Annotated in this window: 100 protein-coding genes and 4 tRNA genes (2 of these 104 cut by a window edge); 44 read left to right on the top strand and 60 right to left on the bottom strand. The window is 65.7% G+C overall.

Translation table 11 applies throughout. The features are described 5' to 3' along the window. Nucleotides 1–194, bottom strand: the start of a protein-coding gene (locus IB261_RS08845; protein ID WP_192382023.1) for a PHP domain-containing protein. The gene continues 682 nt to the left of window position 1, outside the view; 194 of the gene's 876 nt are visible here — the first part of the coding sequence; the start codon lies at nt 192–194; the stop codon falls past the left edge of the window. Between the two features lie 198 nt (nt 195–392). Between IB261_RS08845 and IB261_RS08840 the strand changes: the two genes are divergently transcribed. The 7 genes from IB261_RS08840 to IB261_RS08810 all read left to right on the top strand — a co-directional run bounded on the left by IB261_RS08840 (nt 393) and on the right by IB261_RS08810 (nt 5,071). Further along, complete coding sequence (locus IB261_RS08840) at nt 393–986, top strand: septation protein A (RefSeq protein WP_192224980.1); 594 nt, start codon at nt 393–395, stop codon at nt 984–986. A gap of 1 nt (nt 987) precedes the next feature. Next, on the top strand, nt 988–1,287 hold the full coding sequence (locus IB261_RS08835) for a YciI family protein (protein WP_081518021.1): 300 nt from the start codon (nt 988–990) through the stop codon (nt 1,285–1,287). Between the two features lie 107 nt (nt 1,288–1,394). Further along, nucleotides 1,395–1,817 carry a translation initiation factor 2 (IF-2, GTPase) gene (locus IB261_RS08830; protein WP_081518020.1) on the top strand — a complete coding sequence of 141 codons (423 nt, stop codon included), beginning with the start codon at nt 1,395–1,397 and terminating at the stop codon, nt 1,815–1,817. A gap of 13 nt (nt 1,818–1,830) precedes the next feature. Then, nucleotides 1,831–2,508 (top strand): response regulator transcription factor, encoded by a 678-nt coding sequence (locus IB261_RS08825; protein WP_045210141.1) that lies wholly within the window; start codon nt 1,831–1,833, stop codon nt 2,506–2,508. Between the two features lie 170 nt (nt 2,509–2,678). Then, complete coding sequence (locus IB261_RS08820) at nt 2,679–3,134, top strand: Spy/CpxP family protein refolding chaperone (RefSeq protein WP_192382021.1); 456 nt, start codon at nt 2,679–2,681, stop codon at nt 3,132–3,134. Nucleotides 3,135–3,227: 93 nt separating this feature from the next. Further along, the gene (locus IB261_RS08815) at nt 3,228–4,565 is read left to right on the top strand and encodes a sensor histidine kinase (RefSeq protein ID WP_192382019.1); all 1,338 of its coding nucleotides are present in this window, start codon (nt 3,228–3,230) and stop codon (nt 4,563–4,565) included. Between the two features lie 26 nt (nt 4,566–4,591). Beyond that, nucleotides 4,592–5,071, top strand: coding sequence for a hypothetical protein (locus IB261_RS08810; protein WP_081518018.1), 480 nt, complete (start codon nt 4,592–4,594; stop codon nt 5,069–5,071). Here the strand turns inward: IB261_RS08810 and IB261_RS08805 are convergent. Continuing rightward, nucleotides 5,052–5,612: a nitroreductase family protein gene (locus IB261_RS08805; RefSeq protein WP_081518017.1), complete on the bottom strand. Its 561-nt coding sequence runs from the start codon at nt 5,610–5,612 to the stop codon at nt 5,052–5,054. The genes IB261_RS08810 and IB261_RS08805 overlap by 20 nt on opposite strands. A 179-nt stretch (nt 5,613–5,791) precedes the next feature. Here IB261_RS08805 and IB261_RS08800 point away from each other — a divergent pair, with 179 nt between their 5' ends. Next, nucleotides 5,792–7,246 (top strand): TrkH family potassium uptake protein, encoded by a 1,455-nt coding sequence (locus IB261_RS08800; RefSeq protein WP_081518016.1) that lies wholly within the window; start codon nt 5,792–5,794, stop codon nt 7,244–7,246. 208 nt (nt 7,247–7,454) lie between these two features. Here IB261_RS08800 and IB261_RS08795 read toward each other — a convergent pair whose 3' ends face one another. Beyond that, entirely contained in the window at nt 7,455–8,453 is a 999-nt protein-coding gene (locus IB261_RS08795; RefSeq protein ID WP_192382017.1) for an AraC family transcriptional regulator, read from the bottom strand. Nucleotides 8,454–8,601: 148 nt separating this feature from the next. Here IB261_RS08795 and IB261_RS08790 point away from each other — a divergent pair, with 148 nt between their 5' ends. After that, nucleotides 8,602–8,919 carry an Mpo1-like protein gene (locus IB261_RS08790; RefSeq protein ID WP_081518014.1) on the top strand — a complete coding sequence of 106 codons (318 nt, stop codon included), beginning with the start codon at nt 8,602–8,604 and terminating at the stop codon, nt 8,917–8,919. A gap of 12 nt (nt 8,920–8,931) precedes the next feature. On the opposite strand, the gene IB261_RS08785 is transcribed toward IB261_RS08790, so the two are convergent. Continuing rightward, nucleotides 8,932–10,452, bottom strand: coding sequence for a glycosyltransferase family 39 protein (locus IB261_RS08785; RefSeq protein ID WP_192382014.1), 1,521 nt, complete (start codon nt 10,450–10,452; stop codon nt 8,932–8,934). 57 nt (nt 10,453–10,509) lie between these two features. After that, a complete protein-coding gene (locus tag IB261_RS08780) occupies nt 10,510–14,826 on the bottom strand; it encodes a DEAD/DEAH box helicase (RefSeq protein ID WP_192382012.1) in 4,317 nt (1,438 codons plus the stop codon). 111 nt (nt 14,827–14,937) lie between these two features. Between IB261_RS08780 and IB261_RS08775 the strand changes: the two genes are divergently transcribed. Continuing rightward, a complete protein-coding gene (locus IB261_RS08775) occupies nt 14,938–15,306 on the top strand; it encodes a hypothetical protein (protein ID WP_151186393.1) in 369 nt (122 codons plus the stop codon). Between the two features lie 190 nt (nt 15,307–15,496). On the opposite strand, the gene IB261_RS08770 is transcribed toward IB261_RS08775, so the two are convergent. Continuing rightward, entirely contained in the window at nt 15,497–17,059 is a 1,563-nt protein-coding gene (locus IB261_RS08770) for a sigma-54-dependent transcriptional regulator (RefSeq protein ID WP_081518010.1), read from the bottom strand. A gap of 260 nt (nt 17,060–17,319) precedes the next feature. Here IB261_RS08770 and phhA point away from each other — a divergent pair, with 260 nt between their 5' ends. From phhA to IB261_RS08755, 3 genes are all read left to right on the top strand, one after another. Beyond that, complete coding sequence (gene phhA, locus IB261_RS08765) at nt 17,320–18,108, top strand: phenylalanine 4-monooxygenase (protein WP_081518009.1); 789 nt, start codon at nt 17,320–17,322, stop codon at nt 18,106–18,108. 105 nt (nt 18,109–18,213) lie between these two features. Further along, nucleotides 18,214–18,570 carry a 4a-hydroxytetrahydrobiopterin dehydratase gene (locus tag IB261_RS08760; protein ID WP_192382010.1) on the top strand — a complete coding sequence of 119 codons (357 nt, stop codon included), beginning with the start codon at nt 18,214–18,216 and terminating at the stop codon, nt 18,568–18,570. Further along, nucleotides 18,567–19,763, top strand: a complete 1,197-nt coding sequence (locus IB261_RS08755; protein ID WP_192382008.1) for an amino acid aminotransferase — start codon at nt 18,567–18,569, stop codon at nt 19,761–19,763. The genes IB261_RS08760 and IB261_RS08755 overlap by 4 nt, the downstream gene beginning before the upstream one ends. Before the next feature lie 126 nt (nt 19,764–19,889). Here IB261_RS08755 and IB261_RS08750 read toward each other — a convergent pair whose 3' ends face one another. From IB261_RS08750 to IB261_RS08725, 6 genes are all read right to left on the bottom strand, one after another. Beyond that, nucleotides 19,890–20,912 (bottom strand): transporter, encoded by a 1,023-nt coding sequence (locus IB261_RS08750; RefSeq protein ID WP_081518006.1) that lies wholly within the window; start codon nt 20,910–20,912, stop codon nt 19,890–19,892. A gap of 158 nt (nt 20,913–21,070) precedes the next feature. Beyond that, on the bottom strand, nt 21,071–22,201 hold the full coding sequence (locus IB261_RS08745) for a TIGR03364 family FAD-dependent oxidoreductase (protein WP_192382006.1): 1,131 nt from the start codon (nt 22,199–22,201) through the stop codon (nt 21,071–21,073). 337 nt (nt 22,202–22,538) lie between these two features. Next, entirely contained in the window at nt 22,539–23,564 is a 1,026-nt protein-coding gene (locus tag IB261_RS08740) for a putative 2-aminoethylphosphonate ABC transporter substrate-binding protein (RefSeq protein WP_192382004.1), read from the bottom strand. A gap of 95 nt (nt 23,565–23,659) precedes the next feature. Then, a complete protein-coding gene (locus IB261_RS08735; RefSeq protein ID WP_151186391.1) occupies nt 23,660–25,375 on the bottom strand; it encodes a putative 2-aminoethylphosphonate ABC transporter permease subunit in 1,716 nt (571 codons plus the stop codon). 1 nt (nt 25,376) lies between these two features. Beyond that, nucleotides 25,377–26,432, bottom strand: coding sequence for a putative 2-aminoethylphosphonate ABC transporter ATP-binding protein (locus IB261_RS08730; RefSeq protein WP_192224970.1), 1,056 nt, complete (start codon nt 26,430–26,432; stop codon nt 25,377–25,379). Nucleotides 26,433–26,823: 391 nt separating this feature from the next. After that, on the bottom strand, nt 26,824–27,675 hold the full coding sequence (locus IB261_RS08725) for a LysR family transcriptional regulator (protein ID WP_081518001.1): 852 nt from the start codon (nt 27,673–27,675) through the stop codon (nt 26,824–26,826). 255 nt (nt 27,676–27,930) lie between these two features. Here IB261_RS08725 and wecB point away from each other — a divergent pair, with 255 nt between their 5' ends. From wecB to IB261_RS08700, 5 genes are all read left to right on the top strand, one after another. Continuing rightward, the gene (wecB, locus tag IB261_RS08720; protein ID WP_081518000.1) at nt 27,931–29,085 is read left to right on the top strand and encodes a non-hydrolyzing UDP-N-acetylglucosamine 2-epimerase; all 1,155 of its coding nucleotides are present in this window, start codon (nt 27,931–27,933) and stop codon (nt 29,083–29,085) included. Further along, complete coding sequence (nfrB, locus tag IB261_RS08715) at nt 29,082–31,256, top strand: cyclic di-3',5'-guanylate-activated glycosyltransferase NfrB (RefSeq protein ID WP_192224968.1); 2,175 nt, start codon at nt 29,082–29,084, stop codon at nt 31,254–31,256. The genes wecB and nfrB overlap by 4 nt, the downstream gene beginning before the upstream one ends. Beyond that, complete coding sequence (locus IB261_RS08710) at nt 31,253–34,438, top strand: NfrA family protein (protein ID WP_192382003.1); 3,186 nt, start codon at nt 31,253–31,255, stop codon at nt 34,436–34,438. Before nfrB ends, IB261_RS08710 begins: the two co-directional genes overlap by 4 nt. Next, a complete protein-coding gene (locus IB261_RS08705) occupies nt 34,438–35,313 on the top strand; it encodes a DUF4434 family protein (protein WP_081517997.1) in 876 nt (291 codons plus the stop codon). Before IB261_RS08710 ends, IB261_RS08705 begins: the two co-directional genes overlap by 1 nt. Nucleotides 35,314–35,409: 96 nt before the next feature. Continuing rightward, nucleotides 35,410–36,477 (top strand): GGDEF domain-containing protein, encoded by a 1,068-nt coding sequence (locus tag IB261_RS08700; RefSeq protein ID WP_151186385.1) that lies wholly within the window; start codon nt 35,410–35,412, stop codon nt 36,475–36,477. A gap of 53 nt (nt 36,478–36,530) precedes the next feature. Here IB261_RS08700 and IB261_RS08695 read toward each other — a convergent pair. Beyond that, nucleotides 36,531–36,607: transfer RNA gene (locus tag IB261_RS08695), tRNA-Arg, on the bottom strand. A 92-nt stretch (nt 36,608–36,699) separates the two neighbouring features. Here IB261_RS08695 and IB261_RS08690 point away from each other — a divergent pair. After that, nucleotides 36,700–37,176, top strand: a complete 477-nt coding sequence (locus IB261_RS08690) for a GNAT family N-acetyltransferase (protein WP_192210147.1) — start codon at nt 36,700–36,702, stop codon at nt 37,174–37,176. 2 nt (nt 37,177–37,178) lie between these two features. On the opposite strand, the gene phnN is transcribed toward IB261_RS08690, so the two are convergent. Next, entirely contained in the window at nt 37,179–37,742 is a 564-nt protein-coding gene (gene phnN, locus IB261_RS08685) for a phosphonate metabolism protein/1,5-bisphosphokinase (PRPP-forming) PhnN (RefSeq protein ID WP_192224964.1), read from the bottom strand. A 487-nt stretch (nt 37,743–38,229) separates the two neighbouring features. Between phnN and amrZ the strand changes: the two genes are divergently transcribed. Beyond that, nucleotides 38,230–38,562, top strand: coding sequence for a transcriptional regulator AmrZ (gene amrZ, locus IB261_RS08680; RefSeq protein ID WP_017517196.1), 333 nt, complete (start codon nt 38,230–38,232; stop codon nt 38,560–38,562). Between the two features lie 125 nt (nt 38,563–38,687). On the opposite strand, the gene mgtE is transcribed toward amrZ, so the two are convergent. Then, nucleotides 38,688–40,130, bottom strand: coding sequence for a magnesium transporter (gene mgtE / locus IB261_RS08675; protein WP_081517981.1), 1,443 nt, complete (start codon nt 40,128–40,130; stop codon nt 38,688–38,690). Nucleotides 40,131–40,452: 322 nt separating this feature from the next. Here mgtE and bamE point away from each other — a divergent pair, with 322 nt between their 5' ends. Further along, nucleotides 40,453–40,977: an outer membrane protein assembly factor BamE domain-containing protein gene (bamE, locus tag IB261_RS08670; RefSeq protein ID WP_192382001.1), complete on the top strand. Its 525-nt coding sequence runs from the start codon at nt 40,453–40,455 to the stop codon at nt 40,975–40,977. A gap of 82 nt (nt 40,978–41,059) precedes the next feature. On the opposite strand, the gene IB261_RS08665 is transcribed toward bamE, so the two are convergent. From IB261_RS08665 to IB261_RS08600, 14 genes are all read right to left on the bottom strand, one after another. After that, nucleotides 41,060–41,136, bottom strand: a tRNA-Arg gene (locus IB261_RS08665). A 98-nt stretch (nt 41,137–41,234) separates the two neighbouring features. Then, nucleotides 41,235–41,311, bottom strand: a tRNA-Arg gene (locus IB261_RS08660). A gap of 109 nt (nt 41,312–41,420) precedes the next feature. Next, nucleotides 41,421–41,511, bottom strand: a tRNA-Ser gene (locus IB261_RS08655). Between the two features lie 60 nt (nt 41,512–41,571). After that, nucleotides 41,572–41,757, bottom strand: a complete 186-nt coding sequence (csrA, locus tag IB261_RS08650; protein ID WP_003085981.1) for a carbon storage regulator CsrA — start codon at nt 41,755–41,757, stop codon at nt 41,572–41,574. Between the two features lie 186 nt (nt 41,758–41,943). Then, a complete protein-coding gene (locus tag IB261_RS08645) occupies nt 41,944–43,179 on the bottom strand; it encodes an aspartate kinase (RefSeq protein WP_081517979.1) in 1,236 nt (411 codons plus the stop codon). A 101-nt stretch (nt 43,180–43,280) separates the two neighbouring features. Then, nucleotides 43,281–45,905 (bottom strand): alanine--tRNA ligase, encoded by a 2,625-nt coding sequence (alaS, locus tag IB261_RS08640; RefSeq protein ID WP_192210141.1) that lies wholly within the window; start codon nt 45,903–45,905, stop codon nt 43,281–43,283. Nucleotides 45,906–46,026: 121 nt separating this feature from the next. Beyond that, nucleotides 46,027–47,031 carry a low-specificity L-threonine aldolase gene (gene ltaE, locus IB261_RS08635; RefSeq protein ID WP_192210139.1) on the bottom strand — a complete coding sequence of 335 codons (1,005 nt, stop codon included), beginning with the start codon at nt 47,029–47,031 and terminating at the stop codon, nt 46,027–46,029. 92 nt (nt 47,032–47,123) lie between these two features. After that, a complete protein-coding gene (astE, locus tag IB261_RS08630; RefSeq protein ID WP_081517976.1) occupies nt 47,124–48,116 on the bottom strand; it encodes a succinylglutamate desuccinylase in 993 nt (330 codons plus the stop codon). A 50-nt stretch (nt 48,117–48,166) separates the two neighbouring features. Then, nucleotides 48,167–48,448: a GTPase gene (locus IB261_RS08625; RefSeq protein WP_026078911.1), complete on the bottom strand. Its 282-nt coding sequence runs from the start codon at nt 48,446–48,448 to the stop codon at nt 48,167–48,169. A gap of 9 nt (nt 48,449–48,457) precedes the next feature. Next, nucleotides 48,458–49,804, bottom strand: coding sequence for an N-succinylarginine dihydrolase (gene astB, locus IB261_RS08620; protein ID WP_081517975.1), 1,347 nt, complete (start codon nt 49,802–49,804; stop codon nt 48,458–48,460). Then, entirely contained in the window at nt 49,804–51,270 is a 1,467-nt protein-coding gene (gene astD, locus IB261_RS08615; RefSeq protein WP_192381999.1) for a succinylglutamate-semialdehyde dehydrogenase, read from the bottom strand. Before astD ends, astB begins: the two co-directional genes overlap by 1 nt. 25 nt (nt 51,271–51,295) lie before the next feature. Then, nucleotides 51,296–52,315, bottom strand: coding sequence for an arginine N-succinyltransferase (gene aruG, locus IB261_RS08610; RefSeq protein WP_081517973.1), 1,020 nt, complete (start codon nt 52,313–52,315; stop codon nt 51,296–51,298). 11 nt (nt 52,316–52,326) lie between these two features. Next, complete coding sequence (aruF, locus tag IB261_RS08605; RefSeq protein WP_081517972.1) at nt 52,327–53,343, bottom strand: arginine/ornithine succinyltransferase subunit alpha; 1,017 nt, start codon at nt 53,341–53,343, stop codon at nt 52,327–52,329. A gap of 165 nt (nt 53,344–53,508) precedes the next feature. Beyond that, on the bottom strand, nt 53,509–54,729 hold the full coding sequence (locus tag IB261_RS08600; RefSeq protein ID WP_081517971.1) for an aspartate aminotransferase family protein: 1,221 nt from the start codon (nt 54,727–54,729) through the stop codon (nt 53,509–53,511). Between the two features lie 427 nt (nt 54,730–55,156). Here IB261_RS08600 and IB261_RS08595 point away from each other — a divergent pair, with 427 nt between their 5' ends. Further along, nucleotides 55,157–55,384: a hypothetical protein gene (locus IB261_RS08595; RefSeq protein WP_151186377.1), complete on the top strand. Its 228-nt coding sequence runs from the start codon at nt 55,157–55,159 to the stop codon at nt 55,382–55,384. A gap of 6 nt (nt 55,385–55,390) precedes the next feature. Here the strand turns inward: IB261_RS08595 and argR are convergent, their stop codons facing one another. The 11 genes from argR to IB261_RS08540 all read right to left on the bottom strand — a co-directional run bounded on the left by argR (nt 55,391) and on the right by IB261_RS08540 (nt 67,610). Continuing rightward, nucleotides 55,391–56,374, bottom strand: coding sequence for a transcriptional regulator ArgR (argR, locus tag IB261_RS08590; protein WP_192381997.1), 984 nt, complete (start codon nt 56,372–56,374; stop codon nt 55,391–55,393). 34 nt (nt 56,375–56,408) lie between these two features. Then, nucleotides 56,409–57,173 (bottom strand): arginine/ornithine transport ATP-binding protein AotP, encoded by a 765-nt coding sequence (gene aotP / locus IB261_RS08585; RefSeq protein ID WP_015476463.1) that lies wholly within the window; start codon nt 57,171–57,173, stop codon nt 56,409–56,411. 17 nt (nt 57,174–57,190) lie between these two features. Beyond that, entirely contained in the window at nt 57,191–58,303 is a 1,113-nt protein-coding gene (locus IB261_RS08580; protein WP_192381994.1) for a succinylglutamate desuccinylase/aspartoacylase family protein, read from the bottom strand. 10 nt (nt 58,304–58,313) lie between these two features. Then, a complete protein-coding gene (locus IB261_RS08575; RefSeq protein WP_081517968.1) occupies nt 58,314–59,012 on the bottom strand; it encodes an ABC transporter permease in 699 nt (232 codons plus the stop codon). Nucleotides 59,013–59,028: 16 nt separating this feature from the next. Beyond that, nucleotides 59,029–59,718 carry an ABC transporter permease gene (locus tag IB261_RS08570; protein ID WP_081517967.1) on the bottom strand — a complete coding sequence of 230 codons (690 nt, stop codon included), beginning with the start codon at nt 59,716–59,718 and terminating at the stop codon, nt 59,029–59,031. A gap of 140 nt (nt 59,719–59,858) precedes the next feature. After that, nucleotides 59,859–60,638 (bottom strand): L-arginine-binding protein AotJ, encoded by a 780-nt coding sequence (aotJ, locus tag IB261_RS08565; protein WP_081517966.1) that lies wholly within the window; start codon nt 60,636–60,638, stop codon nt 59,859–59,861. A gap of 708 nt (nt 60,639–61,346) precedes the next feature. After that, nucleotides 61,347–63,302: an acetate--CoA ligase gene (gene acs / locus IB261_RS08560; RefSeq protein WP_138215132.1), complete on the bottom strand. Its 1,956-nt coding sequence runs from the start codon at nt 63,300–63,302 to the stop codon at nt 61,347–61,349. A 162-nt stretch (nt 63,303–63,464) separates the two neighbouring features. Further along, nucleotides 63,465–64,745, bottom strand: a complete 1,281-nt coding sequence (dctM, locus tag IB261_RS08555) for a C4-dicarboxylate TRAP transporter large permease protein DctM (protein WP_192381992.1) — start codon at nt 64,743–64,745, stop codon at nt 63,465–63,467. Next, complete coding sequence (locus IB261_RS08550) at nt 64,742–65,380, bottom strand: TRAP transporter small permease (protein WP_192224956.1); 639 nt, start codon at nt 65,378–65,380, stop codon at nt 64,742–64,744. The genes dctM and IB261_RS08550 overlap by 4 nt, the downstream gene beginning before the upstream one ends. A gap of 61 nt (nt 65,381–65,441) precedes the next feature. Further along, complete coding sequence (locus tag IB261_RS08545) at nt 65,442–66,458, bottom strand: TRAP transporter substrate-binding protein (RefSeq protein WP_192381990.1); 1,017 nt, start codon at nt 66,456–66,458, stop codon at nt 65,442–65,444. 204 nt (nt 66,459–66,662) lie between these two features. After that, entirely contained in the window at nt 66,663–67,610 is a 948-nt protein-coding gene (locus tag IB261_RS08540; protein ID WP_081517961.1) for a LysR family transcriptional regulator, read from the bottom strand. A gap of 363 nt (nt 67,611–67,973) precedes the next feature. Here IB261_RS08540 and IB261_RS08535 point away from each other — a divergent pair, with 363 nt between their 5' ends. Beyond that, the gene (locus IB261_RS08535; RefSeq protein WP_081517960.1) at nt 67,974–70,121 is read left to right on the top strand and encodes an FUSC family protein; all 2,148 of its coding nucleotides are present in this window, start codon (nt 67,974–67,976) and stop codon (nt 70,119–70,121) included. Between the two features lie 459 nt (nt 70,122–70,580). After that, nucleotides 70,581–70,844, top strand: a complete 264-nt coding sequence (locus IB261_RS08530; RefSeq protein ID WP_081517959.1) for a DUF2790 domain-containing protein — start codon at nt 70,581–70,583, stop codon at nt 70,842–70,844. Nucleotides 70,845–70,903: 59 nt separating this feature from the next. Here IB261_RS08530 and IB261_RS08525 read toward each other — a convergent pair whose 3' ends face one another. Next, entirely contained in the window at nt 70,904–72,226 is a 1,323-nt protein-coding gene (locus IB261_RS08525; RefSeq protein WP_192381988.1) for a phospholipase C/P1 nuclease family protein, read from the bottom strand. Nucleotides 72,227–72,463: 237 nt separating this feature from the next. On the opposite strand from IB261_RS08525, the gene IB261_RS08520 reads away from it, so the two are divergent. Continuing rightward, nucleotides 72,464–74,128, top strand: a complete 1,665-nt coding sequence (locus IB261_RS08520; protein WP_081517957.1) for an MFS transporter — start codon at nt 72,464–72,466, stop codon at nt 74,126–74,128. A gap of 59 nt (nt 74,129–74,187) precedes the next feature. Here the strand turns inward: IB261_RS08520 and IB261_RS08515 are convergent, their stop codons facing one another. After that, a complete protein-coding gene (locus IB261_RS08515) occupies nt 74,188–75,525 on the bottom strand; it encodes a DEAD/DEAH box helicase (protein ID WP_151189639.1) in 1,338 nt (445 codons plus the stop codon). 171 nt (nt 75,526–75,696) lie between these two features. Between IB261_RS08515 and IB261_RS08510 the strand changes: the two genes are divergently transcribed. The 3 genes from IB261_RS08510 (at nt 75,697) to IB261_RS08500 (ending at nt 77,586) form a co-directional block, all read left to right on the top strand. Further along, on the top strand, nt 75,697–76,242 hold the full coding sequence (locus IB261_RS08510) for a dihydrofolate reductase family protein (protein ID WP_139791537.1): 546 nt from the start codon (nt 75,697–75,699) through the stop codon (nt 76,240–76,242). Then, a complete protein-coding gene (locus IB261_RS08505; RefSeq protein ID WP_081517954.1) occupies nt 76,239–76,637 on the top strand; it encodes an NUDIX hydrolase in 399 nt (132 codons plus the stop codon). Before IB261_RS08510 ends, IB261_RS08505 begins: the two co-directional genes overlap by 4 nt. Nucleotides 76,638–76,980: 343 nt before the next feature. Next, nucleotides 76,981–77,586 (top strand): C40 family peptidase, encoded by a 606-nt coding sequence (locus IB261_RS08500; protein ID WP_081517953.1) that lies wholly within the window; start codon nt 76,981–76,983, stop codon nt 77,584–77,586. 56 nt (nt 77,587–77,642) lie between these two features. Here the strand turns inward: IB261_RS08500 and rarD are convergent, their stop codons facing one another. From rarD to mtnA, 11 genes are all read right to left on the bottom strand, one after another. Then, nucleotides 77,643–78,539 (bottom strand): EamA family transporter RarD, encoded by an 897-nt coding sequence (gene rarD / locus IB261_RS08495; protein ID WP_192381986.1) that lies wholly within the window; start codon nt 78,537–78,539, stop codon nt 77,643–77,645. Next, nucleotides 78,536–79,405 carry a carboxylate/amino acid/amine transporter gene (locus IB261_RS08490; protein WP_081517951.1) on the bottom strand — a complete coding sequence of 290 codons (870 nt, stop codon included), beginning with the start codon at nt 79,403–79,405 and terminating at the stop codon, nt 78,536–78,538. The genes rarD and IB261_RS08490 overlap by 4 nt, the downstream gene beginning before the upstream one ends. A gap of 140 nt (nt 79,406–79,545) precedes the next feature. Continuing rightward, nucleotides 79,546–81,228 (bottom strand): 30S ribosomal protein S1, encoded by a 1,683-nt coding sequence (gene rpsA / locus IB261_RS08485; protein ID WP_017517968.1) that lies wholly within the window; start codon nt 81,226–81,228, stop codon nt 79,546–79,548. 396 nt (nt 81,229–81,624) lie between these two features. Continuing rightward, nucleotides 81,625–82,314, bottom strand: a complete 690-nt coding sequence (gene cmk / locus IB261_RS08480; protein WP_081517950.1) for a (d)CMP kinase — start codon at nt 82,312–82,314, stop codon at nt 81,625–81,627. After that, nucleotides 82,314–84,539, bottom strand: a complete 2,226-nt coding sequence (locus IB261_RS08475) for a bifunctional prephenate dehydrogenase/3-phosphoshikimate 1-carboxyvinyltransferase (protein ID WP_192381984.1) — start codon at nt 84,537–84,539, stop codon at nt 82,314–82,316. Before IB261_RS08475 ends, cmk begins: the two co-directional genes overlap by 1 nt. Then, nucleotides 84,532–85,644 carry a histidinol-phosphate transaminase gene (hisC, locus tag IB261_RS08470; protein WP_192381982.1) on the bottom strand — a complete coding sequence of 371 codons (1,113 nt, stop codon included), beginning with the start codon at nt 85,642–85,644 and terminating at the stop codon, nt 84,532–84,534. Before hisC ends, IB261_RS08475 begins: the two co-directional genes overlap by 8 nt. 31 nt (nt 85,645–85,675) lie before the next feature. Continuing rightward, the gene (gene cysC / locus IB261_RS08465) at nt 85,676–86,191 is read right to left on the bottom strand and encodes an adenylyl-sulfate kinase (RefSeq protein WP_353620472.1); all 516 of its coding nucleotides are present in this window, start codon (nt 86,189–86,191) and stop codon (nt 85,676–85,678) included. Nucleotides 86,192–86,270: 79 nt separating this feature from the next. Further along, complete coding sequence (pheA, locus tag IB261_RS08460; RefSeq protein ID WP_015478144.1) at nt 86,271–87,368, bottom strand: prephenate dehydratase; 1,098 nt, start codon at nt 87,366–87,368, stop codon at nt 86,271–86,273. Continuing rightward, entirely contained in the window at nt 87,368–88,453 is a 1,086-nt protein-coding gene (gene serC / locus IB261_RS08455) for a 3-phosphoserine/phosphohydroxythreonine transaminase (RefSeq protein ID WP_192381980.1), read from the bottom strand. Before serC ends, pheA begins: the two co-directional genes overlap by 1 nt. 14 nt (nt 88,454–88,467) lie before the next feature. Beyond that, on the bottom strand, nt 88,468–91,248 hold the full coding sequence (gene gyrA / locus IB261_RS08450; protein WP_192224947.1) for a DNA gyrase subunit A: 2,781 nt from the start codon (nt 91,246–91,248) through the stop codon (nt 88,468–88,470). A gap of 233 nt (nt 91,249–91,481) precedes the next feature. Beyond that, a complete protein-coding gene (mtnA, locus tag IB261_RS08445; protein WP_192381978.1) occupies nt 91,482–92,558 on the bottom strand; it encodes an S-methyl-5-thioribose-1-phosphate isomerase in 1,077 nt (358 codons plus the stop codon). Between the two features lie 152 nt (nt 92,559–92,710). On the opposite strand from mtnA, the gene IB261_RS08440 reads away from it, so the two are divergent. The 5 genes from IB261_RS08440 (at nt 92,711) to IB261_RS08420 (ending at nt 97,516) form a co-directional block, all read left to right on the top strand. Further along, nucleotides 92,711–94,036 carry a TRZ/ATZ family hydrolase gene (locus tag IB261_RS08440; protein WP_192224946.1) on the top strand — a complete coding sequence of 442 codons (1,326 nt, stop codon included), beginning with the start codon at nt 92,711–92,713 and terminating at the stop codon, nt 94,034–94,036. A 111-nt stretch (nt 94,037–94,147) separates the two neighbouring features. After that, complete coding sequence (gene ubiG, locus IB261_RS08435) at nt 94,148–94,846, top strand: bifunctional 2-polyprenyl-6-hydroxyphenol methylase/3-demethylubiquinol 3-O-methyltransferase UbiG (RefSeq protein ID WP_081517942.1); 699 nt, start codon at nt 94,148–94,150, stop codon at nt 94,844–94,846. Continuing rightward, on the top strand, nt 94,843–95,520 hold the full coding sequence (gene mupP / locus IB261_RS08430; RefSeq protein WP_151186361.1) for an N-acetylmuramic acid 6-phosphate phosphatase MupP: 678 nt from the start codon (nt 94,843–94,845) through the stop codon (nt 95,518–95,520). Before ubiG ends, mupP begins: the two co-directional genes overlap by 4 nt. 58 nt (nt 95,521–95,578) lie before the next feature. Then, entirely contained in the window at nt 95,579–96,322 is a 744-nt protein-coding gene (locus IB261_RS08425; protein ID WP_138215154.1) for a YciK family oxidoreductase, read from the top strand. A 267-nt stretch (nt 96,323–96,589) separates the two neighbouring features. Next, nucleotides 96,590–97,516 (top strand): GGDEF domain-containing protein, encoded by a 927-nt coding sequence (locus IB261_RS08420; protein WP_192381976.1) that lies wholly within the window; start codon nt 96,590–96,592, stop codon nt 97,514–97,516. Between the two features lie 112 nt (nt 97,517–97,628). Here IB261_RS08420 and rluB read toward each other — a convergent pair whose 3' ends face one another. Beyond that, nucleotides 97,629–99,059: a 23S rRNA pseudouridine(2605) synthase RluB gene (gene rluB, locus IB261_RS08415; protein ID WP_192381974.1), complete on the bottom strand. Its 1,431-nt coding sequence runs from the start codon at nt 99,057–99,059 to the stop codon at nt 97,629–97,631. 122 nt (nt 99,060–99,181) lie between these two features. Between rluB and IB261_RS08410 the strand changes: the two genes are divergently transcribed. From IB261_RS08410 to IB261_RS08395, 4 genes are all read left to right on the top strand, one after another. Continuing rightward, entirely contained in the window at nt 99,182–99,616 is a 435-nt protein-coding gene (locus IB261_RS08410; RefSeq protein WP_192381972.1) for an NUDIX hydrolase, read from the top strand. 151 nt (nt 99,617–99,767) lie between these two features. After that, the gene (ccoN, locus tag IB261_RS08405; RefSeq protein ID WP_192381969.1) at nt 99,768–101,195 is read left to right on the top strand and encodes a cytochrome-c oxidase, cbb3-type subunit I; all 1,428 of its coding nucleotides are present in this window, start codon (nt 99,768–99,770) and stop codon (nt 101,193–101,195) included. Nucleotide 101,196: 1 nt separating this feature from the next. Then, the gene (locus IB261_RS08400) at nt 101,197–101,427 is read left to right on the top strand and encodes a cbb3-type cytochrome c oxidase subunit 3 (RefSeq protein WP_192289293.1); all 231 of its coding nucleotides are present in this window, start codon (nt 101,197–101,199) and stop codon (nt 101,425–101,427) included. A gap of 267 nt (nt 101,428–101,694) precedes the next feature. After that, nucleotides 101,695–101,961 carry a DUF2790 domain-containing protein gene (locus IB261_RS08395; protein ID WP_081517936.1) on the top strand — a complete coding sequence of 89 codons (267 nt, stop codon included), beginning with the start codon at nt 101,695–101,697 and terminating at the stop codon, nt 101,959–101,961. A 186-nt stretch (nt 101,962–102,147) separates the two neighbouring features. On the opposite strand, the gene IB261_RS08390 is transcribed toward IB261_RS08395, so the two are convergent. Then, nucleotides 102,148–104,052, bottom strand: coding sequence for a potassium transporter Kup (locus IB261_RS08390; protein ID WP_192381967.1), 1,905 nt, complete (start codon nt 104,050–104,052; stop codon nt 102,148–102,150). A 244-nt stretch (nt 104,053–104,296) separates the two neighbouring features. Between IB261_RS08390 and rimO the strand changes: the two genes are divergently transcribed. Genes rimO through IB261_RS08375 form a run of 3 tightly spaced genes read left to right on the top strand, consistent with a single transcriptional unit; the run spans nt 104,297 to nt 106,506 of the window. Beyond that, nucleotides 104,297–105,619: a 30S ribosomal protein S12 methylthiotransferase RimO gene (gene rimO / locus IB261_RS08385; protein WP_081517934.1), complete on the top strand. Its 1,323-nt coding sequence runs from the start codon at nt 104,297–104,299 to the stop codon at nt 105,617–105,619. 49 nt (nt 105,620–105,668) lie between these two features. Next, nucleotides 105,669–106,130, top strand: coding sequence for a YehS family protein (locus IB261_RS08380; RefSeq protein WP_081517933.1), 462 nt, complete (start codon nt 105,669–105,671; stop codon nt 106,128–106,130). Between the two features lie 7 nt (nt 106,131–106,137). Beyond that, nucleotides 106,138–106,506 (top strand): DUF2784 domain-containing protein, encoded by a 369-nt coding sequence (locus IB261_RS08375; protein WP_192381965.1) that lies wholly within the window; start codon nt 106,138–106,140, stop codon nt 106,504–106,506. Here the strand turns inward: IB261_RS08375 and IB261_RS08370 are convergent. Beyond that, nucleotides 106,454–108,037, bottom strand: coding sequence for an ArnT family glycosyltransferase (locus tag IB261_RS08370; RefSeq protein ID WP_192381963.1), 1,584 nt, complete (start codon nt 108,035–108,037; stop codon nt 106,454–106,456). The genes IB261_RS08375 and IB261_RS08370 overlap by 53 nt on opposite strands. Nucleotides 108,038–108,210: 173 nt before the next feature. Here IB261_RS08370 and IB261_RS08365 point away from each other — a divergent pair, with 173 nt between their 5' ends. Continuing rightward, nucleotides 108,211–108,984, top strand: a complete 774-nt coding sequence (locus tag IB261_RS08365; protein WP_192381961.1) for an SDR family oxidoreductase — start codon at nt 108,211–108,213, stop codon at nt 108,982–108,984. Between the two features lie 57 nt (nt 108,985–109,041). Continuing rightward, nucleotides 109,042–109,740 (top strand): tRNA (N6-threonylcarbamoyladenosine(37)-N6)-methyltransferase TrmO, encoded by a 699-nt coding sequence (tsaA, locus tag IB261_RS08360; protein WP_192381959.1) that lies wholly within the window; start codon nt 109,042–109,044, stop codon nt 109,738–109,740. 8 nt (nt 109,741–109,748) lie between these two features. On the opposite strand, the gene IB261_RS08355 is transcribed toward tsaA, so the two are convergent. After that, the gene (locus IB261_RS08355) at nt 109,749–110,051 is read right to left on the bottom strand and encodes a heme-binding protein (protein ID WP_081517928.1); all 303 of its coding nucleotides are present in this window, start codon (nt 110,049–110,051) and stop codon (nt 109,749–109,751) included. A gap of 60 nt (nt 110,052–110,111) precedes the next feature. Here IB261_RS08355 and IB261_RS08350 point away from each other — a divergent pair, with 60 nt between their 5' ends. Then, a complete protein-coding gene (locus IB261_RS08350; protein ID WP_151186352.1) occupies nt 110,112–110,525 on the top strand; it encodes a VOC family protein in 414 nt (137 codons plus the stop codon). A gap of 190 nt (nt 110,526–110,715) precedes the next feature. Here IB261_RS08350 and fpr read toward each other — a convergent pair whose 3' ends face one another. Then, nucleotides 110,716–111,492, bottom strand: a complete 777-nt coding sequence (fpr, locus tag IB261_RS08345) for a ferredoxin-NADP reductase (protein WP_081517926.1) — start codon at nt 111,490–111,492, stop codon at nt 110,716–110,718. 222 nt (nt 111,493–111,714) lie between these two features. On the opposite strand from fpr, the gene IB261_RS08340 reads away from it, so the two are divergent. Next, nucleotides 111,715–112,641, top strand: coding sequence for a LysR family transcriptional regulator (locus tag IB261_RS08340; protein WP_081517925.1), 927 nt, complete (start codon nt 111,715–111,717; stop codon nt 112,639–112,641). Between the two features lie 115 nt (nt 112,642–112,756). Here the strand turns inward: IB261_RS08340 and IB261_RS08335 are convergent, their stop codons facing one another. Beyond that, nucleotides 112,757–113,128: a diacylglycerol kinase gene (locus IB261_RS08335; protein WP_024765290.1), complete on the bottom strand. Its 372-nt coding sequence runs from the start codon at nt 113,126–113,128 to the stop codon at nt 112,757–112,759. 108 nt (nt 113,129–113,236) lie between these two features. Further along, a protein-coding gene (gene erdR, locus IB261_RS08330; protein ID WP_024765291.1) for a response regulator transcription factor ErdR crosses the window boundary here: on the bottom strand, nt 113,237–113,361 show its end. 526 nt of this gene lie beyond the right edge of the window; the window shows 125 of its 651 coding nt (coding positions 527–651); its start codon lies beyond the right edge, outside the window; its stop codon occupies nt 113,237–113,239.

Below are 113,361 nucleotides of genomic sequence, written 5' to 3'. Positions count from 1 at the left end.
GACACTTCGACGCCGTCCACCAGCTCCATGCCCAGCGCCTGTGCGGCGCGGCGCGCCTCGGGCAGGCCGTCGAGGGTGTCGTGGTCGGTCAGCGCCAGTACGCGCACGCCGCGCCCATGGGCACGCTCGACCAGGGCCGTCGGGCTGAGCTGTCCGTCGGACGCGGTGCTGTGGCAGTGCAGATCGACTCGCATGGGGCTTCCAGGGAATGCAGGATGACTTTCAGTCGGGATAACTTTGCGTCGGGATAGCTTTCTGTATAGACGTTTCTGTGCCAACGCTCCCGCAGCAACGCATTGAAACCATGATCTGACGCAGCGTTGGGCGGATGGCTCTTTCAGTTCATCCGCAGGTTGGTATTATGCCGGCTCTACTGGGCTCTGGCTGCCGTAATGAAGCAATTCATCGATTTCATTCCCCTCATCCTCTTCTTCATCGTTTACAAGCTCGACCCGCGCAACGTCGAACTCGCCGGCCAGAGCTTCTCGGTCGGCGGGATCTACAGCGCCACGGCGGTGCTGATCGCCGCCTCCGTGGTGGTCTACGGCGCCCTGCTGATCAAGCAGCGCAAGCTGGACAAGGGCCAGTGGGTGACGCTCGCCGCCTGCCTGGTGTTCGGCGGCATGACCCTGGCCTTCCACAGCGAAACCTTCCTCAAGTGGAAGGCGCCGGTGGTGAACTGGCTGTTCGCCCTGGCTTTCGCCGGCAGTCACTTCATTGGCGGCCAGCCGCTGATCCAGCGCATCATGGGCCATGCGGTACACCTGACCGATACCCTCTGGGCGAAACTGAACGTCGCCTGGGTGCTGTTCTTCCTGATCTGCGGCTGTGTCCAGCTGTTCGTCGCCTTCACCTTCCAGGACTACTGGGTGGACTTCAAGGTGTTCGGCAGCCTGGGCATGACCCTGCTGTTCCTGATCGGCCAGGGCGTATTCCTGGCCCGCCACATGCACGATGAACCTACCGGCGAAAAACCCAAGGACTGACATGCTCTACGCGATCATTGCCCGTGATATCACCGCTTCCCAAGAACGCCGCCTGGCCGCCCGTCCCGCGCACATCGCACGCCTGGAGCAGCTGAAGGAAGAAGGCCGCCTGGTGCTGGCCGGCCCGCACCCGGCCATCGACAGCAACGACCCGGGCGCCGCCGGCTTCACCGGCAGCCTGATCGTCGCCGAGTTCGACTCGCTGACCGCCGCCCAGACCTGGGCCGACGCCGATCCGTACCGCGCCGCCGGCGTCTACGCCGAAGTCGTGGTCAAGCCGTTCAAGAAAGTCCTGCCCTAACAGCGCGCGAGCGTTGCACCCCGAGGCACGGAGCGCCACGGGGCATCGCAGCCGGACTGCGCCGGGATGGCCATGGACGGCGGCACATCATCGAACAAGGAGTCCCGATGCGCCGTTTGCCCCTGCTCGCCTGCCTCGCCCTGCCGCTGCCCGCCCTCGCCGAAGAGCCCGTCACGGAGCAACCGGCGCAAGGCGCTGTCCAGGCAACAGCTCAACCGCCGGCCGCCAATCCTGAACTGGAGCAGCGCCTGGCCGACAGCGAACGGCAGCGCGCCGAACTGGCCGCGCAACTGGCCGCGCAACCGGCACAGCAGGATAACAGCCAGGATGAAGCCCGCATCGCCCGCCTCACCCAGGAAAACCAGCGCCTGAAGCTGCAACTGCGCGAGGCCCAGGCCAACCAGCCGCCGCGCCTGCTCAGCGAGCAGCAGACCTGGTACGTGGCCGGTGCCGGCACCGCCCTGCTGGCGTTCATCCTGGGCATGCTGAGCCGTGGCCGACGCCGCTCGCGCCGCGAATGGATCAACTGAAAGAAGCCTCTTCATGAGTGAACTGCTGCTGATCGACGACGACGTCGAACTCTGCGAACTGCTGACCACCTGGCTGACCCAGGAAGGTTTCAGCATCCGCGCCGCCCACGATGGCGCGCAGGCCCGCGCCGCGCTGGGCAGCCGTGCGCCGGACGCGGTCGTGCTCGATGTCATGCTGCCCGACGGCAGCGGCCTGGAACTGCTCAAGTCGCTGCGCAGCGACCATCCGGACCTGCCGGTGCTGATGCTCTCCGCCCGCGGCGAGCCGCTGGACCGCATCCTCGGCCTGGAGCTGGGCGCCGACGACTACCTGGCCAAGCCCTGCGACCCCCGCGAGCTGACCGCCCGCCTGCGCGCCGTACTGCGCCGCAGCCACCCGGCACAACCCGCCGCGCAACTGGAACTGGGCGACCTGGCGCTGAACCTGTCGCGCGGCGTGGCCACCATCGGTGCCGAAGAAATCAGCCTGACCCTCTCCGAGAGCCGCATCCTCGAAGCCCTGCTGCGCCAGCCGGGCGAACCACTGGACAAGCAGGCGCTGGCGCAGCTCGCGCTGGGCCGCAAGCTGACCCTGTACGACCGCAGCCTGGACATGCACGTCAGCAACCTGCGCAAGAAGCTCGGCAGCCACCCCGACGGCCGCCCGCGCATCCTCGCCCTGCGCGGGCGCGGCTACTTCTACGCAGCCTGAAATCTCGCCCTGCGGAGGGCCCGGGCCGCTCTGGCCCGGGCTTCGTAAAGTTTCCAGCCGGGCTTCACGTAATCTTTACCGAAGCTTTACGTGGGACTGACCGCCCTTGACCTTGCCGACCCTAGACTGGGCTCATCCGGTAACGACCGGCCCCTGAAAGGAGAAACACCATGCGCAAGACCCTGACCGCCCTGCTGATCGCTGCCGCCCTGCCGACCGTCGCGCTGGCGGCCACTCCCGCGCCGACCGACGCTCCGCCGCCGGCCCCGTTCATGAAGGACCACGGCCCGAGCATGCACCGCGGCCAACACGGCGGTGCGTTCCGCGAACTGAACCTGACCCAGGACCAGCGCCAGCAAGTCGGCAAGTTGATGGGCGACTCGATGAAGGATCGCCGCGCGATCACCGAGAAGTACTGGAACAAGCTGCCCGAGGCCGACCGCAAGGCCATGCAGGAAGAACTGAATGCCAACCGTGACAAGGCCGACGCCGGCATCCGCGGCATCCTCACGCCCGAGCAGCAGAAGAAGTTCGACGAGATGAAGAAGCAGCGCGAACAGCGTAAGGCCGAATGGGCTGAATTCCAGACCTGGAAGGCCCAGAAGGACGGCGCCAAGACCAACTGATTCGCTCCAGCAAACGCAGGCGCCGGGTTCTACCCGGCGCCTTGCCGTGGAGCCCCCGACAACGGATAGACCATGCGGCTGAACAGGAAGACCATGCGTTCACTCTTCTGGCGGATCCTCGCCGCCTTCTGGCTCGCCCTGCTGCTGGTGGCCGGACTGTCGATCCTGCTGGGCCGCGCCCTGAACCAGGACACCTGGGTGATCGCCCGCTATCCCGGCCTGCATGACATCGCCAAGCAATGGACCCTGCTTTACGAGACGCAAGGCCCGGATGCCGCGCAGGAACTGCTGGAAAGCCGCCGCAAGCAATACGAACTCTCGGTGCAGGTGCTCGACGAGACTGGCCAGCGCCTGGTCAACGGTACCTACCTGCCGCGCCCGCCACGCCCGCGCGACAACAACTTCGACCGGGAAAACCTGCCGCGCTTCCCCTGGCGCCAGTTGAGCCAGGAATACACCAGCAGCCGTACCGACCAGACCTACCTGTTCATCTACCGCATTCCGCACCCGACACTGCAGGCCTGGCACCGCAGCAGCCTGCTCTGGCCGCTGAGTGCGCTGGGCATCGCGCTGGTTGTGCTGACCGTGTTCAGCCTGCTGCTGACGCTGTCCATCACCCGCCCGCTGAACCGCCTGCGCCGCGCTGTGCATGACCTCGGCCAGACCAGTTATCAACAGGACAGCCTTGCCCGCCTCTCCCGCCGTGGCGACGAACTAGGCGTGCTGGCCCGTGATTTCAACCGCATGGGCGCCCGCCTGCAGGGGCTGATCGGCAGCCAACGCCAGCTCCTGCGCGATGTGTCCCACGAGCTGCGTTCACCGCTGGCGCGCCTGCGTATTGCCCTGGCCCTGGCCGAACGCGCCGAGCCCGAACAGCGCGCCGCCATGTGGCCGCGTCTGGAACAGGAATGCGACCGCCTGGAAGCGCTGATCAGCGAGATCCTCGCCCTCGCCCGCCTCGACGCCGAACCCGGCCCGACCAGCCGCATCGACCTGCTGCCGCTGTTCGAACGCCTGCGCAACGACGCGCAACTGCTTTACCCGGAACAGAACATCCAGCTCGACGTCTCGCCGCAACTGGCTGTCGACGGCTGGCCCGACATGCTCGAACGCGCCCTCGACAACCTGCTGCGCAACGCCTCGCGCTTCAACCCGGCCGAGCAACCGCTGGAGGTCCAGGCACGGATCGATGACGAGCGCCTGCACATCAGCGTGCGCGACCACGGTCCCGGCGCCAGCGAGGAACACTTGACGCAACTGGGCGAACCCTTCTTCCGCGCTCCCAACCAGAGCAGCCCCGGCCATGGCCTGGGCCTGGCCATCGCCCGCCGCGCCATCGAGCGCCATCACGGACGGCTGCGCCTGGCAAACCATCCCGATGGCGGTTTCCTGGCCAGCATCGACCTGCCGCTGCGCCGCCAGGGCGCCTGAACCGAGCGCATTTTCGGAGAGCAACCATGAGCCTTCCCGCCTTCGCTGTCCCGACTCCCGCCCTGGAAAGGCCGCTGCCGCCGGCAGCCCTGCTGAGCCACGAACCCTACGACGATCCGCAATACCTGGTGCTGGCGGTGGAACTGGCGCGCCTCGCCACGCAATGGCGCGCACGCTGGCCCGGCTTGCGCCTGAGCCTGCCGCAGAGCGGCACCTGGCCGCTGGAAAGCTGGCCGGATGCGCTGGGCGAAGCACTGGATGCCTTGCTGGAAGGGGCGCTGGCGCGCCATCCATATGCTGCGCTGGAGCTGACGCTCAGCTCAGCACACGGTGAATTGCGTCTGGATCTGCAAGGCTACGACCCGCAGGCGCGAGCCTGGCTGCCGGAAGCCCTGCCCCCGGCGCGACGCCTGGCCGCCTGGCAGGGCGGGCACCTGCTCTGGCGCGCCCGCGGCGCTGGCTGGAAGGTGCGCCTGGAACTGCCGCTCAGCCCCGCCAGGCGCTGACGAACTCAGCCGGGTCCAGCGGTGCCGGCCGGCGCAGCTCGCCGATAGGCGTGCCGAGGTAGATGAAACCGACGATACGTTCGTTCTCGGCCAGCCCCAGGCCCTCGCGCACCAGCGGATCGAACGCCATGGCGCCAGTGCGCCACATCGCTCCCAATCCTTCGACGTAGGCCGCCTGGATGATGCCGTGGGCGGCGCAACCCGCCGCCAGCCACTGCTCGATCTCCGGCACCTTGGGGTGATCCTGCAGGCGGGCCACGGCGACCACCAGCAGCGGCGCGCGCAGCGGCATGGCGCGAGCCTTGTCCAGCGCCTCGGGCTTGCCATCCGGCTCATTGGCCGCCACGGCACGGGCGAACAGTTCACCCAGCTCCTTGCGCGCCTCGCCTTCCACGGTGAGGAAGCGCCACGGGCGCAGTTGCCCGTGATCCGGGGCGCGCAAGGCGCTACGGAACAGGCGGTCCAGCTGCTCGGCAGACGGTGCCGGCTCGCTCAGGCGGGCATGGGACACACGGTTGAGCAACGCGTCGAGAGCCTCCATGGGCTGCCTCCAGTCAATCTCGAAAGCCGCCATTGTAGACGCAAAGGGTTCGCATTTGTCCGGGAAAGACGGCGCACTCCTTCTCCGCCCAACTTGTAAAGGGGAACGGTGTCACGCGGTTTACTCTCGGCAGGCGGCAGGTAAAATGGCCGATTCCTCCTGGATTCAGACCTCAGCGCATGGCCCTGCCGACACTACGCACCCTCGGATTCATCATCGGCATCTTCGTGATCACGCTGGCGGTCGCCATGCTGGTCCCCATGGCCACGCTGCTGTATTACGGCCGTGCCAACGAGCTGCACCCGTTCATCTGGTCGGCGATCATCACCTTCACCTGCGGGCTGGGCATGGTCATTCCCGGCCGCCCGGAGCAGGTACACATGCGCCCGCGGGACATGTACATGCTCACCGTGTCGAGCTGGGTGATCGTCTGCTTCTTCTCGTCCCTGCCGTTCATGTTCGCGCGGCACATCAGCTTCACCGACGCGATCTTCGAGAGCATGTCGGGCATCACTGCCACCGGGTCGACCGTGCTGTCGGGGCTGGACAAGATGTCCCCGGGCATCCTCATCTGGCGCTCGCTGCTGCACTGGCTGGGCGGCATCGGCTTCATCGCGATGGCGGTGGCGATCCTGCCGATGCTGCGCATCGGTGGCATGCGCCTGTTCCAGACCGAATCCTCGGACCGCTCCGACAAGGTCATGCCGCGCTCGCACATGGTGGCCAAGTACATAGTCGGGGTCTACGTGGCCATCACCATCGCCGGCACCCTGGCCTTCTGGTGGGCCGGCATGGGGCTGTTCGACTCGCTCAACCACGCGATGTCGGCAATCTCCACCGGCGGCTTCTCCACCTCCGACCAGTCCCTGGCCAAGTGGCACCAGCCGGCGGTGCACTGGGTCGCGGTGGCGGTGATGATCCTGGGCAGCATCCCCTTCGTGCTCTACGTCGCCACCCTGCGCGGCAACCGCAAGGCGTTGATCCGCGACCACCAGGTGCACGGTTTCCTCGGTCTGCTGGTATTCACCTGGCTGGTGATGGGCACCTGGTATTCGGTGAACTCGGGCCTGCCCTGGTTCGACGCCTTCCGCATCGTCGCGGTGAACGTGACCTCGGTGATGACCACCACCGGCTTCGCCCTGGGCGACTACGGTCTGTGGGGGCACTTCTCGATCATGCTGTTCTTCTACCTGGGCTTCATCGGCGGCTGCTCCGGCTCCACTGCCGGCGGCATCAAGATCTTCCGCTTCCAGGTGGCCTACACCCTGCTGCGCGCCAGCCTGTACCAGCTGATCCACCCGCGCGCGGTGATCAAGCAGAGCTACAACGGCCACCGCCTGGACGAAGAGATCGTGCGGTCGATCCTGACCTTCTCGTTCTTCTTCGGCGCCACCGTCGGCGGTCTGGCGCTGGGCCTGTCGTTCCTCGGCCTGGACTGGATGACCTCGCTCACCGGCGCGGCCAGCACGGTAGCCGGCGTCGGTCCGGGCATGGGCCCGATCATCGGCCCGTCGGGCAACTTCGCCTCGCTGCCGGACGCGGCCAAGTGGCTGCTCTGCGGCGGCATGCTGCTCGGGCGCCTGGAGATCATCACCGTGCTGGTGCTGTTCACCCCGGCGTTCTGGCGCCACTGATCGCTCCAACAGCCGCTTAATGGGCCGAATGAACAGGCCGTAGGATGGCGTGGAGCGCAGCGATACCCATCGAATCCGCGCACGGCCAGCATGGGTATCGCTGCGCTCCACCCATCCTACAAACCGATACACCGGGAACGCCGGCACACGGCGCTGCCCTTGCAGGAGCGGCCGTGCCCGCGATCAGCGCCAACCGGCGCTGGGTGAATCACAAGTCCTCGCGGTACTCCCCCGGCGTCTTGCCGAACCAGCGGCGGAAGGCGCGGAAGAAGTTGCTCGGCTCCGAGAACCCCAGCAGGTAGGCGATCTCCAGCAGCGTCATGCGCGGCGTGGCGAGGTACTGCTGGGCCAGTTCGCGGCGAGTGTCGTCGAGCAGTTGCTGGTAGCTGGTGCCCTCTTCCTGCAGGCGGCGCTGCAGGGTGCGCTCGGACAGGTTCAGCGCCTGGGCCACGCTTTCGCGCTTGGGCTCGCCCTGGGGTAGCAGGCGGCACAGCACCTGGCGGGTCTGGTGACTGAAGCGACTGCTGACGAAGCGCGCCAGGTACTCCCCGGCGAAACGGTCATGCAGGCGCGCCAGCTCCTCGTTGGCAGTGGGCAGCGGCGCGCTCATGTCCTCGTGGGAGAACAGCATCGCGCAGTCGGCATGGCCAAAGCTCAGCGGCGCCTGGAACAGCTCGCGGTAGGGTTCAATGTCCGGCGGTGGCTCGCCCGCCAGGCGCACCTCCAGCGGCTTGATCGCCCGCCCGGTGATCCAGCGCAGCATGGCGATCAGGCTCGCCAGTGAGCACTCTGCACTCTGGCGCGGCACCGGCAGGCGATCACCGTGAACCACGATGCGATACAGGCAGCCCTCGGGCAGGCGGCGGAAGGTCAGGTCGGCGCCCTCTGCGATGATCCGCTGGTAGCGCTCCAGACGCTCGAAGCCCTCGCCCAGGTTGCGGCTGGACATCAGCGCATAACCCACCACGGGGAACGCCGGCGTGTGCACGCGGGCAATGTTCAGGCCGATGGCCGGGTTGCCGGACAGCTCCACGGCGCGGTTCCACAGGCGGCTCATGGCGTCCTGCGGGAAGCGCGCATCGGGGTCGTCGAGGGCGCCGAAATCCAGCTGCAGTTCAGTGAACAGCGCGCGGCAGTCGAGGCCTTCCAGCTCCAGCGACTGGACGATCCCCCGCACCCAGCTCGACAGGGTTGTACGCTCAGGCATGCAATTTCTTCTGGTTATGGTGGTGATCCGCGCCGAACGGCCGGAGAAGCCGGCGGCACAGGGGGATACTAAACTGGCCCCCTATGTCATCCGCAAGTCTGAAGGCACCGGCCTACACTGGCGCCATCACAACAACAGGAGGTGCGCCATGAGCACCCAGACCGCCGATCGATTCCAGAGCTTCGCCGAGTTCTACCCGTACTACCTGCAGGAACACAGCAACGCCGTGTGCCGTCGCCTGCACTACGTGGGCAGCCTGCTGGTGCTGTCGATCCTCGCCTACGCCCTCGTCAGCGGGCACTGGCTGTGGTTGCTGGCCATGCCGCTGGCCGGCTACGGCTTCGCCTGGGTCGGCCACTTCGTGTTCGAGAAGAACCGCCCCGCCACCTTCAAGTACCCGCTGTGGTCGCTGATGGGCGACTGGGTGATGCTCAAGGACGCCTTCACCGGGCGCATCCGTTTCTGAGCCATTGAGCGGTCAGCGCGCGGCGTTACGCAGCGACGCGCGCTCGAACAGCAGCGCCTGAACTTCCCCGCCGGCATGCTGGGCGATGCGCCGCCAATTGGCCGGCACATCGGGAATCTCCTGGTCGTTGTAGCGACTCATCACCAGCCAGACACGGCCATCGCCTGGCGGCAGGTCGGCCAGGCGGTCGACGAAGCTGTGCTGGCGATCATCGATCAACGAGCCGAAACCGTAGAGCCCCGGCCGCCCGGACGAACCATCCGCAGCTGGCGCGGTGTACAGCAGCGGTTCGCTGCCGGTGCGGTTGTAGTAACGGAACGCCAGGTACCAGAGGATATCGTCCACCACCACCCGGTCACCGGCGTGGTAGTGGGCATTGACGTAGGCGACCATGCCGTCGAACTGCTCGTCCGGGTCCGTCTCGTAGGCCCGCGCCAGCCCCAGGCCCTGCAGGCCGAGCAGCGTCGCCAGGGTCACCACTCCCAGTGCCCGCCGCGCCTCCAGCAGGCGGTCCAGCGCCAGCGCGAACAGCAGCGGCAGCCCCAACGCAAAGGCTGTCAGGTAGCGCTCGACGAACACCGGCGAAACAAAAGACACGCCATACAACCCCAGCAGCGGCAGGCCGACGTACAGCGAGAGCAACACGCCGGCGCGCTGGCGGCTGCGATCGTGATGCAGTACCAGCAACATCGCCCCCACCACCAGCAACGGCACGCCCACCAGCAGGGGCCACGCCAGCTCGTTGCCATCGGACTGCGCGAGCCATTGCCAGAGCATCGACGGGACGGAACGGCCATCCACCGGCGGCGCCCAGCCCACGTCTCCGCCCGCGACCAGCACCGCCATGTGGCGAACCAGGTCCAGCAGGCCGGGCAACCAGGGCAGGAACAGCATGGCGATGGCCAGGTTGGCCAGCCACCAGTCGCGGCGACGCAGGGGTGTTTCCGGCAGCGACGCCAGCCAGGCCCAATGCACCAGCAGGCCGAACAGGCTGAAGTAATGGGTGTAGAACGCCGCCGCCATCAGCAGGACGTAAGCCAGCAGATGGCGCCGTTTGCCCTTCTCCCGCCAGTAGAGCAAGGCCAATGTCGCCGCCAGCAGCCAGCAGCCGAGCAACGAATACATGCGCACTTCCTGGCTGTAGCGCACCGCCGTGGGCAGCAGCGCCAGCAACACGACAGCGAGCAAGGCCGCGCGGCGACTGGCGAGGCGCCACGCCAGCCAGCCGCCGAGGAACACCGCGAGCGTGCCGAACACCGCACTGAACAGGCGCAGCGACAGCACGCCCTCGCCCAGCAGCCCGGTCCACAGGTGCAGCAGATAGAAGTACAGCGGCGGATGCACGTCGTGGGCAGCGTGCTGCCAGAGTTGCAAAGGCGAATAGCGGGCGAGGAACAGGCTGGAGCTTTCGTCGCCCCAGATAGCCGAGCCGGTCAGCTCATACAGGCGCAGGCACAGCGCGAGGGTCAGCAACGGCAGGAACCACCACTGGCGCAACAGCTCAAGCAGGCTCGGGGACTCGCGGGAAGACATCACGGCCTCGCAGGGACAAACTTCCGTGCCGCTGAGTGTACGTCAGGCGCGCCCGGCTTACCGGCGGATCAGCAGCTCCCGCGCGCGGGCCTGGTCGTCCGGCGGCAGCTCCGCGAGCAGCTCCACCTCGCCGGCGATCAGCGCGCCCACCGGCACGCCATCGCGATAGAGCACGCGGTTGCCGCTCACGGCCGGCACCTTGCGCCCCGGCAGCAGGGTGCCAGCCAGGTTCAGCGGGTCGACCGCCGACACCACCACCCATTCGCCGCTCGCTTCCCGGCGACGCACTTCACGCAACAGGCCGACGGCTTCAGGCAAGGCGAACTGCTCGCCGGTCAGCCCGGCAACGAAGCGCCCGCCGCGAATTTCCCCGCGCGCTTCCAGACGGTGGTAGACCCGCAGCAGGTCGCGCCACGGCGGCAGCCAGTCGGCTTCGCGGTCGAGCAGCCGCCAGCAGACCACGCCGTAGCGGCGCAGCAGGGTCATGGCGACATGCTCCAGCACCTCCGCCGACACCCGCGCTCCTGGTTCCAGCGTGGCGCGGCGCAGCAGCGCCCAGCGCCCGGCATCGGCCATGCCGAACAGTGGCGTACGCGAACGACGCTGCGGGTGCCGCCGAGCCGCCGGCATCAGCAGGGCGCGCAGGCCGGCGAAGCTGTCGGCATTCACCCGCCCGGCCGCCACCAGTTCACCCAGCACGGTTTCCAGCTCGGTGCGCAGCAGGTGACTGTCGCTGGCCAGTTCCTCGAAGAAGGACGCGCCGTGCTCCTTGAGTACCTCCAGCACCTTGCTGGCCTTGGCGGACAGCTCGGCCTCCGTCTGCCCCGCGCTCAACGCGCTCCACTGCGCCATCTGCGCGCGGGGCAGCAGCACGATGGGCGTGCTCTTCAGCGGGCCGCCGCGCCCCTTCGCAGCGGCTCGGCCGGGCAGACGCGCCCAGACGATGCGACCGGCGCGGCACAGGTCGTCCAGCCAGTTGATGCCGTAGTCGGCCACGCGGCTGGGCAGGAGGTCGCTTTCCCAGGCGCTGGCAGCGGCCTGGAAGCCTTCCAGCTGGCTGAGTACGCCGGCCAGGGATTCAGCACCGCGCACCCTCGATCCAGCGGACACTCGCTGCCAGTCGAACAGGAAGCGCATGAAATCCGCCCGCGCCACCGGTTCGATCTCCCGGCGCAGGCGCTTGACCGTGTAACGGTGGATGCGCGCCAGCAGGTGGCGCTCGCACCATTCCTCCTCGCTCACGCCCGGCGTGAAGCGACCGCGCAGCACGTAGCCCTCGCGCTCCAGGCTGGCCAGGGCGAAGCCGGTATCGCCGGAGGAAATGCCCAGGTCATCCGCCAGCTCGCGCAGCAGGCGCGGGCCGAAGCCGGTCAGGCGCGCCCGCACCAGTTCGACCTGCGCTTCGTCCACCGCACAGGGCTCGCACAGCGCCGCAGGCAGATCGAGCGAAGGCTTCATCGCGACCTGCGGATGCAGCGCAAGCCACTGGCTGAGCCGTTCCGCCGCCACCCAGACTGCGCCCGCGAGCAGCTCCAGGCGCGTCGCCCTCCCCGCTTTGGCCAGTGACTTGAGCAGGAAAGGCCAGCCCTCATTGGCCTGCGCCTCGCTGTCGCGGATGCCACCCAGACCGGTCAATGCCTCGTGCATCTCGTCGGCGTCGCGGGCTTCGGGCCAGGCCTCGGCGCGTACCGCGTCGATGGCATCGGCATCCAGCGCGCCGAGGCCGTCGGCGCTTTCCGGGTCGGTCCAGCGGCGGCTCTGCACGGCCTGGGTGCGGCGCTCTTCAAGAGGCGCGTCGTCGAGGAAGGAATAAGGACTGGCGGACAGCACCTCCGCCGCCAGTGGCGACGGTGCCGGCAGATCGCGCGCGAGCAGGGTCACCGCTCCGCTTTCCATGCGCCGCAGCAGGTCCAGCCAGCCTTCACAGTCCATCGCCTCGTGCAGGCAGTCGTCGAGGGTCTGAGCCACCAGCGGATGATCGGGAATCTCGCGCTCGCCGACGATGTTCTCCAGGCACGCGACCTGGTCGGGGAACACCGAGGCCAGCAGGTCCTCGCTGCGCATGCGCTGCAACTGCGGGGCGACTTTCCGCCCGCCGCTGTAGCGCGGCAAGGCCAGCGCGGTGGTGGCGTTCCAGCGCCAGCGCACACCGAACAGCGGTGCATCGAGCAGCGCCTGGATCAGCACATGCTCGCCGCTGTTGGAGTGCAGGTAGCGCCACACCTCGTCCAGCGGGAAGCTGTGGCTGGTGGACAGCGAGAGGATGATCGCGTCTTCCGTGGCCGCAGCCTGCAGCTCGAAGTTGAAGGTGCGGCAGAAGCGCTTGCGCAAGGCCAGGCCCCAGGCGCGGTTGATACGGCTGCCGTAAGGCGAATGGATGACCAGCTGCATGCCGCCGGATTCGTCGAAGAAGCGCTCGAGGATCAGCGTCTTCTGCGTCGGCAGCGCGCCGAGGGCGTGGCGTGCGCGGGCCAGGTATTCCACCAGCTGGCGCGCCGCGGCGTCATTCAGGCCGAGCAGGCCCTGAAGCCAGTCGATGGCCCGTGCCAGCGGTTCAGGGTCGTTCTCGCCCTGGGCGAGCAACTCGTCCAGCTGCCCGCGCAGGCGAGCGACACTGGTGGACAGCTCGTCGGTGCGCCCTGGCGCCTCGCCGAGCCAGAAGGGGATGTTCGGTGGCTGGCCCTGGGCGTCTTCGACGCGCACGCGGCCTGGCTCCACGCGCAGGATGCGGTAGGAGATATTGCCCAGCTGGAACACATCGCCGGCCAGGCTCTCCACCGCGAAGTCCTCGTTCACCGTACCCACGCTGAGGCCCTGCGGCTCCAGCAGCACGGCGTAGTCGCCGGTATCGGGAATGGTGCCACCGGAGGTCACGGCGGTGAGCTTGGCTCCGCGCCGGCCACGCAGGCGCTGGTGCACGGCATCACGGTGCAGGTAAGCGCCGCGCTGACCGTTGCGGCTGGTGTAGCCCTCGGCGAGGGTACGCAGCATGGCGTCGAAGTGCTCGCGGCTGAGGTCGGCGTAAGGTTGTGCGGCAGTGAACAGTTCGAACAGCGCGTCCTCGTGCCATTCCTGGCAGGCCACTTCGGCGACTATCTGCTGAGCCAGCACGTCCAGCGGAGCGTGGGGAATGCTCAGGGCGTCCAGCTCGTTCTGCCGCACGCTGTCGAGCAACGCCACGCATTCGATCAGGTCATCCCGCGAAGTCGGGAACAACCGTCCCTTGGGCGTACCGCCGACACTGTGGCCGGAGCGGCCGACCCGCTGCAGGAAGGCGGCGATGGAACGCGGCGAGCCGATCTGGCAGACCAGCTCGACGTCGCCGATGTCGATGCCCAGCTCCAGCGACGCGGTGGCCACCAGCACCTTCAGTTGCCCGGCCTTGAGCCGCCGTTCGGCGCCCAGGCGAAGTTCCTTGGACAGGCTGCCGTGGTGCGCCGCCACCCAACCGGCGCCGATGCGCTCGGCGAGGTGCCGGGTGATACGCTCGGACAGCCGCCGGGTGTTGACGAACACCAGCGTGGTGCGGTGCTCGCTGGCCAGCTCGGCGAGGCGGTCGTAGACCTTGTCCCAGACATCGTGGGACATCACCGCCTCCAGCGGCGCTGCGGGCACTTCCAGGTTCAGGTCGCGCTCGCGGCTGTAGCCGATGTCGACGATGCGGCAGGTCTGGTGGCGCCCTACCAGGAAGCCCGCCACTGCCTCGATGGGCTTCTGCGTGGCGGACAGGCCGATGCGCACCAACGGCGCTTCGCACAAAGCCTGCAAACGCTCCAGTGACAGCGCCAGATGGCTGCCACGCTTGCTCGCGGCCAGCGCGTGGATTTCATCGACTATCACGCTGCGCGCGCCGGCGAGCATGGCGCGGCCGGAATCCGAGCCGAGCAGCACATAGAGCGATTCGGGTGTGGTGACGAGGATGTGCGGCACCTGCCGGCGCATGGCCTCGCGCTCACTGGAAGTGGTGTCGCCGGTGCGCACCGCCGTGCGGATATCCACCTCCGGCAGGCCCATTTCCAGCAGCGCCGAGCGGATGCCGGCCAGGGGCTCCTCGAGGTTGATGCGGATGTCGTTGGACAGCGCCTTGAGCGGCGAAACGTAGACCACCGAGGTGCGATCCGGCAGCGTCCCGCCGTTCGCCAGCCCCTCGCGGACCAGTGCATCGATGGCCGAGAGAAAGGCCGTGAGCGTCTTCCCCGAACCGGTGGGCGCCGCCACCAGGGTCGATTCGCCTGCCTGGATTGCCGGCCACGCCTCGACTTGCGCCTGCGTCGGTGCCGCGAAGTGCGCACGGAACCAGCCGGCCACCGCCGGGTGGAAAGCGGACAGCACATCGGCGCGCCTGGCGCGGGAGGAAGTTCGAGGAGCAGTCATGCAGACCAATATGGTGGTGCGCGAAGCCGGTCACAAGGACCACTGATCGCGCCTCGCCGCAGGTCGCGCCAGCCGTTACTCTTCACGCATCCACCCGGCGGAAGTACACCGATGAGCGAGCGTGATCGCGACTATTACTGGGAGCAGGTCAGGCAGCGGAACAAGCAGAAGCCGCCCGAAGACCCGAAACGCAACTGGCGGCTGCTGGTGAGGCCGCTGCTGTGGTTCCTCATCCCGCTGCTGCTCCTCGCCGCCGGTACTGCCCTGTGGCGCAACCCCACCAGCCATGCCTGGCTTCAGGAGCGCTGGGTGGTGCTGCAAAGCCGCCTGGGTATTTCCCCTGCCGGCCCACAGGCGACTCCAGCGGGCTCTCCCTACAGCGATAGCCCGCGCAGGCTGTCCGACTGCATCAAGCCGGGCAACGTGATCGACGACGAGGTGCGGGCCTGCGTGAAGGGGTATCGGCCGAAGACCTGGTGATTGGCTGGCGCCGGCCCTGCCGACGGATCGCGGGCATGGCCTGCTCCTGCAACGCGCGCTCCCCCGTTTACGTAGGGCGGATAACCCGGAACGCCCTACGAACTGCTCGGGAAGGAACGGGCCTTGTCCGCGAAATCCTGCACACCGGAACGTCCCCCACCCGCGACCGCGAGCAGGTCCCACGCCCTCATCAGGATTCGTCGTTCTGCCCCAGCCCATGCATTCGCAGCTTGTTGGCGATGGTGGTGTGCGACACCCCCAGCCGCTTGCCCAGCTGCCGGCTGCTCGGGTGCTCGCGGTAGAGCCGCTCCAGCACCGCCCGTTCGAACCGGCCGACGATGGCGTCGAGCCCGCCTTCCAGGGAGAAATCCCCCAGTGGGTGCGGCGCGCCGTAGTCCGGCAGGCGGATGTGCTCGGGGCGGATGGTGCCGCCTTCGCACAACGAAACCGCCTGGAACAGCGCGTTCTCCAGCTGCCGCACGTTGCCGGGCCAGTGGTAGCGACCGAGGCGATCCAGTGCCTGCGGCGACAGCCTGGGCAGCGAGCAGCCGATCTGCCGGCTGGCCTGGTCGAGGAAGTGCTCCACCAGCGGCTCCAGGCCGTCCAGGCATTCGCGCAGCGGCGGGATGTGCAGCGACAGCACGTTGAGGCGGTGGTAGAGGTCCTGACGGAATTCGCCCTTGGTACACAGTTCGGACAGGTCGACCTGGGTCGCGCAGATTACCCGCACGTCCAGGTACACCTCCTCGTCGCTGCCGACGCGGCGGAAGCAGCCGTCCTGCAGGAAGCGCAGCAGTTTGGCCTGCAGGCGCGGGCTCATTTCGCCGACGCCGTCGAGGAACAGCGTGCCGCCGGCGGTCAGCTCCAGCAGGCCGAGCTTGCCTTCCGGGCGTGCGCCCTCGAAGGCACCGGGGCCGTAGCCGAACAGTTCGGTCTCGGCCATGGATTCGGGCAGGCCGGCGCAGTTCAGCGCCATGAACGGCGACTGCCCGCGCGGGCTGGCGAGGTGGCAGGCGCGGGCCAGCAGCTCCTTGCCGGTGCCGGTCTCGCCTTCGATCAGCAGTGGCGCGTCGAGCGGCGCCATGCGCCGCGCTTCGCGCACCACGGCGGCCATCACCCGCGAGCTCTGGAAGATGCTGTCGAAGCCGCGCAGCTCCAGGCGACGCACGTTGTAGATGCGCTCGCCGACTCGGTCGGCGCGGTGCAAGGTGAGCACGGCGCCAGCCAGTGCTTCGCTTTCGTCGTGCTCGGTCTGCAGCGGCGCGATGTCGGCGAGGAACACGTCGCCCTTCACCTTCACCCGCAGGCCGTTGATGCGTGCCTTGTTGGCCCGCACCAGTTCGGGCAGGTCGAGGTCCTCGACGTAGCGCGACAGCGGGATGCCCGGCACTTCGTCGACGCGCACGCCCAGCAGCTGAGCAGCGGCGCGGTTGCCGGCGACGATCTGCCCGGCCATGTCGATGGACAGCACCGGGAACTCCAGCGCCGCCAGCAGCGCGTTCAGCTCCAGGTGACGGCGTTCGCTGGGCATCAGGCCGACGCGCTTGACGCCGAACACGCCGGGCACCGCTTCAAGCTTGGGCTTGAGCGACTGGAACTGCAGGTTGATGAGGTTCGGGCAGAGCAGGTAGATGGCGTTGCCCTGCTCGCCACCGACTTCGCCGCGGTTGACGTTGATGCCGTAGTCGACCAGCAGGTTGAGGATGTCGCGCAGGATGCCGACGCGGTTCTGGCAGTGCACTTTGATGCGCATGGCGGGCCCGTGGTTGTCGTTGTGGTGGGCGCTCCGGCACGGGTATTCGCAAGGCGGCCGGAAATTACCGTCAAGAATATGTGACAGATCACCGCACCTTCAAGCCATGGCCGGATGCTGGCGCCGACGATCGTAATGTTTTCTTTACGGATTGACGGACCACCGACCTGCCAGGGTAGCGCCAAGGGGGCTGTTCGCCGGCACGCATCGCGCTATTTGTGAGTCATCACAAGAACAGGCAGCTCGACGCCGGAGGCTCCATGAAGACAACGCAGTACGTGGCCCGCCAACCTGACGAAGACGGTTTCATCCACTACCCGGAAACCGAACATCAGGTCTGGAATACCCTGATCACCCGCCAGCTGAAAGTGATCGAGGGCCGCGCTTGTCAGGAATACCTGGACGGCATCGAGCAGCTCGGCCTGCCCCATGAGCGCATCCCGCAGCTGGGCGAGGTCAACCAGGTGCTCCAGGCCGCCACCGGCTGGCGCGTGGCGCGGGTGCCGGCGCTGATCCCGTTCCAGACCTTCTTCGAGCTGCTGGCCAGCCAGCAATTCCCCGTCGCCACCTTCATCCGCACCCCGGAAGAGCTGGACTACCTGCAGGAGCCGGACATCTTCCACGAGATCTTCGGCCACTGCCCGCTGCTCACCAATCCCTGGTTCGCCGAATTCACCCACACCTACGGCAAGCTCGGCCTCGCCGCCAGCAAGGAAGAGCGCGTGTACCTCGCCCGCCTCTACTGGATGACCATCGAGTTCGGCCTGCTGGATACCTCGCAGGGCTTGCGCATCTACGGCGGCGGCATCCTCTCGTCGCCCAGGGAGACGGTCTACAGCCTCTCCGGCGAGCCCGAGCACCAGGCCTTCAGCCCGCTGGAATGCATGCGTACGCCGTACCGCATCGACATTCTGCAGCCCCTGTATTTCGTGCTCCCCGAACTCAAGCGGCTGTTCGAGCTGGCCCATGAGGACATCATGGCGCTGGTGCGCGAAGCCATGCGCCTGGGCCTGCACGCGCCGAAGTTTCCGCCGAAACAGGCCGCCTGATCCGCTGCAATCGATCCCATCTGTGCCTAGGATGAGACGTGCTCGCGAGCCTAAGATGGTTCGCGAGCGCACTCCTATGCCACCCCACGACAAGGAGAACCTTTCATGACCGCACTCACCCAAGCCCATTGCGAAGCCTGCCGCGCCGACGCCCCGAAGGTGTCCGACGAAGAACTGGCGGTGCTGATCAAGCAGATTCCGGACTGGAACATCGAGGTCCGTGACGATCACATGGAACTGGAGCGGGTCTTCCTGTTCAAGAACTTCAGGCACGCCCTGGCCTTCACCAACGCCATAGGCGCCATCGCCGAGGAAGAAGGCCACCACCCCGACCTGCTGACCCAGTGGGGCAAGGTCACCGTCACCTGGTGGAGCCACGAGCTGAAGGGCCTGCACCGCAACGACTTCATCATGGCCGCGCGCACCGACGAGCTGGCCGCGAAAGCAGAGGGACGCAAATGAGCCATTTCGCCAAGGTCACCCGCGTACCGGGCGACCCGATCCTGGGCCTGCTCGAAGCCTACCGGGCGGACCCCAATCCCGCGCGGCTCGACCTTGGCGTGGGCGTCTACAAGGACGCCCAGGGCCTCACCCCGATCCCCCGCGCGGTGAAGCTCGCCGAACAGCGCCTGGTGGATAGCGAAACCACCAAGAGCTACGTCGGCAGCCACGGTGATGCCCTGTTCGCCGCGCGCCTGTGCGAGCTGGTGCTGGGCGTCACCTCGCCGCTACTGGCCGACTCCCGCGCCGACGCCACCCAGACGCCCGGCGGCACCGGTGCCCTGCGTCTGGCTGCGGAGTTCATCGCGCACTGCCTGCCGGGCAAGAGCATCTGGCTGAGCGACCCGACCTGGCCGATCCACGAGACCCTGTTCGCCGCTGCTGGCGTGCCGATCAAGCACTACCCCTACGTTGGCGCGGACAACCGCCTCGACGCCGAAGCCATGTTCACCATGCTGGAGAAAATCCCCCAGGGCGACGTGGTGCTGCTGCACGCCTGCTGCCACAACCCCACTGGTTTCGACCTGGATCACGGGCAATGGCAGCGCGTACTGGAAATCGTCCGTCGCCGCGAACTGCTGCCGCTGCTGGACTTCGCCTACCAGGGCCTGGGCGACGGGCTGGAAGAGGACGCCTACTCCGTGCGCCTGCTCGCCCAGAGCCTGCCGGAAGTGCTGATCACCAGTTCCTGCTCGAAGAACTTCGGCCTCTACCGCGACCGCGTCGGCGCGCTGATCGTCTGCGCCGAGAACGCCGACAAGCTCACCGACATCCGCAGCCAGCTGGCGCTGTTCGCCCGCAACCTGTGGTCCACCCCGCCAGCCCATGGCGCGGAAGTGGTCGCCACCATCCTCGGCGACCCGGAACTGAAGAACCTCTGGCTGGACGAACTGGACGGCATGCGCGGGCGCATCGCCGAGCTGCGTGTCGGCCTGGTGGAAGCCTTGCGCCCCCACGGGCTGGCGGATCGCTTCGCACACATCGCCATCCAGCGCGGCATGTTCTCCTACACCGGCCTGCAGGCCGACCAGGTGCGCATCCTGCGCGAGGAGCACAGCATTTACCTGGTGAGCAGCGGCCGCGCGAATATCGCCGGGCTCGACGGCGAGCGCCTGGATCACCTGGCGGCAGCCATCGCCCGCGTCTGCCGCTGACGACGAATTCTTCCCCCTCGACCGGCCTTTGAGCCGGTCTTTTTTTGCCCGGACGCCGGAATCACCGTGTAGGAGCGCGCCATGCCCGCGATCGCGCGCATGGCGCGCTGCTACAGGGAAATCCCGTCAGTAATCGTCGCGCTTGCGGAACGCCCAGCGCCCGGCCAGACCGGTGAAGCTGGCCACCAGCACCACCAGGATCCAGAAACCTTCCGGGTCGCCGGAAAAGGGAATGCCACCGACGTTCATGCCGAAGAAGCCGGCGATGATGTTGATCGGCAGCGCCAGCACCGTGACCACGGTGAGGGTGAACAGCGTGCGGTTGCTCTGCTCGTTGATCTTCGCGGCGATCTCTTCCTGCAGCAGCTTGATGCGTTCGCCCAGCGCGGTGAGGTCGTTGATCACCAGGGAGAACTCCTCGGTAGCCTCGCGCAGCACGCGCACATCGTCCTCCGTCAGCCACATCGGTGGGCGGTTGAGCAGGCGCATCAGCGAGCCCGGTTCCAGCGCCAGCAGGCGCTGCAAACGCACCAGCACGCGGCGCATGGCACCCAGGTCGGCGCGGCTGGCGGAGAGGCGCGAGGACAGCAGTTGGTCCTCGATGCGGTCCACGCTGATGCTGGTCTCGCGAACGATGCGGGTGAGGATTTCACCCTGATCGCGCAGCAGGTGGATCAGCAACTCCAGTGGCGAGTTGAAGCTCTCGCCGTGCTTCACCGAAGAACGCAGCGTGTCCACCGAGCGCAGCGGCTGCGCACGGGCGGTGACCAGCAGGCGACCACGGGCGCAGACCCAGAGGGTGGCGACATCCGAGGACATGCGACTGCCGAAGTCGAATACCACGTCGTTGACCACCGCCAGCAGCGCACCGTCCACATGCTCGATGCGGGTGGAGCGCGAGCCTTCGCGCAGGGTCTCGAAGAAGTAGTCGGGCAGCTCCAGGTGCGACTTCATCCAGCGCTCGCAGGCCGCGTGCGCCAGGTTCAGGTGCAGCCAGAGGAACTCGTCCGCCGCTCGCGGCTCCTGCAGACGCTGCAGGGCGGTGGGCGAATCGATCTCGAGCCCTGGCTGACCGGGGCGAAAGCTGAAGCCATACAGCAGGCCGAACAGGTCGGAATCCTGATGGTTCTGGACGATGCTGTGGTTCATGGGACCCCGCTGAACCTGGGATATCTGACGTAGGGCGAATGACCGCTTGCGGTCATCCGCCATGGCGGATGAAGCGTTCCGCTTCATGCGCCCTACGAAAGCCGCGTCGCCCTTCCGGTGTTATCAGAACCGGGTGAACGGCAGATGACAGCCCCGTGTCAGCCGAACAGTGCGGCAACAGTGCGTTCACCCAGCGCCGGGCCGATGCTCATGCCCACGCCGGTGTGCATCAGCACGGCGCTGATGCCGTCGGCGGCCTGCAGCACCGAGAACGGTCCTGGCCCGCGCGAGCCGTAGACGCCCTGCCAGCGTTCGACAACCTCGACGCGCATGCCCAGCGTGTCCTCGGCCAGCTCCAGCATCAGCCGGTCGACGAATTCGGCGTTGAACGGCGCGGCGTCGCTGCCGTAGTGGTGGGAATCGCCGATGATCAGCTCGCCATGGGGCGTCGGGCTGACCAGCAAATGGATGCCCTGCTCTTCCAGCTCCGGCGTTTCGCGGCGGATCTGCTCGCGCACCGCTTCGGCCTCGGGCAGGTCGGAGAAGGCGCCGTAATGCACGCAGCTCAGGCCGGTGAGGATCGAATGGGAAAGACCGATGTCGACCTGCGGGCGGGCGCGCAGCATCTGCAGCCGGCATACCTGCGGCTCCAGCGGCGCGATGACTTCGGCCAGCAGCGTCTGATAGTCGTGGCCGGAGCAGACGATCACCTGCCCGGCGGTGAAGGTGCCCGCTGTGGTGCGCAGCACGCCGGTGTCGACGTCACGCACCAGGGTGGAGAAGTGGAGCGCCACGCCGTGCTCGCGGCGCAGGTAGTCGATCAGGCTCGGCAGCGCCTCGCGGGAATACAGTTGCTGGTCGTCGAAACCCAGCAGTGCCGCGCGATGATGACGGAAGTGGCCCTGATAGAGGTCGTTCAGTTCGCTGCCGCGCAGCAGGCCCACGCGGTAGTCCAGCTCCCTGGCACGACCGGCGCAGAAAGCTTCCAGCAGGTGTTCCTCGGCTTCGCTGCGGGCAAACAGCAGCGAGCCGTTGCGCCGCAGGGAGAACCCGGCGCCTTCCGCCCATTGCGCCCAGATCGGCCGGCTGGCACGGGCCAGTTCCGACATCACGCCCGGCGGCTGGCCGGTGACCAGCGCCTGGCCGAAGTTGCGCACGGAGGCGCCCAGGGGCGTGGCGGTGCGTTCGAAGACACGCACGGACAGGCCGCGGCGGGCGGCGGCGTAGGCATGGGAAAGGCCGAGGATGCCGGCGCCGACGATGGCGACGTCGCAGTGGGTCTGGGTCATGGGGATAAGTTCCTTGCGTATAAAACAAGCAGAAAAGCGCCTCTCCCAGCCCTGGCTACGCGCCTTGCTCCGAAGGGAGAGGGAACCCTCCTCTGCCGAGAAGAATTCCGAGTTCATCCTGCTGCCTCAGGGCATTCAGGCAACTGCCTTCAGCAACCCGCTGCCTGGGTCGGCAAGCAAATGACACGTCGGTCGCGCCGCCCTGTCACGCTTCGCTGGCTAACAGGACTGCGCCAACCTCGAACCAGCACACCGGACAGCCCCCTCTCCCCTCGGAGCGGGGCGCGCAGCCAGGGTTGGGGAGAGGGAGCCGCCAGTGCCGAATCTCAGTCGAACCTTACTTCTGCGCGACCTTCTCCGACTTGCCGTCATAGCGCTTGCGCCACTCGGCAAGGATCTCGTCGCGGTTCTTCGAGGCCCAGGCGAAGTCGTTCTTGATCAGGCGCTGCTCGTAGTCGGCCGGCAGTTCGGTCTGCGGCTTGGCGATGCCCGGCTGGGCCAGCACGGCGAAGTTTTCCTTGTACAGCTCCATGGCCTTGGGGCTGGAGGAGAAGTCGGCGAGCTTCTTCGCCGCGGCTTCATGCTGGGTGCCCTTGACGATGCCGGTGGCTTCGATTTCCCAGCCCAGGCCTTCCTTCGGCAGGACGATGTCCAGCGGCGCGCCCTGGCGCTTGAGCTGCACGGCCGGGTACTCGAAGGAGATGCCGATCGGGAACTCGCCGGCGGCGGCCAGCTTGCACGGCTTGGAGCCGGAGTGGACGTACTGGCCGATGTTCTCGTGCAGGGCATCCATGTAGGCCCAGCCCTGCTTCTCGCCGAAGGTCTGCAGCCAGGCGGAGACGTCGAGGAAGCCAGTGCCCGAGGAAGCCGGGTTCGGCATGACGATCTTGCCCTTGTACTCGGGCTTGGTCAGGTCCTGCCAGCTCACCGGCTTCTCCAGACCGAGCTTCTCGGCCTCGACGGTGTTGAAGCAGATGGTGGCGGCCCAGACGTCCATGCCGACCCACGCCGGCGGGTTGGCCGGGTCGCGGTAGTTCTTGCCGATGGCGTCCAGGTGCTTGGGTGCGTACTTCTCCAGCATGCCCTGCTGGTCGAGGATGGCCAGGCTGGAAGCCGCCAGGCCCCACACGGCGTCGGCCTGCGGGCGATCCTTTTCGGCCAGCAGCTTGGCGGTGACGATGCCGGTGGAGTCGCGCACCCACTTGATCTTGATGTCCGGGTTCTCGGCTTCGAAGGCCTGCTTGTAGGCGGTCAGCTGTTCCGGTTCCAGGGCGGTGTAGACGGTCAGCTCGGTGTCGGCGGCGTGGACCTGTGCAGCGAAACCGGCAACCACGGCGGCGGCGAGGGCAAGACGTTTGAACATGTGGAGCTCCTTGGCAGTGTTGGTCTCCCGCTCGGGGCGGGTTTGTCAGGGGTTGAGCCCGGCGCACAGGCGCCGGGCGACAGCGTCCAGCGGTGTTAAGGGTTCGCGCCCGTCCTCCAGGCCTGCGAGCGGCGCAGCAAGCCGCGCGAGGCGCCGGCCAGCAGCAGCGACACGGCCGCGGAAGTGAGCAGGATCAGGGTCGACATGGCAGCAGCGCCGCCGACGTTGCCGGAGTCGTCCATGTTCAGCACGGCGACGGCGGCGAGAATGGTGTCCGGGTTGTAGAGGAAGATCGCCGCCGAGACGGTGGTCATCGCCGAGACGAACAGGTAGCGGGTGATGTCCAGCAGCGCCGGCAGGCAGATCGGCACGGTGACGCGCAGGTAGTGGCGCCACAGCGGCATCTTCAGCGACAGCGCGGCAGCCTCGAACTCGCCGTCGAGCTGGCGCAGCGCGGCGGTGGCGGTCATCTGCGCGGTGGTCAGGTAGTGGGCAATGGTGCACACCACCAGCAGCGCCATGCTGCCGTAGAACACATGCAGCGGGTTGCCCGGGAGGTTGAAGAAGAACACGTAGCCCAGGCCCAGCACGAGGCCCGGCACGGCCATCGGCACGAAGCACAGCATGCGCAGCAGTTGGCTCAGCCAGCGCTGCTCGCGAGTCTTCTCGATCAGGTAGGCACCGGTGAAGATCAGCGCGCTGCCGATTATCGCGGTGCACGCGGCCATGGTCAGGCTGTTGCGGTAGGCCAGCCAGCCGCCGCCGGCTGTGGTGTTGAAGTCGTAGTGGTTCAGCGACAGCGAGAGGTTATAGGGCCAGAACTTCACCAGCGAGGAGTACACGGCCATGCCCAGCACTCCCAGCAGCACCGCGCTGATCAGCACGACGATGGCGAGGAAGGCACCGTCGCGACGACGCGACGGCTTGGGATGGTAGACCTGTGCGCGGCCACTCATGGCGTCGCCCTGGCGACGGCGCAGCCAGGTGTCGACGGCGAAGCTGAGCAGTGCCGGCAGCAGCAGGATCATGCCGATCTGCGCGCCACGGCCGAACTGCTGCTGGCCGACCACTGCCTTGTAGGCTTCCAGCGCCAGCACCTGGTAGTCGCCGCCTACCACGACCGGCACGCCGAAGTCGGTGATGGTCAGGGTGAACACCAGGCAGAAGGCGGCGAATACACCCTGCCGCGAGGCCGGCCAGGTAATGCTGCGGAAGGCCTTCCAGGGCCCGGCGCCCATGCTCGAGGCGGCGTCGAACAGGCGCGCATCGGCCAGCGACAGCGCCGACAGCAGGATCATCAGCGCATGGGGGAAGGTGTAGATGGCCTCGCCGAGGACGATACCCCAGAAGCCGTAGATGTTGTCCGGCAGCAGGTGGCGCAGCAGGCCCTGGTTGCCGAACAGGTAGATCAGCGCGATGCCCGGTAGCATCGACGGCGCCAGCAGCGGCAGCAGGGAAATCCCGCGCCACAGGCCCTTGGCCGGGATCAGCGTGCGTTGCAGCGCGTAGGCAAACAGGTAGGCCGCCGGCACGACGATGCACGCCACGCTCAACGAAACCTTCAGACTGTTGCCCAGCAGCCAGTGAAAGTTGTCGCTGCGCAGCAGCTCACCCATGGCTGCCAGGCCGCCGCCCTGCCCTGCTTCGCCGCTGAAGCCGCGCCAGAAGATGGCCAGCAGCGGCATCAGCACCGCGAGAGTGAGCAGGAGCAGCAGCAGGTACTTGCCGCCGCGGACGAACAGGCGATCACCCAGATCGCCGCGAATCTTGCCGGCGGACAGCGCCGGGCTGTGTTTCACCACGGCTTCCATCTCAGGCGAACACCTGCAGGCTGCGGGGTGGCAGCGATACCCAGATGTCCGGGGTGCCCAGGCGCGGCATGTCCTCGGGCGCCAGCTCGGCGAGCAGCGCGTGGCCCGGCAGCTGTTCGAGCTCGAAGCTCATGCGGCAGCGGTTGCCAAGGAAGGTGATCTCGCGGACCTGCGCGCGGAACAGGTTTTCCTGGTGCACGGCGGGGTTCACGCTGATCGCTTCCGGGCGGCAGAACAACCGGCCCGAGGCGCTCGGTGCCTGGCAGTGCAGGCGCAGGTTGAGGCTGCCGACCCGCGCATGACCGTCACTGCCGCGCTCGAAGGGCAGCCAGTTGCCCTGGCCGACGAACTCGGCGACGAAGGGCGTGCTCGGGCTGCTGTAGATCTCCTGCGCCGTGCCGTACTGCTCGATGCGCCCGTGGTTCATCACCGCGATGCGGTCGGCCATCAACATGGCCTCGTCCTGGTTGTGGGTGACCATCACGGTGGTGATGCCCAGGCTCTTCTGCAGCTGGCGCAGCTCGCCGCACAGGTGTTCGCGGACGCGGGCGTCCAGCGCCGACATCGGCTCGTCGAGCAGCAGCAGCGACGGGCTCGGCGCCAGCGCGCGAGCCATGGCGACGCGCTGCTGCTGGCCACCGGAGAGCTGGCCGGGGTACTTCTTCTCACTGCCGCTGAGGCCGACCAACTCGAGCATCTCGGCGACGCGGCGGCGGGCTTCATCCTTCGAAGCGTTGGCCAGGCCATAGGAGATGTTCTGCTCGACCGTGAGGTTGGGAAACAGCGCATAGGACTGGAACAGGATGCCGTAGTCCCGCGCCTGCGGCGGCAGGTTCGAGACATCGCGCAGACCCAGGTGCAAGGTGCCCTCGTCCTGCTGCTCCAGCCCGGCAATGCAGCGCAGCAGGGTGGTCTTGCCGCAGCCGGAAGGGCCGAGCAGGCACACCAGCTCACCGGCCTTGACGTCCAGCGACACGCCGTCGAGGGCGACGAACTGGCCGAAGCGTTTGCGGATGTGGCGCACGCTGAGCGGCGTGCCGGCAACGGTGGGATGCATGGCGGTACCTCGTATTCTTGTGGTCCACGCCGGGTGAGCCGCGGCGTGAAGGAACGAGGTCCATGCTAGGGAGCGATTGCGACGGCACTATTGCTAAAGGGCCAAGTGCGCCGATAGATCCATAGGCAGATTTGGGTATGGGGGCGAAAATTTTTTGGAAGTGGCGGTGTAGAGCGGGCAAACGTAGGGCGCATAACCCGGAACAGGTTATCCGCCAATACCCATGTGCCGGATAACGCTGGCGTGTTATTCGCCCTACGAACTGCCACCTTGCCCGGCGCCCTGCCGTCCGAGCCGGTGAACACCATCCTACGTTCGTGCGTCGCTCTGACTTCGGTGGGGAGGGAAACTCTGATCCCGGGCATGGCCCGCTCCTACACGGGAATCGGTTCTACACCTGCGCCAACGCCAGAAACGCGCTCGGCAGGCGCGCCTGCCGCCGGTCCTTCAGGCAATACAGGTACTCGTCGATCAGGCTGGCGCCCTTGATCTCAAGCACGCACAACTGCGGGTTATCCGGCACTTCCTGGCGGGCGATGATGCTCACGCCCAGGTTGCGGATCACTGCCTCGCGGATCGATTCGCGGCTGCCGATCTCCAGCATCGAGGCGGGTGTCACCCCCGCCTGCTGCAACATCGCTTCGGTCAACTGGCGGGTGGTGGAGCCCGCCTCGCGCATCAGCAGGCAATGGCTGCGCAAGTCGCCCAGGCTCACCGACTGCAGCGCCGCCAGCGGGTGGCTGCGGTGTACCGCCAGCACCAGCGGATCGCTGCCCAGCACCACGCGAGTCAGGCGCGCGTCGTCCACCTGCTGCGAGGAGGCCGCCAGGTCCACCCGGCATTCGATCAGCGATTCGAGCACCTGCTGGGAGTTGCCGATCTCCACCGACACTTCGATCTGCGGGAAGCGCTCGCGAAAGTTCTTGATCAGCCCGAGCACGTAATAAGGAGAGGTGGCGCCGATGCGCAGCGCACCCTGCATCTGCCCGCAGTTGCGCAGGTAGAACTCGATGTCGGCTTCCTGCTGTAACAGCGTCTCGACCATCGGCAGCAGACGCGCGCCCTCGTCGCTCAGGGTCAGGCGACGGCCGCCGCGATAGAACAGCTCCACCGCATACTGGCTCTCCAGGTTGCGGATCTGCGTGGTCACGGTCGGCTGGCTGAGGCCGAGCTTCTTCGCCGCCTGGGTGATGCTGCCCAGCTTCGCTACCCGGTAGAACGCCTTCAATTCCGCGCTCAGCATCGACCGATCCGCCTTTTCGAAAAATTCATCAACAGTTTTTCTCGGCGCTGCCGGCAAACCGGCGCCAGCCCACTGACGACGCGGCCTGCAGCCAGGCGACAAAACACCCAAAAAGGTCAATGTACCTGACCTGTATCACTGGCAACACCAGTTGTCGCTGGACAGCCCGGACTTGAGCGACTTTCATTGCCCTTGGAAAAATCCCACACGGAAAACCGAAGGCGGCCCCACAAGGGTGCGCCCAAGGAGCAATTGATGAAGTACAAAGTCACCATGGTTTTCGGAACCCGCCCGGAAGCCATCAAGATGGCCCCCCTCGCCCGCGTCCTCCGCCGTACCCCGGAAATCGAGCTGCGCATCTGCTCCACCGGCCAGCATCGCGAGATGCTACAGCAAGTGCTGGACTCCTTCGAACTCGAGGTGGATGAAGACCTCGACGTCATGACCCAGGGCCAGACGCTGAACAGCCTGTCCCTGCAGATGATGGGCAAACTGGACGACAGCTACGACCGCCATCGTCCGGACATCGTGCTGGTCCACGGGGATACCACCACCAGCTTCATCGCCGCTCTGACCGCCTTCCACCGGCAGATCCCGGTGGGCCACGTCGAGGCCGGCCTGCGCACCGGCAACATCCACCAGCCCTGGCCGGAAGAAGCCAACCGCCGCCTCACCGCAGTGATCGCCGACCTGCACTTCCCGCCAACCAAGGCCTCGCGCGACAACCTGCTGCGCGAAGGGGTGAACATCGACCAGATCGAGGTCACCGGCAACACGGTGATCGACGCCCTGCTGTGGATGCGCGAGCACCTGCACGAGACCGGCTGGAAACCCGCCATCGACTCGCCCCTGGCCAAGTTCACCGGGGACCGCCGCCTGGTGCTGATCACCGGCCACCGCCGGGAGAACTTCGGCAAGGGCTTCGAGCGCATCTGCCAGGCCCTGGCCGAGCTGGCCCAGCGCTTCCCCGAGGTGGACTTCGTCTACCCGGTGCACCTCAACCCGCAGGTGCAGAAAGCCGTCTACGGCCTGCTCTCGGACAAGCCGAACATCCACCTGATCGCCCCGCAGGACTACCAGCACTTCGTCTGGCTGATGGACCGCGCGTACATCATCCTCACCGACTCGGGCGGCATCCAGGAGGAAGCCCCGGCGCTGGGTAAACCACTGCTGGTGCTGCGCCGCGTCACCGAGCGCCCGGCCGTGCTGGAAGGCGGTACCGTGGTGCTGGTGGGGACCAACACCGGACGCATCGTCAGCGAAGCCAGCCATCTGCTGCGCGACGAGGAAGTCTACGAGCAGATGAGCCGGGTATTCAGCCCCTACGGCGACGGCCATGCCAGCGAGAAGATCGTCGCCCGGCTGCTGTCCTGGTTCGGTGAAACACGCACGACAAGCGAGTTCGAATGAGCCTCGAACTGGTCGATATCCTCACCTACGTTCTCTATGCCCTGAAGTACCTGGCGATCATCCTCGCCGCGCTGATGTTCCTGCTTGGCCTGGATGACCTGTTCATCGACCTGGTGTACTGGGGCCGGGTGCTGGTGCGCCGCTTCCGTATCTACAACCGCTTCGACCGGGCCGACGAGGAACGCCTCTTCGCCGCCCCGGAAAAGCCGCTGGCGATCATGGTGCCGGCCTGGAACGAGGTCGGCGTGGTGGGCGAGATGGCCCGCCTGGCGGCCTCCACCCTGGACTACGAGAACTACCAGATCTTCGTCGGCACCTACCCGAACGATCCGCAGACCCAGGCGGACGTCGATGCGGTGTGCCTGCACTACCCCAACGTGCACAAGGTGGTCTGCGCGCGCCCCGGCCCGACCAGCAAGGCCGACTGCCTGAACAACATCATCGACGCGATCCTGCGCTTCGAGGCCGACGCCCGCATCGAATTCTCCGGCTTCATCCTGCATGACGCCGAAGACGTCATCTCGCCGCTGGAACTGCGCCTGTTCAACTACCTGCTGCCGGCCAAGGACCTGATCCAGATCCCGGTCTACCCCTACGCCCCGGAATGGACCGGCTTCACCGCCGGCCACTACGTCGACGAGTTCGCCGAGAACCACGGCAAGGATGTGCCGGTGCGCGAGGCGCTGACCGGCCAGGTGCCCAGCGCCGGCGTCGGCACCTGCTTCAGCCGCCGCGCCATCGCCGCGCTGCTCGAAGACGGCGACGGCATCGCCTTCGATGTGCAGAGTCTCACCGAGGACTACGACATCGGCTTCCGCCTCAAGCAGAAGGGCATGAAGTGCATCTTCGCCCGCTACTCCATCACCGACCCTCAGCTGGCGCTCAAGAGCGACTGGGTGCCGGGCATGGACCGGCGCTTCTCCCAGGTCATCTGCGTGCGCGAACACTTCCCGCGCACCTGGCAACACGCCATCCGGCAGAAGTCCCGATGGATCACCGGGATCGTCTTCCAGGGCACGCGCAACCTGGGCTGGAGCAGCAAGGGCATGCTCAACTACTTCCTTTGGCGCGACCGCCGGGGGCTGATCGCCTACCTGCTGAGCTTCCTGGTCAACCTGCTGTTCCTGGTGCTGATCACCATGTGGCTGATCACCAGCCTGTCGCCCAACGCCTGGCGCTTCCCGTCGATCCTCGAAGGCAGCCAGTTGCTGGTGGTGCTGCTGTTCCTCAACGGCTTGATGCTGCTCAACCGGCTGTTCCAGCGCTTCTGGTTCGTCACTCGCTTCTACGGCATCTTCGAGGGGCTGCTGTCGGCGCCGCGGATGATGTGGAGCAACTTCGTCAACTTCTTCGCCAACCTGCGCGCACTCAAGCAGGTGATGGAGATGGGCGATTCGCGCCGGGTCGCCTGGGACAAGACCACCCATGAATTCCCCGCCCTCGCCGGCCCGCAGCGCACGCCGCTGGGCCAGCGCCTGGTCGCGCAGGGCCTGATCACCGAAGAACAGTTGCAATCGGCACTGACCAGCCCGGTCCGTCGCCGCCTGGGCCGCGAGCTGCTGCTGCGCGAGCTGATCACCAGCACCCAGCTGGTCACCACCCTGGCCGAGGAACTGGGTGAGGAATGGGCGCCGCTCAACCCCTTCACCCTCGACGAAAAGCTGATCGAAGCCCTGCCGCGCAAGCTGGCGCTGCGCTATGCAGTGCTGCCGGTGGCCATCGACGGCAACACCCTGGTCCTGGCCAGCGAGCAGCAGATCAGCCAGGTTTCCCTCGGCGCCATCAGCCGCCAGCTCAAGCGCCCGGTGCGCGGTCGCCTGGCTCCCCAGGGTCGCGTCACCCTCGGCTTGCGCCACTGGTACGGCAGCCGTAACCAGACCGACGAAACCCGCGCCATCGTCGATGCGCTCCGTCAGCGCCAGGGCGACGAGTCGCTGATGGAACGCCTGTGCGGGCACGTGGTGATGTTCGGCACCCTGCTGCAGGTTCGTGGGATGGTCCCGCCGAGCCTGTTCAACCAGGCCCTGATCGATTTCGACCCGGAGCAGGACTCCCTCGGCGAACACCTGATCAAGCGCGGCATGATCACCCAGCAGGTGCTCGAGGAAGCCCTCAAGGAACAGGCCAGCGAACAGCACGAGGCCTATCGCATTGCCCGGGAGGCCGTGTGAAACCGCAACAACCCCTGCTTTACGGCCTGATCCTGGCGAGCTTCGCCGCCCCGCTGGCGCAGGCCGCCGATGACCAGCTCACGGAGTTCCAGCGCTTCCGCAGCTTCCCCTACCTCGACAAGGGCTACAAGGAAGCGAAGAAGAGCAACTGGGCGGAAGTCGAACGCCTGATGCGCCACCTGCTGGGCCGCGTGCCGAACAACACCGAGGCGCGCTCGCTGCTGATCCAGTCCCTGGCCAAGCAGCGGCGTTTCGACGATGCCGAGAAGGAAGCCCAGGCACTGGCCGGCACCGATGCCGGCGCGCAGGCCCTGACCGAACTGCGCCTGGACCTGATCGAGAACGGCCCGCCACCCGAAGCCCAGATCAACCAGTGGCTGGCCCACACCAGCAACGCCAACGAGCGCGTACGCCTGTGGCAAGCCTACAGCCTCAAGCTCGGCCAGACCCAGGGGGCCGCCAAGGCGCTGGACTGGCTCGGCAGCCTGCCACCGGGCAACGATGGCCGCGTGCTGCGCGAGGCCCGCGCCAACTGGGCCGAACAACTGCGCGACTGGGACACCACCATCGCCCAGCTGGCTCCGCTGGCCACCGCTCACCAGCTCTCCGCCGATGACTGGCGTCGCCTGGCCAACGCCTACGCCCAGCGCCTGGAAGAAAAGCCGCTGGAGCAGTTGATCCAGCAGGCCCCCGACGCCAACGCCGCGCGCCAGGCAAGACTGGCGATCATCGACCGTGCCATCGCCGTCGATCAGACCGAGGTGGCCAAGCGCTGGTTGCTCACCCTGCCGGAGCAGGACCGCAACGACCCGACACGCCAGGCGCAACTGCTGGAGGTCGCCCGCGACAGCGCCGACACCTCGCTGGTGAGCAAGCTCAGTGACCAGCAGAATCGGCCGTGCCTGGAAACCACCGAATGGCTGTCACGCCACGACCAGGCAGCGGCGCTGGCGAAACTGCAGCAGTGCAAACCCGCTGACGACCCGAAGACCTGGCTGGTGCTGGCCCAGCGCCTGGACGCCACCGACCTGCTGGAAAACACCCGGCTTCCCGAACCCTGGGACACCGCCCGGCGCGACCAGCTGGTGGACTCCTGGCGGCGCCAGGGGCGCACCGATCTGGCGCTGGCCTGGCTCTCGCGCCAGCCACAGACACCCGACACCGTACGCCAGCGCGCCGAGCTGCTGCAGGCCCGTGGCCGCACCGGCGAAGCGGCGGCACTGTGGGAACAACGCTACCGCCAGACCGGCGACCTCAAGGCGCTGGATCAGGCCAGCTACCTCGCCCTCAACGCCGGGCGCACCGAACGCGCCAAGCAGCTGCTGGAGAGCGCCTACGACCGCCGCGGGGGCAACCTGCCTCCTGCGCTGCTTCAGCGCCTGGCCGGCATTCACGCGCGCAGCGACACGCCTCTGGATGTCGCGCGCATCGAAGCCCTGCTGCCCAAGGCCGATCCGGTCTCGCGCGGCTACCTGCTCGGCCGCCTCGCCGAAGCCGGGCGCTGCGACGCCCTGCAACGCTACCTGAGCCCGGACTCCAACACTCCCGGCGAGCTACGCGCCCTCGGCCGCTGTTCCATGCCCGCGCGGCCCGGCGAGGCGGTGGTCTACTACCAGGCCGCGATCGCCCACGGCGACAAGCAAAGCCAGCTGCCACTGGCCTATGCGCTGGAAGCCGCCGGCGACCCGGCCGGCGCGCTGCGCATCTTCAACGCCCTGCCCACCAGCGAACTCAACGACAACGCCCGTCTCACCGCCAGCCGCGCCGCGTTGCTCACCAACGACAATGCCGGCGCCGAACGCTACTGGCAGCAGGCGAAGAAAAGCAGCGCGGACGACTGGGCACTTGGCGCCAACATTGCCGACGCCCGCGGCGATTACCCCGAAGCCCTTTCGCGGCACCGCGAGGCCCTGCAGCACCAGCCCAACGGCCAGCACTTCTACAACGCCGCCGGCAGTGCACAGAAGGCCGGGGACACGCAGCAGAGCAAACTCTGGCTGGCCGAGGCGGTACGCCGCGAACCGGACAATCCGCGCTTCCGCGCCGACTACGGCATGCGCCTGGCCGGCACCGACACCCCGGAAGAACGCCGCACCGCGATCCCCTACCTGGAGCGTGCCACCCGCGATTACCCCGAGGACTTCCGCCTGGGCGAAACCCTCGCCTGGCGCTATGACGAAGCCGAAGACAGCTTCGCCGCCCGCCGCGAGCTGCGCCGGGTGATCGATCTGGAACAGGACCCGGTAGCCGCCGATGACGAGTACGGCAGCCTGGAAGCCCGCCGCTTCCGCCAGCGCCGCGCGCACCAGGTCATGTCCCAGCGCGACAACCTGACCATCGCCAGCACCTGGTCGCCGGCCGGCGTCACCACGGTGCCGATCCTCAATGGCGACACTCAGACCGGCGACCGCCGCCGCGCGCAATCGCAGAACCTGCAGACCTTCATCTGGGACCACGCCCTGGGCGAGGAGCCGACCCGCAACGGCAGCACCCTCTCGGTCTATGGCCGGGCGATCGCCGGCAACGAAGGACGCAAGCAGTACACCCAGACCCTCGCCGCGGGCTTCGGCCTGCGCTACAAGCCCTTCGGCGACTACAACCTCAACCTCTACAGCGAGCTATACAAGCAGAACACCGTGAACGACGACGGCGATTCCGACTACGCCTTCGACGGCATCCGCCTGCACGAGATCGGCACCCCCGAGAAGTTCGAGCGCTATGTGCGCCAGCGCGACAAGTACGGACAGACCTCGACAGACTTCCTGCTGCGCGCCACCGCCTCCTTCCTCGACCAGGGCGAGTACCGCAACGACTGGCGCGTCGACGAGAGTGACTGGGACGAGCGCTTCCTCTACACCGACTTCGCCTGGTGGACCCACGCTGGCGATCACCAGTGGGTCTCGCGCTACCAGCAGGGCCACACCTGGAAGCTGCCGGTGGACTCGCCGCAGACGATCATGCCGTACGGCTTTGCCGAGTTCTCCGCGCAGGACCCGAGCAACGACTGGCGCCAGGACCTGCGCAGCGGCGTCGGTCTGCGCTGGCAGTACTGGTACGGCGAGGACCGCTACAACGCCTACCGCGCCCACGTCACCGTGCGCACCGAGTACCAATTGGGCATGGCGGGCAATCTCTACGAACAGGCCAACGGCTGGCTGGTGGGACTCGAGGTGAACTTCTGATGCGACGTCTGATTTTCGCCCTGGCCCTGCTGTGCTCCGCCGCCACGGCGCACGCCGATGACCGTTTGTTCTACCAGCCGCTGAATGTCGATGCTGCACTGAGCGACGCGCAGTGGCAGCAGGTCTGGCGCGCCAGTGCGGCCCAGGGTGCGAAGACCCTGATCGTGCAGTGGACAGCCTATGGCGACTCCGACTTCGGCGGTGCCAACGGCTGGCTCGCACGCTCCCTGAAAAGCGCCCACGACAACGGCCTGCAACTGGTCCTCGGGCTGTACATGGACCCGGCCTACTACCAGCGCCAGAGCGAGCTGGACACACCCGGCCTGGAGGCCTACTGGCAGCATCAGCTGGGCCGCTCCCTGGCGCAGCAACGGCAGGTGAGCGAGCAGTGGAAACTGCCCGTCGCCGCCTGGTACCTGCCGATGGAACTGGACGACTGGCACTTCCAGGCCGCCGAGCGCCGTCAGGCCCTGCAGCATCAGCTCAAGGACTTCGCCGGCCAGTTGAAGGCGCCGCTGCAGCTGAGCGCCTTCTCCGGCGGCAAGCTGGCGCCGCAAGTGTATGGCGACTGGCTGGGGCAGATTGCCGGGCTCGGCGTGCAGGTCTGGTGGCAGGACGGCGCCGGCACCGGCGCGCTACCCGAGCGCGTGCGCCAGGCTTACGCCGCCGCCCTGCCCTGCCCGGTCGGCATCGTCCGCGAAGCCTTCCGCCAGACCAGTGCCGCCGGCCAGCCTTTCCACGCCGAACCTGCCGCGCCTTCCAGCGCGTCCACCGGCTGTCACGCCAGCGCCGTGTTCGAGGTGCGCTACCGGCCCTGGGGCAAGGCGCTGCTGGACAACCAGCGCGCGCATCCCAGCACCTCCGCAACGCCCTGAAACATCCCCCACCCGATGCCCGCCGCACGCTAGCGCGGTGGGCATCGGGTTCGGCTATTCTCGCGCGAGCGATCCCACACGCGCACAGGGCGGTTCATGTTCAAGACCATCGAGTCCGAGATACTCAAGCAAAGCGTCCCGGCCGGGATCAGGGCCGAATTCCTCCAGCACGATTTCGAGCGACTCCACGGGCTCAGCCTGCTGATCTTTGCCGTGAGCGCCGCCATGTGGCTGCTCTTCGACCTCATCGTCAGCTTCCAGGCCGGCCAGGGTTTCACCTACGTCTCGGTGCTCTTCCTCGGTGTGTTCTTCCTCATCACCGTGGTGGCCAGCTTCGTACGCAAGGCGGTGCACTTCTACTGGCTCAACCTGGCCTTCGTCATCACCTTCAGCCTCGGCGCACGCCTGGTGATCGACGGCTTGCCGGAGCCACTGCGCCCTGCCTGGCTGGTGATCGCGGCCGCCACGGTGCTCTACAGTGCCACCGCGATGCCGCTGAACAATCTCGCCTTCTATTCCGTGCTGGTAGTGACCTGGACCTTCCTCAACCCGCTACTGGGCGATGTGCCGGCCCTGGACGCGCGGCGCAGCATGCTGGTCTGCTACCCGCTGTTCATCAGCGCGCTCTCGGTCTACATCTTCCACCACCTGAGCAAGGCCAAGCTGTACAACTACGCCATGGCCAGACTGCTGCTGGACCAGGCCTACCTCGACGTGCTCACCGGCATCCCCAATCGCCGCTCCTTCATGACCCGCGTCGGCCAGCGCCTGGGAAACGACGGTGAACAGCGCTACCTGGTGATGATCGACATCGACCACTTCAAGCGGGTCAACGACACCTACGGCCATGACATCGGCGACGAAGTGCTGACCCGCGTCGCGCGCGCCATCCAGCATGAAATGCAGGACTTCGAATTCGCCCGCCTGGGCGGCGAAGAGTTCGGCCTGTACCTGTGGGGGATCAGCGTGGAGGAGGCTCAGTCACGGGTCGAGCAGTTGCGCCGCGTGACCGCCGAGCTGCCCGGCACGCCCAGCGTCACCATCAGCCTGGGGCTGGCCCATCTCACCGCCGACGGCACCCTCAGCCAGGCGCTGATCAAGGCCGACCAGGCCCTGTACGACGCCAAGCACAACGGGCGCAACCGGGTGACCTATTCGCCCTGATGACCACCCCGGGCAGAAACGAAAAAGGCCCGCAGATGCGGGCCTTGGCGTACTGGTGTCCCGGAGAGGGGTCGAACCTCCAACCTTCCCCTTAGGAGGGGGACGCTCTATCCAATTGAGCTACCGGGACAATCGGGTCGGCATGTTAACCACCGACAAGCGATTTGTCATGCCGCCGCCACCGTCGCGGTCCATAATTTCGCCGTCAGCCGGAGAATCACCATGACCACAGACGACGGCGCCCTGCCCGATTCCCCTTTCGCTACCTTCGATGTGCGCGTCGCCACGGCCGATGATGCGGCGGCGCTTGCTCCGCTGCTGCAGCAACTGGGTGCGCGTGACCCACTGCCCGACACCGCTTTGCTCGCCCTCGCCCTGAGCGACCGGCAACCGTCACGAGTGACACTGATCGCCGAGCGCGACGGAGCCTTGCTCGGCACTTGCACGCTGCACCTGATCGAACACATCGCCCACGGTTTCGCCCGCTCGGCAATCCTCGAGGACATGGTGGTGGACAGCCGCGCACGCGGCCAGGGCATCGGCCAGGCGCTGATCGGCCGGGCCGTGGAATGGGCGCGGGACTGGAAGTGCTACAAGCTGGCGCTCTCCAGCCACCAGGACCGGGAAATGGCGCACCGCTTCTATGCCGCGATGGGCTTCGCGCCCCACGGCGTCAGCCTGTCGCTGAGCCTGGACTGACCTCAGCTGGCCTGGGCATCCGGCGGGGCGAGCAGGTCCAGCAGGTGGCCCACCGTGACATCCAGGGACACCGAGTTGTCCAGTTCCACCAGCGGCCCGGGCAGGCCATCGGCGAAGTGCGCATTGCGCGCCAGGCGCTCCTCGATTTCCGCCAGCGTCTCCCGCCCACGCTGGAGCAGGCGCTGGCGCAGCACCTCGGAATCGACCTTCAGCAGCACTGCGATCAGTCGCGGATAGCGACGACGGGCCTCGGGCAGGTACTTGCGCGAGCCATTGACCAGCACGTCATGGCCGGCGGCAAGCCAGGTGTCTATCTCGCGGGGAATGCCGTAGTGCAAGCCATTGGCGCGCCAGCTCATGGCGAAGGCGCCGGAGCGCTCCAGCTCGGTGAATTCGTCGACGCTCACCGAATGCGCTTCTTCACCGCGTGCCTCTGCAGAACGGGTGATGACGCGCCGGACGATCCGGCAATCCATCGCGGCCAGCGGAACGCTGGCGGCCTGCAATACGCTGTCCTTGCCGGAACCCGAAGGGCCCATCAGGAAAATCAGTCTGCCTGGGGTCATGAAACTCTCGGTGCGCCGGCGGCTCGGCGCTACTTCAATTCTGATCCGCGGGGCGGATAATACTCCGAGCCTTGTGCGATATCAGTGAAATCCCGATATCGATGCCTGCCCTCCGCCACCGCTCCTGACTCTCCACCCAGCGCTGTGCCATCATGGCAATCCGCGACGAAGTGCCCTCATCAGGCTGCCCAACGGCAGGCAGGCGCACGGTACACATCGACTACGCTGACTGGAACGGGCACTTCGCCAGCTTTCCCTTCAATTCCCATCCAAAGAAGGGTCTGCCTAGGCGGTCTCATTTCGGACGATTGGTGCTGGCATTTAGCCTTCACCCGAGACACAATATGCCGAAGGTTTGACGTCAAGTTATTGGATATTTTTTCAAAAGCTTTGACGACGCGCTGAACGGCCACTGGAAATCGCTGTCAAAGGGCCTGAACGAACGCTGACCCATGGCATCGGCCTCCCTGACTTACAGGTTTAAAGTATGCGCCCATTGAAACAGGCAACCCCCACCTACTCCAGCCGTACCGCTGACAAGTTCGTCGTACGTCTGCCCGAAGGCATGCGTGAGCGTATCGCCGACGTCGCTCGCAGCCACCATCGCAGCATGAACTCCGAGATCATCGCGCGTCTCGAACAGAGCCTGCTGCAGGAAGGTGCGCTGCAGGACAACCTGGGCATCCGCCTGGACAGCCCGGAACTCAGCCTGCACGAACGCGAACTGCTGCAACGCTTCCGCCAACTGACCCATCGTCAGCAGAACGCACTGATCGCCCTGATCGCGCACGATGCCGAGATGGCACAGAACGACGCCTGATTCGTTCGCGACACCCGAAACAGCCGGCCTTGAGCCGGCTTTTTCATGCCCGCGATTTACCGGTGCCGCATAACCACAGGCACAAAAAAGCCGCCTCGCGGGCGGCCTTTTCGGCAGGGCTGGCGTTACATCAGGAACAGCGTGGCTAGCCCAAGGAAGATGAAGAAGCCGCCGCTGTCGGTCATGGCGGTGATCATCACGCTGGAGCCCATGGCCGGGTCGCGACCCAGGCGCAGCAGCGTCATCGGGATCAACACACCCATCAGCGCGGCGAGCAGCAGGTTGAGCGTCATGGCGCCGGTCATGACCGCACCCAGCTCCCAGTTGCCGTACAGGTAGAAGGCGACCAGACCGATCACTCCACCCCATACCAGGCCGTTCACCAGCGCTACGCCAAGCTCCTTGCGCAGCAGGCGGTTGGCACTGCTGGTCTGGATCTGATCCAGTGCCATGGCGCGGACAATCATGGTGATGGTCTGGTTGCCGGAGTTGCCACCGATGCCGGCCACGATGGGCATCAGCGCGGCCAGCGCCACCAGCTTCTCGATGGAGCCTTCGAACAGGCCGATCACCCGCGAGGCGATGAAGGCGGTGACCAGGTTGGTGGCCAGCCACGCCCAGCGGTTGCCGACCGACTTCCAGACCGAGGCGAAGATGTCTTCTTCCTCGCGCAGACCGGCCATGTTCAGGACTTCGCTTTCGCTTTCCTCACGGATCAGGTCGACCATCTCGTCGATGGTCAGACGGCCGATGAGCTTGCCGTTCTTGTCCACCACAGGGGCGGAAATCAGGTCGTAACGTTCGAACGCCTGGGCGGCGTCATAGCCGTCCTCGTCGGGGGTGAAAGTCACCGGATCGGTGGCCATGACTTCGGCCACGTCCTTGTCCGGATCGTTCACCAGCAGGCGCTTGATCGGCAGCACGCCCTTGAGCACGCCGTCGTAGTCGACCACGAAGAGTTTGTCGGTATGGCCCGGCAGCTCCTTCAGTCGACGCAGGTAGCGCAGCACCACTTCCAGGCTGACGTCGTCGCGGATGGTGACCATCTCGAAGTCCATCAGCGCGCCGACCTGGTCTTCCTCGTAGGACAGCGCCGAACGCACACGCTCGCGTTGCTGCTGGTCGAGGCTTTCCATCAGCTCGTGGACCACATCGCGCGGCAGTTCCGGCGCGAGGTCCGCGAGTTCGTCGGCGTCCATGTCCCTGGCCGCAGCGAGGATCTCGTGATCGTCCATGTCGGCGATCAGGGTCTCTCGTACGGAGTCGGAGACTTCGAGGAGGATGTCGCCGTCGCGCTCGGCCTTGACCAGCTGCCAGACCGTCAGGCGGTCATCCAGCGGAAGGGATTCGAGAATGTGGGCGATGTCGGCCGGGTGCAGCTCTTCCAGCTTGCGCTGGAGTTCCGCCAGGTTCTGGCGGTGCACGAAGTTTTCGACGAGGTCTTGATGCTGGCCTTCCTGACGATGCGTCAGGTCTTCCACCAGCTTGTGCTTGTGCAGCAGGTCGACCACCTGGTTGAGGCGGTCCTGCAGGCTTTCCTGCGGCTTTTTGGCTTCTACTTCGGTCATAGCACGCTCCACCCCCAGTGGCAGAACGGGCCAGAGGGGATCAATACATCAGGTCGTGTGTACGCAATCGGGGTTCTGAGTAACTACTGGGTAAGTCCATGGTGGTGTCCCATGCGCCCATCGAGGGCAGATGCGGGAAATGATAACACTCCGGGGTGTATTAGGCGTTACAAAATGGCGGCCAGAACAATCGCTTGCGGGCGAAAGTTCACTGGCGAATCACTGCCCGGTTCGACGCCCGAAAGCTCCCACAGGACACCCGGCTCCGACTGACAATTTCCACTCCTAGGCTGCAGGCAGGCCCGCCATCACGGAGGAAACCATGCGCCTGTCCGCCCTGCTCTGCTCACTCCTGATTCCACTGGTTCCGACCAGTGAGGCAACCTCGGTGTTCCGCTGCACTGCGGCCGACGGCAGCGTGCTGTTCAGTCAGTATGGCTGCCCCGCGGAAAGGCAGCAGGAAATCCAGGAAGCGAACAACCCCACGCCCGGCAGCGGCGAGCCGGTGCCGATGGCGATCCCGCAGGAGTCCGCCCCACAGAAGCCGCTGGCGCGCAGTAAAGGCCAGGGCAAGGAAGCCGAGCGCGAGTCCGTCGTGGTCGTTGGTGAACAGCAGAACGGCTGCGGCAACCGCGTCACCGGCAGCGCACGACGCAAGGCGATCATCGAGGGGCGCGTGAGGACGGGAATGACGCGCAGCGACGTGGAGAGCGCCCTCGGGCGGCCGGACAGGACCAGCCAGCACAACGAGACGCTGCGCTATCACTACGAGGCGGACAAGAAGCACGGTGCACGCACCGTGACCTTCGATGAGGATGGTTGCGTGATGGGCAAGGCGAAGCGCTGATTACGCTGCCCATGTTTTTCGAGTGGAAAGTTTTTTGAAGGCAAAGAAAAAGGGCCTGCATTACTGCAGGCCCTTTTGTATATGGCGCACTCAGGAGGATTCGAACCTCCGACCGCTCGGTTCGTAGCCGAGTACTCTATCCAGCTGAGCTATGAGTGCGTCGTTGGTAAAGTTTAACCAGATTCACCAACTGGTTGCAGCTAATGGCTTTTCAGCCCTTTCGCCACTGAAGCCCCGCTCTCGCGTTGCCTCGTATATGGCGCACTCAGGAGGATTCGAACCTCCGACCGCTCGGTTCGTAGCCGAGTACTCTATCCAGCTGAGCTATGAGTGCGCTGATGAGGGCGCAAATTCTAGGGCGATTTTTCTGACCTGTCAACAAGATTTTTCAATCTTTTCAGTCACTTACGTAACCGGACAACTCATCGCACCAGAGGATGCAATGGCGGAGAGGGGGGGATTCGAACCCCCGACACCCTTTTGAGGTGTACTCCCTTAGCAGGGGAGCGCCTTCGGCCACTCGGCCACCTCTCCGCAACACGGGGCGCATGATATCCATGTTTTCCCCGTTTGCAAAGAAAAATTTTAGAAAAATTAATGGTTTGGTTCTTGGTCTTTCTCTTTCTGGATGCGCTGGTAGATTTCCTCACGGTGCACGGCAACTTCCTTCGGCGCATTCACACCGATACGCACCTGATTGCCTTTGACGCCCAGTACAGTCACGGTGACGTCATCACCGACCATCAGGGTCTCTCCGACCCGGCGTGTCAGAATCAGCATTCCTTTCTCCTTACGTGTTACGGGATAAGCAGTCTGCAAAAAAAGAAATGGTGGCAGATTCGTATAGATCAAGTGCGCGAATCCTTCACCCAAGTATTGACCAGTCCTGCCGGAAAGAAAGTTCCTGTCAGACAGTCAAAAACGACAAAAGGCGCGGGGTAGCCGCGCCTTTCGGTATATCCCGCCTTACTCGCCCTGTCGGGCCGGGGCGTCGAGTTCGAAAGCGGTGTGCAGGGCACGGACCGCCAACTCGAGGTATTTCTCTTCGATGACCACGGAAACCTTGATTTCCGAGGTGGAGATCATCTGGATGTTGATGGTCTCCTTGGCCAGGGCTTCGAACATGCGGCTGGCGACACCGGCGTGGGACCGCATGCCGACACCGACGATGGAAACCTTGGCGATGTTGGTGTCGCCAGTGGCTTCGCGCGCACCGATGGTGGTGGCGGTCTGCTTGAGGATTTCCAGGGCAGCCTGGTAGTCGTTGCGGTGCACGGTGAAGGTGAAGTCGGTGGTGTTATCGTGCGCGACGTTCTGCACGATCATGTCGACTTCTACATTGGCGGCACTGATCGGGCCGAGAATCTTGAAAGCAACGCCGGGGGTATCCGGTACGCCACGGATGGTCAGCTTGGCTTCGTCGCGGTTGAAGGCGATGCCGGAGATGATCGGCTGTTCCATGGATTCCTCTTCATCAAGGGTAATGAGGGTGCCCGGACCCTCCTGGAAGCTGTGCAGCACGCGCAGCGGGACGTTGTACTTGCCGGCGAATTCCACCGAGCGGATCTGCAGCACCTTGGAACCGAGGCTGGCCATTTCCAGCATCTCTTCGAAGGTGATCTTGTCCAGGCGACGCGCCTGCGGCACGACGCGCGGGTCGGTGGTATAGACGCCATCGACATCGGTGTAGATCTGGCACTCGTCGGCCTTCAGTGCCGCCGCCAGAGCTACGCCGGTAGTGTCGGAACCGCCACGGCCGAGGGTAGTGATGTTGCCCTGCTCGTCCACACCCTGGAAGCCGGCGACCACGACTACGCGGCCTGCTTTCAGATCTGCGCGAATGTTCGCATCGTCGATGCTCAGGATACGCGCCTTGGTGTGGGAACTGTCGGTCAGGATACGGACCTGGTTACCGGTGTAGGAAACCGCCGGCACGCCGCGCTTCATCAGCGCCATGCTCAGCAGGGCGATGGTCACTTGTTCGCCGGTGGAGACCATCACATCCAGCTCGCGCGGAATGGGCTGGTCCATGATCTGTTTCGCCAGACCAATCAGGCGGTTGGTCTCGCCGCTCATGGCGGACACCACCACGACGATGTCGTCGCCCGCTTCACGGAATTTCTTCACCTTCTCGGCTACCTGCTCGATTCTCTCGACGGTGCCGACGGAGGTCCCTCCAAACTTCTGTACGATCAAAGCCATTTCAAAAGCCGCCTGATTCCTGAAGGGCGCCCATTAAACATGCATCACCGCATGCTGCCAAGGCCCGCCGGACGCGCTGCGGGCCCCGTATTTCAGGGCCTTTAGAGGCCCTGTTCGACAAATTTCACTGCCAGCGCCAGAGCTTCGTCCAGCTTGCCGGCATCGACGCCACCGCCCTGGGCCATGTCCGGGCGACCACCGCCCTTCCCGCCCACTGCCGCAGCGGCCTGCTTCATCAGATCGCCCGCTTTCAGCCTGGCGGTCAGGTCCTGGGTCACGCCGGCAACCAGCACGACCTTCTCTTCGAACACGCCGCCCAGCAGGATCACGCCGCTGCCCAGCTTGTTCTTCAGTTGGTCGACCAGCGCCAGCAGCGCCTTGCCGTCCAGGCCATCAAGGCGCGAGGACAGTACCTTCACGCCACCGACGTCCACGGCAGAGCCCGCCAGATCGTCGCCGGCAGCGCTGGCAGCTTTGGCCTTCAGCTGTTCCAGCTCTTTCTCCAGCTGACGGTTGCGCTCGATCAGGCCGGAGAGCTTGTCCAGCAGGTTGTCGCGGCTGCCCTTGACCAGGCCGGCCGCTTCCTTGAGCTGCTCTTCGGCGCCGTTGAGGTAGGCCAGTGCAGCGCCGCCGGTGACTGCTTCGATACGGCGCACGCCGGAAGCCACACCGCCTTCGCTGGTGATCTTGAACAGGCCGATGTCACCGGTGCGGGACACGTGGGTGCCGCCGCACAGTTCGACGGAGAACTTGCCGCCCATGCTCAGCACGCGCACCTGATCACCGTACTTCTCGCCGAACAGCGCCATGGCGCCCTTGTTCTTGGCGGACTCGATGTCGGTCTCTTCGGTCTCGACCTCGGAGTTCTTGCGGATTTCGCTGTTGACGATGTCTTCCAGCTGCTTCAGTTGCTCGGGCTTGATAGCCTCGAAGTGGCTGAAGTCGAAACGCAGGCGCTGGCTGTCGACCAGCGAGCCCTTCTGCTGAACGTGATCGCCCAGCACCTGGCGCAGCGCGGCGTGCAGCAGGTGGGTAGCGGAGTGGTTCAGCGCAGTGGCCTGGCGCACGCCAGGCGCGACCTCGGCCTTCACGGCAGCGCCAACGGTCAGGCTGCCCTGGGCAACCACACCGTGGTGCAGGTGAGCGCCGCCAGCCTTGGTGGTGTCGCGCACGTCGAAGCGCACGCCGGCAGCCTCAAGGAAACCGCTGTCGCCAACCTGGCCGCCCGACTCGGCGTAGAACGGAGTCTGGTCGAGGACGACCACGCCCTCCTCGCCTTCACCCAGCTGCTCGACGGCCTTGCCGTCCTTGAACAGGGCGATGATCTGGCCGGCGCCGGAAACGCCCTGGTAGCCGAGGAAGCGGGTGTCGCCATCCACTTTCACCAGGCTGTTGTAGTCCATGCCGAAGGCGCTCGCGGAGCGGGCACGCTCGCGCTGGGCCTCCATCTCGCGCTCGAAGCCTTCCTCATCGAGGGTCAGGCTGCGCTCGCGGGCGATGTCGTTGGTCAGGTCCACCGGGAAGCCATAGGTGTCGTACAGCTTGAACACCACGTTGCCGGGGATGACGCTGCCCTTGAGCTCGGACAGGTCCTGCTCGAGGATCTTCAGGCCCTGCTCCAGGGTCTTGGCGAACTGCTCTTCCTCGGTCTTGAGCACGCGCTCGATGTGCGCCTGCTGCTGCTTGAGCTCGACGAAGGCCTCGCCCATCTCGCCGACGAGGGCGGAGACGATCTTGTGGAAGAAGGTGCCCTTGGCGCCCAGCTTATTACCGTGGCGGCAGGCGCGACGTATGATGCGGCGCAGCACGTAGCCACGGCCTTCGTTGGACGGCAGCACGCCGTCGGCGATCAGGAAGCCGCAGGAACGGATGTGGTCGGCAACGACTTTCAGCGACGGCGCGTCGTCGTTGGCGCAGCCGATGGCGTCGGCCGAAGCCTTCAGCAGGCTCTGGAACAGGTCGATCTCGTAGTTCGAGTGGACGTGCTGCAACACGGCGCTGATGCGCTCAAGGCCCATGCCGGTGTCCACGCTCGGCGCCGGCAGCGGGTGCATGACGCCGTCCGCGGTGCGGTTGAACTGCATGAAGACGTTGTTCCAGATCTCGATGTAGCGGTCGCCGTCTTCTTCCGGCGAGCCGGGCGGGCCGCCCCAGATGTCGGCGCCGTGGTCGAAGAAGATCTCGGTGCACGGGCCGCACGGACCGGTGTCGCCCATCGCCCAGAAGTTGTCCGAAGCGTAGGGAGCGCCCTTGTTGTCGCCGATGCGGACCATGCGCTCGGCGGGAATGCCGACTTCCTGGGTCCAGATGTCGTACGCCTCGTCATCGCTGGCATAGACGGTGACCCAGAGCTTTTCCTTGGGCAGGTTCAGCCACTTGTCCGAGGTCAGGAATTCCCAGGCGTAGGTGATCGCGTCGCGCTTGAAATAGTCGCCGAAGCTGAAGTTGCCCAGCATTTCGAAGAAGGTGTGGTGGCGCGCGGTGTAACCGACGTTTTCCAGGTCGTTGTGCTTGCCGCCGGCACGCACGCACTTCTGGCTGGTGGTGGCGCGGGTGTAGGCGCGCTTTTCCAGGCCCAGGAAGCAATCCTTGAACTGGTTCATGCCTGCGTTGGTGAACAGCAGGGTCGGGTCGTTCGCGGGGATCAGCGAACTGGACGCTACGCGGGTGTGCCCCTTCTCTTCGAAGAAGCGGAGGAAGGCTTCACGGATTTCAGCGCTTTTCATAGGTTCTTCCACGGAAAAATGCGGCCACGAATCGCCGGCAAAGGGCCGCATTATATCGGCCCCGCATCAAGGTTGTAGTGTCTTTGCGCGATAGTTAACCCCTATCGCGCAATAATTTCTGTCAGGAACGACGAAAGGCGGCAAAAGCTTCGACGATACGCGGGATATCGGCGTTTTTCACATCCAGGTGGGTGACCAGCCGCAGGCGCGCCGCCGGGCTGACGCGAATGCCGCGTTCGGCCAGGTGCTCGCCCAGCGCGCCGGCCTGCTCGCCGATGCCGACGTAGACCATGTTGGTCTGCACCGGCTCGATGGCGTAGCCCAGTTCAGCCAGGCCACGGCCCAGCGCTTCGGCGTTGGCGTGGTCCTCGGCCAGGCGCTCGACCTGATGGTCCAGCGCATACAGCGCCGCCGCCGCGAGGCCACCGGCCTGACGCATGCCGCCGCCGACCATCTTGCGCAGGCGACGCGCGCGGCCGATCAACTCGGCATCGCCGCAGAGCACCGACCCCACCGGCGCGCCAAGGCCCTTGGACAAGCAAACAGAAACGGAGTCGAAGTGGCGGGTGATCTCGCTGGCATCAACGCCCAGCTTCACTGCCGCGTTGTACAGGCGCGCGCCGTCCAGGTGCAGCGCCAGGCCACGGCGGCGGGTCATTTCCCGTGCAGCGGCCAGATAGGTCAGCGGCAGGACCTTGCCCTGCATGGTGTTTTCCAGCGCCAGCAGGCGAGTGCGGGCGAAGTGGAAATCGTCCTGCTTTATTGCCGCCTCGACCTTGGCCAGGTCCAGCGAGCCGTCGGCTTCGCCATCAATGGGTTGCGGCTGGATCGAGCCCAGGACCGCGGCACCGCCGCCTTCATATTTATAGGTGTGCGCCTGCTGGCCGACGATGTACTCGTCGCCCCGGCCGCAATGGGCCATCAGGCCAAGCAGGTTACTCATGGTGCCAGTGGGCACGAACAGCGCGGCGGCGAAGCCCAGGCGCTCGGCCAGGGTCGCTTCCAGGCGGTTCACCGTCGGGTCTTCGCCGTAGACGTCATCGCCCAGCTCGGCCCGCGCCATCGCCTCGCGCATGCCGGCGGTGGGCAGGGTCACGGTGTCGCTGCGAAGGTCGATGATGGACATGGCAAGGCTCCTCGGGCATCAGGCTCAAAGGGCCGATGCTAAGCGCTCGCCAGAGGGGAAACAAGGCGCGCGATGGGCGCGCGCCGGGGAGATCAGAGCTCGGTGGGAATGACCAGGATGCCGGCGCGCAGGCCGTTCTTCACCCGCGGGTTGGGGAAGATGATCCGCGCGCCCTGCTCTTCCACGATCCAGCGGGTGCCGCCGATGTCCTCGGCGAGCAGGAAGCCGTGGTCCAGCTCGGTGAAATTGTCCACCGCGTCGTCCAGGTGCAGGCGGAAGTGGTCGCTGTGCTTGATCACTTCGCGGGAGACCGCGAACAGTTGCAGGCCGTCGAGCTGTGCGCCGTCCGCTTCCTGGCCGCTGATCACGCCCTGCAGCATCGCTTCGAGGCGATCCAGGTTCACCGCCTGGTTCTGCCCGAACGGCCGCGCCTTGCCCAGTTCCAGGGTGAACGCCTCGGCGCCGAGCTGGCTGTAGGTGTAGGCGCTGAAGGTGATGCCCGGCTTGCTTTGCAGCAGCACCGCATCGATGCCGGCGCTGCGCAGGCGCGCCAGCTCGTCGCGGGAGTGCTCGCGACCGCTGGCCCAGGGGTAGAGCGCGAACTGCTCGATCTTCGAACCCCGGATGGCCGTGTGCAGGTCGTAGTGCAGGCGCGGGCGGCCCTCACGGGCGAAGAACGCGGCAGCCAGACGCTCCAGCTCCGACGCACGCAAGGCCTCGTTGCCGCTGCCCTCCTCGTGGCGACCGCAGAACAGGCGGTTGATGTCCTGTTCCAGGTAACGCTCGCCACGGCGCATGGCCTCGGGATTGCCGAGCAGGAACAGCACCCGCGACGCCGGCTTCAGCTCGCCACGGGCGATGCGGTGCACCAGTCGGTCGAGCAGTTCGATGGGGGCTGTCTCGTTGCCGTGGATACCTGCCGAGAGCAGCAGGTCGCGGCCATTGTCGCGCGCCACCGGCGGAGTGACTTCGAGGGCGCCTTCAGCCAGCCAGTGCAGACGGGTGCCGTCCGCGGTGAGCTGAATCTTTTCCGTCGGCTCACGGCCGGCGAGGGTCAGTTCGAGCAGTTTGCCCAGAGCTAGCATGCGGACGCCTCCATCATTCCCCGCGGCCGGAGCGGCCACGGACTCCGCGATCAGTGGTGATGGTCACATCCACAGTCTGGACCATGTTCGTGGACTTCGGCGGCTTCCAGCTCGAGGCTCAGGCCCAACTGGTTCACCGCCTGCGGGCGCACCACCAGCAGCGGGATCTCGGCGTCGTCCTCATGGGAGTCGGCGTAGATCGTAAGGCCGCCCTTGCCGTCGGCCTCCAGCCACAGCTCGCGCCCTTCCAGGCGGATGGCCAGGCGCGCGGTGTGGGTCTCGCGGCGCTCGCCCTTGTTGTCTTCGAGAATCAGCGGGAGGCTTTCGGTCATGTCAGTTACTCAAATCTGCTGGAAGGGATAAACCGAGCCCAGTTTAAGGATCTGGCTCAATTCATCCAACGCCGTCCGGCACTCGACGAGCAGTTGCGGATCGGCCAGGTCGGTTTCGGCCAGGCGATCGCGGTAATGCTTGTCGACCCAGGTGACCAGGGTGTCGTGCAGGGTCGGCGTCATGATCACGCCCGGATTGACCGCAGCCAACTCGGCGTCGCTGAGCGCCACGCGCAGGCGCAGGCAGGCGGGGCCGCCGCCGTTCTGCATGCTCTGCTTGAGGTCGAACACCTTCACCTCGCGGATCGGGCCGTCCTCGGCGGTCAGACGCGAGAGGTATTGCCACACGCGCTCGTTCTTGCGGCACTCCTCCGGGACGATCAGCAGCATGTTGCCGTCGGCACGGGTGAGCAGTTGGCTGTTGAACAGGTAGGACTTCACCGCGTCCTCGACGGTGACCTGATCGCGCGGCACGCACACGGCGCGGAAGCGACCGCCACGGCGCCCCAGCTTGTCGTGCAGCTCGGCAAGCACGCGCTCGGTGTCGAGGAAGGCGTCTTCGTGGTGGAACAGCACTTCGCCATTACCGACCGCAATCACGTCGTTGTGGAACACGCCCTGGTCGATCACCGCCGGGTTCTGCTGGGCGTAGACCACGCCGTCATCGCTCAGGCCGTGCAGGCGGGCAACCGCCTGGCAGGCTTCCAGGGTCTGCCGCGCCGGGTAGCGCTGCGGCGCCGGGAAGCGGCTGTCGAAGGCGCTGCGACCGAACACGAAGAACTCGACACCGGCCTCGCCATAGGATTTGCAGAAACGCGTGTGGTTGGCCGCGCCCTCGTCGCCGAACTGGGCGACCGCCGGCAGCGCGGCGTGGTGGGCGAAGTGCTGCTCGTCATTGAACATCGCCGCGAGGATACGGCTGGTCTGCGGATGCTCGATGGAGCGGTGGAACTTGCAGTTCAGGTTGGCGGCGGTGAAGTGCACGCGGCCATCGGCCGTGTCGGCACCGGGGCTGACGGTGGCGGCGTTGGCGGTCCACATGCAGGACGCCGAGCTGACGGCGGCGAGCAGCGGCATGGCCTCTTTCGCCGCCCTGGCGATCACTTCGGCGTCGCTGCCGGAGAAGCCCAGGGCGCGCAGCGAGGCAACGGCCGGACGCTCCTGCGGGGCGAACACGCCCTGCTTGAAGCCCATCTCCATCAGCGCCTTCATCTTCGACAGGCCCTGCTTCGCCGCTTCGCGCGGGTTGGACGCGGCCTGGCTGTTGCTCTGCGAGGCGACGTTGCCGTAGGACAGGCCGCCGTAGTTGTGCGTCGGCCCGACCAGACCATCGAAGTTCATTTCATAGGCAGTCATCACAGGCTCACTCCCGGAGTCAGGGTTGCAGGCAGGCTCAGGCTGTCGCTTTCCAGCGAGGCGACCGGGTACGCGCAGTAGTCGGCTGCGTAGTAGGCGCTCGGGCGGTGGTTGCCGGAGGCGCCGATGCCGCCGAACGGCGCGCTGCTGGCGGCGCCGGTCAGTTGCTTGTTCCAGTTGACGATGCCGGCGCGGCTCTCGATGAGGAAGTCCTCGTAGCGCTCGCGGGAATCCGACAGCAGGCCGGCGGCGAGGCCGTACTGGGTGGCGTTGGCTTCACGCACGGCGGCGTCGAAATCGGCATAGCGGATCACTTGCAGCAGCGGGCCGAAGAACTCTTCGTCCGGGCGCTCGCTGACGGCGCTAACGTCGAGGATGCCGGGAGTCAGCAGCGCGGCGGTGGCCAGCGGCTGGGTCATCGCCAGCAGCGGCTTGGCGCCCTTGGCCAGCAGTTGTTCCTGGGCCTTGATCAGGTGCTGCGCGGCGGCCAGCGAGATCACCGAGCCCATGAAGGGCGCCGGCTGCTCGTCGAAGGCGCCGACCTTGATGGTCGCGGCCACGGCCACCAGGCGCTCGATCAGCGCGTCGCCCCAGGCGCCCTGCGGTACCAGCAGGCGGCGGGCGCAGGTGCAGCGCTGGCCGGCGGAAATGAAGGCGGACTGGATGATGGTGTAGACGGCAGCATCCACGTCCTTCACTTCGTCGACGATCAGCGGGTTATTGCCGCCCATTTCCAGCGCCAGGATTTTCTGCGGGCGACCGCCGAACTGGCTGTGCAGCAGGTTGCCGGTGCGGCTGGAGCCGGTGAAGAACAGGCCATCGATGTCGTCATTGCCCGCCAGAGCCACGCCGGTATCGCGGGCGCCCTGCACCAGGTTGATCACACCAGAGGCAATGCCCGACTGGATCCAGGCCTGCAGGGTCAGCTCGGCGACCTTGGGAGTCAGCTCGCTGGGCTTGAACACCACGGCATTGCCGGCCAGCAGGGCCGGCACGATGTGGCCGTTGGGCAGGTGGCCGGGGAAGTTGTACGGGCCGAACACGGCGACCACGCCATGGGGCTTGTGGCGCAGCACGGCGGTGGCGTCGGCCAGCGGGCCGCTCTTCTCGCCGGTACGCTCACGGAAGGCCTGGACCGAGATGGCAACCTTGTTGACCATGCTGGTCACTTCGGTGGCAGCTTCCCACAACGGCTTGCCGGTTTCCTCGCCGATGGCACGGGCCAGCTCCTCGGAACGGCCCTTGAGGGCAGCGGCAAAGCGCTCCAGCACGGCGATGCGCTCTTCCACCGGGCGACGGGCCCAGGCCGGGAAGGCATTGCGCGCGGCGGCGACGGCGGCAGCGACTTGCGACTCGGAAGCGGCGCGGCCGGACCAGACTACGTTCTGGCTGACCGGACACAGCGATTCCAGAGGCTCGCCTTCGCCCGCCAGCCACTGGCCGGCAATGTAGTGGGTATTCATCATCAGGCTCCCCTGACGCCGGGCGGCGTCAGTTGCGTTTTCCGGAGAGGGGCACCGCGCGGACCGAGGCCCCGGCGGACAGGCGCAGGCGCTTGGCGGTCTGCGCATCGACCACCAGTGAGCCAGCGGCCACGCGCGCCGGGGCCGCGGTGATACGGCACTCCTCGCGCTTGCGGTTGTGGATCAGGTAAGGCTCGGCGTCGTCGCCCGGCGTGCCGATCGCCAGCACCAGGTTCTGGCTGTCGGCAATGGCGCGGACCTTCTCGGTCGGCGCCTCGATGGCCGGGCCGGCGTCGAAGATGTCGACGTAGCCCTGATAGCTGAAGCCCTCGGCCTTGAGCATGGCCAGCGCCGGCTCGGTATCGGAGTGCACGCGGCCGATCACCGAGCGTGCCTCTTCCGAGAGGAAGCAGGTATAGAGAGGGAACTTGGGCATCAGTTCAGCGATGAAGGCCTTGTTGCCCACGCCGGTCAGGTAGTCGGCCTGGCTGAACTCCATCTTGAAGAAGTGCCGGCCCAGGCTTTCCCAGAACGGCGAACGCCCGGCGGCATCGGACATGCCGCGCATCTCGGCGATCACCTTGTCACCGAACAGCTCGCGGAACTCGGCGATGAACAGGAAGCGCGCCTTGGACAGCAGGCGACCGTTCAGGCCGGCGCGATGATCGGCATGCAGGAACAGCGAGCACAGTTCGGACTGCCCGGTGAGGTCGTTGGCCAGGAACAGCGTGGGAATCTCGCGATGGATGCCCAGCTCCTGGGAGGCGCTGACGGTGAGGCCGACACGGTAGTTGTACCAGGGCTCGCGCAGGCCGACGGCGCCGGCCACAGCGGAGATGCCGACGACCTTGCCTTCGTCGTTCTCCAGCACGAACAGGTAGTCGGCATCGGCGCGCTCGGCTTCGCCGCGGAAGGCCTTCTCGGCCCAGCTCACACGGTGCTGCAGGCGCTGCTCGTTGGCCGGCAGCGTGGTCAGGCCGGTGCCGGTGCTGCGCGCCAGGTCAAACAGAGCCGGCAGGTCGGCACTGGTTACGGGACGGACGATCATGCTCTCTCCCCTCAGATCGCAACCAGGCGCACGCTGGCGCCCTCGCCGATGCCCAGGGCATCGGCGGTTTCCTGATTCAGGGTGACGGGCTTGCCCGGCACCCAGTCGAGTTCGGCGACAATGGCGCGGAAATCCTGCAGCTGGCCGTTGGTGACGAGGTAACCACGGTTACCCTTGCCGCCCTCGCCAATACGCACCGGCACCTGCCGGCTCTGCGCGATGGAGCGGATGTTCGAGGTGCGCGCATGCAGCGCCGGGCCGCCATCGAAGATGTCCACGTAGTTCTCGGACTCGAAGCCGTCGCGCATCAGGATGTCGAAGGTGATCTGCGCACGCGGATGCACCTGGCCCATCGCCTCCTGCGCCTCGTCTGGCAGCAGCGGCACATAGATCGGGTAGTGCGGCATCAGCTCGGCGAGGAAGGTGCGGCTCTTCAGCCCGGAAAGCTTCTCGGCCTCGGTGTAGTCGAGGTCGAAGAAGTTGCGACCGATGGCGTTCCAGAACGGCGACTGGCCCTGATCGTCGCTGTAGCCGACGATCTCCACGACCACCGCATCGGCGAAGCGCTCCGGATGGCTGGCCATGAACAGCAGGCGGCCACGGGAGTTGAGCTCGGCGATCGGCGTGTTCACCAGGTCGCGCTCGACGTAGAAGCTGGTCAGCAGGCTGTTGCCGGTGAGGTCATGGCACAGCGAGAGGACGTGGATCTTGTTGTGGATCTTCAGCTCGCGGGAAGCGTGCACGAAGGTCTCGTTGCGGAAGCTGTAGAACGGCTCGGAGAAACCGGCCGAGGCGACAATGGCCGAGCAGCCGACGAGGCGGCCGGTCTCACTGTCCTCGAGCACGAAGAAGTAGCTCTCTTCACCGTTGAAGCTCACTTCGGCGGTAAACGAAGCCTCCGAGGCAAGTATCTTCTCGCGCAGGCGTTCCGCGTCGTCCGGCAGCGACGTGACGCCGACCGGGCTGTCCGCGGCGAGACGCTGCACTTGCTGCAGGTCGGCCACTTGGGCGGGGCGCATCACCAGCATGGCGTCACTCCTCTAACCAGACAAAAATTGTGATTCTTGGTTGATGAATCATGGGCGCGACACGGCCTGTGCCGCGCACATAGGGGCATTCGAAGAACCGGCCGGGACGATCCGACCGGTTGAGCGGCGAGGCGCGGGCCCCGCCGGTTCAGCGTAGCCGGGGGATCAGCCGCGGGTCAGCTTGGCGATGGCGCGCTCGAGGCGATCCAGGCCTTCGTCGATGTCCGCGTCCGGGATCACCAGGCTGGGGGCGAAGCGCACCACGTCCGGGCCGGCCTGCAGGACCATCACGCCTTCCTTCTCGGCAGCGTTGAGCACGTCCTTGGCCTTGCCCTTGAAGGCATCGTTGAGCACCGCGCCGATCAGCATGCCCATGCCGCGGACCTGGGTGAAGATGCCGTACTCGGCGGCGATCTTTTCCAGGCGGACCTTGAAGCGCTCATGCTTGGCCTTCACGCCTTCGAGCACTTCCGGGGTATTGATTACGTCGAAGGCCGCGCCGGCGACCGCGCACGCCAGCGGGTTGCCGCCGTAGGTGGTGCCGTGGGTGCCGACGACCAGGTGCTCGGCGATCTTCGCGGTGGTCAGCATGGCGCCGATCGGGAAGCCGCCACCCAGGCCCTTGGCGCTGGAGAGGATGTCCGGGTTCACGCCGTAGTACTGGTGGGCGTAGAGGTAGCCGATACGACCGAAGCCGCTCTGCACTTCATCGAAGATCAGCAGCGCGTTGTTCTCGTCGCACAGCTTGCGCACGCCTTCCAGGTAGGCCTGGTCGGCCGGCAGCACGCCGCTCTCGCCCTGCACCGGTTCGATGATAACGGCGCAGGTCTTGTCGGAGATGGCCGCCTTCAGGGCTTCCAGGTCGTTGAACGGGATGTGGGTGATGCCTTCGACCTTCGGGCCGAAACCATCGGAGTACTTGGCCTGGCCACCGACATTGACGGTGAACAGGGTACGCCCGTGGAAGCTGTTGACCATCGAGATGATCTCGTACTTCTCGGGGCCGTAGACGTCGTGGGCGTAGCGGCGCGCCAGCTTCAGCGCGGCCTCGTTGGCCTCGGCGCCGGAGTTGGCGAAGAACACGCGCTCAGCGAAGGTGGCGTCGATCAGCTTCTTGGCCAGGCGCAAGGCCGGCTCGTTGGTGAAGACGTTGGAGACGTGCCAGATCTTGCCGGCCTGCTCGGTCAGCGCCTGCATCAGCGCCGGATGGGTGTGACCCAGGGAGCTGACCGCGATGCCGCCAGCGAAGTCCACCAGCTCTCGGCCGCTCTGATCCCAGACTCGGGAACCCTCGCCACGCACCGGAATGAAGGCAGCCGGCGAATAGTTGGGAACCATGACCTGGTCGAAGTCGGAGCGTTGGACCTGAGCTTGCGGAGCGGACATCGGTGTTCTCCTGCCTGGTTGAGGCGGCTATCGATGAATGGATTGTAGGGACGAACAGCGGGCCGTCATTGCCGCCATGCGACAACTTGTTATAGCGCCAACCCGCGAATTGCCGAGGCTTACGGAAATGCGACAGAAAGCGTCGGGAAGGCGCAGTGTAAGGCCTGCGGCCTGCTGCGGGTACAAGGAGGCGTGGAATTTGTTCGCTGCGCGAACGGGGGAAAAAGGAATAAGGCAGGAAGGGGTTTTTATGCAGAAGCAAGGGGGCGCCTGGCCCTTGCTCGCCAACTGCGCAACAAGAAAGTATCAGGTAAACCTTGTAGGGCGGATAACGCGCTAGCGTTATCCGCCGTGACCGCCTCGGCGGATAACCTGTTCCAGGTTATTCGCCCTACGCTCCCCGTGCCAGCTACCGAAGGATGGATACATGCTGATCAACGGAATCGAATACCGAATTCAATTCGCTTCGGACGTCAATCCACGAGATGGACTGGGGCTAGAGTGCTGGGCCGATAACGTGCCGATACTGGAGATTTTCCGGGACGACAGGAATCAGCGCTACGTCGTGAATCTGTTTCAGCAAGATGTTCCGCTGGAAATCCTCGAAGCACTCATACCTACGGCCAGGAAGGAGTTGGGCGATTTCATGCCGTAGGTTGCATCAGCTGCGCTCGGTGGCGACCGGCGCGGCTTCGGCGGCGCCCTGGCCGCGGCGCTGGTTGCGATCTTCGCGCGGGGTCACGCCAAAGAAGTTGCGGTAGGCGCTGGAGAAGTGCGGACCGCTGGAGAAGCCGCAGGACAGGCCGATCTGGATGATCGACTTGCTGGTCTGCATGAGCATCTGCCGCGCGCGGTTCAGGCGCAGCTCCAGGTAGTACTGGCTGGGCACGCGGGTCAGGTACTGCTTGAAGATGCGCTCCAGCTGGCGGCGCGAGACGCACACGTGCTGGGCGATCTCGTCGGTGGTCAGCGGCTCCTCGATGTTCGCCTCCATCAGCAGCACCGCCTGGGTGAGCTTCGGGTGACTGGAGCCCAGGCGGTTCTTCAGCGGGATGCGCTGGCGTTCGGAACCTTCGCGGATGCGCTCCACCACCAGCTCTTCGGAGACTGCGCCCGCCAGCTCCGCACCATGGTCGCGGGACAGCACGGCCAGCAGCAGATCGAGCACCGCCATGCCGCCGCAAGCACTGAGTCGATCACGGTCCCACTCGAACAGGTGGTTGGTGGCGATGACCTTGGGGTAACGCTCGGTGAAATCGTCGTGCCAGCGCCAGTGCACAGCGGCGCGGTAACCGTCGAGCAGGCCCAGCTGCGCCAGCGGGTAGATACCGGCGGACAATGCTCCGATGCTCACGCCGCTGCGCGACAATTGCTTGAGTACGGCAGACAGTGGCGCGGGGACCGTCTGCGGAATCTCGTCGGCGACCAGGAATATCCGCTGGCACTGCTCCAGCACACCGTTCCAGGCCTGCCCCGGCAGGCGCCAGCCATCGGCCTCGGCCACCGGTTCGGCGCTCATGAAGACCGGTTCGTAGAGCGCTTCGGGGTGCAGTCGGCGGGCGACCCGCAGAGCCTCCTCGGCCAGACCGAGGGTCAGCGCCCGCGTGTGCGGCCAGAGGAGGAATCCGATGCGTTGTGCGGTCATGCGATCAGGTCACCAGGCGACTGTAACGGACAGCTTACTTCAAGCTGCCGGAAAGGAACTGCTTGAGGCGTTCGGATTGCGGATTGGCCAGGACTTCCTTCGGGCAGCCCGCCTCTTCCACCAGGCCCTTGTGCAGAAACACCAGCTGATTGGAGACCTCGCGGGCGAAGCCCATCTCGTGGGTCACCACCACCATGGTGCGGCCTTCCTGGGCCAGGTCCTGCATCACGCGCAGGACTTCGCCGACCAGCTCGGGGTCGAGCGCCGAGGTCGGTTCGTCGAACAGCATGACTTCCGGCTCGACCGCCAGGGCACGGGCGATGGCCACGCGCTGCTGCTCACCGCCGGACATGTGGGCCGGGTAGGCATCCTTGCGGTGCGCCACGCCGACTTTCGCCAGGTAGTGCTCGGCCTTTTCCAGTGCCTCTTTCTTCGATACGCCCAGCACATGGACCGGCGCTTCGATGACGTTTTCCAGGGCGCTCATGTGCGACCACAGGTTGAAGTGCTGGAACACCATCGACAGGCGCGAGCGCATGCGCTGCAGCTGCTTGGCGTCGGCAGCCTTGAGCGCGCCGTCCTTGTTCGGCACGAGCTTGAGCTCTTCGCCGTTGAGCAGGATCTTGCCCGCATGGGGCTGTTCGAGCAGGTTGATGCAACGCAGGAAGGTGCTCTTGCCCGAGCCGGAGGAGCCGATGATGCTGATCACGTCGCCCGCTTTCGCCGCCAGGGAGACGCCCTTGAGCACCTCGTGGGTGCCGTAGCGCTTGTGCAGGTCCTGGATTTCCAGTTTGTACATGGTGTCGGTTCTCGAATTCAGTCGTTGATCAGCCGGCCCTTGCGGAACGGCTCACGCCCGGCCACCTTGGCCAGCCAAAGCCCCGGCTGGGCGTAGCGCCCACGCTCGATGGCGAACAGCACGCCGGACGTGCCGGCGCGAACGGTGCTGACCTGGTCGTTCAGCGGGTCGACCACTTCGAACAGTGCGTCGCCCTTCTCCACCCACTCCCCCGCCTTGCGCAGGAAACTCACCACGCCAACGTGGGGTGCGTAGAGATATTCGGTGCCTTCGAAGGGCATGCCCTCGCAGCATTCGGCCGGTGCCGCCGGCCAGTCGCCGGCGATCAGGCCCTGCTCGGCGAGGAAGCCGAGGATGGCCTCGGCATTGGCCTGCCCCTGGTCGACGCGGGTATCGCCCACGCCACCCAGTTCGACGGTGGTCGCCAGGCACGCGAGCGGAATCGCCGCCTGCGGGAAGGCCTGCGCCAGGCGCAGCCAGGGCAGCGAACAGGATTCGTCGAAGGAACTGCCGCCGGAATCTTCGGCAAGCAGAGCGACGCCAGCTTTCAGACGCGCTGCCAGCGACTTCCAGCGCGGCCAGTGCTGCGGGATCGCGTAGACGTGGATGGCGGCGTCGAAGTCGCAGTGCAGGTCGAGCACCACTTCGGCGTCGCAGGCGTGGCGCAGCAGGATGCGCTGCATGCCCTGCAGCTCGGACGAGGCCGGCGGCAGCGCGTCGAGGCCATCACGCATGGCCTGGCGGATCCGCTCGACGTTGGCAGCTTCATCGGCGCCCAGCTGGTCGCCGACACGCTCGGCAACCAGAGCGCTCAGCTCGACGAAATCGCGGTTGAAGTTCTTTCCGCTGCCGAACTCGAAACGCCCCAGATGGCTGGCCTGCAGGGTCTGGCCCAGGCCGATGGGGTTGGCCACCGGCACCAGCTCGACGACGCAGTTCAGTTGCCCGCGCGACTCGAGGTCGGCCAGGCGCTGCTTGAGCTCCCAGGCGGTGCGCATGCCCGGCAGCTCGTCGGCGTGCAGACTGGACTGGATGTAGACCTTGCGCGGACCCTTGCCGTAGCGGAAAACGCTCAGGCGGCGCTCGCTACCCAGGCTGCTCCACGGCAGCAGATGATCGATACGTTCCACGGTGTATTCCTCAGTGCTTGCGCGGCGCGAGATAGGCCAGCCAGCGGCGCTCGGCCAGCTTGAACAGGCGCACCAGGGTGAAGGTCATGATCAGGTAGAAGATGCCGGCGGTGATGAACGCCTCGAACGGCAGGTAGTACTGCGAGTACACGGTGCGCGCGGCGCCGGTGATGTCCACCAGGGTCACGATGGACGCAAGGCTCGTGGTCTGCAGCATCATGATCACTTCGTTGCTGTACTGCGGCAGCGCGCGGCGCAGGGCCGAGGGCAGCAGGATGCGGCGGTACAGCTTGAGCCGCGACATGCCCATGGCCTTGGCGGCTTCGATCTCGCCGTGCGGGGTGGCGCGGATGCTGCCGGCGAGGATCTCCGCGGTGTAGGCGCTGGTGTTGATGGCAAAGGCTGCGCAGGCGCAGAAGGTGGCGTTGGACAGCAGCGGCCACATCGCGCTCTCGCGTACCGCCTCGAACTGTGCCAGGCCGTAATAGATGAGGAACAGCTGCACCAGCATCGGGGTGCCGCGGATCACATAGGTGTAGAGCCAGGCCGGGAGGTTCACCGCCGGGTTCTTCGAGCAGCGCATCAGCGCCAGCGGCACTGCCGCCAGCAGGCCGAAGAACAGCGAGATCGCCAGCAGCTTGAGGGTCACCAGCAGACCGCTGAAGTAGAGCGGCAGGCTGTCCCAGATGACGGAGAAGTCGAAAATCATGATCAGGCTCCCGGTCTCAAAGCTCGGCGACTTTCACGCCGACCGAATAGCGGCGTTCGAGCATGCGCAGCAGCACCAGGGAAACGCTGGTGACCACCAGGTACAGCGCCGCCACGGCGAGGAAATAGGTGAAGGGTTCGCGGGTGGCGTCCGAGGCCTGCTTGGCCTTGAACATCATGTCCTGCAGGCCGACCACGGAGATCAGCGCGGTGGCCTTGACCAGCACCAGCCAGTTGTTGGTGAAGCCGGGAATGGCCAGGCGGATCATCTGCGGCACCTGGATGCGGAAGAACACCTGAAGCGGGCTCATGCCGTAGGCGAAGCCGGCCTCGCCCTGCCCTTTCGGGATGGCCATGAAGGCGCCACGGAAGGTCTCTGACAGGTAAGCACCGAAGATGAAGCCCAGAGTGCCGACGCCGGAGGCGAAGGGGTTGAGGTCGATGTAGTCGTCATAGCCGACCATGGGCGCGATCCAGTTCACCGCAGCCTGGCCGCCGTAGAAGATCAGCAGGATCAGCACGAGGTCCGGTACGCCGCGGATCACGGTGGAATAGAGGTCGCCGCACCAGGCCAGCCACTTCACCGGCGACAGGCGGATGGCCGCGCCGAGCAGACCCAGCGCGATCGCCAGGGCCATCGACAGCAGGGACAGCTGAAGCGTCAGCCAGGCACCATCGACGATGGTGGCTCCGTAGCCATTGAGCATAATTTCGTACCTCGTGAAACCGGACGCCGCCCGCAACGACACGGACGCTCAGGGCGAGCGCGACTGCCGGCTCACCCCCAATAAAAAAGTGGCACAAACTTCAGGATCAGGCCTGGGTCTGTGCCACTTCTGGACGTGGATCAGTTCTCGCCGTAGACGTCGAACTTGAAGTACTTGTCCTGTACTTCCTTGTACTTGCCGTTGGCACGGATGCCGGCGATGGCCGCGTTGAATTTCTCGGTCAGGGCGGTATCGCCCTTGCGCACGGCGATGCCGGCGCCACCACCGAAGTACTTCGGATCGTTGTATTCCGGACCTACGAAGGCGTAGCCCTTGCCGGCATCGGTTTTCAGGAAGCCGTCGTCGAGGTTGACCGAGTCGGCCATGGTCGCGTCGATGCGGCCGGAGACCAGGTCCATGTTGGCTTCGTTCTGCGAGTTGTAACGCACGACTTCGATGCCGGCCGGGGCCAGGACGTCGGTGGCGTAGCGGTCATGGGTGGAGGCGCGCAGCACACCGACCTTCTTGCCCTTCAGGTCCGCCAGCGGATCGCTCAGGGTCACGCCTTCCTTCATCACGAAGCGCGCGGGGGTGTGGTAGTACTTGTTGGTGAAGTCCACGGACTTCTTGCGCTCGTCGGTGATGGTCATGGACGAGAGGATGGCGTCGATCTTGCGAACCTTCAGTGCCGGGATCAGGCCGTCGAACTCCTGCTCGACCCAGGTACATTTGACCTTCATCTCTTCGCACAGGGCGTTGCCGATATCCACGTCGAAACCGGCGAGCTTGCCGTCGGGAGTCTTGAAGGAGAAAGGCGGATAGCCGGCTTCGATGCCGATGCGGACCGGCTTGTCGTCAGCGTGGGCAACCAGGGAAAGCGCGGACAGGGCCAGCGCACCGAGAAGTGCAAACTTCTTCATCAGTAACTCCTTCGAGGGTAGGACTTCGATTGGCAGGAGAAAGGGGTTGGCCCAGGCTGCCCGTGCAGAAGTGAAGGTTATTGTTCGTCTGCGCATTGCCGGCGCGATTCTTGTGAAAAGCGCGCCTACCGGGGTGAGCGGCATTCTAGCGACAGCCCCGGAGCGGTTATTTCTTCAATGCGACAAGTAATTATAGAAGCGCTGGAGACAGAGCCCCGGCGGCTTGACGGCGCGGATTTTACGTGATCTGAAAGCGAGTAGTAAAACCCAATTTACCTGCAGTAATTGGGCCATAAATACCAGGCCTCAGTCCCTGCGCGGGGTGCGCGATATTGACTCATTCCGCACGGACAGAAAAGACGCACCGAAGCTGTGCGAAATGTTTCCTGGCGCCTCATTTTGTCGCAGGGAAATGTTACCGGTGGGAGGGAAACACACTGTAGGACCAGCCGCTCAAGTCTAAATCGGCACTGAAGGCATCCTGTGCGTAGGGTGCATAACCCGGAACGGGTTATCCGCCGATGCCACGGTGGCGGATAACGCTGACGCGGTATGCGCCCTACGGTCTGCCAGATCCGTTCCGGAATTGATGGGTATCGCTGCGCTCCACACCATCCTACGTTCGAGCTCCGCCACGGCTTGCATCCAGTAAAGGCGCAGAAATGAAAAACGCCCCGGCAAGCGGGGCGTTTTTCATCGGGCGGCGGATCAGGCTGCGCGCATGGCCTGGTGCGTGTCGATCAAGTGCTGCACCACACCCGGATCGGCCAGGGTGGAGATGTCACCCAGGGTGTCGTACTCGGCCGTGGCGATCTTGCGCAGGATGCGGCGCATGATCTTGCCCGAGCGGGTCTTCGGCAGGCCGGGCGCCCACTGGATCACATCCGGGGTGGCGATCGGACCGATTTCCTTGCGCACCCAGGCACGCAGTTCCTGGCGCAGTTGCTCGTTGCTTTCCTCGCCGGCATTCAGGGTGACGTAGACATAGATGCCCTGCCCCTTGATGTCATGCGGTACGCCAACCACCGCGGCCTCGGCCACTTTCGGGTGTGCAACCAGGGCGCTCTCGATCTCGGCGGTGCCCATCCGGTGACCGGAGACGTTGAGCACGTCATCCACGCGGCCGGTGATCCAGTAGTAGCCGTCTTCGTCGCGACGGGCGCCGTCGCCGGTGAAGTACATGCCCTTGAAGGTCTTGAAGTAGGTGTCCACGTAGCGGTCGTGGTCGCCGTACAGGGTGCGCGCCTGGCCCGGCCAGGAATCCAGGATCACCAGGTTGCCCTCGGTGGCCCCTTCCAGGATGTTGCCCAGGTTGTCCACCAGCGCCGGCACCACGCCGAAGAACGGCTTGGCAGCGGAGCCCGGCTTCAGGCCGTGGGCGCCCGGCAGCGGAGTCATCAGGCAGGCGCCGGTTTCGGTCTGCCACCAGGTGTCGACGATCGGGCAGCGCGACTGGCCAACGGTCTCGTAGTACCACTGCCAGGCTTCCGGGTTGATCGGCTCGCCCACCGAACCCAGCAGGCGCAGGCTGGAGCCGTCGGCGCCTTCGACCGCGGCCTTGCCCTCGGCCATCATGGCGCGGATCGCAGTCGGAGCGGTGTAGAGGATGTTGACCTTGTGCTTGTCGACGATCTTGGCGACGCGGGAGATGTCCGGGTAGTTCGGCACGCCCTCGAACAGCACGGTGGTCGCGCCATTGGCCAGCGGGCCGTAGACGACGTAGGTGTGGCCGGTGACCCAGCCGATGTCGGCGGTGCACCAGAAGACTTCACCCGGGCGGTAGTCGAACACCCGCTCATGGGTCAGCGAGGCGTAGACCAGGTAGCCGCCGGTGGTGTGCAGCACGCCCTTGGGCTTGCCGGTGGAGCCGGAGGTGTAGAGGATGAACAGCGGGTCCTCGGCGCCCATTTCCTTCGGTGCGCAGGTGGAGCCGGCGACCTTCATCAGGTCCTCGAACCACACGTCGCGGTGCTGGTTCCACTTGATGTCCGAACCGGTGCGCTTGCAGACGATGATCTTCTGCACGCTGTTGGTTTCCGGGTTGGTCAGGGCGTCGTCGACGTTGGCCTTGAGCGGGGTCTTCTTGCCGCCGCGCAGACCTTCGTCGGCAGTGATCACCACCTTGGAACGGCAGTCGATGATGCGGCCGGCCAGGGCTTCGGGGGAGAAGCCGCCGAACACCACGGAATGGATCGCACCGATGCGGGCGCAGGCCAGCATGGCGACCACGGCTTCCGGGATCATCGGCATGTAGATGGTCACCACGTCGCCACGGTGCACGTCCTGGCCGCGCAGGGCGTTGGCGAACTTGCAGACCTGCTCGTGCAGCTCGCGGTAGGTGATTTCACGGTGCTCGGAAGGATCGTCGCCTTCCCAGATGATGGCGAGCTGGTCGCCGCGCTCGGCCAGGTGGCGGTCGAGGCAGTTGTAGGAGAGGTTCAGGGTGCCATCGGCGAACCACTTGATGTCCACGTGGTGATCGTCGAAGGAGGTCTGCTTGACCTTGGTGAACGGCTTGATCCAGTCGATGCGCTGGGCCTGTTCGCGCCAGAAGCCGTCGGGGTTGACCACCGACTGCTGGTACAGCTTCTTGTAGGTGGCCTCGTCGGTCAGAGTGGTCGCGGCCACTTCGGGACGCACGGGGTACACGGATGCCGCTGTCATGGCGTTCTACCTCGGTGAAGAGTGTTGTTTTTGTTGCCCTAAGTTGTAACGGCGACACCCTCTCCCGAACCATACGACCATGGTCTTACCAATCCTTAGTCTTAGTGATGAGCCCCATAAGCCGTTGTTTTGACAACGGACTCATGGGGCCGCGACAACCTGTCACATGCCAAGGGCGTGGGGCAGCGCCAGCGAGATGTAGGGCACGTAGGTCACCAGGATCAGGAACAGCAGCAGGATCATCAGCCACGGCAGTGCCGCGCGGATGGTCGAGCCCAGCGGCAGGCCGGTGACCGCCGAGGTGACGAACAGGTTGAGCCCCACCGGCGGGTGCACCAGACCGATCTCCATGTTCACCACCATGACGATGCCGAGGTGGATCGGGTCGATCCCCAGGCGCATGGCGATGGGGAAGAAGATCGGCGCCAGGATCAGCACGATGGCCGAGGGCTCCATGAAGCTGCCGGCCACCAGCAGCACCACGTTGACCATCAGCAGGAAGCCGATCGGCGTCAGCCCCTCCTGCATCACCCACTCGGTGATCTGCTGGGGAATCTGCTCGGTGGTCAGCACGTGGGCGAAGAGCATGGCGTTGGCGATGATGAACATCAGCATGATGCTCAGCCGCCCGGAGTCCACCAGCACCTTGGGGCAGTCGCGCAGGCGCATGTCCTTGTAGACGAACAGCGCGACGAAGGCCGAGTAGACGGCCGCCACCGCCGCCGCCTCGGTAGGCGTGAACAGCCCGGAGTAGATGCCGCCGAGGATGATCACCAGCAGCAACAGGCCCCAGATCGCCCGGCGTGCGGCGGACAGCCATTCGCGCAGGCTGGCGCGCGGTTGCGCCGGCAGCTTCTTCACCCGCGCGACGATATAGATCACCACCATCAGGATCACGCCCAGCAGCAGGCCCGGCACCACGCCGGCGACGAACAGCTTGCCCACCGAGGTCTCGGTGGCGGCGGAATACACCACCATGACGATCGACGGCGGGATCAGGATGCCCAGGGTGCCGGCGTTGCAGATGATCCCGGCGCCGAACTCGCGCGGGTAGCCCGAACGCACCATGCCGGCCACGGCAATCGAGCCCACCGCCGCCACGGTCGCCGGCGAGGAACCCGACAGCGCGGCGAACAGCATGCAGGCCAGCACCGCCGCGATCGCCAGGCCGCCACGGATGTGGCCGACGCAGGCATTGGCGAAGTCGATCAGCCGGCGGGCCACGCCGCCGGTGGTCATGAAGGCGCCGGAAAGCAGGAAGAACGGGATCGCCAGCAGCGTGTAGGCCTCGGAGGTCTCGAACAGCTTGATCGCCAGCGAACGTACCGAGTCAGGGCTGAACAGCAGGATCGTCAACGCACCGGACAGGCCCAGGGAAATGGCGATGGGCACGCCGATGAACATGAAGACGAAGAGCAGGAGGAACAGGATCATCACGGTCATGGACGGCTCTCCGCAGCTTCTTCACCGGCCAGCTTCGACGCTTCCGCGGCCTCGTCGGCGAGGCCCAGGCCGAGCTGGCGGCCGCGCAACAGGTTGACGAGGATTTCCAGGTAGCGCAGGACCACCAGGCCGAAGCCGATGGGCACGATCACCGCGATGTAGGCCTGGAGGATGCCGAAATGGTCGAGGTCTTCCGCACCGATGCCGGCGATGAACAAGGTCTTCACCCAGTCGAAACTGGCGACCATGAACAGCCCGGCGTAGCCCAGGCAGCAGAGGCAGGCGAGCACGCCGATGCAGCGCTGTACCGGGCGCGGCGCCAGCCGCACCAGCGCGTCCACGCCCAGGTGGCCGGCGGTGCGCACGCCATAGGCGATGCCGAAGAAGATCAGCCAGCCGAACAGCGCCTTGGTCAGCGCGTTGCTCCAGGACATGTCCTGGGCGACGCCGAGAATCGCATCGCCGATGGCGTAGAGCGGCCCCTGCAACGATGGCAGGCGGTCGCCCAGGTCATAGAACAGGGTGAAGACGTTGGTCATCACCACGTAGACGAAGGTCACCAGCGTCATGGCCGCCAGCAGGAAGGCGATGGCGCCTTCCTCGAAGTGGTTCCAGACGCGCACGAGTCGGTTCATCGAAAGTTCTCCACAACGGAACATCCGCACACAGCCCCGCCAGCCGGCGGGGCCGGGAGGATCAATGGGGACGGTTGGAGGCTTCGGCGGCCTGGAGGAAATCGGCGCCGACGTTGTCGCGGAATTTCTGCCACACCGGCTGCATCGCCTCGCGCCAGTCGGCGCGCTGCTGCGCGGTGAGCGGGTGGATCTCGCTGGTGCCGCTGGCGAGGATGCGCTGGCGGGCGTCGCGGTTCAGCCGCTCGGCTTCCTGGTTCACCTTCACGGTGACCTCGGCCATGATCCTTTCCAGCTCGGCGCGCAGGTCCGGCGGCAGGCCGTTCCAGAACGTCGCGTTGGTGATCACCATGTAGTCCACCAGGCCGTGGTTGGACTCGGTGAAGTACTTCTGCACCTCGTTGACCTTCTGGCTCTCGTAGTTCGACCAGGTGTTCTCGGTGCCATTCACCACGCCGGTCTGCAGGCCCTGGTAGACCTCGGCGAAGGACATCTTGCGGGAGATCGCACGCAGCTCGCGGAACTGTTCGTTGAGCACGTCGGAGGCCTGCACGCGGAACTTCAGTCCGCGCGCATCGCCCGGCTCGAGCAGCAGGCGGTTGGCGGACAGCTGCTTCATCCCGTTGTGCCAGTAGGCGAGGCCGAGGATGCCCTTGCCCTGCATGCTGGTCAGCAGGCTCTGGCCCTGCGGGCTGCGCTGGAAGTTGTCGACGGCGTCGATGTCGTCGAAGAGGAACGGCAGGTCGAAGATCTGTACCTTGCGGGTGTACTGCTCGAACTTGGCCAGTGACGGCGCGAGCATCTGCACGTCACCCAGCAGCAGCGCTTCCATTTCCTTGCCGTCGCCGTACAGCGAGGAGTTCGGGTAGACCTCCACGCGCACCCGGCCGGGCAGGCGCTCCTCGGCCAGGCGCTTGAACATCAGCGCGCCCTGCCCCTTGGGCGTGTTCTCCGCGACCACGTGGGCGAACTTGATCACTATCGGCTCATTGGCAGCCGGCGGTTCATCGGCAGCCTGACTGGCAGAAGCGCAGGCCAACGCCAGGACGGCGAGCAACGCCCGCCCCATGGTTGTAAACATCGCGTCACCCTCAATTTGTTCTTGTGCTTGCGAGGTGAGCCTGGCGACAGGCTCGCAATGAGACTGACGCAAATAGTCGCGTTCGGAGAATTCGTCTTTTCCCAAAGCGGCGTTCGACACAGCGGAACGCAAGGTACGAAAAAACGCGCCCGGCAGATGCCGGGCGCGGTGAGGTTCAAAGGCTCAGGACAGCGGAATGGCGCGTCAGCCGGGCACTTGGGTGCGATGCTCGAGCATCATCCGTTCGTGCTCCTCGAGCATGCCGGGCACGCAATCACGGAGGAACTCCACCCAGGTGCGAATCTTCGCGTCGAGGTACTGGCGCGACGGATACAGCGCATAGACGTTGAGGTGGAACAGGCTGTAGTCGGGCAGCACGCGCACCAGGCTGCCGTCCTTCAGGCCCTGCACAGCGGAGTACACCGGCAGCGCGCCGATACCCATGCCGGCACGTACCGCCTCGGTCATGGCGTCAGCGGTGTTGACCTGGAAATGCGTCTGGTTGATGCCGACCATTTCCTGGCCGTCGGGGCCGTCGAACAGCCACTTGTCCAGCGACATCACCGAGTTCACCAGGCGCAGGCAACGGTGATCGGTCAGCTCGCCGAGTTGCTTGGGCAGGCCATGGCGCGCCACATAGTCGGGCGACGCGCAGAGCACGCTGTAGGTCTTGCCTATGCGCTTGGAGACGAAGCCCGAATCAGGCAACTCCTGGGCGATGACCACGGAGATGTCGTAGCCCTCGTCGAGGATGTCGGTGATGCGGTTGGCCAGGGTCAGGTCGAAGGTGACCTCCGGGTAGATCTCGCAGTACTGCGAGATCGCGCGGATCAGGTAGTGCTGACCGATGCCGGTCATGGCGTGCACCTTCACCTTGCCGTGCGGCCGGGCGTGGGCATCGCCGGCCTCGGCCTCGGCTTCCTCGATGTAGCCGAGGATCTGCTGGCAGCGCTGCAGGTAGCGCTGGCCGGCTTCGGTGAGGGCGATGCGGCGGGTGGTTCGGTGCAGCAGGCGGGTGCGCAGGTGTGCTTCGAGCTTGGCCACCGTCCGCGAGACGTAGGCGGTGGTGAGGTCCATGCGCTGGGCAGCGGCGGTGAAGCTGCCGGTCTCGGCGACACAGACAAAGGCACGCATGTTGTGCAGCAGGTCCATCATTTCTCCAAAAGAGCCTGTCCACGCCACGGCGGGCGGCCTCTGCAACGGCGCTCGGGCGAGCAACGCCTTGTTACAGACTCATGACAGGCGGCGAATTGTCGCACACCTGCCGCGACGGGATTATTGTCCTTTCAGGCAACAATAATTCATCCAACCGTCAGCTTATCCTGCCCCCCGGCGCACTTCTAGAATCGCCCTCCCCAACGCGGCCCGCCGCGACACCCCAGGATTCGCACCCGTGCTCCGCCTTTCGTGCAACGTGCTGCCACCCCTTCGCTCGGCCTCAGAACTACAGGGTTGTCCAAACCCGTCCGCCGCCTGCCAAGAAAAGCCCGACCACCGCCTGCCGAGATAACCCCGATGAGCAGTCTGTCCGTGCGCCTGCCCAAGGCCGCCGCGGTGCGCTTCGCCCTGTCCGACTGGGCGCACACCGACGGCGTTACCTGGATGTTCATCCTCAAGACGCTGATCACCGCCTTCACCGCGCTATGGCTGGCCTACCGCCTGGAGCTGCCGCAGCCCAACACCGTGCTGGTGAGCGCCTTCATCGTGCTGCAGCCGCAGAGCGGCCAGGTGCTGGCGAAGAGTTTCTACCGCATCCTCGGTACGCTGGCCGGGCTCACGGTGATGGTTACCTTCATTGCCCTGTTCGCCCAGGAGCGCGTGCTGTTCCTGCTCTGCGTGGCGATCTGGGTCGGCCTGTGCACTGCGGGCGCGGCGCGTTACCGCGACTTCCGCGCCTATGCCTGCCTGCTTGCCGGCTACACCGCGGTGATGATCGGCATCCCCGCCACCCTGCACCCCGAGGGCGCCTTCATGCAGGCGCTGTGGCGGGTGATCGAGATCACCCTGGGGATTCTCTGCACCGGCGTGATCAGCGCCGTGGTCCTGCCGCAGACCAGCACCGCCGCCCTGCGCAACGCGCTGAACACCCGCTTCGGCGACTTCGCCGGCCTCGCCAGCGCGGGCCTCAACGGCACGCTGGAGCGCGAGCGCTTCGAGCAGGCCAGTGCGCGCATCGCCGCCGAAGTGGTGGGTCTGGAAAGCCTGCGCAACGTCACTGCCTTCGAAGACCCGCACATGCGTCTGCGCAGCGGCCGCCTGGCGCGGCTGAACAGCGAGTTCATGCAACTGACCACACGCTTCCACGCGCTGCAGCGGCTGCTCGACCGCCTGCGCGAACGCCAGGCCAGCAACGTGCTGGAAGTGCTGATGCCGTGCCTGATCGATGTCAGCGAGCTGCTCGCCAGCTGGCACGGCCGGCCGCTCAGCGAAGCGGATGCCGAGCGCCTGAGCGTGCAACTCGAACTCTGCAAACATCACCTCATGCCCCGCATCCGCGAAGCCCGCGCCAACCTCGGCCACACCTGCCCGCGGGAAGCCGACCAGCTGGATTTCGAGACGGCCGCCGAACTGCTCTACCGCTTCGCCGACGATATGCACAACTACGCCCAGACCCACGCCTCGCTCGCCGCGCACAAGCACGAGCGTGAGCAGTGGAAGGAGCGCTTCACACCCAAGGCCAACGCCCTCGCCGCCGCCGTCGCAGGGTTCCGTTGTGCGCTGCTGGTGATAGTCGGCGGGGTATTCTGGATCGAGACCTCCTGGCTGAGCGGAGCCACCTTCGCGCTGACCTCGGTGCTGATCGCCGCGCTCTCCTCCGCCTCGCCGAATCCCAAGCGGCTATCGCTGCAACTGACCCTTGGCACGCTGCTCGGCGCCACGCTCGGCTTCATCCTGACCTTCCGCGTGCTGCCGCACATCGACGGCTTCCCGCTGCTGTGCTTCGTACTCTCGCCGGTATTCGCCCTGGGCGCCTTCCTGATCACCCGGCCCAAGTGGAGCGGCTACGGCGTGGGCCTGCTGGTGTGGTTCTGCATCGCCTCGCTGCCGGCCAACGTGGCGCGTTACGACGCCTACACCTTCATCAACGAATACCTGGCGATGCTGCTGTCGATGGGCATGGCCGTGGTCGCGGCCATCGTCATCCTGCCGCCGAACCGGCCGTGGCTGTGGGAGCGCCTGGAAGCCGAGCTGCGCCTGCGCGTGGTGCAGGTGATCAGCGAGCCGCTGAAGGGGCTGTCGTCGAATTTCGAAAGCGGTACCCGCGACCTGCTGAACCAGGCCTACGGGTTATCCACAGGCCGCCCGGACGTGCAGCGCCGGCTGCTGCGCTGGACCTTCCAGGTGCAGGAGATCGGCCTGTCGATCATCGAGCTGCGCCGCGAGCAGGCCGCCCTGCCGAAGGAGCCCTGGTACGCCGAGCGCATGCCCTGGCGCCGGGCGATCCGCGCGCTGGGCCGGGCGCTGATCCGGCTGTTCATCCAGCCCAGCGAGAGCAACCGCCAGCGCGCCCTGGCGGCAGTGGAACACGCCATCCATGCCACGCGCACCACGGATGATCGCCGCCCGCCGCACTTCGACTCATCGCCCCTGCGCCGGGTGTGCAGCTACCTGCACTTCATCCGCACTTCGCTGCTCGACCCGCAGTCGCCGCTGCGCGATTGACTCCTGCAGGTTCGCGCCATAGGCGCACTCTCAGAAGATCCAAAGCCCCTCACCCTAACCCTCTCCCGCAAGCGGGAGAGGGGACCGTTCGTGCAGGATGACACCACAGTGTCAGCTGGCACGATCAGCTCCCTCTCCCTCCGGGAGAGGGCTGGGGTGAGGGGGAAGCCCCGGCGCCGCGATGTCACTCCTGCAAATGCCGAAATCTGCGGCATCCCGCCACAACAGCACCCCTGAAACCCGCGCCACGCCTGGATTGTTGCCTCTGAGTACGAAGTCTTGTTGGCGCCTGGATATATGACTCAGGTCAGGCAAATCCTATTATTTCCGTGCTGTTACAGCGCGCGCCGCAACACCACCCAAGACCCATCATCATTCCCCAACGCTTCCCGATGCAGCCATGAGCTGAACGTCACGGACCCGTCACGTCCGGACTCCGGGAACAAGGCAGGTAAATTCATGAAAGCTGTAGTCATCCTGGCCATGCTGGGCTTCTCTTCGCTCGCCCTCGCCGAGCAGGTGAACGCCGCCGACCAGGCGCCAAGCGCGGCCGTGGAGCAGTACACCTACGACATGAAACTGGACGTCGCCCACGTCATCTCGACCACCGACGTATCCAACGAATGCGGCATCGTGCCGGCACGCATGACCTACGACGACTCCAACGGTCAGCGCCACACCGTCGAATACCAGGTGTGGGGCAACGGCTGCTCCGGCGGCTAAGCGACTTGCGCACTCCCGCCGCGGCCCACGCAGCCCGGCGGGAATGCCAACCCTCTTCCTTACGGCTGCAGGGCCGCCTTCGCGATGTTGCGACTGTGCGCTCCGAAGTGCCGGATCAACTGTAGAATCTGCTCATCCAACGCCTCATCGTGGCGGAACGGTTCCGGTGAGTTCCCCGCGCTGAAATCCCCCGCCGGCGCCTTCTCGTTTTCCAGCCAATGGCCGATCGCCGCATCGAACGCCGCCGCATGGGCATGGGACTCGCTCGCCACGACCTCGCGCAGGTACTGGGTCGAATACGGCGGATAAGTGCCATCCGTGCTGACATCCGCATAGGCCGCCAACAACGGCGACTGCCCACCCAGGCGCAGCATCTCGCGCAGCCAGTCCACCTGATAACGCTCAACACCCGTATGCCGGTCCGCCACGCGCTGGATCGCCGCCTGCTTGTCGGCATCGAAACCGGCGATGGACTTGCCCGCCGTCCACAGCATGCTGGTAGTGGTCTCGCCCGGCAGCGGCGTCGAGTGGTAGGGCTGGGTCATGTCCTGGATGTAGTGCATCGCCCAGCCGAGGAAACGGTAGCCCCAGTACGGATGGCCCTTGTCGAAGGCGAAGCGCGCCAGGCCGTAGAACTGGTAGGCACGCCACTCCGGCCAGTTGCGCTCCAGGTACGGTGCACCGGCGTAGATGACCGCGTCCTCGTGGTAGAAGCCCATGTGGAACGGCGCCTGGGAGCTGAACTCGTAACGCGGGTCGCCGAACGGCTGGGTGCCGAAACCGTAACGCTGGCCGGCCTCGCCGGGGTTGTCGCTGAACAGGTTGATGTCGTGGCCGAAGTCCGGCTCATCGGCGGCGCTGGCCAGCACGTCCAGCGCAGGAATCTTCTCCCCCGCCTGCAACTGCACGAAGCGCCACTGGTTCCAGCCCGACAGGTCGCGGAACACCAGCACGTCCGCCGGCTGCAGGGCCGCATGCTTCTGCAACAAATCGCTCGGCGGCTCGCCCCCCGGCGGTGGCTGCACGGCGGGGGCCAGCTTGATCTCGGGGTTCAGGCGCAGCGCCATGAGGAAGGCCTTGCGCAGGTCGTCGCGACTGTCCTCGGTCAGGCGCAGATCGTCCGGGCGCGGCGGGTACTGGCGGAAGCGCTCGCGGGCATAGGCCTCCTGCTCGTCCAGCAGTTGCACCAGGCCGGCGCGCTGCTGGCTGACGAAGCTCTCCAGCGGCTCGACCTCGACATCCGGCGCCTGGGCGAGCGCCGGCAATTGTTGCAGGGCGATGTAGCTGCCCAGGGTGTGATTGGACCAGGCCCAGAGGCTTTGCGGCAGGGCCAGCAGGCCCGCCAGCAGGCAGGTGGGCAGACAGATGGAAAGTCGCTTCATCGGCTCTTCGCTCTTATTTGCCAGTGCAGTTATTTGCCAGTGCAATGCGGAAAATTCCGACGCAGCCTAACAATCCAGAGCCACTCCGGCACTGTCGAAGCTTGCCAGCGCGTGTCACCGATAACGCCATCGCTGACCATCATCAATGGCACGAACCGTCCCAGCCACTACACTTGCCCGGCATGGAAAGGCACCGGTTGCGCGCGCGTGCCGGCCACTCGAAATAAGGGCGTCCCCATGCTGCAGTCCGTTTCACCCAAGCAAGACCTTCCCCTCAAGCCCGATCCAGCCGAACCCCGCAGCGGCGTCCTCGCCCCCTTCAGCATCGCCGCGTTCCGCATCATCTGGATCTGCAACCTGTTCGCCAACCTGGGCACCTGGGCGCAATCGGTTGCCGCCGCCTGGGTGGTCACGGAGGCCCATGCCAGCCCGCTGATGGTGGCGATGATCCAGGTCGCCTCGGCGCTGCCGCTGGTGCTGCTGTCGATCATGTCCGGCGTGCTGGCCGACAACCACGACCGCCGCAAGATCATGCTGGTCGGCCTGACGGTGGAACTCTCCGGCGCCGCGCTGGTGACGGTGCTGGCGTTCATGGGCTACCTCGACCCGCTGATGCTGATCGTGTCGATCCTCTGGCTGTCACTGGGCAGCTCGATCACCATTCCGGCCTGGCAGGCGGCGGTGAACGAGCAGGTGCCGCCGCGCATGCTCGGCGATGCGGTGTTGCTCAACAGCGTCAACTACAACGTCGCCCGCGCCGTCGGCCCGGCCATCGGGGGCCTGCTGCTGTCGGCCACCGGGGCCTCCTGGGTATTCCTGTTCAACTGCCTGTGCTACGCCGCGCTGATCTGGGCGATCTGGCAATGGCGCCGCGACGTGCCCAAGCGCACCCTGCCGCCCGAGCACATCTTCGAAGGCGTGATCGCTGCGCTGCGCTTCACCCAGTACTCCAGCGTCACCCGCCTGGTGATGCTGCGTTCGGCGGTGTTCGGTCTCTCCGCCAGCGCCGTCTGGGCATTGCTGCCGCTGCTGGCGCACCGCAACCCGGACGGCAGCGCCTCGGTGTACGGCTACATGCTCGGCGCCCTGGGCCTGGGCGCCATCGTCGCCAGCACCATGGTGAGCAAGGCGCGGCAGTGGCTGGGCAGCAGCCGGTTGATCAGCTTCGCCGCCGCCACGCTCGCCGTGGTCATGCTCATTCTCGGCTGGGTCGACAACCTCTGGGTGATCTTCCCCGCGCTGGTGCTGGGCGGCGCCTGCTGGATCGCGGCAGTGGCCACGTACAACTCCGCCGTGCAGATCCTCGTGCCCGACTGGGTCAAGGCCCGCGCCCTGGCGCTGTACCAGACCGCGATCTACGGCGGCCTGGCGGCAGGCTCCTTCCTCTGGGGGCATTTCGCCGAAACCATGGGCGTGCAGGGCGCGCTGATCGCCGCCGGCTGCCTGCTGCTGGTTTCGGTGGCGCTGCTCTACAACTCCCGGCTGCCGGAGCTCGATTCGACCAGCATTGCCCGCGCACCGGGCGGCGTGCCGGGACAGCCAACCTTCGTGTTCAACCCCGAGCGCGGCTCGGTGCTGGTCTCCATCGAATACCGGATTCCCGCCGAGCGCACCCGTGACTTCGTCCGCTCCGCCAAACCCCTGCGGCGCCTGCGCCTGCGCAACGGCGCGGAGCGCTGGGCGCTGTACCGGGACGTCAGCAACCCTGAGGTCTGGCAGGAGCTGTTTCTGGTGGACAACTGGATCGGCCACCTGCGCATGCTCGATCGCCTGACCCTGGAGGACAAGACCATCATCGACAACGTCACCAGCCTGCACGTGGGCGACGCGCCGCCGGTGATCCGCCACGGGGTGAGCTACGAGTCGGGCAGCTATGAGCCGCCGCCGGAGACGCTGGGCTAGCGGCGCACAAACAAAAACGCCTCCCGGTCAGGGGAGGCGTTCGGGGTGACGCGAAAGACTTATTCCGCAGCAGGCTTCTTGCGCTTGAGCGGCGCCAGGCCGTCCTGGCTCACGACCTTGGACGGGCCAACCTTGCGCTTGGCAGCGGGCTTCTTCTTCGCCGCCGCCTTGCCACCGGCCTTCTTCGCATCGTCCTTTTTCTTCTTGGTGCCAGCGGCCTTGCCGGAAGCCTTGACCTTCTTCGGCCCCTTGTAGGTGGCCTTCAGCTCATTGATGACACGCAGTTCGAAGCGCAGCTTGAGGTAGCGCTCGATGCTCGACATCAGGTTCCAGTCGCCATGGCCCACCAGCGAGATCGCCGCGCCCGCGGTGCCTGCGCGCCCGGTACGGCCGATGCGGTGCACGTACTCATCGCCGCGACGCGGGATGTCGAAGTTGATCACCAGGTCCAGGCCGTCGACGTCCAGACCGCGTGCGGCCACATCAGTGGCGACGAGGATCTTCACCGCACCCTGCTTCAGTCGCTCGATGGCCAGCTTGCGATCCTTCTGGTCCTTCTCGCCGTGCAGCACGAAGACCTTGTGGCCAGCGGCGATCAGGCGGCCGGTCAGACGGTCGGCGGCAACGCGGGTGTTGGTGAAGACGATGGCCTTCTCGTAGGTCTCGTTGGTCAGCAACCACTGCAGCAGCTGCTCCTTGTGGCCAACGTGGTCGGTCAGGATCACCTGCTGGCTGACGTCCTCGTTCAGCTCGCTGACGCGGTTGAGCTGCAGGACCTCAGGCTCGCGCAGGACCTTCTCGACCATCTCGTGCAGGCCGCTGCCGCTGGTGGCGGAGAACAGCAGGGTCTGGCGCTCGGTCGGGCACTGTGCGGCGAGCTTGAGCACGTCCTCGGAGAAGCCCATGTCGAGCATGCGGTCGGCTTCGTCGAGGATCAGCACTTCAACGTCGCCCAGCGGCAGGTTGCCGGCGTTGAACTGCTCGTTCAGGCGACCCGGGGTGCCGATGATGATCTCCGGGTTCTTGCGCAGACGCGCACCCTGCACCTTGAAGTCCTCGCCGCCGGTGATCAGGCAGGCCTTGATGTAGGTGAACTGGGCGAAGCGCTCGACTTCCTTGAGGGTCTGCTGGGCCAGCTCGCGGGTCGGCAGCAGGATCAGCGCGCGGGCGCCGCTCTTGGGCTTCTCCTCGGCGAGCAGGCGATGCAGCAGCGGCAGCAGGAAGGCGGCGGTCTTGCCGCTGCCGGTCTGCGCCGTCACCCGCAGGTCGCGTCCCTCCAGGGCCTTCGGAATGGCCGCAGCCTGGACCGGGGTCGGCTCGGTGAAGGACAACGAATCGAGCGCCTTGAGCAGGCGTTCGTGGAGGGCGAATTGGGAGAACAAGGCAGACCTCGATATCACGTAAAGACCAAATAGCTGCATAGCTTAATGTTTGCCGAGCCGGCGCGCTGGAATTATTGCCGATGGCCCCTGTGCGCGACCCGCCGCGTCAATAACCCGACAAACGTACCGGCGCCCCGCCTAAGGCGATGCCATGCTCTGATGGGCCTGACAAAAAGGAGAATACAGGTGCCATCGACTCTCATTTATTACGTGGCGGCCAGCCTCGACGGCTACATCGCCCGCCCCGACGGCAGCGTGGACTGGCTCGAAGGCTACGGCAGCGAAGCCGACGACCACGGCTACAACGCCTTCTATGCCGGCATCGACGGGCTGCTCATGGGTCGCGCCACCTACCTTTTCTGCCTGAAGCAGGACCAATGGCCCTACCCGGACAAGCCCGCGCTGGTCATGACCCGCTCCAACCATCTGCCCAAGGCCGCGCCGCAGGTGGAACTGGAGCACTACACACCAGTGGACGCGCTCGCCTCACTGGAACAGCGCGGCTGCGAGCACATCTGGCTGGTGGGTGGCGGCAGCCTGGCGGGCAATTTCCTCGCCGCAGGCTTGCTCGACGAAGTGATCGTCAGCATCATTCCGCACCTGCTCGGCGCTGGCATTCCCCTGTTCAGCATCGGCCTCGAGCAACGCTTGCAGCTGCTGGAGCAGCGCAGCTTCCCCAGCGGCATCGTGCAGATGCGCTATCAGGTTCTGAAGGAAACGCCCTCGCCATGACCATTCATATCGCCGCCGCCTGCCTGCTGGATGAAGCCGGACGCCTGCTGCTGGTACGCAAGCGTGGCACCCAGGCCTTCATGCTGCCTGGCGGCAAGCACGAGCCCGGAGAGACTTCAGTCCAGGCGCTGCTGCGCGAACTGGGCGAAGAGCTCGACCTGCACCTGGCGGCCTCCGCACTGACGCCGCTCGGCCACTTCCAGGCCAATGCCGCCAACGAGCCGGACATGCGCGTGGACGCGCAGGTCTACCTCGCCGCCCTGCCCCACCCCGTCCAGCCCGCCGCCGAGCTGGAAGAGCTCGCCTGGCTGGACCCAGCCGGCGACTACCCGCACAACCTCGCCCCACTGCTGCGCGAGCAGGTGCTTCCCGCTCTGCTTGCCCATCTGGGCTGATTCGTTCAGCTCAAATACCTGCATTTCGTCGGGTTTTTCCTTAAGAAGCCTTAAGCGACTGGCTTCTGGCTAGTACCCCGCCAGTTTTCTGCCGCCAGGCGGAAAGCCCCGTTTTATAGGGCTTCCGGCTATAAGGTCAGGCCATGACTGATGCGTCGGAGCACATGTCACGCAGCGCCCTGCAAGTCACAAGGGAAAAGTCAGAATCGACAGACGGTACGAACTGTCATGAAAAGTCGTTCAGAATGCGTGGAATTTTTGAGCGGACCAAAGGAAACCACGCCGACAACAATGGCGATCCAGCGGAGTCTGGGCGATATCAACCAGCAAGAAGACATGCCGAATGCGAAGTACCCTTTTGACATGCCTTTCCATAGGCTTGGCGACCTTTTTGGCCGCTACCGAGGCTACCGCCTCCTACAAGATCACGCGCACCTATCAACCCGCCCCGGTTGATCTCCGTGTCCCGGTCCAGGGCAGCGCCCTGCTGACCTTCAACGCCAAGCCGGTCAAACAGACCAAGAGCGAGGCGCACCAGGTTACCCAGCGTGCCTACAGCATGATCGGTACGCCTTACCGCTGGGGCGGCACGTCACCCAAGCGCGGCTTCGATTGCAGCGGCCTGGTGAACTACGTGTTCCAGAACGTCGACGAAGTCGACCTGCCGCGTACCGCGCAGCAGATGTTCAGCATGCGCGGCAACTCCAAAGTGGCGCGTGATGATCTGCAGCCCGGCGACCTGGTGTTCTTCCGCATCCACAACCGCCGCAATGTCGACCATGTCGGCATCTACGTCGGCGACAACCAGTTCGTCCACGCGCCGCGTCGCGGCCAGAAGGTCCGCGTTTCCGACCTCGGTGGCGACTACTGGAAGAAGCACTACACCGCTGCCCGCCGCATCCTGCCGGAAACCCTGGCCAAGGCTGACGTCGGCGGTCGCTTCGACTGACGCCGAGCGCTCTCCCCTTGCGGTAGAGCGCTCGCTCCTCCTCTCTCTCCCTGCGCTTACAGGCCGCGACGCGCCTGTCGGCGCAGGAGTCGCGCGCTATCCCAACCGGTCAGCAGCACGGCGATCCAGATCGGCCCGTAGGTCCAGATCTGCGCCGGGTTGAACGCCTCGCCCAGGAACAGCACGGCAATGGCAAACAGCAGCACCGGCTCGACGTAGCTCAGAATCCCGAACAGCCCCATGGGTAGCAGCCGGCTGGCGGCCATCATCGCGCCGAACGCCAGCGCGCTGATCAGTCCCAGCAGCGGCAACAGCACCCACAGGCGCGGCACCTCCTCCAGCACCTTGCCGCTATCGGTTATCCACAGGGCCGCCAGGGCGAACGGCAGCAGCACGATCATCTCGAAGACGAAGCCCGACAGCGAATCCACCGCCATCTTGCGGCGCAGCATGAAGTACGGCGGATAGCCCAGCGCAGTGATCAGGGTGAACCAGGAGAATGCGCGGGTCAGCCAGAGTTCGTGCAGCACGCCCGCCAGCGCGAAGGCAACGGCGATGGCCTGCAGCGTGGTCAGGCGTTCGCCGTAGAACACCCGACCGCACAGCACCATGGTCAGCGGCAGCAGGAAATAGCCCAGCGACAGCTCCAGCGTACGCCCGACCATGGGCGCCCAGATGAACACGCCCCACTGGATCAGCATCATCGCCGCCGTCAGCGGGAAGCACGCCAGCAGCCACGGTTCACGCAGCAGGCGCCGGCCCGCGTCGCGCAGCACGCCACCCTGGCGGGTGAACAGCACCAGCAGCAGGACCATGGGAATCGACCAGACGACCCGGTGTGCGATCACCTGGATGCTGGTCAGCGGCTCCAGCGAGTGGATGTAACCCGGCAGGGTCACGAACAGCACGGAAGACGCCAGGGACAGCGCTACGCCACGTCCGGATATGTTCATGCGAAGCGCTCCTTCTGACGACGCAGACCGAAACGGTTGACGCCCAGCGACGCGACGATCACCACACCACCCAGCGCCAGGCGCGGCAGGTCGGCAGCTTCGTTCCAGATCAGCAGGTTGATCAGCAGCCCCACCGGTACGTGCAGATTGTTCATCACCGCGAGCGTACCGGCATCCACCAGCGTGCCGCCCTTGTTCCACCAGAACTGCCCCAGCGCAGTGGCCAGCAGGCCCATCCACACCAGCACGCCCCATTGCAGGTCGGTGGTTGGCAACTTCTGTGGGTTGCCGAAGAGCAGCCAGCCCGGCAGCGCAATCAGCAGCGCGCCGACGAAGAAGTAACCGAAGCGGCGGTACTGCGGGATATCCGAGGGATAGCGCTGCACCAGGTGCTTGTAGAACACCTGCCCCGCGGCAAAAGTCGCGTTGGCCAGTTGCAGCAGCAGGAAGCCCTGGATGTAGTCGCCGCTGACGCCGTCGTAGCGAATGATCCCGGCGCCGAGCACCGCCACGGCGGCTGCCAGCAGCGCCCAGGCGTTGAAGCGGCGGTTCAGTGCGTCATCGATCAGCGCCACGTGCAGCGGGGTCAGCACAGTGAACAGCAATACTTCCGGCACCGTCAGCACGCGGAAGCTCTGGTACAGGCAGACGTAGGTAATGCCGAACTGCAGCGCGCCCGCCAGCATCACGCCAGCGATGAAGCGCGGTTCGACGCCGCGCCAGCGGGTCAACGGCAGGAACACCAGGCCGGCCAGCACCACGCGGGTCAGCACGGCGAAATAGCTGTCGACCTGCCCGGCAAGGTACTCGCCGATCAGGCTGAAGGAGAACGCCCAGAGGACGGTGACAAATAGCAGGTAAGGCATGGAAAAGGCGACCGGAACGGGGCAGGCAACATAGCGCCAGTCTCAACGTAGAGAAAGCACTGCGCGCCCGCGCCCAAGGAAAGGCAGAAACGAAAAAGGGCGACCGAAGTCGCCCTTTTCCTTGGATGGTGAATCAGGGATTAGCCCTGGTTCTCCATCTGAGCACGGATCAGATCACCGATGGTGGTCGGACCAGTGTTTTCTACGTCTTGCTTGGTGCGCAGTTCTTTCATCGCATCCTTCTCGTCATCAACGTCTTTCGACTTGATGGAGAGGGAGATGACGCGGCTCTTACGGTCGATGCTGATGATCTTGGCTTCGACTTCTTCGCCTTCTTTCAGAACGTTGCGAGCGTCTTCAACGCGGTCACGGCTGATTTCGGAGGCTTTCAGAACGCCTTCGATTTCGCCGCCCAGGCTGATGACAGCGCCTTTGGCATCGACTTCTTTCACGGTGCCGCGAACGATGGTGCCTTTCTCGTTGAGCGAGGCGTAGTTGGAGAACGGATCGTCTTCCAGCTGCTTGATGCCCAGGGAGATGCGCTCACGCTCCGGATCAACGGAGAGGATGACGGTTTCCAGCTCGTCGCCCTTCTTGAAGCGGCGAACGGCTTCTTCGCCAACTTCGTTCCAGGAGATGTCGGACAGGTGAACCAGACCGTCGATGCCGCCTTCCAGGCCGATGAAGATACCGAAATCGGTGATCGACTTGATGGTGCCGGAGATCTTGTCGCCCTTGTTGAAGCGGCCAGAGAAGTCTTCCCACGGGTTGGACTTGCACTGCTTGATGCCCAGGGAGATACGACGACGCTCTTCGTCGATGTCCAGAACCTGAACTTCCACTTCGTCGCCAACCTGAACGACTTTCGACGGGTGGATGTTCTTGTTGGTCCAGTCCATTTCGGAGACGTGTACCAGGCCTTCCACGCCCTCTTCCAGCTCGGCGAAGCAGCCGTAGTCGGTGAGGTTGGTGACGCGCGCGGTAACGCGGGTGCCTTCCGGGTAACGGGCTTTGATGGCAACCCATGGGTCTTCGCCCAGTTGCTTCAGGCCCAGGGATACGCGGTTGCGCTCGCGGTCGAACTTCAGAACCTTGACATCGATCTCGTCGCCAACGTTGACGATTTCCGACGGATGCTTGATACGCTTCCAGGCCATGTCGGTGATGTGCAGCAGACCATCGACGCCGCCCAGGTCAACGAACGCACCGTAGTCGGTGAGGTTCTTGACGATACCTTTGACCTGCTGGCCTTCCTGCAGCGATTCCAGCAGAGCTTCGCGCTCGGCGCTGTTTTCGGCTTCCAGGACGCTGCGACGGGAAACGACAACGTTGTTGCGCTTCTGGTCCAGCTTGATGACCTTGAACTCGAGCTCTTTGCCTTCCAGGTGAGTGGTGTCACGCACCGGACGCACGTCGACCAGCGAACCCGGCAGGAACGCACGGATGCCGTTGACGTCGACGGTGAAGCCACCCTTGACCTTGCCGTTGATGACGCCTTTGACCACTTCGTCGGCAGAGAAAGCAGCTTCCAGAACGATCCAGCTCTCGGCACGCTTGGCTTTTTCGCGGGACAGCTTGGTTTCACCAAAGCCATCTTCCACCGCGTCCAGCGCAACGTGGACTTCGTCACCCACATTGATGGTCAGCTCGCCCTGTTCGTTGTAGAACTGCTCGACCGGGATGACGCCCTCGGATTTCAGACCGGCATGGACGGTGACCCAGTCACCATCGATGTCGACCACGATGCCGGTGATGATTGCACCCGGCTGCATGTCGAGGGATTTCAGACTTTCTTCAAAGAGTTCTGCGAAGCTTTCGCTCATGTCTATACCTGTAGTCAAAGGCTTGTAAGCCCGATTCCGCGCCACCAGCAGACACGGTCAAGTGATGAAAAAGAAGCCAGCGGGATCAAGACTGGTATCCCGCCGGCCCCCTGTTGCACCCGCCGAAACGGATGCTCCACATTCAGATTTTAAGGGAACGTTTCGCTCGATATGGGCAAAACCCTCCCGATATAAGGTCTGGAATGGTAGCAACGGATCCCGATTGCGTCAATCGGCGCTCCCGGTTTCCAACGCTCTTCGCGGCTCCAGCCTCACCTCTTCATTTTCGCCCAGCCTCGGGAATTGGGAGAACCGCCCGTCAGATCCCTCCTGCGGACGTCCTTACCTGAAAAGAAAAATCCCCGGCATGGCCGGGGATTTTCGTTTCCCGATCGACTAGTCGGCCAGACCCAGCCGCGAAACCTCGGCGAGGATGCTCTCCACCACCTCATCGATGCTCATCGAGGTGGAGTCCACCAGGATGGCGCCTTCGGCAGGCTTGAGCGGGGCGACGGCACGCTGGCTGTCGCGCTCGTCACGGGCGCTGATTTCCTCGGCCAGTTGCGCCTGGTCGCTGTCGATGCCCTTGCCCTTGAGTTGCAGGTAGCGGCGACGGGCGCGCTCCTCGGCGGAAGCGGTGAGGAAAATCTTCAGCGGAGCGCTGGGGAAGACCACGGTGCCCATGTCGCGACCATCGGCCACCAGCCCTGGCGCTTCGAGGAAAGCACGCTGGCGTTGCAGCAGCGCATCGCGGACCGCCGGCAGCGCGGCAACCTGCGAGGCGCCGGCGCCGACCTGTTCGGTACGGATCACGTCGGTGACGTCTTCGCCTTCGAGGATGATGTGCTGGCCCTGCCCGCCCTTGGCGTGGGTGAACTGCACGTCCAGGTGCGCGGCGAGGACCTTGAGGGCTTCCTCATTGGTCAGGTCGATGCCGTGGTTACCGGCGGCGAACGCCAGCAGGCGATAAAGTGCACCGGAGTCCAGCAGGTTCCAGCCCAGACGCTTGGCCAGCAGACCAGCGACGGTGCCCTTGCCCGAGCCGCTGGGGCCGTCGATGGCGAGGACCGGCCATTCTCCGTTCATCAGTTCTTCTCCTCGGCGACACGAATGCCTGCACCGGACGCCAGCCCGAGGAAGTTCGGGAAGGAAGTCGCGACGTTGGCACAGTCGTGGATGCGGATCGGCGCGCCGGCGCGCAGGGAGGCCACGCTGAAGGACATGGCGATGCGATGGTCGCCGTGGCTCCAGACTTCGCCGCCGCCGTAGCTGCCGCCGTCGATGATGATGCCGTCCGGGGTCGGCTCGCACTTCACCCCCAGGGCCAGCAGGCCGTCGGCCATGACCTGGATGCGGTCGGACTCCTTCACCCGCAGCTCTTCCGCGCCGCGCAGCACGGTTCGGCCCTCCGCGTTGGCGGCGGCAACGAAGAGTACCGGGAATTCGTCGATAGCCAGCGGCACCAGGTCTTCGGGGATATCGATGCCTTTAAGCTGCGCCGAACGCACGCGGATGTCGGCAACCGGCTCGCCACCCACTTCACGCTGGTTTTCCAGGGTGATGTCGGCGCCCATGAGCTTGAGGATGTCGATGACGCCGGTGCGGGTCGGGTTGATACCGACGTGCTCCAGGGTCAGGTCGGAACCTTCGGCGATGCTCGCGGCGACCAGGAAGAAGGCCGCCGAGGAGATATCGGCCGGCACTTCGATGGAGGTGGCGCTGAGCTTGTGGCCGGACTCGACGCGGGCGGTGGCGCCTTCGACGTCGACCGGGTAGCCGAAGCCGCGCAGCATGCGCTCGGTATGGTCGCGGGTCGGGGCCGGCTCGGTGGTGGAGGTTTCGCCAGCGGCATAGAGGCCGGCGAGCAGCAGGCAGGACTTCACCTGGGCGCTGGCCATCGGCATGTCGTAGTGCATGCCGGTGAGTTTCTGGCCACCACGGATGGTCAGCGGCGGACGGCCTTCGGGGCCGGTCTCGATCACCGCCCCCATTTCACGCAGCGGTTTGGCGACGCGGTTCATCGGGCGCTTGGACAGCGAGGCATCACCGGTCAGGGTGGTGTCGAACGGCTGGGCGGCGAGCAGACCACTTAGCAGACGCATCGAGGTGCCGGAGTTGCCCAGGTAGATCGGGCCAGGCGGAGTCTTCAGGCCGTGCAGGCCAACGCCGTGAACGGTCACGCGGCCGTGGTGCGGGCCTTCGATGACCACGCCCATGTCGCGGAACGCCTGGATGGTGGCGAGGGCATCTTCACCCTCGAGGAAGCCTTGCACCTCGGTCGTGCCTTCGGCGAGGGAGCCGAGCATGATCGAGCGGTGGGAAATGGACTTGTCGCCCGGTACGCGAACACGTCCGGAAAGGCGGCCACCCGGCTGGGCCAGGAAAATCAGGTCATTGTTGTGCATGGCGTCCACATAGGCCCGACGGGCCAGGATTTTGCTGAAATGCTCGCGGGCAACGCGGGCGCGGGTAAAGACGCCCATCAGTTGTTGCCCGTCCCCTTTGTCGACGGCCTCGCGCAGATCATCGAGGTCGTCACGGAATACGTCGAGGATGCGCAGCACCGCCTCGCGGTTGGCGAGGAAGATGTCGTGCCACATCACCGGGTCGCTGCCGGCAATCCGCGTGAAGTCGCGGAAGCCGCCAGCGGCGTAGCGGAAGATTTCCAGATTCTCGCTGCGTTTGGCCAGCGAGTCGACCAGCGTGAAGGCCAGCAGGTGCGGCAGGTGGCTGGTGGCAGCGAGGACTTCGTCGTGGTGCTCGACGGCCATCTGCTCGACATCCGCACCCAGCTCGCGCCAGAGGCTCTCGACGCACTGGATCGCATCCGCGTCGGCATTATCCAGTGGAGTGAGGATGACTTTATGACGGCGGAACAGTTTCGCGTTGGCCGCCTCCACACCGCTCTGCTCGGAACCGGCGATGGGATGGCCAGGGACGAAGCGCGCCGGCATGCCACCGAACACTGCTTTCGCGGCGCGCACCACGTTGCCCTTGGCGCTGCCGACGTCGGTAAGAATCGCGTTGCCGATGTCGAGGCCCGCGAGTTCGCCGAGGACCTTCTCCATGGCCAGGATCGGCACGGCGAGCTGGATCACGTCGGCGTCGCGGCAACCGACGGCAAGGCTCTCCTCGCAGCGGTCGACCACGCCCAGCTCCACCGCCAGGCGACGGGTCTGCGGGTCACGGTCGACACCGACCACTTCCTCGAACAGGCCTTTCTCGCGGATACCCTTGGCGAAGGAGCCACCGATCAGGCCGAGCCCCACCACCACCAGGCGGCGCAGCTTGTGCGAATGGACATCAGGCACGGGCGAGCACCTTGGCCAGTGCGTCAAGGAAGCGGGCGTTCTCGGTCGGCAGGCCGATGGAGATGCGCAGGTGCTGCGGCATGCCGTAGCCGCCCACCGGACGGACGATCACGCCCTCGGCGAGCAGGGCCTGGTAGACCGGGCCCGCATCGCGCTTGAGGTCCACGGCGATGAAGTTGCCCTTGGAGGGGATCCATTGCAGGTCCAGCGCGCGCAGGCCGCTTTCCAGTTGAGCCATGCCTTCGTCGTTGATGCGCTTGCCTTCGGCCAGGTACTGCGCGTCATCCAGCGCGGCGCAGGCGGCGGCCAGGGCCAGGCTGTTGACGTTGAACGGCTGGCGCACGCGGTTGAGCACGTCGGCGACCTGCGCCGAGGAGATCGCGTAGCCGACGCGCAGCGACGCCAGGCCGTAGGCCTTGGAGAAGGTGCGCGAGACCAGCAGGTTCGGGTAGCGGGCCAGGTACTTCAGGCCGTCCGGCAGCTCCTCGCCTTCGGCGTACTCGATGTACGCCTCGTCGAGCACCACCAGGACGCTTTCCGGAACCTGCGACAGGAAGCGCTCCAGCGCGTCCGGGCCGAACCAGGTACCGGTGGGGTTGTTCGGGTTGGCGATGAAGACCACGCGGGTGTTGGCGTCGATGGTCGCCAGCATGGCTTCCAGGTCATGGCCCCAGTCTTTCGCCGGCACGACCTTGCCCTGGGCACCGACGGCCTGGGTGGAGATCGGGTAGACGGCGAAGGCGTACTGGCTGAACACGGCGTTCAGGCCGGGCGCGAGGTAGGCGCGGGCAACCAGGTCGAGAATATCGTTGGAGCCGTTGCCCAGGGTGACCTGCGCAGTCTCTACGCCGCAGCGAGCGGCGAGGCGGGACTTCAGCTCGAAGCCGTTACCGTCGGGATAGCGGGTCAGTTCGGTCAGTTCGGCACGGATGGCCTCGAGGACCTTCGGGCTCGGGCCCAGCGGGTTCTCGTTGCTGGCCAGCTTGACGATGCCGGCGGGGTCGAGCTTCAGCTCGCGGGCCAGTTCATCGACCGGCTTGCCGGGGACGTAGGGGGAAAGCTTCTGCACGCCCGGTTGGGCCAGGGCAAGGAAATCACAGCTCATGGACATCTCTCTCGACTGGGACCGCGCAGATTTACCCGATGTAACCGGCGGCAGCCATGTAATCGCAGATACGGTGGACAGATTCCTCTACCGACAGCACGGAGGTATCGATGCTCACTTCGGCGGCCAGCGGCGCCTCAAACGGAGCATCTATGCCGGTGAACCCCTTGAGTTCACCGGCTCGCGCCTTGCGGTAGAGCCCTTTGGGATCCCGCTCCTCACACACTTCCAGCGGCGTGGAGACATGAACCTCGATAAAGCGCTCCGGCAACAGCTGGCGGACTCGATCGCGGTCCGCACGGAACGGTGAGATGAATGCAGCGATGGTGATAAGCCCGGCATCCACCATCAGCGCACCCACCTCGCCAACCCGGCGAATATTTTCGCTGCGGTCTTCGGCACTGAACCCCAGATCCCGATTCAGCCCCTGACGGAGGATGTCGCCATCCAGCAGGTAGGTATGCCGCCCGGCGGCGTGCAGTCGCTGTTCGAGAGCTTCGGCCAGCGTCGACTTGCCGGAGCCGCTCAGCCCTGTCAGCCATACCATGCCAGGGCGCTGGGCCATCAGCCTTGCGCGCCCCGTACAGTCGACCATTGGCGACCGCCGACGGGCGTTTCGCTCCATGTCAAAGCACGGCCTTGGGGTACGAGCCCAGCACCTTCAGGGCAACGGCTTCGCTGTTGATCTTCTCCAGCACATCCTTGATCAGCGGATCCTTGTGGTGGCCGACGAAGTCGATGAAGAACACGTAGGTCCACTTGCCGCTGCGCGACGGGCGGGTCTCGATGCGGGTCAGGTCGATGCCGTTGTTGTGGAACGGCACCAGCAGCTCGTGCAGTGCGCCCGGCTTGTTGCGCATGGAGACGATGATGGAGGTCTTGTCGTCGCCGGTGGGCGGCACTTCCTGGTTGCCGATCATGAGGAAGCGCGTGGAGTTGTCCGGGCGGTCCTCGATCTTCTCGTGCAGCTTGTCCAGGCCATACAGGCTGGCGGCCATGTCGCCGGCAATCGCGGCGCTGTTCCACTCGCTCTTTACCCGCTTGGCAGCGTCGGCGTTGCTGGAAACCGCCACGCGCTCGACGTTCGGGTAGTGCGCGTCCAGCCACTTGCGGCACTGGGCCAGGGACTGGGCGTGGGAGTAAATGCGGGTGATGTTGCTGGTCTTGGTGTTCTCGCCCACCAGCAGGTGGTGGTGGATGCGCAGCTCCACCTCGCCGCAGATCACCATGTCGTGCTCGAGGAAGCTGTCGAGGGTGTGGTTGACCGCACCCTCGGTGGAGTTTTCCACCGGCACCACGCCGAAGTTCACCGCACCGGCGGCGACTTCGCGGAACACTTCGTCAATAGCCGCCATCGGCGTGCTGATCACCGCATGGCCGAAGTGCTTGAGCGCCGCGGCCTGGGTGAAGGTGCCTTCCGGGCCGAGGTAGGCCACTTTCAGCGGCTGTTCCAGGGCCAGGCAGGAGGACATGATCTCGCGGAACAGACGAGCGACTTCCTCGTTGTCCAGCGGGCCCTTGTTCAGCTCCATGATGTGCTTGAGCACCCACGCCTCGCGCTCGGGCCGGTAGAACACCGGCTTCTCGCCTTCGGGCAGGGCGGCCATCTTCACGCGCGCCACATCGGTGGCGCAGCGGGCGCGTTCGCTGATCAGCTCGAGGATCTTCTCGTCGAGGCTGTCGATGCGTACGCGCAAAGCCTTGAGCTGGTCAGCATCGCTCATCAGCCGTGCTCCTTCTCGAACTCGGCCATGTAGCCAACCAGGGCTTCGATGGCGTCCAGGCCCAGGGCGTTATAGATGGAGGCACGCATGCCGCCCACCGAACGGTGGCCTTTCAGGTTGAGCAGGCCGCGCGCATCGGCGCCTTCGAGGAAGGCCTTGTCGAGCTTCTCGTCGGCCAGGCGGAACGGCACGTTCATCCAGGAGCGGGCGCTGGGCTGCATCGGGTTGGTGTAGAAGTCGCTGTTGTCGATGAAGCCGTACAGCATGTCCTTCTTGGCGCGGTTGCGCTGCTCCATGGCATCGACGCCGCCCTGCTCCTTCAGCCACTCGAAGACCAGACCGGAGAGGTACCAGGAGTAGGTAGCCGGGGTGTTGTACATGGAGCCGTTATCGGCGGCGACCTTGTAGTTGAGCATGGTCGGGCAGATGCTGCGGGCGCGGCCCAGCAGGTCTTCGCGGACGATGACAACGACCAGGCCGCTTGGTCCGATGTTCTTCTGCGCGCCGGCGTAGATCAGGCCGAACTTCGACACGTCGGTCGGGCGGGAGAGGATGTCCGAGGACATGTCCACCACCAGCGGGACGTCGCCGACTTCCGGAATCCAGTCGAATTCCAGGCCGCCGATGGTCTCGTTGGACGCGTAGTGCAGGTAGGCGGCGTCCTTGGACAGGTTCCACTCGTTCTGCCCGGGGATGGCGAAGTAGTCGTACTTGGACGCACTGGCAACCACGTTGACGTTGCCGTAGCGGCGAGCCTCTTCGATGGCCTTCTTCGACCAGATGCCGGTTTCCACGTAGTCCGCCACGCCGTCTTCGGGCAGCAGGTTCAGCGGGATCTCGGCGAACTGCTGGCTGGCGCCGCCCTGCAGGAACAGCACCTTGTAGTTCGACGGCACGCCCATCAGGTCGCGCAGGTCCTGTTCGGCCTTCTCGGCGATGGCCACGTAGTCGTCGCTACGGTGGCTCATCTCCATGACCGACAGGCCCTTGCCCTGCCAATCCAGCAGTTCGGCGCGGGCGCGCTCCAGCACCTCGGTGGGAAGCGCCGCAGGACCGGCGCAGAAGTTAAAGGCTCGCTTGCTCACATCCACTCTCGCTATCAGTCTTCGCTGGCCTGCGGGGCTTCTTCAGCCGCAGCTTCGCCTGCTTCTGGGTTCTCTTCCGACACTTCGCCCTCGACGATCTCGCCGTCGATGACGTCGTCTTCGTCTTCCACCACCGTCGGCTCCTGCACCCGCTCCAGACCCACGACGGTCTCGTCGGCGGCCAGCTTGATGAGGATCACGCCCTGGGTGTTACGGCCAGCGCCGCGGACTTCGTCGACACGGGTACGCACCAGGGTGCCCTGGTCGGAAATCAGCATGATCTCCTCGCCGTCCAGCACCTGTACGGCGCCCACCAGGTTACCGTTACGCTCGTTGATCACCATGGCGATCACGCCCTGGCCACCACGACCGCGACGCGGGTAGTCGGCCAGCGGGGTGCGCTTGCCGTAGCCACGCTCGGAGGCGCTGAGGATCTGCGCTTCGCGGCACTCGGGGATCAGCATGGAGATGATGCGCTGGCCTTCGGCCAGGCGCATGCCGCGCACGCCACGGGCGTTACGGCCCATGATGCGCACCTTGCTTTCCTTGAAGCGGATGACCTTGCCGGCGTCGGAGAACATCATCACGTCCTTCGAGCCGTCGGTGATGGCGGCGGCGATCAGCGAGTCACCCTCTTCCAGCTTCAGCGCGATCAGGCCGTTGGAGCGCGGCTTGGTGAACTGGATCAGCGGGGTCTTCTTCACGGTGCCTTTCATGGTGGCCATGAAGATGTACGCGCCAGTCGGCTCGTCCTGGCTGAAGTCGGCGTCGTCGCCCTCTTCGGCCTCTTCGGCTTCCACCACTTCGGCGACCTGCTCGGCAACCACGTCGTCGTCATCGTTGTCGTCGCCGGCGAACTGGGCGCGCACGGCTTCCAGGTCGATCTGCAGCATCGCGGTGATGCGCTCGCCTTCGTCCAGCGGCAGCAGGTTCACCAGCGGACGGCCACGGGCGGTACGCGAGGCTTCCGGAATCTCGAAGGTGCGCAGCCAGTAGACCTTGCCCTTGCTGGAGAACAGCAGCAGGGTGGCGTGGCTGTTGGCGACCAGCAGGTGCTCGATGTAGTCCTCGTCCTTCACGCCACTGGCGGACTTGCCCTTGCCACCGCGACGCTGGGCCTCGTAGGCGGCCAGCGGCTGGGACTTGGCGTAGCCGCCGTGGGAGATGGTCACCACGCGCTCTTCTTCGGTGATCAGGTCGGCGATGGTCAGGTCCATCTGTGAGGCGACGATCTCGGTGCGACGGGCGTCGCCGAACTCGGCCTTGACCTTCTCCAGTTCCTCGCGGATGACTTCCATCAGGCGCTCGGGGCTGGTCAGGATGCGGATCAGCTCGCCGATCAGGGTGAGGATTTCCTGGTACTCGGACAGGAGCTTCTCGTGCTCCAGGCCGGTCAGGCGGTGCAGGCGCAATTCCAGGATGGCCTGGGCCTGTTCCGGCGACAGGAAGTACTTGCCGTCACGCAGGCCGTACTGCGGGTCCAGGTCTTCCGGACGGCAGGCATCGGCGCCGGCGCGCTCGACCATCGCTTCCACGGCGCTGGATTCCCAGCCAGTGGCGATCAGGCGTTCCTTGGCCTCGGCCGGGGTCGGCGAGGTCTTGATCAGTTCGATCACCGGGTCGATGTTCGACAGGGCAACGGCCTGACCTTCGAGGATGTGGCCACGCTCGCGCGCCTTGCGCAGCTCGTAGACGGTCCGGCGGGTCACCACTTCACGGCGGTGACGGATGAACACCTCGAGCATGTCCTTGAGGTTCATCGTGCGCGGCTGGCCATCGACCAGGGCCACCACGTTGATACCGAAGACGCTCTGCAGCTGGGTCTGGGCGTAGAGGTTGTTCAGCACGACCTCGCCCACTTCGCCGCGACGCAGCTCGATGACCACGCGCATGCCGTCCTTGTCGGACTCGTCGCGCAGCTCGGTGATGCCTTCGATCTTCTTCTCTTTCACCAGCTCGGCGATCTTCTCGATCAGACGGGCCTTGTTCAGTTGGTAGGGCAGCTCGGTGATGATGATCTGCTGGCGGTTGCCGCCCTTCTCCATGTCCTCGATGGTGGCGCGGGCACGGATATAGACGCGGCCACGACCGGTGCGATAGGCCTCGATGATGCCCGCACGGCCGTTGATGATGCCCGCGGTCGGGAAGTCCGGGCCGGGGATGTACTGCATCAGGTCATCGATGGACAGCTCGGGGTTGTCCATCAGCGCCAGACAGCCGTCGATCACCTCGGTGAGGTTGTGCGGCGGAATGTTGGTCGCCATGCCCACGGCGATACCGCTGGAGCCGTTGACCAGCAGGTTCGGGATCTTGGTCGGCATGACCGCCGGGATCTGCTCGGTGCCGTCGTAGTTGGGCACCCAGTCGACGGTTTCCTTGTCCAGGTCCGCCAGCAGCTCATGGGCGAGCTTGGACATGCGCACTTCGGTGTATCGCATGGCTGCGGCGTTGTCGCCGTCCACCGAACCGAAGTTGCCCTGGCCGTCGACCAGCATGTAGCGCAGCGAGAACGGCTGGGCCATGCGGACGATGGTGTCGTACACCGCGGTGTCGCCGTGCGGGTGGTACTTACCGATCACGTCGCCGACCACACGGGCGGACTTCTTGTAGGGCTTGTTCCAGTCGTTGCCCAGTTCGCTCATGGCGTACAGGACGCGGCGATGCACGGGCTTCAAGCCGTCGCGCGCATCGGGCAGGGCACGACCGACGATCACGCTCATGGCGTAATCGAGGTAGGACTGTCGGAGTTCGTCTTCGATGTTGACCGGGAGGATTTCTTTGGCCAGTTCGCCCATGAGAAGCCTGGTTCCTTTTTCAAATGGGACTCCGCCAAGCCCGTCCTGAGCCCGGCGGAGCGCGGTGCGCCATCAAAGCGCCACCGACTCTCTACAAATCAACGACTTGGCCGTTGATCCGCGATGCTGTGGGGGCCGAAAAAATGCCCCATCAAGAACCGTCGGAGCTTACCACAAGCCAGGGTCAAACCCTACCCTCGGCCAAGCCCCTCGATGAATTGCCGCAGGCCCCGTCAGTGCAGGCGCTTGCGGCTCATCAGCTGGGCCATCCGCTCGGTGTCCGGACGTTCGACGACGCCGCGCTCGGTCACAATGGCGTCGATCAGGTCGGCCGGGGTCACATCGAACACCGGATTGAAGGCTTCGACGTCAGCCGCGACACGTTTGCCGCCGATTTCCAGGAGTTCGCGACCGTCACGCTCCTCGATAGGGATGTCCTCGCCGCTTTCCAGGCCCATGTCGATGGTCGAACTGGGCGCCACCACCATGAAACGCACGCCGTGGTGCATGGCGGTGACAGCCAGCTGATAGGTGCCGATCTTGTTGGCGACGTCGCCGTTGGCGGTGATGCGGTCGGCGCCGACGATGACCCAGGTGATGCTTTCGGTCTTCATCAGGTGCGCGGCGGCCGCGTCCACGTTCAGGGTGACCGGCACGCCTTCGTTGGCCAGTTCCCAGGCAGTCAGGCGAGCGCCCTGCAGCCAGGGGCGGGTCTCGTCGGCGTAGACACGCTCGATCAGCCCTTCCAGGTGCGCCGCGCGCAGCACACCCAGTGCGGTGCCGAAGCCGCCGGTGGCCAGGGCGCCGGTGTTGCAGTGGGTGAGGATCTTCTGCGGGCCGCCATGGTGCTTGCGGATCAGGTCCACGCCCAGTTGAGCCATGGTCAGGTTCGCCTCGCGGTCGCTCTCGTGGATCGCCACGGCCTCGGCTTCCAGCAGCGGCAGCGGGTCCTCGCCCGGCTTCAGGCGCTCCAGGCGGTCGCGCATGCGGTTCAGCGCCCAGAACAGGTTGACCGCGGTCGGACGCGACTCGGCCAGCACGGTGAAGTCTTCTTCCAGCGCCGCGCGCCAGTCGCCACCAGCGGCCACACGGGCACGCAGGCCCAGCACCAGGCCATAGGCAGCGGCGATGCCAATCGCCGGCGCGCCGCGCACGACCATCTGGCGAATGGCGTCGGCTACGCCTTCGGCGGTCTCGTACGACAGCCAGGTTTCCTCCAGCGGCAGCAGGCGCTGGTCCAGCAGACGGAGTGTGCCCTTGCGCCAATCAATGGCCGTGACCCGTTCGGCCGCCAACAGTCGCTCACGCATGGAACACCTCTTCTATTTCAATGGAATCGCGGGCCGCTCCGGCGCCACGGGAATCACCCGGAAACACCGGGAAACGGCCGAGTATACCGAGCCTGAAGCCCTGGTGCTCGGCTATACTCGGCGCCTTTATCCACGCGCCCAGGATGCGCTTCATGCCGACCGAAAAAGTCCCGCTCGACCTGCTGCTCTTCCCCACCTGGATCGTCCCCGTCGAGCCCGCCGGCGTCGTCCTGCGCGATCACGGCCTGGGCATCCGCGACGGCCGCATCGCCCTGCTCGCCCCGCGCACCGAAGCGCTGCGCCATCCGGCCACGGAAACCCGCGAGCTGCCGGGCATGCTGCTCTCCCCCGGCCTGATCAACGCCCACGGCCACGCGGCGATGAGCCTGTTCCGCGGCCTGGCGGACGACCTGGCGCTGATGACCTGGCTGCAGGAGCACATCTGGCCGGCGGAAGCCAAGTGGGTCAGCGAGGACTTCGTCCGCGACGGCACCGAACTGGCCATCGCCGAGCAGCTCAAGGGCGGCATCACCTGCTTCTCGGACATGTACTTCTTTCCGCAGGTCGCCTGCGAGGTGGTGCACAAGGCCGGCGTGCGCGCGCAGATCAGCGTGCCAGTGCTGGACTTCCCGATCCCCGGCGCCCGCGACGCCGACGAGGCGATCCGCCAGGGCCTGGCGCTGCGCGACGACCTCAAGCACCACCCGCGCATCAAGGTCGCCTTCGGTCCGCACGCGCCCTACACGGTCAGCGACGACAAGCTGGAAAACATCCTGATGCTCGCCGAGGAGCTCGACGCCGGCATCCACATGCACGTCCACGAGACCGCCTTCGAGGTCCAGCAGGCAGTGGAGAAGCACGGCGAGCGCCCGCTGGCCCGCCTGCACCGCCTCGGCCTGCTCGGCCCGCGCTTCCAGGCGGTACACATGACCCAGGTGAACGACGAGGACCTGGTCATGCTGGTGGAAACCAACAGCTCGGTGGTGCATTGCCCGGAATCCAACCTCAAGCTGGCCAGCGGCTTCTGCCCGGTGGAGCGGTTGTGGCAGGCCGGCGTCAACATCGCCATCGGCACCGACGGCGCCGCCAGCAACAATGACCTCGACCTGCTCGGCGAAACCCGCACCGCCGCGCTGCTGGCCAAGGCCGTGGCCGGCCAGGCCACCGCGCTGGACGCCCACCGTGCGCTGCGCATGGCCACCCTGAACGGCGCCCGCGCGCTGGGCATGGAGCAGGAAACCGGCAGTCTGGAGCTGGGCAAGTCCGCCGACCTCACTGCCTTCGACCTCTCGGGACTGGCCCAGCAGCCGGTGTACGAGCCGGTCTCGCAGGTCATCTATGCCAGCGGCCGCGACTGCGTGCGGCATGTCTGGGTCGGCGGCAAGCAACTGCTGGACAACGGCAAGCTCACCCGCCTGGACGAAGAACGCCTGATCGCCGTCGCCGGCGAGTGGGGCCGCAGGATCGCCGGCGCCTGAGCCCCGACGCCCCTGGCGCTGCGACAATCTGTCATGCCGCGCCCCATCCAGTGAACGAAGCTGGCATCATAGTCAGCCTTCGTTTCCAGCTTTTTGATCAATAGGGACACCATGAGCAACGTCGACCACGCCGAGATCGCCAAATTCGAGGCCCTCGCCCACCGCTGGTGGGACCGCGAAAGCGAGTTCAAGCCCCTGCACGACATCAACCCGCTGCGGGTCAACTGGATCGACGAGCGCGTCAGCCTCGCCGGCAAGAAGGTGCTCGACGTCGGCTGCGGCGGCGGCATCCTCAGCGAAGCCATGGCCCAGCGCGGCGCCACCGTCACCGGCATCGACATGGGCGAAGCGCCCCTGGCGGTCGCCCAGTTGCACCAGCTGGAATCCGGCGTGCCGGTGGAATACCGCCGCATCACCGCCGAAGACCTGGCCGAAGAGATGCCCGAGCAGTTCGACGTGGTGACCTGCCTGGAGATGCTCGAGCACGTGCCGGACCCGGCCTCGGTCATCCGCGCCTGCTACCGGATGGTCAAGCCCGGCGGCCAGGTGTTCTTCTCCACCATCAACCGCAACCCGAAGGCCTACCTGTTCGCCATCGTTGGTGCGGAGTACGTGATGCGCCTGCTGCCGCGCGGCACCCACGACTTCAAGAAGTTCATCCGTCCCTCCGAGCTGGGCGCCTGGTCGCGTGACGCGGGCCTGGCGGTCAAGGACATCATCGGCCTGACCTACAACCCGCTGACCAAGCACTACAAGCTGGCGGGCGACGTCGACGTCAACTACATGATCCAGACCCTGCGCGAGGAGTGAGTCGCATGCTCAGAGCGGTTCTCTTCGACATGGACGGCACGCTGCTGGACACCGCGCCGGACTTCATCGCCGTGTGCCAGGCGATGCTTGCCGCCCATGGCCGTGCGCCAATCGATGACCAGCGCATCCAGGACGTGGTTTCCGGCGGCGCCCGCGCCATGGTTGCCGCGACCTTCGACATGGACCCGGAAGCCCCCGGCTTCGAGGCCCTGCGCCAGGAGTTCCTCGACCGCTACCAGGAGCATTGCGCCGTCTTCACCCGCCCGTACGACGGCATGGCCGAACTGCTGGAGAGCATCGAGCAGTCGCGCCTGATCTGGGGTGTGGTGACCAACAAGCCGGTGCGTTTCGCCGCGCCGATCATGGAGCAGCTCGGCCTGGCCGAGCGCTCCGCCGTCCTGGTCTGCCCGGACCACGTGACCAGGAGCAAGCCGGACCCGGAAATGCTCCTGCTGGCCTGCAGCCAGCTGAAGGTCGACCCGTCCGAAGTGCTGTTCATCGGTGACGACCTGCGCGATATCGAGTCGGGCCGCGCCGCCGGGACCAAGACCGCGGCCGTGCGCTACGGCTATATCCACCCGGACGACAACCCCGCGCACTGGGGCGCCGACGTCATCGTCGACGCACCCCGCGACCTGCTCGCCGTCCTCGACCGCGCTCTCTGCTCCTGCTGAGCCCCATCCCCGCGAGCCCGTTGTCCGTCGCGCTGACGGGCTCCGCCAAGGAGAAACCATGTTCGACTATTCCGCCCGCCCCGACCTGCTCAAGGGCCGCGTGATCCTGGTGACCGGCGCCGGCCGCGGTATCGGCCGGGCCGCCTCGCTCGCCTTCGCCGCCCACGGTGCCACCGTGCTGCTGCTGGGCAAGACCGAGGACTACCTCAACGAGGTCTACGACCTGATCGTCGCCGCGGGCCATCCGGAACCGGTGGTGATCCCGCTGAACCTGGAAACCACCCTGCCGCACCAGTACGACGAACTGGCGGCGATGATCGAGAAAGAATTCGGCAAGCTCGACGGCCTGCTGCACAACGCCTCGATCCTCGGCCTGCGCTCGCCCATCGAGCAGATATCCACGGACAACTTCACCCGCGTCATGCAGGTGAACGTCAACGCCATGTTCAGCCTCACCCACACCCTGTTGCCGCTGCTCAAGCTCTCCGAGGACGCCTCGGTGGTCTTCACCTCCAGCAGCGTTGGCCGCAAGGGTCGGGCCTACTGGGGCGCCTACGCGGTATCGAAGTTCGCCACCGAGGGCCTGATGCAGGTGCTGGCGGACGAGTGCGAGGACATCACCCGCGTGCGCGCCAACAGCGTCAACCCTGGCGCCACCCGGACCGCCATGCGCGCCCACGCCTATCCGGGCGAGAACGCCTACAACAACCCGGCGCCGGAAGAGATCATGCCGGTCTACCTGTACCTCATGGGCCCGGACAGCCAGGGTGTGAACGGCCAGGCCTTCAACGCCCAGGACTGATTCCGCCCCTGAAGATCCGGCACGGACGTACCAGCGGCGTCGGCCTGCAGCCCAGCAACCACGCCGCTTTCCGCCAATTTTCCGGCTCCATCGCTCACCGCCCTCCGGCAAAGTGCCACTATTTCGCCAGACTTCTGGCGAAACCTTCCGCCCCTCGGGAACCCTGACCGCCATCGGTCGGTCAATACGGCGTCTTTTCAGGCCTTTCCGCGCCCTGGCACGGAAATCGCTCTGTCCTTCGCAAACGCCGTAAAAATGGTCACCGCCATGGTTCCTCCCAAGCAGTCCAACACCATCGATTTCGATGCTGCCAAGCTCCAGCGCGCAGCCAGCCAGGACACCCGCCCTCTCTCGCGGCGTCCGCTGGACCTGCTGGAATTGCGCCAGCAGTTGAACCTGCAATTGCAGGTGAGCCTGGAGGCCGAGCGCATCCTGGCGGTGTTCTTCCGCGAGATCCAGCAGATGCTGCCGGTGGAATACATGGCCTACTACCACGCCGGCGCCGACCTGCGCCTTGAGTTCGGCGAGGCGGCCCGGCACAGCGCCGACTACCGCCTGACCCACGGTAGCGAATACCTCGGCGAGATCAGCTTCCGCCGCGCCCGGCGCTTCTCCGAGGCCGAGCTGTCGCAGCTGGAATCGCTGATGGCCTGCCTGCTCTACCCGCTGCGCAACGCCCTGCTCTACCGCGCCGCCGTGCAGTCGGCACTGCGTGATGCGCTGACCGGCACCGGCAACCGCATCGCCATGGACCAGACTCTGGGCCGCGAGGTCGAGGTGGCGCGGCGGCACCTGCTGCCGCTGTCGATCCTCATGCTCGACCTGGACCACTTCAAGCAGATCAACGACGAGCACGGCCACAGCGTCGGCGACGACGCCTTGCGCGCCGTGGCCACTGCACTGAAGAACAGCCTGCGCAACGTCGACATGGTGTTCCGCTTCGGCGGCGAGGAGTTCCTCGTGCTGCTCTCCAACACCCCCGGCGTCTCCGCCGTGCAGGTGGGCGAACGGCTTCGCGCTGCCGTGGAGGAGCTGAACCTGGCCGCCGACGGCAAGCGCTTGCCGCTGTCCATCAGCCTGGGCTGCGCGACACTCAATGGCGGCGAGTCGGTGGACGATCTCCTGCGCCGGGCAGACAACGCCCTCTACGAGGCCAAGCGCGACGGTCGCAACCGGCTGGCCTGCGCCAGCTGACGCCTGCCTCGGCTGCAGGAGCGCTGCCGGGTCGACAGCGCGATGCTTTCCCCCCCAATCGCAGGCAATAAAAAAGGGCTCCGAGGAGCCCTTCTTCATTTACTGCTGTCGCTTAGCGCTTGAAGCCCGGACGCATGCCGTCACCGGCAGCTTGCGGACGACGCTTGGCGATCGGCTTGCGGGCGACTGGCTTGCCGGGACGCTCGGCCAGCGGGGCGCCTTTCTCGCGAGCCGGGCGGTCGCTCGGCGCCTTGCGCGGTGCGCGGCCTTCGCCGGCATCGCTGCGCGGACCACGGGCCGGACGATCGGCGCCGTCACGCGGAGCGCGAGCAGGACGATCGCCACCAGCGTCACGCGGTTTGCGCGGAGCGCGGCCTTCACCAGCATTGCTGCGCGGGCCACGAGCCGGGCGATCACCCGCATCGCGCGGAGCACGAGCAGGACGATCACCACCGGCGTCACGCGGCTTGCGCGGGGCGCGGCTGTCGGCGGAATCACCACGCGGGGCGCGCGCCGGACGGTCGCCTGCATCACGCGGAGCGCGAGCCGGACGCTCGTCCGAATCGCGTGGAGCACGGGCCGGACGCTCACCAGCAGCCGGACGCGGAGCACGCTGCGGACGCTCGCCTTCGGCGCGCTCGGTGCGGGTACGCGAGCCACGGCCCGGACGCTCGCTGGGCGCCAGCTTCTTGCCGAGCTTGCGCTCCTGGCGCTCGACCTTTTCCTTGGTCTTGGTGGAGACCGCCGGCAGGGCGATCGGCGTCAGGCCGACTTCCTCGCTGAGGATGTCCAGCTCGCGCTGGCCCATCTCGCGGTAGCGGCCCATGGTCAGCTCGGAGGTCAGGAAGACCGGTCCGAAGCGCACGCGCTTCAGGCGGCTGACCACCACGCCCTGGGATTCCCACAGGCGGCGGACTTCGCGGTTACGGCCTTCCATCACCACCACGTGGTACCAGTGGTTGAAGCCTTCGCCACCCGGCGCTTCCTGGATGTCGCTGAACTTGGCCGGGCCGTCTTCGAGCATCACGCCGGCTTTCAGGCGCTCGATCATCTCTTCGTCGACTTCGCCACGCACGCGTACGGCGTACTCGCGGTCCATCTCGTACGACGGGTGCATCAGGCGGTTGGCCAGCTCACCGTCGGTGGTGAACATCAGCAGGCCGGTGGTGTTGATGTCCAGGCGACCGACGTTGATCCAGCGACCACTGCGCAGGCGCGGCAGGCGGTCGAATACGGTCGGGCGGCCTTCCGGATCGTCGCGGGTGCAGACTTCGCCTTCGGGCTTGTTGTAGATCAGCACGCGACGGACGTGCTCTTCGATCTTCTCGCGCTTGAGCAGGCGGTCATCGACGGCGATGGCATCGCGGTCGCCTACGCGCTGGCCGAGGGTGGCCACGGCGCCATTGACCTTGACGCGGCCTTCTTCGATCCAGGCTTCGACGTCGCGGCGCGAGCCGACGCCCATGCGGGCGAGGACTTTCTGCAGTTTCTCGCCGGCCGGGGCTGGGGTAAGTTCTTCAAGGTTTTCGTGCGTGTCGGTCATCTGGGCACCTCCCGGTGTGGCATGCAACGAATAAAAAAGGTCGCGCATCATACGCGCTTGCGGGCAGCAAAGCACCGTCCGCAGTCGGGAAAGACTAGTCGACTTGCAGGGGGAAGAAAGCCATGCAGCCAGAAGACGACTTCACCGGCGCCAAGCTCGCGCTGTTCCACGCCGGCCAGTTGGTGGTCTACAAGCGCGACGAGAAGCCCGGCATCCCCTACCCCGGCTGCTGGGATTTCCCTGGCGGCGGCCGCGAAGGCGGCGAAACGCCGGCGCAATGCGCGCTGCGCGAACTGGAGGAAGAATTCGCCCTGCGCCTGGACGAGCAGCGCATCGAATGGCAGCGCCGCTACCCGGCCACCCATGGCCCGGCGCCCTGGGCGTGGTTCCTGGTGGCGCGCCTGGAGCAAGCCGAGTTCGAGGCCATCCGCTTTGGCGACGAAGGCCAGTACTGGCGCCTGATGCGGGTCAGCGAATACCTCGCCCATGACGAGGCAGTGGATTACCTGCAGGAACGCCTGCGGCATTTCCTCGCAGGGCGGCTGGACATCGCCTGATTCCGCAGCGCAGGCCGCTGATCCGTATTTGCGCGGCCTATCTGAATCTGTTTCCTGCCCGCGCATTTTCCTAGATTGCCCGCTCACCGAAGCGTGTCGGACTCGCAGTCCATGGCGCGCCCGGACGTTCTGACACAAGCGGGAATCGAGCATGAACACGAGAAGCACGGAGCAGGCGTACAACTACAAGGTGGTCCGCCAGTTCGCCATCATGACGGTAGTCTGGGGCGTCATCGGCATGGCCATGGGGGTTCTGATCGCCTCACAGCTGGTCTGGCCGCAACTGAACCTGGACCTGCCCTGGACCAGTTTCGGGCGCCTGCGCCCGCTGCATACCAGCCTGGTGATCTTCGCCTTCGGCGGTTGCGCACTGTTCGCCACCAGTTACTACACGGTGCAGCGCACCTGCCAGACGCGGCTGTTCTCCGACAGCCTCGCCGCCTTTACCTTCTGGGGCTGGCAGGCCCTGATCGTGACCATGATGATCACCCTGCCGCTGGGCTACACCACCACCAAGGAATACGCCGAGATCGAGTTCACCGGCGCGGTATGGATGGCCATCGTCTGGGTCGCCTACGCCATGGTGTTCTTCGGCACGCTGATGAAGCGCAAGACTCCGCACATCTATGTGGGCAACTGGTTCTTCGCCGCCTTCATCCTCGTTACGGCAATGCTGCACATCGTCAACCACCTGGCCATTCCGGTGGACTGGTTCAAGTCCTACCCGGTGTACTCCGGCGCCACCGATGCCATGGTGCAGTGGTGGTACGGACACAACGCAGTAGGCTTCTTCCTCACCACCGGCTTCCTCGGGATGATGTATTACTTCGTGCCCAAGCAGGCCGGACGACCGGTGTACTCCTACCGGCTGTCCATCGTGCACTTCTGGGCGCTGATCACCCTGTACATCTGGGCCGGCCCGCACCACCTGCACTACACCGCGCTGCCCGACTGGGCGCAGAGCCTGGGCATGGTGATGTCGCTGATCCTCCTGGCGCCCAGCTGGGGCGGCATGATCAACGGCATGATGACGCTCTCCGGTGCCTGGCATAAGTTGCGCACCGACCCGATCCTGCGCTTCCTCGTGGTTTCCCTGGCGTTCTACGGCATGTCGACCTTCGAAGGTCCGATGATGGCGATCAAGACCGTCAACGCCCTGTCTCACTACACTGACTGGACCATCGGCCACGTCCATGCCGGCGCACTGGGCTGGGTGGCGATGATTTCCATCGGCTCGCTCTACCACCTGATTCCCAAGGTCTTCGGTCGCGAACAGATGCACAGCATCGGTCTGATCAACGCACACTTCTGGCTGGCCACCATCGGCACGGTCCTCTACATCGCCTCGATGTGGGTCAACGGCATCACCCAGGGCCTGATGTGGCGCGCGGTGAACGCCGACGGCACGCTCACCTATTCCTTCGTCGAAGCGCTGCAGGCCAGCCATCCCGGCTTCGTGGTGCGCATGAGCGGCGGCATGCTGTTCCTCGGCGGCATGCTGCTGATGGCCTGGAACACCTGGATGACCGTGCGCCAGGCGCGCCCGGAAGCCCTGCGCATCGCCGAGCGGATGGCCTGAGATGACGCTCTGGCTGGGGCTGGTCGGCCTGCTGGCGCTGTACTTCGGCGTCGGCTGGTGCCTGCGGGCACACCGCGAGCGGGGCATCGAGGAGGCCAGCATGCTGCCCTTCGCCGATGACGAAGAAGCCGCCCAGCGCATGGAGAAAGCCACGGGCCGCAGCCGCACCGGCTGCGCCTGCCCCGGCCGCTGCCAGGGCGACTGCGAGCACTGGCGCGACTGGCAGCCCTAGCGCGCCACCTCGGGCGCGCAACTGCGACAGAGCGCCGCATCACCTCCATCAATTTTCATTAGCAAGCACATCAATTTCCCGGCGGGCAGCCCGAGGAGGAATATCACTCCCGTGCCCCGCCACCAGATGGACGCCTGAAGCATCGTCCCCTGTCCTGTCTGGACCCCAGGACAGACATCATCGATGCCAGTGCTCCCCGGTGGGGCTTTCAAACCCATTCAGGGCCCCAGCGGGCCCTCACCGAGCGTTTTATCGAGGGAATAAAGAATGAAGCTTGCCTCTGTCGTGTCGGCTGTCATCTCCAGCCTCGCCCCGATGGCTTTTGCCCAGGACGCAATCAAGAACCCCGGCGCCGAGCTGCCGGTTACCGAATACCACTACGGCATGTCCCTGGACGTCGACAAGGTTCTGCACCGCACCGACAACTCCGGCAAGGTCGGCATCGTGCCCGCCTACATGGTCTACCAGGATCACAACGGCGAGACCCACAAGGTCCGCTTCCTCGAATGGGGCGGCAGCACCAGCCAGGGCTGAGCCTTTCGCGAACATCGTCCTCCGGCCGTCTTGGCCCAACCCCGCGAGCCTGTGGTGGCGGTCGGGGGGCGATCCTGATTTCCTGCACAGCGATGCAGTTCGGCCCTACGAAGAGCCATCAGCACGGGGCTGCACCCACAATGAAAAAAACGCGCCATTGGGCGCGTTTTTTCATACAGCGAGAACTCAGATTTCCACCTGCGTCCCCAGCTCGATCACCCGGTTCAGCGGCAGGTTGAAGTAACGCAGGTTGCCATTGGCGTTCTTCAGCAGGAAGGCAAACAGCGCTTCGCGCCAGCGCGCCATGCCGATCAGCTTGGACGGGATCACCGTCTCGCGGCTGAGGAAGTAGGTGGTGCGCATCGGGCTGAAGTCCAGCTCGTTGAGGTGGCACAGCTTGAGCGCCTGCGGGATGTCCGGGTCTTCCATGAAGCCGAAGTGCAGCACCACGCGGAAGAAGCCCTCGCCGTAGGCATCCACCTCGAAGCGACGGTCCGGCGGCACGCGCGGACTGTCTTCGTTGACCACGGTGAGCAGCACGACCTGCTCATGCAGCACCTGGTTATGCAGCAGGTTGTGCAACAGCGCATGGGGCACGGCGTCGGTGCGGGCAGTGAGGAACACGGCGGTGCCCTGCACACGGTGCGGCGGCTGCGAGCGGATGCTGGAAATGAACAGCGGCAGCGGCAGCGAGCCCTCGTCGAGGCGGTCCACCAGCAGTTGGCGGCCGCGCTTCCAGGTGGTCATCAGGATGAACAGGCCGATACCGGCGATCACCGGGAAGGCACCGCCCTGAACGACCTTGGGCAGGTTCGCGGCGAAGAACAGGGTGTCGACGAACAGCATCATCAGGAAGAACGGAATCGCCAGCCACAGCGGCCACTTCCACAACAGCCAGACCACCACGCCCATCAGCAGGGTGGTCATCAGCATGGTCCCGGTCACCGCCACGCCATAGGCCGAGGCCAGGGCGGCGGAGGATTCGAAGCCCAGCACCAGCAGGACCACGCCGACCATCAGCGCCCAGTTCACGCCCGGAATGTAGATCTGCCCCTGCTCGTGGCTGGAGGTGTGCTGGATCGACATGCGCGGCACGAAGCCGAGCTGGATGGCCTGGCGGGTCAGCGAGAAGGCGCCGGAAATTACGGCTTGCGATGCAATCACCGTCGCCGCAGTGGACAGCGCCACCATCGGCACCAGCACCCAGCCCGGCGCGGTCAGGTAGAAGGGGTTCCGCGCGGCTTCCGGGTTGACCAGGATGGTCGCGCCCTGGCCGAAATAGTTCAGCACCAGCGCCGGCAGCACCAGGGCGAACCAGGCACGGGCGATGGGCTTGCGGCCGAAGTGGCCCATGTCCGCGTACAGCGCTTCGGCGCCGGTCAGCGCCAGCACGGTGGCGCCGAGGATGGCCACGCCGATGCCCGGATGGGAAACGAAGAAGTTGAAGGCCCAGGCCGGGTTCATCGCCTTCAGCACTTCCGGCTGCCGCGACACGCCGTAGGCGCCCAGCGCCGCCAGCGCGAGGAACCACGCCACCATCACCGGGCCGAACAGAATGCCGATGCGCGCGGTGCCGTGCTTCTGGATGAGGAACAGGCCGACCAGCACGATCAGCGACAGCGGCACCACCCAGTGCTCCAGGCCGTCGAAGGCGATCTCCAGGCCCTCGATGGCCGAGAGGACCGAGATTGCCGGGGTAATCATGCTGTCGCCATAGAAGAGTGCCGCACCGATCAGGCCGGCGATCACCACCATTGCCTGCAACCGATGCTTCCCGGCGGCGGCGCGGCGAGCCAGCGCGGACAGCGCCATCACCCCGCCCTCGCCCTGGTTGTCGGCGCGCAGTACGAAGATCACGTACTTGATCGACACCACCCAGATCAGCGACCAGAAGATCAGCGACAACACGCCGAGCACGCCGTCGTGGTTGGCCTGTACGCCATATCCGCCGACGAAGACTTCCTTGAGGGTGTACAGCGGGCTGGTGCCGATATCGCCGTAGCAGACGCCCACGGCGCCGACCATCAGGCCGATCGCGGAGCTCGAATGGGGCTGCTCATGCTCAACGGTGCCGGCGCTTGCATCGGACATGTAACAAAATTCCTCAAAAAAATTCGGCGCATCCTGCTCCGACCCTTTCGTCGATGCAAGAGCCGGGTACGAAGGTTCTGAATGACTATAGAGCGTGTTGCCCGGAATTACCGGGCGAACGGGGCTGTCAGGCGGCGTGCGACAGCTTGTCCCAGAGAGGCTGGTCAAGTGCGCGGGACGCCGCTAGAATTGCGCACTTTTTGATCAGAGGCGCCGCCAGCGCGCCCTTCGAGGTTAGCCGCACATGTCCACCGCCACACCCAAAGTCGGATTCGTCTCGCTCGGATGCCCGAAAGCGACCGTCGACTCCGAACGCATCCTCACCCAGCTGCGCATGGAAGGGTACGAAATCGTTCCCACCTACCAGGACGCAGACGTGGTGGTGGTGAACACCTGCGGCTTCATCGACAGCGCCAAGGCCGAATCCCTGGACGCCATCGGCGAAGCCATCGCCGAGAACGGCAAGGTGATCGTCACCGGCTGCATGGGCGTCGCCGAAGACAGCATCCGTGACGTGCACCCCAGCGTGCTGGCCGTGACCGGCCCGCAGCAGTACGAGCAGGTGGTCAATGCCGTCCACGAGGTGATCCCGCCCAAGGCCGAGCACAACCCGCTGATCGACCTGGTGCCGCCGCAAGGCATCAAGCTGACCCCGCGTCACTATGCCTACCTGAAGATTTCCGAAGGCTGCAACCACAGCTGCAGCTTCTGCATCATCCCGTCGATGCGCGGCAAGCTGGTCAGCCGGCCGGTCGGCGACGTGCTCAGCGAAGCCCAGCGCCTGGTCAAGGCCGGCGTGAAGGAACTGCTGGTCATCTCCCAGGACACCAGCGCCTACGGCGTGGACCTGAAATACAAGCTGGACTTCTGGGACGGCCAGCCGGTGAAGACCCGCATGCTGGAGCTGTGCGAGGCGCTTTCCTCGATGGGCGTGTGGGTGCGCCTGCACTACGTCTACCCGTACCCCAACGTCGACGACGTGATCCCGCTGATGGCCCAGGGCAAGCTGCTGCCCTACCTGGACATCCCCTTCCAGCACGCCAGCCCGAAAGTGCTGAAGTCCATGAAGCGCCCCGCCTTCGAGGACAAGACCCTGGCGCGCATCAAGAAGTGGCGCGAGATCTGCCCCGAGCTGACCATCCGCTCCACCTTCATCGTCGGCTTCCCCGGCGAGACCGAGGAAGACTTCCAGTACCTGCTGGACTGGCTGACCGAAGCCCAGCTCGACCGCGTCGGCTGCTTCCAGTACTCCCCGGTGGAAGGCGCTCCGGCCAACGACCTGGGCCTGGACGTCGTACCCGATGACGTCAAGCAGGACCGCTGGGAGCGCTTCATGGCGCACCAGCAGGCGATCTCCGCCGCCCGCCTGCAACTGAAGATCGGCAAGGAAATCGACGTGCTGATCGACGAAGTGGACGATGAAGGCGCGGTCGGCCGCTCCTACGCCGACGCCCCGGAAATCGACGGCGCCGTGTACATCGACAGCTTCGACGTGAAGCCGGGCGACAAGGTGCGTGTACGCATCACCGACGCCGACGAGTACGACCTCTGGGCCGAACTGGTCTGATCCGCAAAAGCCCCGCTGAAGCGGGGCTTTTCATTTCAAGGGTAAGAACATGACCAACAACGACGTGCTGCGCAGCCTGCGCTACCTGCTGGACATCCGCGATGCCCAGGTGGCCGAGATCACCGCGCTGGCCGGGTTCAACGTCAGTGCCGAGGAAATCGGCGCCTACCTCGCCCGCGACGACGAGCCGGACTTCAAGCCGTGCAGCGACCGCGTGCTGGCGCACTTTCTCGACGGCCTCATCGTGCATCGCCGTGGCCGCGACGAATCGCGCCCGCTGCCGCCGGTGGAACTGCCGCTGACCAACAACATCACCCTGAAGAAGCTGCGCGTCGCCTTCGAGCTGCGCGATGACGACATCCTCGCGATCCTCGACAGCGTCAGCTTCATCGTCACCAAGACCGAACTGGGTGCGCTGTTCCGCAAACCCGGCCACAACAACTACCGCCCCTGCGGCGACCAGTTGCTGCGCAACTTCCTCAAGGGCCTGACCCAGCGTCAGCAGCGCTGAGGCCAACGTGCTCTATCGCCTGGCCGCCGACGCCGTCGTCCTGCTGCACCTGGGGTTCATCCTCTTCGTGCTGCTCGGCGGCCTGCTGGTGCTGCGCTGGCCGCGCCTGACCTGGCTGCACGTGCCGGCGGCGGCCTGGGGCATGGCGGTGGAGTTCCTCCACCTCTACTGCCCGCTCACCCCGCTGGAAAACCACTTCCGCGCGCTGGCCGGCGACAGTGGCTACAGCGGCGGCTTCATCGAACACTACCTGATCCCGCTGATCTACCCCGCCGGCCTGACCGAGGCGACCCAGGTCGTGCTCGGCCTCGTGGTGGTCGCGGTCAATCTGCCGCCTTACCTGCTTCTGCTGCGCCGGGCACTGCGTTCGCGCTGAGCGGATTGGTCATGGGCAGATACGCCAGGCTGGCCTCCTTGTTCTTCGCATGGCCCAGGCGCTGGCCATTGTTGAGCCTCGACTCGATCAGCCGGTGATCCGCCGTCAGCCAGTTCAGCGGCTGCTTTCCTTCGTGCGTCACCTGGGAAATGATCAGGGTACGCGCCGGGTCCCAGTCCTCGCCGGTAATCTTGCGCAGCCAGTCGAACAGCGCGGCGCTGTCGCCCTGTGGATAACCGGAGTGGATATAGAGGAACGGATGCGCCTGGCGTTCGCCGCGCTGCTCCAGATATATCGGCAGGCGTGCATCGTCATCGCCGAGGATCAGCACCCGCCACTGCGACCAGGGCGCGGTCTGCTCCGCCGCGGCGCGCACCTCCTTGGCGAACAGCGGAACCCCGCCACCGCCGTTGCTCCACGGATAAGCCACGCCAACCACCAGCAGCATCAGCACCGCTCCCGCGCCCACCACCCGAGGCCAGATGCGGCCCAGCCCCGCGAGCCCGCGCTCGTGCCGCGATTCGGCCACCCACCAGGCCGCCAGCAACTGGGCGAACGGCACCAGCGGCAGTACGTAGTAGCTGCGCCGGCCGCCGCTGGCGGTGAAGAAGGCGAACAGCAGCACCAGTGCCCAGACCAGCCAGCGGGCGTTGGGTTGCAGTTGCTGCCAGCGGTGCGCGGCGAACCACAGGCCGAGTATCCACAACGGCGCCCAGGGCAGCGTGTAAGCCGGCAGGTAAAGCAGGTAGGTGTAGATCGGCCCCTCATGATCAAAGGGCTGGAAGAAGCGCACGACGTTCTCGCGGAACACCAGCGCCAGGCCGCTCTCGCCGTAGCTGGGCTGGCCGTAGAAGTGCGACAGCACGAAGGGAATAGCGTAGGCGGCACCGGCCACCGCCAGCGCCGCCATCAGCCGCAGGTTCAGGTGCCGGCACCAGCGCCCCTCGCTGAACAGGTGCGGCAGCAGCACCAGCCCCGGCAGGACGAAGCCGATCAGGCCCTTGCACAGCGAGGTCAGCGACAGGATCAGGAAGAAGCCCAGGTAGCCCGAGAACCGTGTGTCCTCCGGATCACGCCAGTACCAGGCCAGCGCCGCCAGCACGCCGAACACCGTGAGCATGTCCGCCGTCGCCACCCGCGCCCAGAACAGGAAGTAGAAGGTGGTCGCCAGCAGCCAGCCGGCCAGCACTCCAGTTCCCTTGCGCAACAGCCGCTCGCCCAGCCACCAGGTCAGCCAGACGCTCCCCAGCCCGGCCAGTACGGTGCTCAGACGCAGCGTCCAGTGGTTGAGGCCGAACAGGCTGGCGGGCGCGGTGATCAGCCAGTAGGACAGCAGTGGCTTGTCGTAGTAAGGCGCGCCGCGCAGGTAGGGGTCGAAGTAGTCGCCCGACTGCAGCATCTGCAATGAAATGTCCGCCCAGCGCACTTCCGGCCCCCAGACCTCGCGCCAGCCCAGCCCGAACACCAGCAGCACCAGCGTGGCGCCCAGCAATAGCGCCAGTGCCTTGCGATCGTTACTCCAACCCTGCATCACCCGGCCCCCGGCCTCTCGAACGTGCGCCGGACACTAGGGCAGCGATGGTTATGCGCAGGTTAAGAAAATGCAGCCATCGCGTAATGCGTCGGCATTTGCCGATTGGATAGTGCTCGGAGCGCCCCCGCGATACCGCTAGGGTGAGGCGAAAACCCAGCCAGGAGAGGCTCATGCACCCGTACTTTTCCCTCGCCGGACGGACCGCCCTGGTCACCGGCGGCACCCGTGGCATCGGCCGGATGATCGCCCAGGGCCTGCTCGAAGCCGGCGCCAAGGTAATCATCTGCGCCCGTGATGGCGCCGCCTGCGCCGACACCGCCACGGAGCTGTCGCAGTACGGCGAGTGCATCGGCCTGCCGGCCAACCTCGCCACCGAGGAAGGTGCGCGCGCCCTGGCCGCCGAGCTGAACGAGCGCCTGGACCACCTCGACATCCTGGTGAACAACGCCGGCACCACCTGGGGCGCACCGCTGGAAAGCTACCCGGCCTCGGGCTGGGAGAAGGTCATGCAGCTCAACGTCACCGCCGTGTTCAGCTGCATCCAGCAACTGCTGCCGCTGCTGAAGAAAGGCGGCAGCGCGCAGAACCCGGCCCGGGTGATCAACATCGGCTCGGTGGCCGGCCTCACCTCCCACGGCGAAAGCGCCTACGCCTATGGCCCGAGCAAGGCCGCGCTGCACCAGCTGTCGCGCATGCTCGCCCGCGAACTGGTGAAGGACCACATCAACGTCAACGTCATCGCCCCCGGCCGCTTCCCCAGCAAGATGACCCGCCACATCGCCAACGACGAACAGGCCATGGCCGAGGACACCGCCGTCATCCCCATGCGCCGCTGGGGCCGCGAGGAAGAGATGTCCGCCCTGGCAATCAGCCTGGCGAGCGCCGCCGGCGCCTACATGACCGGCAACATCATCCCCATCGACGGCGGCTTCCACCTCGGCTGAGCCCCGCTACGAGGGGAATCGGGTACCATGGCGGCCCCAGCAACAGCCCGTGCCGCCATGTCCCACAGCATCTCGCCGATCGGCCACGTCCGCTCCTGCTTCAAGGAGAAGTTCGCCATCCCGCGCCAGCCGCAACTGGCCCCGGCAGCGACCGGCGTGCTGGAACTGCTGCCGCCATTCGACACCGGCGACGCGGTGGAAGGCCTGGAGCAGGTCAGCCACGTCTGGCTGATCTTCCTCTTCCACCAGGCGCTGGAAGACAAGCCGCGGCTGAAGGTGCGCCCGCCGCGCCTGGGCGGCAACCAGTCGATGGGCGTGTTCGCCACCCGCGCCACCCACCGCCCCAATGGTCTTGGCCAGTCGGTGGTGAAGCTGGAGAAGGTCGAGCCCGGCCGCCTCTGGCTGTCCGGCATCGACCTGCTCGACGGCACCCCGGTCATCGACATCAAGCCCTATGTGCCCTACGCCGATATCGTGCCGGACGCACACAACGCCATCGCCGACGCGCCGCCCGCGCCCATCGCCGTGCACTGGAGCGACGAAGCCCTGCGCCAGGCCCATGAACATGGCCTGCGCCTCGGCCAGCCGGTGTGCGAACTCATCGAGCAATGCCTCGCCCAGGACCCGCGCCCGGCCTACCAGAAGCCGCCGCCCGAGCGCCGCTATGGCGTGCGCCTGTGGGACCTCGACGTGCACTGGCACTACCCCAGCGACGGCGAAATCCGCGTGCTGGACCTGCAACCCGCCGCCGACTGAAGCCTGCGTCAGTCCACCGGATTGAGGGCGATCACGTCGCTCTCGAAGCACTCCTGCTCGAGGATCAGCGGTTCCACCAGCGGGCGGCTGTCGCGGAAGTGCGCGGTTTGCGTGTGCGCCTCGTAGGCCGCGTCGTCGCGGTAGATCTCGTAGAGGTAGATCACGTCCGGATCGAGGCGATCCTGGGACACATCGAAGACCAGGCAGCCGGGCTCGCTGGACACGGAAGCGGCGGCATTTGCCTTGATGGCGTGGAGGAAATCCTCGGCGCTGCCGGGCTTCACGCGGGTCTTGATGAACAGACTGTACACAGGACGTTCCTTTTGTTTTAAATTTGAAATCGAATTGTATACAAAAAAGGAACCGCGTCCATGTCCGATCTCCCTGCCCGTCCCGGCCGCCTCAACGGCCTGCGCCACCTCGCCCTGCTGGTACCGAACCTCGAGGAGTGCGAGCGCTTCTACGTCGACGTACTCGGCATGCAGGTGCTCAACCGCGCCAACGAAGACCTGGTCTACCTCACCTGCGGCAACGACAACCTCTCCCTGGGGCGCGGCTTCGGCGCGGCCAACGGCCTGCAGACCATGGACCACTACGGCTTTGTCGTCGACAGCGTGGAAGAGTTGGAAGCCTGGTACCAGTATTTCAAGGCACGCGGCGTGACCCTGCTGGACCGCCCTTTCGACCATGGCGACGGCGCGCGCAGCTTCCACCTGCTCGACCCGGCGGGGAACAAGGTGCAGCCGCTGTATCACCCGGCGGTTTCCGGCCAGCGCCTGGCATAAGCCGTGCCTCGACGCTCGCGCAGGGCGCATAACCCGGTACGGGTTATCCGCCAATTCGGCGGATGACGCCGCTGGCGTAATGCGCCCCACGTCCCGCACCACAGGAATCCGCGCATAAAAAAACGCCGCGATCCCAAAGGAGTCGCGGCGTTCTTTCGACTGAAGCGTCGTGCGCTTCTTACTTCTCGGCTTACTTTTCTACGAAAGCGCGCTCGATCAGGTAGTCGCCCGGCTCGCCCATGCGCGGGGAGATCTGCAGGCCGAAGCCGTTCAGCACTTCGCTGGTCTCGTCGAGCATGCTCGGGCTGCCGCAGATCATCGCGCGGTCGTCCTGCGGGTTCATCGGCGGCAGGCCGATGTCGGCGAACAGCTTGCCGCTGCGCATCAGGTCGGTCTGGCGGCCCATGCTGTGGAACTCTTCACGGGTAACCAGCGGGCAATAGATCAGCTTCTCTTTCACCATGTCGCCGAAGTACTCGTGCTCCGGCAGGACCTTGGTGATGAAGTCGGAGTAAGCCAGCTCGCTGACCCAGCGTACGCCGTGGACCAGGATGACCTTCTCGAAGCGCTCGTAGACTTCCGGGTCCTGGATGACCGACAGGAACGGCGCCATGCCGGTGCCGGTGCTGAGCAGGTACAGGTGCCGGCCGGGCTTGAGGTCGTCCAGCACCAGGGTGCCGGTGGGCTTGCGGCTGACCATCAGCTCGTCGCCTTCCTTCAGGTGCTGCAGACGCGAAGTCAGCGGGCCGTCCGGGACCTTGATGCTGAAGAACTCCAGGTGCTCTTCGTAGTTCGGGCTGGCGATACTGTACGCGCGCATCAGCGGACGACCGTTGACTTCCAGGCCGATCATCACGAACTGACCGGTCTTGAAGCGAAGACCCGGGTTACGGGTGGTCTTGAAGCTGAAGAGGGTGTCGTTCCAGTGGTGCACGCTGAGAACGCGCTCGGTGTACAGGTTGCTCATCAAGGACTCCTAGGAGAAACGTGGCGCACCCCAGCAGATCCCGGACGTAGCGCAATTGCGCGACATTTTATAGGCGGCGACAATATCCGCAAAATAAATTATCTGGATATTGCTAATCCAAAACGCAGATAAGGCCGCCCAGTCGCCGCGAAAGGATACCGTCAGGTGCTTCCTACGCCGGGGTGACGAAATGTCGCGCAGCCTTCTCCGGAGCCCCACAGCATGAAGTTCACCCTGCGCCAGCTCGAAGTCTTCGTCGCCGTCGCCCAGCAGGAAAGCGTCTCCCGCGCAGCCGAAGCCCTGTCCATGTCGCAGTCGGCCACCAGTACCTCGCTGGGCGAGCTGGAGCGACAGTTCGACTGCAAATTGTTCGACCGCTCCGGCAAACGCCTGACGCTCAACGCCCTCGGCCGCCAGCTGCTGCCCCAGGCAGTGGCCCTGCTCGACCGCGGCAGCGAGATCGAGAACATGCTCAACGGCAAGAGCGCCTTCGGCTCGCTGGACCTGGGCGCCACCCTGACCATCGGCAACTACCTGGCGACCCTGCTGATCGGCACCTTCATGCAGCGTCAGCCCGATTGCCGGGTGCGTCTGCATGTGCACAACACCGCCCACGTGGTGCAGCGCGTGGCCCACTACGAACTGGACCTGGGCCTGATCGAAGGCGACTGCCAGCACCCGGACATCGAGGTGCAGCCATGGATGGAAGATGAACTGGTGGTCTTCTGCGCGCCGCAGCACCCGCTCGCCCGTGAAGGCCGCGCGAGCCTGGAGCGACTGACGGAGGAAGCGTGGATTCTGCGGGAACAGGGCTCGGGCACACGGCTGACCTTCGACCAGGCCATGCGCCATCACGTGGAGCCTTTGAACGTGCGACTGGAGCTGGAACACACCGAGGCGATCAAGCGTGCGGTGGAGTCGGGGCTGGGCATCGGCTGCATCTCGCGCCTGGCCCTGCGCGACGCCTTCCGCCGTGGCAGCCTGGTGCCGGTGGAAACGCCGGACCTGGACCTGCGCCGGCAGTTCTACTTCATCTGGCACCGGCAGAAGTACCAGACCGCGACCATGCGCGAGTTCCTCGAACTGTGCCGCAGCGAAACCGCCGGGGTGACGCGCAGCGACGACATCGTCCTGCCGATGATCCCCTGACGCGAAACCGAACGCTGCGCAGGGCGAATAACCTGGAACAGGTTATCCGCCGGCTCTTGCTGGCGGATAACGCCGGCGCGTTATCCGCCCTGCGAAAGCCCCAGCAGAAAACCGTTTAGCCGAGCAGGATGCCCGCCCAGGTCACGGTGATGATGGTCAGCGCGACGAACTGGGCGGCGCTGCCCATGTCCTTGGCGTTCTTCGACAGCGGGTGGCGCTCCAGGGAAACCCGGTCCACCACCGCCTCGATGGCGGAGTTGAGCAGCTCGACGATCAGCGCCAGCAGGCACACGGCGATCATCAGCGCGCGTTCGCCGCGGGTCACGTCGCAGAAGAACGACAGCGGGATCAGGATGACGTTGATCAGCACCAACTGGCGGAAGGCCGCTTCACCCTTGAAGGCGGCGGCAAAGCCGGCCAGGGAGTAGCCGGCCGCGTTGAAGATGCGTTTCAGGCCAGTCTGGCCCTTGAAGGGGGAAGCGGACACGTGTGGTTCTCACAGGCAAAGGTCGCGGCACTCTATACCAGCGATCGTCAAAATGGGGTCAAGGCCATTACAGAATGTGACGGCCTCAGGGGCTGAATGTGACGGGCCTCAGGCCCCCGGCACCGATTCCATTTGCGCCAGCAGCAACGCCGCCTGGGTACGGGTGCGCACGTTCAGCTTGCGGAAGATCGCCGTCACGTGAGCCTTCACCGTGGCTTCGGAGACACTCAGTT

The organism is Pseudomonas sp. PDM20 (assembly GCF_014852575.3).
Classification (GTDB): domain Bacteria; phylum Pseudomonadota; class Gammaproteobacteria; order Pseudomonadales; family Pseudomonadaceae; genus Pseudomonas.
Note: the sequence above shows the minus strand (reverse complement) of the source record. Positions and strands in the feature narration are given on the sequence as shown.

What these genes read in the sequence shown, in the direction of transcription:
- IB261_RS08840 (WP_192224980.1), top strand. Translation starts at nt 393, where the DNA reads ATGAAGCAATTCATCGATTTCATTCCCCTCATCCTCTTCTTCATCGTT.
- IB261_RS08835 (WP_081518021.1), top strand. Translation starts at nt 988, where the DNA reads ATGCTCTACGCGATCATTGCCCGTGATATCACCGCTTCCCAAGAACGC.
- IB261_RS08830 (WP_081518020.1), top strand. Translation starts at nt 1,395, where the DNA reads ATGCGCCGTTTGCCCCTGCTCGCCTGCCTCGCCCTGCCGCTGCCCGCC.
- IB261_RS08825 (WP_045210141.1), top strand. Translation starts at nt 1,831, where the DNA reads ATGAGTGAACTGCTGCTGATCGACGACGACGTCGAACTCTGCGAACTG.
- IB261_RS08820 (WP_192382021.1), top strand. Translation starts at nt 2,679, where the DNA reads ATGCGCAAGACCCTGACCGCCCTGCTGATCGCTGCCGCCCTGCCGACC.
- IB261_RS08815 (WP_192382019.1), top strand. Translation starts at nt 3,228, where the DNA reads ATGCGTTCACTCTTCTGGCGGATCCTCGCCGCCTTCTGGCTCGCCCTG.
- IB261_RS08810 (WP_081518018.1), top strand. Translation starts at nt 4,592, where the DNA reads ATGAGCCTTCCCGCCTTCGCTGTCCCGACTCCCGCCCTGGAAAGGCCG.
- IB261_RS08805 (WP_081518017.1), bottom strand. Translation starts at nt 5,612, where the DNA reads ATGGAGGCTCTCGACGCGTTGCTCAACCGTGTGTCCCATGCCCGCCTG.
- IB261_RS08800 (WP_081518016.1), top strand. Translation starts at nt 5,792, where the DNA reads ATGGCCCTGCCGACACTACGCACCCTCGGATTCATCATCGGCATCTTC.
- IB261_RS08795 (WP_192382017.1), bottom strand. Translation starts at nt 8,453, where the DNA reads ATGCCTGAGCGTACAACCCTGTCGAGCTGGGTGCGGGGGATCGTCCAG.
- IB261_RS08790 (WP_081518014.1), top strand. Translation starts at nt 8,602, where the DNA reads ATGAGCACCCAGACCGCCGATCGATTCCAGAGCTTCGCCGAGTTCTAC.
- IB261_RS08785 (WP_192382014.1), bottom strand. Translation starts at nt 10,452, where the DNA reads ATGTCTTCCCGCGAGTCCCCGAGCCTGCTTGAGCTGTTGCGCCAGTGG.
- IB261_RS08780 (WP_192382012.1), bottom strand. Translation starts at nt 14,826, where the DNA reads ATGACTGCTCCTCGAACTTCCTCCCGCGCCAGGCGCGCCGATGTGCTG.
- IB261_RS08775 (WP_151186393.1), top strand. Translation starts at nt 14,938, where the DNA reads ATGAGCGAGCGTGATCGCGACTATTACTGGGAGCAGGTCAGGCAGCGG.
- IB261_RS08770 (WP_081518010.1), bottom strand. Translation starts at nt 17,059, where the DNA reads ATGCGCATCAAAGTGCACTGCCAGAACCGCGTCGGCATCCTGCGCGAC.
- phhA (WP_081518009.1), top strand. Translation starts at nt 17,320, where the DNA reads ATGAAGACAACGCAGTACGTGGCCCGCCAACCTGACGAAGACGGTTTC.
- IB261_RS08760 (WP_192382010.1), top strand. Translation starts at nt 18,214, where the DNA reads ATGACCGCACTCACCCAAGCCCATTGCGAAGCCTGCCGCGCCGACGCC.
- IB261_RS08755 (WP_192382008.1), top strand. Translation starts at nt 18,567, where the DNA reads ATGAGCCATTTCGCCAAGGTCACCCGCGTACCGGGCGACCCGATCCTG.
- IB261_RS08750 (WP_081518006.1), bottom strand. Translation starts at nt 20,912, where the DNA reads ATGAACCACAGCATCGTCCAGAACCATCAGGATTCCGACCTGTTCGGC.
- IB261_RS08745 (WP_192382006.1), bottom strand. Translation starts at nt 22,201, where the DNA reads ATGACCCAGACCCACTGCGACGTCGCCATCGTCGGCGCCGGCATCCTC.
- IB261_RS08740 (WP_192382004.1), bottom strand. Translation starts at nt 23,564, where the DNA reads ATGTTCAAACGTCTTGCCCTCGCCGCCGCCGTGGTTGCCGGTTTCGCT.
- IB261_RS08735 (WP_151186391.1), bottom strand. Translation starts at nt 25,375, where the DNA reads ATGGAAGCCGTGGTGAAACACAGCCCGGCGCTGTCCGCCGGCAAGATT.
- IB261_RS08730 (WP_192224970.1), bottom strand. Translation starts at nt 26,432, where the DNA reads ATGCATCCCACCGTTGCCGGCACGCCGCTCAGCGTGCGCCACATCCGC.
- IB261_RS08725 (WP_081518001.1), bottom strand. Translation starts at nt 27,675, where the DNA reads ATGCTGAGCGCGGAATTGAAGGCGTTCTACCGGGTAGCGAAGCTGGGC.
- wecB (WP_081518000.1), top strand. Translation starts at nt 27,931, where the DNA reads ATGAAGTACAAAGTCACCATGGTTTTCGGAACCCGCCCGGAAGCCATC.
- nfrB (WP_192224968.1), top strand. Translation starts at nt 29,082, where the DNA reads ATGAGCCTCGAACTGGTCGATATCCTCACCTACGTTCTCTATGCCCTG.
- IB261_RS08705 (WP_081517997.1), top strand. Translation starts at nt 34,438, where the DNA reads ATGCGACGTCTGATTTTCGCCCTGGCCCTGCTGTGCTCCGCCGCCACG.
- IB261_RS08700 (WP_151186385.1), top strand. Translation starts at nt 35,410, where the DNA reads ATGTTCAAGACCATCGAGTCCGAGATACTCAAGCAAAGCGTCCCGGCC.
- IB261_RS08690 (WP_192210147.1), top strand. Translation starts at nt 36,700, where the DNA reads ATGACCACAGACGACGGCGCCCTGCCCGATTCCCCTTTCGCTACCTTC.
- phnN (WP_192224964.1), bottom strand. Translation starts at nt 37,742, where the DNA reads ATGACCCCAGGCAGACTGATTTTCCTGATGGGCCCTTCGGGTTCCGGC.
- amrZ (WP_017517196.1), top strand. Translation starts at nt 38,230, where the DNA reads ATGCGCCCATTGAAACAGGCAACCCCCACCTACTCCAGCCGTACCGCT.
- mgtE (WP_081517981.1), bottom strand. Translation starts at nt 40,130, where the DNA reads ATGACCGAAGTAGAAGCCAAAAAGCCGCAGGAAAGCCTGCAGGACCGC.
- bamE (WP_192382001.1), top strand. Translation starts at nt 40,453, where the DNA reads ATGCGCCTGTCCGCCCTGCTCTGCTCACTCCTGATTCCACTGGTTCCG.
- csrA (WP_003085981.1), bottom strand. Translation starts at nt 41,757, where the DNA reads ATGCTGATTCTGACACGCCGGGTCGGAGAGACCCTGATGGTCGGTGAT.
- IB261_RS08645 (WP_081517979.1), bottom strand. Translation starts at nt 43,179, where the DNA reads ATGGCTTTGATCGTACAGAAGTTTGGAGGGACCTCCGTCGGCACCGTC.
- alaS (WP_192210141.1), bottom strand. Translation starts at nt 45,905, where the DNA reads ATGAAAAGCGCTGAAATCCGTGAAGCCTTCCTCCGCTTCTTCGAAGAG.
- ltaE (WP_192210139.1), bottom strand. Translation starts at nt 47,031, where the DNA reads ATGTCCATCATCGACCTTCGCAGCGACACCGTGACCCTGCCCACCGCC.
- astE (WP_081517976.1), bottom strand. Translation starts at nt 48,116, where the DNA reads ATGCTAGCTCTGGGCAAACTGCTCGAACTGACCCTCGCCGGCCGTGAG.
- IB261_RS08625 (WP_026078911.1), bottom strand. Translation starts at nt 48,448, where the DNA reads ATGACCGAAAGCCTCCCGCTGATTCTCGAAGACAACAAGGGCGAGCGC.
- astB (WP_081517975.1), bottom strand. Translation starts at nt 49,804, where the DNA reads ATGACTGCCTATGAAATGAACTTCGATGGTCTGGTCGGGCCGACGCAC.
- astD (WP_192381999.1), bottom strand. Translation starts at nt 51,270, where the DNA reads ATGATGAATACCCACTACATTGCCGGCCAGTGGCTGGCGGGCGAAGGC.
- aruG (WP_081517973.1), bottom strand. Translation starts at nt 52,315, where the DNA reads ATGATCGTCCGTCCCGTAACCAGTGCCGACCTGCCGGCTCTGTTTGAC.
- aruF (WP_081517972.1), bottom strand. Translation starts at nt 53,343, where the DNA reads ATGCTGGTGATGCGCCCCGCCCAAGTGGCCGACCTGCAGCAAGTGCAG.
- IB261_RS08600 (WP_081517971.1), bottom strand. Translation starts at nt 54,729, where the DNA reads ATGTCCGCTCCGCAAGCTCAGGTCCAACGCTCCGACTTCGACCAGGTC.
- IB261_RS08595 (WP_151186377.1), top strand. Translation starts at nt 55,157, where the DNA reads ATGCTGATCAACGGAATCGAATACCGAATTCAATTCGCTTCGGACGTC.
- argR (WP_192381997.1), bottom strand. Translation starts at nt 56,374, where the DNA reads ATGACCGCACAACGCATCGGATTCCTCCTCTGGCCGCACACGCGGGCG.
- aotP (WP_015476463.1), bottom strand. Translation starts at nt 57,173, where the DNA reads ATGTACAAACTGGAAATCCAGGACCTGCACAAGCGCTACGGCACCCAC.
- IB261_RS08575 (WP_081517968.1), bottom strand. Translation starts at nt 59,012, where the DNA reads ATGATTTTCGACTTCTCCGTCATCTGGGACAGCCTGCCGCTCTACTTC.
- IB261_RS08570 (WP_081517967.1), bottom strand. Translation starts at nt 59,718, where the DNA reads ATGCTCAATGGCTACGGAGCCACCATCGTCGATGGTGCCTGGCTGACG.
- aotJ (WP_081517966.1), bottom strand. Translation starts at nt 60,638, where the DNA reads ATGAAGAAGTTTGCACTTCTCGGTGCGCTGGCCCTGTCCGCGCTTTCC.
- acs (WP_138215132.1), bottom strand. Translation starts at nt 63,302, where the DNA reads ATGACAGCGGCATCCGTGTACCCCGTGCGTCCCGAAGTGGCCGCGACC.
- dctM (WP_192381992.1), bottom strand. Translation starts at nt 64,745, where the DNA reads ATGACCGTGATGATCCTGTTCCTCCTGCTCTTCGTCTTCATGTTCATC.
- IB261_RS08550 (WP_192224956.1), bottom strand. Translation starts at nt 65,380, where the DNA reads ATGAACCGACTCGTGCGCGTCTGGAACCACTTCGAGGAAGGCGCCATC.
- IB261_RS08545 (WP_192381990.1), bottom strand. Translation starts at nt 66,458, where the DNA reads ATGTTTACAACCATGGGGCGGGCGTTGCTCGCCGTCCTGGCGTTGGCC.
- IB261_RS08540 (WP_081517961.1), bottom strand. Translation starts at nt 67,610, where the DNA reads ATGGACCTGCTGCACAACATGCGTGCCTTTGTCTGTGTCGCCGAGACC.
- IB261_RS08535 (WP_081517960.1), top strand. Translation starts at nt 67,974, where the DNA reads ATGAGCAGTCTGTCCGTGCGCCTGCCCAAGGCCGCCGCGGTGCGCTTC.
- IB261_RS08530 (WP_081517959.1), top strand. Translation starts at nt 70,581, where the DNA reads ATGAAAGCTGTAGTCATCCTGGCCATGCTGGGCTTCTCTTCGCTCGCC.
- IB261_RS08525 (WP_192381988.1), bottom strand. Translation starts at nt 72,226, where the DNA reads ATGAAGCGACTTTCCATCTGTCTGCCCACCTGCCTGCTGGCGGGCCTG.
- IB261_RS08520 (WP_081517957.1), top strand. Translation starts at nt 72,464, where the DNA reads ATGCTGCAGTCCGTTTCACCCAAGCAAGACCTTCCCCTCAAGCCCGAT.
- IB261_RS08505 (WP_081517954.1), top strand. Translation starts at nt 76,239, where the DNA reads ATGACCATTCATATCGCCGCCGCCTGCCTGCTGGATGAAGCCGGACGC.
- IB261_RS08500 (WP_081517953.1), top strand. Translation starts at nt 76,981, where the DNA reads ATGCGAAGTACCCTTTTGACATGCCTTTCCATAGGCTTGGCGACCTTT.
- rarD (WP_192381986.1), bottom strand. Translation starts at nt 78,539, where the DNA reads ATGAACATATCCGGACGTGGCGTAGCGCTGTCCCTGGCGTCTTCCGTG.
- IB261_RS08490 (WP_081517951.1), bottom strand. Translation starts at nt 79,405, where the DNA reads ATGCCTTACCTGCTATTTGTCACCGTCCTCTGGGCGTTCTCCTTCAGC.
- rpsA (WP_017517968.1), bottom strand. Translation starts at nt 81,228, where the DNA reads ATGAGCGAAAGCTTCGCAGAACTCTTTGAAGAAAGTCTGAAATCCCTC.
- cmk (WP_081517950.1), bottom strand. Translation starts at nt 82,314, where the DNA reads ATGAACGGAGAATGGCCGGTCCTCGCCATCGACGGCCCCAGCGGCTCG.
- hisC (WP_192381982.1), bottom strand. Translation starts at nt 85,644, where the DNA reads ATGAGCTGTGATTTCCTTGCCCTGGCCCAACCGGGCGTGCAGAAGCTT.
- cysC (WP_353620472.1), bottom strand. Translation starts at nt 86,191, where the DNA reads ATGGTATGGCTGACAGGGCTGAGCGGCTCCGGCAAGTCGACGCTGGCC.
- pheA (WP_015478144.1), bottom strand. Translation starts at nt 87,368, where the DNA reads ATGAGCGATGCTGACCAGCTCAAGGCTTTGCGCGTACGCATCGACAGC.
- gyrA (WP_192224947.1), bottom strand. Translation starts at nt 91,248, where the DNA reads ATGGGCGAACTGGCCAAAGAAATCCTCCCGGTCAACATCGAAGACGAA.
- mtnA (WP_192381978.1), bottom strand. Translation starts at nt 92,558, where the DNA reads ATGCGTGAGCGACTGTTGGCGGCCGAACGGGTCACGGCCATTGATTGG.
- IB261_RS08440 (WP_192224946.1), top strand. Translation starts at nt 92,711, where the DNA reads ATGCCGACCGAAAAAGTCCCGCTCGACCTGCTGCTCTTCCCCACCTGG.
- ubiG (WP_081517942.1), top strand. Translation starts at nt 94,148, where the DNA reads ATGAGCAACGTCGACCACGCCGAGATCGCCAAATTCGAGGCCCTCGCC.
- IB261_RS08425 (WP_138215154.1), top strand. Translation starts at nt 95,579, where the DNA reads ATGTTCGACTATTCCGCCCGCCCCGACCTGCTCAAGGGCCGCGTGATC.
- IB261_RS08420 (WP_192381976.1), top strand. Translation starts at nt 96,590, where the DNA reads ATGGTTCCTCCCAAGCAGTCCAACACCATCGATTTCGATGCTGCCAAG.
- rluB (WP_192381974.1), bottom strand. Translation starts at nt 99,059, where the DNA reads ATGACCGACACGCACGAAAACCTTGAAGAACTTACCCCAGCCCCGGCC.
- IB261_RS08410 (WP_192381972.1), top strand. Translation starts at nt 99,182, where the DNA reads ATGCAGCCAGAAGACGACTTCACCGGCGCCAAGCTCGCGCTGTTCCAC.
- ccoN (WP_192381969.1), top strand. Translation starts at nt 99,768, where the DNA reads ATGAACACGAGAAGCACGGAGCAGGCGTACAACTACAAGGTGGTCCGC.
- IB261_RS08400 (WP_192289293.1), top strand. Translation starts at nt 101,197, where the DNA reads ATGACGCTCTGGCTGGGGCTGGTCGGCCTGCTGGCGCTGTACTTCGGC.
- IB261_RS08395 (WP_081517936.1), top strand. Translation starts at nt 101,695, where the DNA reads ATGAAGCTTGCCTCTGTCGTGTCGGCTGTCATCTCCAGCCTCGCCCCG.
- IB261_RS08390 (WP_192381967.1), bottom strand. Translation starts at nt 104,052, where the DNA reads ATGTCCGATGCAAGCGCCGGCACCGTTGAGCATGAGCAGCCCCATTCG.
- rimO (WP_081517934.1), top strand. Translation starts at nt 104,297, where the DNA reads ATGTCCACCGCCACACCCAAAGTCGGATTCGTCTCGCTCGGATGCCCG.
- IB261_RS08380 (WP_081517933.1), top strand. Translation starts at nt 105,669, where the DNA reads ATGACCAACAACGACGTGCTGCGCAGCCTGCGCTACCTGCTGGACATC.
- IB261_RS08370 (WP_192381963.1), bottom strand. Translation starts at nt 108,037, where the DNA reads ATGCAGGGTTGGAGTAACGATCGCAAGGCACTGGCGCTATTGCTGGGC.
- IB261_RS08365 (WP_192381961.1), top strand. Translation starts at nt 108,211, where the DNA reads ATGCACCCGTACTTTTCCCTCGCCGGACGGACCGCCCTGGTCACCGGC.
- tsaA (WP_192381959.1), top strand. Translation starts at nt 109,042, where the DNA reads ATGTCCCACAGCATCTCGCCGATCGGCCACGTCCGCTCCTGCTTCAAG.
- IB261_RS08350 (WP_151186352.1), top strand. Translation starts at nt 110,112, where the DNA reads ATGTCCGATCTCCCTGCCCGTCCCGGCCGCCTCAACGGCCTGCGCCAC.
- fpr (WP_081517926.1), bottom strand. Translation starts at nt 111,492, where the DNA reads ATGAGCAACCTGTACACCGAGCGCGTTCTCAGCGTGCACCACTGGAAC.
- IB261_RS08340 (WP_081517925.1), top strand. Translation starts at nt 111,715, where the DNA reads ATGAAGTTCACCCTGCGCCAGCTCGAAGTCTTCGTCGCCGTCGCCCAG.